Genomic DNA, 114971 nt, shown 5'->3' on the forward strand with positions numbered 1-114971 from the left:
GGCGATCACCGCGCATCCCGATGTCCAGAAGGTTGCGTTCACCGGCTCCACCGAGGTCGGTAAGGAGATCGTGCGCGCTTCCGCCGGAAACCTGAAGAAGGTCACGCTCGAACTCGGCGGGAAGTCGCCGGTGCTGATCTTCGACGACGCCGACATGGACAAGGCCATCCTGATGGCGTCGCTGGGCATCTTCGTACACTCCGGCCAGGGCTGCGTGTGCGGGTCGCGGATCTTCGCCCAGCGCGGCGTGTACGACCGTGTGGTCGAAGGCATCGCGATGATGGCCGACACCTTCAAGCTGGGCGCACCCAGCGAGGAGGGCTGCGTCAGCGGGCCGCTGATCAGCCAGAAGCAGCTGACCCGGGTGATGGGCTTCATCGACGAAGGCAAGAGCGACGGCGTCGAGGTGGTCACCGGCGGCTACCGCTTGGACCGCAAAGGGTACTTCGTGCATCCGACCGTGCTCACCAACGTCGATCCCGGCATGCGGCTCTACCAGCAGGAGATCTTCGGGCCGGTGGTCAGCATCCTGCCGTTCGATGACGAAGACGAGGCCGTTGCTATGGCGAACGACACCACCTACGGGCTGGCGGCTACCGCCTGGACGGAGAATCTGGGCCGGGCCCACCGGATCGTCAAGCGGCTGCAGGCGGGCAGCGTGCAGGTGAACTGCCAATTGGTGTTCGACCACGATGTGCCGTTCGGCGGACACAAGCAGTCGGGCTGGGGTCAGGAGTTCGGCCGGGAAGGCATCGAGATGTACATGAAGTCGAAGTCGGTCTGGGCCCAGCTCTAGCTGTCGCTACGGTTAGGGGCGTGTACGAACAGGTCAGCACCGACACCACACACCCCGCCGACATCGGCTCGCGCATCGACCCCGTCCTGGCGCGCAGTTGGCTGCTGGTCAACGGGACGCACGCCGACAGATTCGAGGCCGCGTCGCATTCGCGGGCGGACATCGTGGTGTTGGACATCGAGGACGCGGTGGCGCCCAAGGACAAGGTGACGGCCCGCGACAACGTGGTGCGGTGGCTGTCCGAAGGCAACGACGACTGGGTGCGGATCAACGGCTTCGGCACTCCATGGTGGGCCGAGGATCTCGCGCAGCTGGCGAATACCTCGGTGGGTGGCGTGATGCTGGCGATGGTCGAGTCCGTCGACCACGTCACCGAGACCGCCAAGCGGCTACCCAACGTGCCGATCGTGGCATTGGTGGAAACCGCGCGCGGGCTGGAGCGCATCACCGAGATCGCCTCCGCCAAAGGCACTTTCCGGCTGGCGTTCGGAATCGGGGACTTCCGGCGCGACACCGGTTTCGGCGAGGAACCCGCGACGCTGGCCTACGCACGGTCCCGGTTCACCATCGCGGCCAAGGCCGCCGGTCTGCCCAGCGCGATCGACGGGCCGACCATCGGTTCCAATCCGCTCAAGCTGATCGAGGCGTCCGCCGTCTCGGTCGAGTTCGGGATGACCGGCAAGATCTGCCTGTCGCCGGACCAGTGTGCGGTGGTGAACGAGGGTTTGTCGCCTTCACAAGAGGAAATCGGTTGGGCGAAAGAGTTTTTCGCCGAGTTCGAACGTGACGGGGGGAGAGATCCGCAACGGCTCGGACCTGCCCCGCATCGCGCGGGCGACCAAGATCCTCGACCTGGCCCGGTCCTACGGGATCGTGCCCTCGGAGTTCGAGGACGACCAGGTGCATTCACCGGCGCCGTCGGACACCTACCACTACTGAGCGCCGGTGATCTCGGCCAGCGCCCCCGCGCGGTGTCCAGGTCGGCGTAGGCCGCCGAATAGCGTTGCGCCAGTGCGACGGCGATGTCCGGGCGCTGCCACAGGTCGCCGGCGCTGGCCGTGCACAGCCAGATGGCCAACCCGTGTGCCACCGACGCCCGGTAGCGCAGCCAGACCTCGTCGCTGCTCGGCATCTCCGGCCCGGGCAGCCCGAGCGACGCGCGATACTGTTCCAGGAGTTCACGTTCGCTGCTGCGCCGGTCTTCGATGGTCAGGGCGCCCTGCAGAAAATAACCCACATCCAGCGACCAGTTGCCGTGCCGGGCAACCTGCCAATCCAGGAACCCCACCTCTCCGCCGGGCAGCAGATAGGTGTTGCCGATGTGCGGGTCGCCGTGCAGCAGCGTCTGCGGCCCGGCGGTGAGGGTGCGGATGTACGGCTTCCAGGTTGCTTCGATGAGATCGTCGATACTCATTTCCAGCACCGCGGGCGGAGCCTCGTCGCCCAGCCGTGACTTCGCTTCATGCAGCGGCGCGTATTGCATTCCGTCCCAAGGCAGATATGGTTCGAGCCAGTTCAGCTCGGGGTATTGCCGCAGCCGGTCGCCCCAGAAGCGGCCGTGCATGCGGGCCAAACCCCTGATGCCCGAAGCGACCTGCTCGACCGACATCGGCCGGGTCGCGTCGCGCGGGTCGGCGCCGCGTGCGGTGAGATCCTCCATGATCATCACGAAGTCGTAGTCGTCCTCGTCGATCAGCGCGGTATAGACGACGGGATGTTCCACAGGCAGTTCCACGCCGCACGTGAACAGCCGCGGTTCGTGGAACATACCGCTGGTCATCCGGATCATCTCTTTGTGCGCGGGGTCGGCGGCCTTGGCGAACACCGTCGCCGGTCCGGTGCCCGACGAGTAGGTGAGAGCGAGCCGGGCGCGCCGGTTGGTGCCGTCGTCGCGGCCGGCCACGATGACCGACTCGACCCGCGCGCCCGGATGCCGGTTGGCCAGCGCCTCCGTCATCCACGCGGGGGTGATGTCGTCCCAGGTCTGGGGCACCGACAGGGAAGCGGTCACGCGCGGTCCTTTCGTCGCTGTTGGGCTCGGCACTCAGTAGTCGTACTCGGCCAGTGAAGTTTCAGGCCGGTGTCCGGGCCCGTCCACCGTCATCGCGGCCGGCACCATTTCGCTGGTGACCAGTCCGTGGTGGGTGGTGAGTTCGTCGATGATGTCGAAGCTGCGGGCGATGGCCTGGGGTGTGTCGACGACGATCGTCGTCACCGGAACCTGGCGGGCAAGCTGGAATAGCTTGTCCCCGTGCGGTTTATGGTCGCCGTAGAAGCCCCAGGTGCCACGCAGCACCGTGGCCCCGCGCGCCGCGTGGGATTGCATCAGCTGCTGGATAATGGCGCGGTGGATCGGTTGCTCCCCGTCGTGGCCCGTCGCGGCGGTGTGCACCATCAGCTTCTGCCACAGCGTGCGCCCCTGGCTGTCGGTCGGCGGCAGTTCCTGTGGGCGGGCGAACAATTCACCGTCACGTTTGCACAGACGCACCCGTTCGATGGTGAGCAGGGGATTAGTCAGCAGTTCGGCCAGTTCGGTTGCGGCCGCCGACACCTGCTGCGGCAACCCGACGGCAATGATCATTTGCGGCACGTTGACGTTGCGGCCGAAGAACCTGGCCCGTTGGCGCTGGCCGTGCACTGTTCCGTCGACACCGAGAAGCACTGTTGCACCGGCGAATCCGTGTCGATACAGCAGTTCGCAGATCGCGTAGTGGGCCGGCGCTCCGAGAACCCGTACCTGACGGCCGACGTACACGGTCATTTTGGCGGCGTCGCCGGTCCGGCTGTCGATTTCGCTGAAGGCGTCGGTGCCACTGTCTTTGGTGACCAGTCGCGCACGTTCCAGCGTCACCAGGCCGCGACCGGTCATCGCCATCGTTTGCTCGACCACCGCACGGATCTTCGACTCGACGTCGACGGCGGCGATCGTGACCGGGGGATCCTCGGACAGGCTCAGCGAACTGTCGCTGCGCAGATCGCCCTTCGGCCCGAAACTTGTTATGCCACGCAGCATTACGCTAGTAGCGATGTCCCGCGAGCCGAACAGGTCCAGCAGGCCATCGGCCAGGAATCGCCTCGGTTCGCCGACCACTCGCTCGCGTTCGCCGAAATAGGCGGTGAGTTTGAGGCTCTGCTCGCTCATATCAGCTCTGCGATCCATTGCCCTAGCAGTACCGCGGCCAACCCGAGGACGACACTGACGGCGAGATTGGCGCACGCCGCGAACAACTGTCGTTCTTCGCTGAGCCGCTGGGTTTCCAGCATCCAGGTGGAAAAGGTGGTGTAGGCGCCGACGAACGCGGTGCCGGCCAGCAGCGCGACATCTTTGGGCAACGCCAGGTTGGCCAGAAAGCCGAGCAGTGCGGCGCCGGTGACGTTCACCGTGAGCGTGCCGTACGGGAAGGGGCGGGCCACGCGGCGGGCAACGGTGCGATCCACCAGAAACCGCGATACCGAGCCGACGCCCCCGATCAGCATGACCCCGAGCCAGACCAGAGCCGTCGTCATCGCAAGCGCACCCGGCGTACCAGGGCGGTGGCCAGATACACCGCCAGTAGGCCGAGCACGATGCTGACGACGGTGTAGGTGACGGCCAGCACCCAATGGCCGTGCTGGACCATCCTGACCGTCTCGACCTGCATGGTGGAGAAGGTGGTCAGCCCGCCGCACAATCCGGTGCCCAGCATCGGGCGCCGGTAGCTGGACAGCGGCAGTCGTTCGAGTAATCGGGTGGTGAAATAGCCGACCAGGAAGGCGCCCAGGATGTTGACGGTGAACGTCGGCCACGGCCAGCGCGCCGGATCGGGGACGGCGAGGGTGGCCAGCGCCGCGCGGGCCAGCGACCCCAGGGCTCCGCCGGCGAAGATCGCGGCCAGCTCCCGATAGTCGTGGCGTGCCACCGGTTGTTTCCCTTCGGTATTTCAACTGTGCGCCTACGTAGCGTAGGGCGCGGTGCGGCGTATGGGCAGAATTGGTCCCATGGCTCACCCGCGCGCCGGTCAACCGGCCCAGCCCGAAGACCTCGTCGACCTGCCCCACCTGGTGACTGCGTACTACTCGGTGGTGCCCGATCCCGACGAGGTCGCCCAGCAGGTGGTGTTCGGCACGTCGGGTCACCGCGGGTCGGCGTTGAACGGCGCGTTCAACGAAGCGCACATTCTGGCGACCACCCAGGCGATCGTCGAGCACCGCACCGCGCAGGGGGTGACGGGGCCGTTGTTCATCGGCCGGGACACCCACGGGCTGTCCGAGCCGGCGTGGGTGTCGGCGCTGGAGGTGTTGGTCGCCAATGACGTTGTGACCGTTGTCGATTCACGCGACCGGTACACCCCGACGCCGGCTGTGAGCCACGCCATCCTCACTTACAACCGCGGGCGCACTGAGGGATTGGCCGACGGGATCGTGGTGACACCGTCGCACAACCCGCCCTCGGATGGCGGTTTCAAGTACAACCCGCCCAACGGCGGCCCGGCGGATTCGGCGGCGACCAACGTGATTGCCAAGCGCGCCAACGAAATTCTGCGGGACCTTTCTGCGGTGCGCAGGGTACCGCTGGCGCGGGCGCTGGGTGCGGCGCAGCGGCACGACTACCTGGGTTCGTACGTCGACGACCTGGTGAACGTCGTGGACGTCGACGCGGTGCGCGCAGCCGGGGTGCGGATCGGGGCCGATCCGTTGGGTGGAGCAAGCGTCGACTACTGGGGCGCTATCGCTGATCGGCACGGTCTGGACCTGACCGTGGTCAACCCGCTGGTCGATGCGACCTGGCGGTTCATGACGCTGGACCACGACGGCAAGATCCGGATGGACTGCAGCTCGCCGGATGCGATGGCGTCGTTGATTGCCAACCGGGATCGCTATCAAATCGCCACCGGTAACGACGCCGACTCCGACCGGCACGGCATCGTCACTCCGGATGGGGGACTGCTCAACCCGAATCACTATCTGGCCGTGGCCATCGATTACCTGTTCACGCACCGGCCGTCCTGGCCTGCGGACGTCGGCGTGGGCAAGACGGCGGTGAGCTCGTCGATCATCGACCGGGTGGTGGCCGGTCTGGGCCGGACGTTGGTGGAGGTGCCGGTCGGCTTCAAGTGGTTCGTCGACGGATTAATCGGCGGCACAATCGGTTTCGGCGGTGAGGAGTCGGCGGGGGCGTCGTTCCTGCGTCGGGACGGATCGGTGTGGACGACGGACAAGGACGGCATCATTCTGGCGCTGCTGGCCTCGGAGATGTTGGCGGTAACCGGTCGGACGCCGTCGCAGCGGTATACGGAGCTGACGGGGCGCTACGGTGCGCCGGTGTACGCGCGGGTGGACGCGCCGGCTTCCCGCGAGCAGAAGGCTCGGTTGTCGCGGCTATCGGCTGCTGAGGTGACGGCCACCGAGCTGGCGGGGGAGCCGATCGTGGCGAAGCTGACCTCCGCGCCGGGCAACGGCGCGGCGCTGGGCGGGCTGAAGGTGGTTACCGAGAACGCGTGGTTCGCCGCGCGGCCGTCGGGCACCGAGGACGTCTACAAGATCTACGCCGAGTCGTTTCGGGGTCCCGAGCACCTCGCTGAGGTGCAGCAGGTGGCCCGGGAGGTGGTCAACCAGGCCATCGAGTAGGGGCTGGTGGCGGCCGGTGTCTTGCTTTCGCAGAAGCGGGCCCGCTGTTCGGAACGGGTCCGTGCCGCCGCCCTGGCCAGCGGTTTTGAACCCGTGTGGCCGGTGGTGTAGCTTCGATGAGCACGACTTGGGGCTATGGCGCAGCTGGTAGCGCACCACACTGGCAGTGTGGGGGTCAGGGGTTCGAGTCCCCTTAGCTCCACCAGACCGGCCTTACTCGAACCGCTGGCCAAAAAAATGCCAGCGAGTCCGAGTGGGGCCGTTTTGTTGTTATTGACTGAATCCGCAGTTGTGGCGTCCCGGAATCGGGCGTCCGCTGTGCCTAAGGCCATCATTGCCCTCTTTGCTTCGGCGATTTCGGCGAAAAGCGGCTTCAGTTCGTCATGGACAACCTCGCAGTCGTCGATGTAGAGCTTCTGGAAGAACGTGTCGTTGAGGTTGCGGCGGACTTGATTACTTCCGTTCTGGTACAGCGCGTGGGTGTCGGCGACGAGGTGCAGCGCATCACGCAGCACTCCCGCGCCGAGCGACAGCTGATCGGCGGTGGTCGCGAGGCCAGCTTCGATGCGGGCGCGGTCGATCTTGACCTCGTTTAGCTTGGCGCGGATCTTTGCGGCCGGCAATGTGCCGTCGGCGGCAAGATCGATGAGCCGGGACTCTTTCTCGCTGAGTTCCCTCAGGCGCCGCGTGAGTGCTGCGTGCACTTCTCGCTCGCTGCCCTGGGCGTCGGCGAGTGCTGCGTCGAGCTTCTCCCGACATTCGTTCGCGAATTCCTCGCCGAGTTGGAAAGTGATGTAGTGGTCGACGACCGCCTGCTCCACGCGCTCGATGGCGATGTGCGGCAGGTCGCAGAGCCCGTCTTGTCGTGCTCGGCACAGGAAGTACCCGTAGCGTCTGCTGCGGCCTTTGGCCTCGGTATAGATGAGCCGCGAGGTCCGGCCATGTTCGTCACATCGGTCGCAGAACAGCAGTCCCTTGAGGTAATGGTTGAGAACACGATCGCGAGTTCCGCGGCCGCTGCGGGCGGCCTGAACTTCACGGACGCGCTCGAAGAGGTCCTGCCCGATGATCGGTTCGTGTCGCCCGGGGTAGATATCACCCTTGTAGACGACGAAGCCGGCGTAATAGGCGTCGCCGAGCATCCGGTGCAATTGCGTGTCGGACATCGGTCTGCCTGCTGGCCAGCGGCCGGTTGGTTTGCTGGTCAAGCCCAGGTCGGCCATCGTGGCCGTGAGTCGTTCGATTGAATAGTCGCCCGTGGAATACAGCTCCCAGGCTTTCAGTACCAGAGGTGCACGGAGGGGGTCGAGGCTGACAGTATTGATCAGTCGCCCCTCGACTTCGGTCCTGGTGTTGAGGTAGCCGATTGGGGCTCGTCCTGTGGTGCCTCCGTTAATGGCCTTGTGCTGCAATTTGATTCGGATGTCTTCACCGCTGAGCTTGTTTTGAACGTCGTTGAAGATATCGGTAACGGCCTCCATCATGTCGGCGTAGACACCGTCGCCGAAATCTTCACGCGCAGAGACGAGTTTGACATTGAGCTTATCGAGAAGGCGTTTGGTGATGGCTGCGTCGATGTAGTTGCGGAAGGCGCGGGAGCGGGCGTATACGATGACGTAGCGCACGTCGCTGTGCTCGCGCAGGAACGTCAGCATGTCTTGGAATGCTTGGCGTTTCTCGATCGTCGACGCAGAAACACCTGGCTCGACGAATTCCTTCACGACATCAGCACCCAGGTTGTTGGCCTTGCGGCTGGCTACTTCCCGTTGCGTGGCAATGGAATTGCCATCCGGGTCGATGTCGACGGCGGTGTCCATCTGCTTCTTGGATGACACCCGGAGGGTAAAGGACGGCCTTGGTGGGCTCCTCAAACTTGGTTGATCTGTTCATGTCAGCACTCCTTCGGGGCGCGGGGGGCATTGTGGACAGTGGTTGTAGTGCCTCAGGCTTTGGTGAGGGGGACGAGCGCCGCGTGTGGGCATCCAGGGTCTTGTCGACGTATTGCTCGATGTCTTCGACCGCAGCTTCGGGTATGCCTTCGAACTTGGTGCTGAGGTAAGTGCCGAAATCCGGTAGGTCGTCGGCGGTAAACCAGCCTGCGGTGGTGAACAGTTCCATCGGGCTGATGGCGAGGACGCGGCCGATTGCGACCAGGTTCTCGACCCGTGGGTTCGCGATCAATCCCTGCTCGATTCTCCAAACAGTGCCAGGATCGACCTTGGCGCGCTTGGCGACCTCATTGGCGCTCAGGCGCAATTCCGTCCGCTTGATTTTGAGCAGGTTGATAAGTTTTGCAATTTGTTCTGGTGTCATTCGAATGGCGCCCCTTTGTACCATTAATTGTACAATGGAATATTGCACAAAATCAATACAAATACGCATTTCTGCGACGCATGAATTCATTGAATGGCCGTCAATTATTGCAAACTTTAAAAACGCTGGTCTCGGCTTGCGACGCCTTCCGAGCAACTGCAACTGCAACTGCAAGCGCAACAGAGGTTTGCCCGCGAGTCTCGGCTGGACGGGCATTGTGGTCATCACGAGCCATTTCTATAGTGTGGATCTGGCCGTGATGTGGGTTATGCGACTCCATAGCAGACAGGGGGCTCACGTGGCTGATCTGGTCAAAATGGATCTGGATGCGATGGCGCTGCTGCAGCCGCAGGTTCAAGCGGTGGTGAACGACATTACCAATGACATCAAGACCGACCCCGTTCCCGAGGCGGGCGCCGGTGCGTCTCCGGCGCTGGCGGCAGCCCACGACCTGGCGCTGACTGCTGGCGGTGTGCAGTTAACGGTGGCGCGGGCCGAACCACCTGGCGGTGGGCACCAAACCGGACAGCGCGCCCACCCAGATCAGCGGCTACCAAGCCAGCAACGGCCATATCTACATCGCCGCCGACGCCTTCGACCGCAGCCTGGGCATCACGATGTACGAGGTCGACAACCCCGCCGACATCACCAACCGCGACTCCTGGAAGCCCTGGACCGGCGACGATTTTGGCCAAGCAGGCCCAGACTCCGCAGCGCGCGCGCGGTCCCACTGACAGACCGTGGCGTTCACTACGGAGAAATCAGCTTTCGCGAGGTCGGTGGCCGCCCCGTCTTGTCGGGCTGGAACGGGGCTACCGGGGGGAACTGAAATCCAAGTTGGCAACGGAGCGCCCGTCCAGATTTTTGATCCCAACAACTCACTAAACACTGTGGTCGCACAGGCAGGTATCTGGCCGACGGCGCTGACTCCTGGGACGGGTTACCCGCAGAATTACGGCGGATTCATCGTGCCTGGTTCTACGCTGGATAATTTCGGGGTACTGGTCAGTCAATGGGACACCGGTACCGGCGACACCTATACCGTCGAGCAATTCCAGGTGAACCCACATAAATAGGACATTAGATATGCTTACCAGAGCGCTCTGCACCGCTATCGTAATCCTCACGACCTCGCTGCTGACCGCATGCGATGGACACGCCGAACCACTGAAGTTTCCTGACCTCAGCGGCTACACACCTGTCGACATCGCCAATTATGAAATTGCGTTCGATAACCCGGGACGACAACCCACGCGGACTGACTATTTCCTCTCACCGGACGGTGTCGTCTGCCTGATCGATAACGGAGGTGCAGCGTGTTTGGGAAACAATCTCCCAGGCGTTGCCCCGGTGGCCAATCCCGTCACGACCGTGCACTACATGGACACCCAAAAAGGCCTCTACGAATCGGCAAGTCCACGCTACATCGTGAACAACACGATCCACGACCAGCCCATTAAGACTCTGCCGCCACTGCATTCGATCACCGTCGGCGGGGTCGTATGTGGGGTTGACGACAAGAAGACAACGGCATGCAAGGATCCGCAGGGGCGCGGCTTCGTCCTGTCCCCGTCGGGGTCCGGTTGGCTTCCTCACGTATAAAGCTCCTCATGCCCGATCTCTCAGATTCTTAGCCGCTCGTGCAGGTCGGCTAGGATCGGTCACGCTCTAGCTGGCGAATATTGGCCTTTATCAGCGAATTCCGCTCGTCGTGCGTCCACTCTCTGATCTCGGGCAAAGTCAGTACCTGACCGAACGGATGCTGCGCACAGGCCGGCTTCTGACGCGTCGGCTTCGCCAGCGCTGCGCCTGTTGGCGCAGGCGCCAGCTGGCGAGGATGCCGACACTACCGAACCCGAGCGTGAGAACCCCGGGCAGCAGCAACTCCGCACCAAGTACTGCTGCCTCGTGGCCTGCATGAACGCAGAATGGCTGGCGGAGCATTTCATACTCGACAACCGCGTCCCTGGCAATGTGTACGAAGGCATGAAGGACTGGCGCCAGCGACGGATACAGCAGGAGCTGACGGAGCGAAAATCGTTTGGCGGACCGTCGACATGCGACGATGATTGGGAGCGCTACTATGGGCGCGTTGCGGATGCGTCAGATTAGCCGGTCGCCACAGATGCTGCCGCCGCTCCTCCGGGCGCCTGTCTGTATAGCGAATGAGCTAAAAGCTGAACACTTTTCAGCACTGCCGAGCCATTCGACCGAAGCGATCACTTCATGTAATCGTCGGTCGGTCGAGCACGATAGCCGATCGGGATTTGAACGCCGATATTCCCAATTCTGCTCATTTGCAATATAATTGACTGTAGATATGACGCACGATGAATTCTCCAAACTGTATCGGTACATGACCGAACGCTTCGACACGATCGACGCGGCGCTCGAAGCAAAACCCCTTGCTGCGCAATAATCCTCGCATCTCGTCAAGCACCGAATTCAATCGTTGCGGATGAAACGGCCGATCTGCACGGAAGGTAAAGCGGCTCTTCGTGAACGAGAGTGCGTCGGTGATCGGCGGATTGCCGGGAATGTTGTCGTGTCGGTGAGCTGAGGTGGGCCCTCGGCGGGTGACGATTCGGGTTCCTACACCTGCCACAACCACCACACCGAGGGAACCCGTGCCTGAGGCTACTGCCTGCTCGCCGTCTGTTGTTGCCGACACGATCATGCGCACCATCGAGTTGGGGGTGACGATCACTGACGCCGCAGTCGACGAGAAGCAGACCACGATCTTTGCACGCCGGTGGCCCGTGATCCCCGCTGCCCGGACTGTGGCCACGACGGCCGCTATCGCGACACGGTCGTGCGGCCGTTGACCGATCTGCCGGTGGCCGGCTGCCCTCCTGGTGCTCAGGGTCGCAATCCCGCGCTACCGTTGTCTCACACCACAGTGCGGGCGGGCGGTGTTCAACCAGAACCTCGACAAACTTGCCGCCCCACGCTCGTCGACGACCCGTCGGTGTGCCCGATATGTATTGCGGCGGTTAATGATCGACCGCACGACCATTTCGGCGATCGCAGGCGAACTCGGGGTGTCCTGGCATACCGTCAGCACGATCGCCGTGCGCACCGTTGCGGCTGTGATCGCCGCGGCCGGACCCGATCGGCTTGACGGTGTGCGGGTCATCGGGGTCGATGAGCACCGCTGGGCTCCACGGCGACGCGGCACCGCAGGGTTCGTCACGTTGATCATCGACCTCACCCCGGTCCGCGACGGCACCGGGCCAGCACGGCTGCTTGACCTTGTCGAAGGGCGCTCCGCTGCAGCACTGAAGGCTTGGCTGGCCGATCAGCTGCCGGCGTTTCGCGAGCAGGTCGAGGTCATCGCCATGGACGGCTTCGGCGGCTACAAGACCGCCGCCACCGAGGAACTGCCCGACGCCACCGCGGTCATGGATCCGTTCCACGTCGTCGCGCTGGCGGGCCTGAAGTTGGATCTGTGCCGCCAACGCATCCAGCAGCTGACCTGCGGGCACCGGGGTCGCACCGGCGATCCGCTCTACGGAGTACGCCGCTCCCTGCGCACCCGGGTGCCGTTGCTAAGCGCCCGGCAACGGGCACGATTGGAAGCGGTGTTCGCCGATGACGATCATCTCGGGGTCATGGTGACCTGGAGCGTCTATCAGCGCATCATCGCCGCCTACAGCCACCCCGACCGACGCCGCGCCAAGACCATGATGACCGCGATCATCAACTCGTTACGCCGCGGCGTCCCCGCGATCCTCGCCGAACTGGCCCAACTCGGCCGTACCCTGCACCGCCGCCGCGCCGACATCCTGGCGTTCTTCGACCACCGCGCCTCTAACGGGCCCACCGAGGCCATCAACGGCCGCCTGGAAGCCCTGCGCCGCAACGCCCTTGGCTTCCGAAATCTCACCCACTACCGATGGCGCTCACTGCTACACAGTGGCGCCTTGCACTCACTGGTCGATGCACTCTGAATTACGAAGAGCCGGTAAAGCTGCTGATGCCGTACTCCTCGTTCTCTGGGGTGCAACGGCGGTTGGCAACCGAGATCGACCGGGCCAGACGCGATGACCGTCCCACACCGGACCGACCGACCTTTCACCGTCATCGTCTGCAACGCCTGCTCGGGCGATCCTGCTCTGTCGGTGATCGATGAACTGCGCCCGACGATCCAACGCTGCCCGCACGGCATGCTGGTCTCCGCTGCGTGCATCCTCGGGCCAGTGGCCTGTGCATCTCGGCAATCCGGATGCGGGGTTATGGCGCTGCTGCAGCCCTGCACGGTGGACCGCCACGCGTGCGGACCGGCCCACTGGATCGGCCCGATCGACGGTGACGGTGACGCTGCCGCGCTACGCGACTGGCTCGAACACGGTCAATGGGAGAGCACTCCGCTGCCCACGCGGCTCGCCAGACATTCACGGTGGGTCAACACCGCTAACGAGAGCAATTGACCTGCGCCACATCAAGGTCCAATTGACGGTGGTGCCCAAGTGGTTAGGCGGCGCGTCAATGTGACTGACCGCGGTGGCCACCAGCAACGGAATCGCCGCTGATTGAGCCGTGCGCATCAGCAGCTCCGGCAGCGACACCTCCGGAACGATACCCGCGGGAGACGGCGAAAAATGCCGATTGGCAGCCGCATTCGACACCGTGATCGCAGAATGGATCGACGACGGGCTCAGTGGCGGAGGGCCTGACGAAGGTCAACTTCAACCGTTTTCATCAGGCTGATGCGAGGGTCTCAGGGATGCAAACTCCACTGGCCGAAATCCTGGGCAAGGACATCGTTGACGTCGACTTCGAATCCGCCGACACGTGGGCCTGGATTCGACGCCGTACTCACCACGCGTTGGTAGAGGACGGCGGCGGGGTCGATCCGCGTGCCCGACCAAGCTTTCGTCTGCCAGGCCCACCGGCGGCCGGGAGTGCGCGAATTCCCGATGACACCGTCTGCGGCGGCCCACTGGCACACGTCGATGCCGCCGTAGACGCCGGTGCGCTGCACTCCCAACACGGAGTTGATTCCGCGAAACCACTTCAGCGCCACGTTGTTCCAGGTGTCGTGGTTGATGTCTTCGTCGATGGTGAAGAAGATCGGCGCACTTTGACCGCCACCCGCCGCGGTATGCAGCTTCCACGCGGTGCGCGCATCGGCGACGCCGCCGTCGAACCCGCGCTTGAAGTCCGATGATGCTGACCCGCCCGGCTTGCCGTACTGGTAGTTGCTGACGATCATCAACCCGGCTGCTTTCAGCTGCTCGGCGTAGGGCCGCGTAATCGGTTTGGCGCCGAAGGACGAGCCGGGACGCGACAGCGAGACGTAGTTGATGACGCCGGCGTAGCCGGCAGCCCGAGAATTTGCTCCGCGGGAATTTGGTTCATGGCGAAGTCGATCAGTTTCGGAGTGGAAGTAGCCGCCGTGGGGACTGCGGCGGCGGGTGCCATTGTCGAGGCCGCAAACAATCCCGGCACTGCCGACATTGCGATGCTGTAGCGCAAAACATCACGCCGGGAAATCGGGCGTGATCGTCGAAGGTGTGAATACACCGCCAGGTCCTGCATCGCAGTGATGTTAACAATGTGACAGCTGTTGAACGGCAGCGTAATTGTGTTGATACCAAAACGATCTCGTGTCGTGTGCCGACGAAATCAGCGTGCCCGCCCGACATGGCCGGCTGACTGGGCGGTTACGGCGCGAGCGCGATGATGCCGGGTTCCATGGGCGGTGGCGGGCCCACGCCGCCCGCCCCACCACCATTGACGCCTCCGCCTCCGCCGGCGCCCGGCGGCGGACCAGTTACCGTCGGTGCCAACGTTCTTGGCGGAGCGGGAGCAGGTGCCTGCGGCGGTATCACACTTTGGACGTCCGGTCCCGGTGCCGGCTGCGTCGGGTTTTCCGGATTGCTCACTTTGATCAGCGAGGCGAGGAGCACCCGGTGCCTCGGTCCGTTCCATCGCGCAGGGATAGCAGCTGCCTGTGCCAGATGGTTCGGACAGTAGGCCTCCACTGCGGCAGCGAAAAAGCGGGCCTGGGTACGCGCGAGCCGATCTCGGTCGGCACCGGGAGTGACGTTGTTGGCATTGTCTACCAGCGCGTCCACCAGGGCACCCGCTGACATCCCGTCGTCGAGATTGCGGCAGATCTGATGCGCTGTGGCGATGAGGCTTGGCACTCCCGACAGGGCAGCTACGCCTTTTTTGGCTGAGCAGTCCCAGGAACTGGTCGTCCTGGTTCGGGTCGGCTGATGCTGCGCCGCCGCCCAGGATTGCCGCGCCGGTGAGCGCAACGGCCGCGGTCAACACAGAGCGAGCGGAAACGGTGATGTGGGTGGACATAGCAGGGGCTCCGTTCTGCTAGTCCCCGACGGTTTGACGGTGGTATGCGGGCCACGGGACGATCCGTCGGGCAGTGGGACACCGGGAGTTCGTGGGCAGTTTACCTGAAGTTCACCATTAAAATCATGCTGCGCGGAAATTGGTCGTGTCTCTTTTTGTGGGGTAACGCCACGGTGGGCCTTCGATCAATCGTGTGACGCGCCGCCTTTGCCGATCGGCGAGCTAACTGTGCCGCGGAGAAATCGCGGGCGGCTCACTTCATGGTTGGGCGACCTGATCGGACCTTCTCCATGTCGGCCGAAAGGGTTAGCACGCAACGTTTTTCGTGAAGTCATCACGCAGGGCTCTTGCGACCCACGGCAACTACACCGGTGCCGGCGTACCGGCCCGCGGCTCAATCGACTCTTTCACGGGCGTTGCTGAACGACCTAACCAGCCGGAGTCGGAAACGGGGGTCGCAGCTTTGCCGAACCTGGGGAAGTGTCGGTCGGTGCCCGTCGCCAGCTGCAACCTCTTGACATCCGCGCTGCCGCGATGCTCCGTCGCGCAGTCTTGGCAGCTTCCGAGCGGCGTGTGTAGGAGGCTCGTGACAGTACGCGAGGATGAGACGGTGCATCCAAGATTGACTGCCCGGGTGGAACGGGCTCGGTCGCTGCCGGTTCTTGTTTGGCAATTCGCCGAGCCCCGACTGTGCATTTCGTCGGGCCCGCTCGGCGGCGGTATCGGGGTTCGGGGCTGGGTGGTCAACGCGACGGTTCCGCTCGATTACGACCGGACCGACCCGGACCGTCACCTAATCGAAATAGCCGCCGGCTTCGAGCTCATCGGCACCGGCTGCGGGCTGCTTACCGCCGTCGACGTGTCCCGCTACCACGTTGCCGCCGACACCGGCGTTGTTGCCGCCGCGACGGTCGGACTCTCCCACCCGACCTGGGCGGCAGCGCCCGATCGGCACTTCCGCGGCGAGTTGCCGTCCGGCGCCGGAACGGCTGGATTCGCCGACTTCCAGACCGTCGAGTACCGACCGCTCATAGCCGGTGACGAGCACCGGGTGGGCACGATCAACATCGTGGTTGCGGTGCCGGTACGGCTGTCTGAGGCAGCTCTCGTCAACGCCGTGGCCACTGCCACGGAGGCGAAAGTGCAGGCGTTGTACGAGGCCGGGGTGCGGGCCACCGGAACAGCCTCGGACGCGATCGTCGTGCACTGCCCGACGGACGGAACTCCGGAAACCTACGGTGGGCCGCGCTCGGAGTTCGGCGCCCGGATCGCGCGAGCGGTGCACGCGGCTGTGCTTGCCGGTGCCCAGGGCTGGATTTCAGATCCGCCCGGCCGGCTCTCCATCTCGGGTACGTGAGAACCCGGCTGCGCGCGGAGGGCATCGAAGTCGGCGCCGACGCAGGTTGCGGGCGGGAAACCGGCTATGCCGGAGGCCTGATCGGGTTCGGATGGCCTAACTGCTATTGAATCGCTACGTCGACGCCCTTCGATAGGATGGACTCGCGCAAATTCACGGTGCCGTTGAGAGGGGTATTTGTCGGCACATCGAAAGACACGACCGCCTGAATACTGTTGCCCGGGTTGATGCTTACGTTCATGGAGTCGGTCCACAGGGCGGCGGAGTTGTTGGGTTCGTACGTGTTGCCGCCAAGGGTCAGTTTCTGATTTGCCGCCATAAAGGTGAGCGGTTTGTTTCCGGCGTTGCGAACCGTCAGGTGCACGTTCAGGAACTGACCCTGCGCAGTGACCTGCATGTAGGGATTGGACGAGTTGCCGGCGACCCTTGACTGATCGACTGAGGTGACCATGAAGACCATTTCACCGTCTCTGGCTTCCTGGCCTATTGCTGCTGCTGGCACCGTTGGTTGCGCAGTGATTGACGGCAACGTTGGGACCGAAGCGCTAGGGGGCCTCAACTGCGCGCTGTGCTCGGCGAGTTTGCTCTTGCCGTGGTTTGCTACCGATCCGATCGCGATGAGTGTTCCGCAGCCTCCAAGAAATAGCGCCGCCGTGCCGACCAAGATCCAGGGCCAGATGAGCCGCTTCCGTGTTGGCACCCCGGACTCGACGACGGTCCACCGGCTTCCATCCCAATAGCGCGTGCCGGGACGTCCGGACGGGTCCGGATACCATCCTGGCGAAACCGGTTGCGTCATGCTTGAACCGTCCTGTTTGGCACGCGGATACAACGGTGTCGCTTAACGGAAGGCAACTCAGCCCCTCGCAAACCTTCCTCGACCGTTGGCGCCATCGCCGCGGCAGAAGCCACGATTGCTGCTGACACTTGGTCAGAATTGTTAACCATGCCCGCGCGCTGGGTCGCCGAGCAGGCCGCCTCCCGTAGGACGCTGCCGAACATGCCAGTTCCTCCCTCGGTTGCTTTCCGAATAAGTAGCCGGTATCCGCTCTACAAAATAGGGCTTCGTCGATGCCCGCATGGCAAAGTCCGGAGGCATACTCGTGTGACGAAAAGCACAGGCAGCCAACAACTCCCACCATTGATCATGTCAAACACATACATTACGCAAATGTTGTCGCATTCTACTGCGCGCGGTTTGTGACTGATGGCGCTGCTGATCTCGCGTGGTGTGGGGATTATTTGGGGTCGTCGAAATCACCGAACGCGTCCATCGGCAAACGCCGCGAATTGCGTCTCGCAGGCCACGGCGGCCCGGCGCCGGCCTGCTCCGGCGTGAAGCGAGACGGTCGCTCAGCGGGACTCGCAGGCGATTCCGTCATTGTCGCGGTCCAGCTTGGGCGAGTAGGCCGGGTCCCCTTTGGGAATGTTGTACCGGCCGTCGTTGTGGGCCTGGGTGCAGTTGGCGTACGGGGGGTCGGCCTGTGCATCCGGCGCGACCGTCAAGCCGATGCCGAGAACTCCGACGCCTGCGGCCACCGACGCCAGGAGAACGCGAACGGTCATATTCCTCAACCTCCACTTGAGTTTGCGTGAGGCAGCCTACGGCGAGTCGATGTCGCAAGAAGCGGAATTGACAACTTCGCCTTACGTTTTCATATCTCGGTTCAGTGGAGGTGACGGCCGGCAGCGGCGACCCACCTGCCGACGGTAGGTGGGCACAACGGTCCCATCAGGTCAGCTTCATAGGGAACGCAGACCCAACGCCAACAACTTGAGGCATCCGTCCTGGCGCGGAGAATCTGCGGCTCGATTCAGGCTCAGGACGCTATAGCCTGCTATTCGGGGGCTGGCGACGAACCACCCCTGCTGTGCTCGCCGGCCTGAAACGGAGGGACACCAGGAATGGCGATCGACTACACCAAGCGGCCGAACCGGGGCGGCCCGCACCGTTCGCCCGATCGCCGTCACCGCGAGCCGAGGGGACACCCGACGGTCCGCTGTCCGAATACGGCGTGGCGGCGGGCGCCGGTGGCCTGACAACACGGCGGGCGGTGTCCGGCGGATCGGTTCCCTGAAGCCGCGAATCCCGTTCCAGAACACCAGATTTGGAGAAAAATCGATGACGGACTACGCCACCGTGGCGGTCGTCGGGGCCGGAATGTCCGGCTTGGTCGCGGCGCGCGATCTGCACCGTCAGGGAATCGACGTCGTGGTGCTCGAAGCCGCCGACCGGGTCGGCGGACGCATGATGGGCGAAACCTCCGCGCTCGGGTCCAGACTGGACCTCGGCGGACAATGGATCGGCCACGGGCACCATCGATTCGCGGCTCTCGCCGCCGAACTCGGCACGACGAAGTTCGACATGCGTACCCCGAAAAGCCCGGCGATCCTCGACGGTGGCCACGCGGTCTCGTTGCTCTCGCCGCCGGTGCTGATGGCGTTCGCCGCACTGGCCGGAGTCGAGGCCATGTCCCGGCTACCCGCACCAGACCGGTGGGACACCACAACGGTCGAGGATTGGCTGCGGCGGGTCCCCTCGTCGCGAGCGCGACGGCTACTCGAGTTGATCACCGTCGTCAGCTCCACCGCCGACCCCGACCGCTGTTCGATTCGGGCACTTATCTCGCTGATCCGGTATGAGGGCGGGCTCACTAAAATGTTGAAAACCAAAGGAGGAGCCCAGGAATCGCTGCTTGTCGAGGCAGCGGCGACTCTGCCCGAGCGGCTCGCGGCCGACCTGGGTGAGCGGGTGTACACCGGTTGCGGGGTCACCGCCGTCCGCCAGGGAGCCGACGAAGTTTCACTGGCAACCAGCACGGGGCAGGTGCGTGCCGCCCGGGCCGTCATCACCGTGCCACCTCCCATGGCGCGGCGGATCGCTTTCGAACCGGCGCTGCCGCCGGAGCGAATCGCTTTGCAACGCAGCACATATATGGGCTCGGTGTTCAAAGCGATCGCGGTATACGACACCCCGTTCTGGCGTGCGCGCACCCATGCCGAGTGCCTCGTCCTGGGAGACCCCGGCTTCGCCGTGTTCGACTCTTCGCCGCCGGATGGACCCGGGCACCTCTGCCTGCTGGTCGCCGGACCCGACGCCCGCGCCCTCGACACGGACACAGATCGTCGTGCCACACTGCTGGGCCAGTTGCGGGCGCATCTCGGCCCGCAGGTAGTCCAACCGGCCAGCTGGCACGAAAAGGCTTGGCATTCGGATTCTTTCGTCGGCGGCGGATACATTGCGCTGCCGGACAAGGGCACCCGCGCCGGCTTCCTGCCCTTCAGCTCGCAACCGAGCGGGCACATTCACTGGGCGGGGGCGGAGACCGCCGCGGAGCACGCCGGTTACATCGACGGCGCCATCGAAGCCGGCGCCCGGGCGGCACGAGAAGTCGCCGAGTCGCTGCAAGGCGCGGGCGCCACCTAGCCGGGCCGGCGCCGCCGAGAACTCAAGCCAGCGTCTCCCAGAACCCGGTGAGGGCCGCCGCGCCGCGATGCGGATCCTGCAGCATCCACCAATGTCCCAGCCCGTCGAGGACTTCCGTCCGCGCGCCCGCGCGCGCCGCCGCCCGCCGCCGGATCTGCTCGGATCCGACGTAGCTGTCCTCGGTGGCCAGGATGGACAGTCCGGGACGAGCCGCCGCGTTCTCCAGTGCCCGGCCGGCCTCAGCTGTTGCCGGCTGCGCCGCCGAACGGTACAGCGCCAGGATGGCTCGCCCCATCTCGGGGCCGTGCGCCTGGCCGATCGCGGCCGCGATGTCGGCCGGTATTCCCAATTCCGCGGTCTGGGCCACCCAATCCTCGATCGATCCACCCATCATGGTGTCGACGAGCTCCTCACCGGCACCCGGCGTCTGCCACACCTGGGCGAGGTCGTGCCAGACGTAGTCCTGGTCGAACACGCCGACGATGTCACTGACCCAGCTGCGCACCAATTCGGGGCGGTGCATCACCACGTTCAGCACGTGTCCACCGCCCCAGTCGTGTCCGACCAGGTCGATCGGCTCGTCGATGCGTTCCAGCTCTTCTTCGAGCCAATCACGGTAGGCCAGGTAGGTCGCCGCGAAGTCGTCGGGCAACGGGGCCCCGAACCCCGGCGGCGAAAGAAGCACCACGTCGTCGCGGTCGAGAGCCGCGACCAGCGGGCCCCAGATCGCGTCGGTCTCTGGATTGCCATGTACGAAAACGGCCGGCATGGTCTGCTCCTTGGCTGTGCGGGGTCTGGTTTCATAGGGTTCTACACCCGGACGGGGCCGGGAGCGGGCACTCCAGGATTTTCACATCGCGCGGAAGGTGATCGTCATGGGCGTCAGTCTGAACAAGGGCGGCAACGTCTCCCTCACCAAGCAGGCACCACACCTGACCGCCGTGGCCGTGGGTTTGGGCTGGGACAGCACCTACGACCTCGATGCCAGTGCGCTCGCATGCGGCGCGAACAGGAAGATGCCGGAACCGAAACGGCAATGGTGTTCGGCGAGCTCTACCGGCGCGACGGCGAGTGGAAGTTTCGCGCCATCGGCCAGGGTTACGCCTCGGGACTGCGCGGCATAGCGCTCGACTACGGCGTGAACGTAAATTAGCTGCCGCCCACCGGACGGAAGGGAACGTGCTCATGGCGCCGACGCTGCGCCCGCGCCGATCGGCGCTCTACCTGCCCGGCAACAACGCCCGAGCGCTGGAAAAGGGCAAATCCCTGCCTGCTGACGTGTTGATCTTCGATCTCGAGGACGCGGTCGGGCCGGATGCGAAAGCAGACTCGCGGCGCCGAGTGTGCGATGCCGTCGCGTCGCGCGCCTACCGCCCCCGCGAGATCGTGGTGCGCATCAACGGTTTGGACACCGAATGGCACGACGACGACCTCGCCGCTGTGGCGGATTCGGTCGCCGACGGCGTGCTGGTGCCGAAAGTCGAGACGGGACAAAAGGTCCGGGCTCTGGCCGACCGGCTCGACGGACTCGGGGCCCCGGAGTCGCTGCAGCTGTGGGTGATGGTGGAGACGCCCAGGGCCTTCCTGCGCATGGAAGAAGTCGCCTCGGCCAGCGAGCGGTTGGCGGCACTCGTCGTCGGCACCAACGATCTGGTCAACGAGCTGCACGCATTGCACGTCCCCGGACGGGCGTCCGTCGTCCCGGCGCTGGCGCTGGCCGTACTGGGCGCGCGTGCGGCCGGAAAGGTGGTGCTGGACGGCGTGTTCAACGCCATCAAGGACGAAGACGGCTTCAGGACCGAGGCGCAGCAGGGCCGCGAGATGGGATTCGACGGCAAGACGCTGATCCATCCCTCGCAGGTCGGGCCGGCCAACGAGATATTCGGGCCATCGCAAGGCGAGCTCGCCCACGCCAACAAGGTCGTCGAGGCCTATGAGCAGGCGCAGGCCGCCGGGGAGAGCGTCATCACCGTCGACGGTCGCATGATCGAAAGCCTGCATGTGCGCGATGCCCAGCGCATCCTGGCCCTGGCAGAACGCATTGCCGAACTGGGTTCGCAAACCCAATAGCAGGCTGCGGACAGGTTGCGATTAGGTATTGCCGCCAAATCGCACTAGTCTTGCCCGCGGCCCATCATCGTCCCAGGAAAACACCATGCCTCTTCAGCCCACTCTGCGGCATGCACGTCCGTCGCGCAGGGTTCGCAGCCATTTCGTGAAATGCGTAACCGTTGGCCAGTGCTTCGACATCGACATCGTCCGCGACGCGGACGGTTGGACGGTCCGGATACCCGAGGTCGACGAGGTCACCCGGGCGCCCGATCGCGCCGCGGTCGAACTGGCAGCGCGCAGATGCATCGCCGCTCGGACCGGCATCCCCATCGGGTACGTCGCCGTCTACGTCAACAGCGAGATCGGTTAGCCCCGAACAGCTTCCGGGTAAGCCGCGATCGTCAGATCTTGACGGTCAGCGGCCACACCTTCCAAATGTCTTCGCAATACTCGGCGATGGCGCGATCCGACGAGAACTTGCCGCTGCGTGCGGTATTCAAAATCGACATCTTCGTCCAGGCGTCCCGATCTTCCCACGCCGCGCTCACCCGCTCCTGACACGCGACGTACGAGGCGAAGTCGGCGCACACCAGGAACGAGTCGTGGTGGCGCAAGTTGTCCACCAGCGGCCGGAACACCTCGGGGTCGCCGTGTGAGAACATTCCGCCGGCGATGAGGTCGAGCACCGCGCTCAACTCCTCGTTGCTGTCGATGTAGTCCGCCGGGCGGTAGCCGTTTGCCTTCAGGGCTTCCACCTCCTCGACGGTGAGACCGAACAAGAAGAAGTTCTCCGGCCCGGCCTCTTCCCGAATCTCGACATTGGCCCCGTCCAAGGTGCCGACGGTGAGTGCGCCGTTGATCATGAACTTCATGTTCCCGGTACCGGAGGCTTCCTTGCCGGCGGTGGAAATCTGTTCGGAGACATTGGCGGCCGGGTAGATCAGGTGCGCGTTCTGCACGTTGAAGTTCGGGATGAACGCCACTTTCAGAGTCTTGTTGACCTCTGGGTCGGCGTTGATGGTCTCGGCGACCGCGTTGATCAGCTTGATGATTCGCTTGGCCAGGAAATAACCGGGTGCCGCCTTGCCGCCGAAGATGAATGCGCGCGGCGGAATTGACAGACCGGGATTCTGCTTGAGCCGGTAGTACAGCGCGATGATGTGCAGCACGTTGAGGTGCTGGCGCTTGTATTCGTGGATGCGCTTGACCTGGATGTCGAAGATCCATTCCGGGTTCAGTTCGACACCGGTCGCCGAGCGAACGAAAGCGGCGAGGCGCGCCTTGTTGTTGCGTTTGATGTCGCGCCACTGCTCCCGGAAGCTTGCGTCGTCGACGAATTGCTCCAGGCCGCGCAGCCGCCCCAGATCGGTCAGCCAACCGTCACCGATGGTGCGGTCCAGGAGTTCTCGCAGTCCTGGGTTGGCCAGCGCCAGGAAGCGGCGCGGCGTCACACCGTTGGTCTTGTTGCTGAAGCGCTCCGGCCACATCTCGTAGAAGTCTTTGAGCACACTGTCTTTCAGCAGTTCGCTGTGTAGGGCGGCGACCCCATTTATGGCGTGGCTGCCGACGGTGGCCAGGTGCGCCATCCGGACGAACTTGGCGCCGTCTTCGCCGATCAGCGACATCCTCTTGACCCGGTCGGCGTCGCCCAGGAACTTGATGCGCACCTCGTCGAGGAACCGGCGGTTGATCTCGTAGATGATCTCCAGGTGCCGGGGCAGCGACTCGCCGAACAGCTCCAGCGGCCAGGTCTCCAATGCCTCGGGTAGCAGCGTGTGGTTGGTGTAGGCGAACGTCGCGACCGTGATCTGCCACGCCTCCTCCCAGTCCAGCTGACGCTCGTCGATCAGCAGCCGCATCAGCTCGGCGACCCCGATCGAAGGGTGAGTGTCGTTGAGCTGCAACGCGAATCGCTGAGGGAGTTCGCGCACCGAAACGTCGGCGAGGTCGTCCATGATGTGCAGCACGTGCTGCAGCGAACAGGACACGAAGAAGTGCTGCTGCAACAGTCGCAGCCGTTTGCCGGCCTCCGGTTCGTCGTTGGGGTAGAGCACCTTGGTAACGGTCTCCGAGGTGACCTCGTCCTCGACCGCCTTGTAGTAGTCCCCGGTGTTGAAGGCATCCAGAGCGAACGACTTGACCGCCCGGGCGCTCCACAACGTCAAGACGTTGCAGGTGTTGACGCCGTAGCCCTGGATCGGGGTGTCGTAGGCGACTCCTTTGAGCATCAGCCCGGGCACCCAGCGTGCCCGGTCGCGTCCGGAGTCATCGGTGTAGTGCTCGACGTAACCGTTCCACTTCACCAGGTAGTTGACATCGGGTTTGGCTATCTCCCAAGGGTTTCCGCTGTCCAGCCAGTTGTCGGTCTGCTCGACCTGCCAGCCGTCGCGGATCTCCTGGTCGAAGATGCCGAACTCGTAGCGGATGCCGTAGCCGATCGCCGGGCGCTCCAGGGTGGCAAGCGAGTCCAGGTAGCACGCCGCGAGGCGGCCCAGGCCGCCGTTGCCCAGTCCCGGCTCCTCTTCGCAGGCCAGCACCTCGTCGTAGTTCTGGCCCATCGCGGCCAGCGCCGTTCTGGCCGCCCGCTCCATCCGCAGGTTCAGCAGGTTGTTGCCCAGCTGCGGCCCCATCAGGAACTCCGCCGACAGATAACAGGTCACCTTGCGGCCCAGGTCGAGGGAGAGCTGCGTGGAGGCCACCCGCCGGTCCTGCATGCGGTCGCGCACGGCCAGCGCCAGCGCCCGGTAGTAGTGCTCGGGCCGCAGGGCGGCGGCCGGACGGCCGATCGAATACCGCAGATGGTCGGTGATGGCCCGCTGCAGGGCGGCCGCGCCCATGCCGGTACGGGAGTGCTCGATCAGTTCGGCCCTTGCGGTGGCGGGCATTTCGTCGGCGGGCGTGCGGTCCAGATCGGTCATGGTGAGCGTGTACTCCCTCGAGTCTTCTTCAGCGGAGCCGACGAACCCGGCGGCAGGCAGGAGGTCAGTCTGGCAGCGATGTTTGCACACCTGGCGCGCAATTGCCGTCCGAAACGTGAACGCGACATCACGGTCGCGCGACATCACGACGAAATGACACCGTCGGCGGCCAGACCACTCAGGAACGCCGGGAGCGGACCCTGGTGCAGAATTCCCAGACGCTGGGTCGCGCGGGTGAGGGCGACGTAGAGTTCGGCCGCCCCGCGCGAGCCCTCGGACAGGATCCGCTGCGGGTCCACGACGAGAACCGCGTCGAACTCGAGTCCCTTGGTTTGCGCCGGCGGCACCGTGCCGGGCACACCGGGGGGCCCGATCACCACACTGGTGCCTTCCCGGCCCGCCTCGTCTTGGACGAATTCATCGATGGCGGAGGGTAATTCGTCGGCTGTGACACGCCGGGACCAGGGCTTCACCCCGGCCGCGCGCACCGACTCCGGCGGCACGACGTCGGGCGCGAACTCGGTGAGTAGCGCCGCGGCGACGCTCATGATCTCCGCCGGGGTGCGGTAGTTCACCGACAGCAGCCGGTACACCCAGCGGCCGGGCACGTACGGCCGCAGCATCGCGTCCCACGATGTCGCTCCGGCCTCCGAGCGGCGCTGAGCCAGATCGCCCACCACCGTGAACGACCTCGCGGGACAGCGGCGCATCAGCACCCGCCAGTCCATCTCGGACAGTTCCTGGGCCTCGTCGACGACGACGTGCCGATAGGTCCAATTGCGGTCCGCGGCGGCGCGTTCGGCCAATTCGCGGGTGTCGCGCTCGACGAATCGCTCGGCCAGTTCCGCACCGTAGAGCAGATCCTGGGCCAGTAGGTGATCTTCGTCGTCCATCAAATCTTCCCGGTCGCCCATCAGGTCCAACACCCCGGCGGCGTAAGCGGCCTCCTCGCGCTGCTCCTGTTCGGCGATCTGCCGGGCCCGCGCGGTGGTCACCGTGTCGACGCCCAGCAGGTCGACCAGTTCGTCCAGTAGTGGCACGTCGGAGACGGTCCAGGCGTCGCCGACCGCGCGCAACATGGCCAGATCCCCGCCGGCGGCCTGTAACCGCTCGCGCGACTCCAGCAGCGACGCCAGCAGTGTCTCCGGGGTGAGAATCGGCCAGAGTTCGTCCAGCGCGGCGGCGAAGCCGGCGTGCTCAGCAAGTTCTTCGATCAGGTCCTCCCGCACCGCCTCCCAGGCGCCCGTGTCCGACCGGTCCAGCCAGCCGCGGCCGATCTTGGCGATCGCCCGCTCGGTGAGCGTCCAGGTAACGATCTCGGCGAACACGGCGCGGGCCTCGTTGTGCGGCAGTTTGCTGGTGCGTGCCTCCTCCCGGGCCCACTGCGCGGTGTCGGCGTCGATGCGCACGGCGGCATCCGACAGCTCGATCGGGATCGGCTCGGGCGGCAGCCGCTGGTGATCGGCGATGGCCGCGGCCAGCACGTCGAGGATCTGCAACGAACCCTTCAGACGCGCAGCGGCCGGGGTGTCTTCGGTGGTGACGCGCAGCCCGGGCACCAGGCGGCCGGTGGTCGCGAACACCACCGTGGACTCGCCCAGTGCGGGCAGCACCTGGCTGATGTGGTTGAGGAACTCCGGGCTGGGCCCGATCACCAGCACCCCGTGTCGTTCCATCCGCTCCCGCTGGGTGTAAAGCAGGTAGGCGACGCGATGCAACGCCACCACGGTCTTGCCGGTGCCGGGCCCACCCTCGATCACCAGGACGCCCGGATGGTCAAGTCGGATGATCTCGTCCTGCTCGGCCTGGATGGTCGCCACGATGTCGCGCATCCCCTCACCGCGGGGTGCGCTGACAGCAGCCAGCAGGGCGGCGTCGGTCGAGCTGCCAACCTGGTCGCCGTCGCGCAGTTCGCCGAGGACCTCGTCGGTGAAGTCAAGGATCCGGCGCCCGCGGGTGTGGAACTGGCGGCGCCGGCGGATGCCCTCGGGGTGTGCCGCGGTGGCCGTGTAGAACGCGCGCGCCGCCGGCGCCCGCCAATCGAGCAACAGCGGTTCGTATTCGTCGCCCTCGTCGAGCAGCCCGATGCGTCCGATGTAGGTGCGCTCCCCCGCAACGCTGTCCAGCCGACCGAAACACAAGCCGTCGTCGGCGACGTCGAGACGCTTCATCCGTCGAGACAGGGCCCGCACCTCGACGTCGCGATCCATCGGCGTCTCGCTGTCCTCGCCCCGCAACGCGGTGCGGTATCTGTCCGTGGCACGCGCGCGCTCGTCGTCGAGTCGCGCGTAGAGCTCGTCCACATAGCTCTGCTCGAAGCGCAATTCGTCCTCGTACCCGGTGTCGCGAGGCACCCGCGTCCCCCCTCTTCTTACGTGCTCGGCCAACGATTGCGCGTCGCCACCCCCACCCGTGCCGCAAGCCCCAAGCGCCGGATGTCGGCAGGGCCAGCAGCTCAGTGGGGGAGTCCGCCCAGGTTCAGGGTGACCACTCCGGCGATGATCAACCCCACACCGACCACCTTGGCAACCGAAATCGGCGAGCCGAGAAACGTCACGGCGATGAACACGATCGCAGCCGTGCCGATCGCCGACCACAGCGCATAGGCGACATCGGTCTGCATGCCGCGGGAGATCGACAGCGACAGCAGCGCGAACGAAATGCCGTAACCCAACAGGCAGACGACGGTCGGCCACAACCTGGTGAAGCCGTCGGTGCTCTTGAGCAGGCTGGTCGCCACCACCTCCGCGGCGATCGCGACCAGCAAGAACAGGTAGGCCAACACCCGTCTCATTCTGTACACATGCCGAAACGTGCCGGGAACCGGCCGCGATTCCGGCCCGGGACGCGGCGTGGTGGACATTAACGTGGAGCGCATGACGAACGATCTCAACGTGCGCATGGCCGGCTACTCGCCAGCCGTGCTGAGCCTGTTCCGGCTGGTCTACGGCTTCCTGTTCGCCGGTTACGGCTCGATGATCCTGTTCGGCTGGCCCGTCGCGTCGGGGCATCCAGTGCGCGTGGGCGATTGGCCAGGTTGGTACGCCGGGCTGATCGAGTTTGTCACCGGGCTGCTGATCGGGGCCGGGCTGTGCACCCGCGCCGCCGCGTTCCTGGCGTCCGGCACCATGGCGGTCGCGTATTTCTGGATGCACCAACCGAATTCACTGTGGCCCATCGGCGGCCCGCCCGACGGCAACGGCGGCACCCCGTCGATACTGTTCTGCTTCGGATTCTTCCTGCTGGTGTTCCTCGGACCGGGCAGGTATTCGCTCGACGCGCTGCGCGAAGCGAAAACACCACGCCGGTAACGGTTTTCAGGTTCAGATCGCACCCTGTACGCGTTCGGTGCAGTAGGTCCGTTGGGGTTGCGGGAACGTGACACCGTGTGTGTTCGGGGGGCAGGCCGCGGCGTCGGTTGCGCCGTCGACCCGCTTCACCACCCGAATGACCTTGCCGGCGGTGGCGCAGCTCACCGTGCGGACGGTTTCGTCGTTGCGTTCGGGCGCATAGCAATGTGACTCGAGAAGATTGGGTACGAAACAGCGGCGGGTGCCGTCGCGTTCGACCGAGAGATAGCCGCTGTGGTTGAGTTTGCCGTCCGGACAGTTGCCGTCGGAGTCGGTGGTCGCGGCGAACTCGAGAACAGCGTCGGGATTTTGGCAGCTGGTCGATTTCCATCGCGAGCTGTCCAGGATTTCGTTGGTGAAGCAGTCGCCGATCGACATATGCGGGTGAGACTGCCGGCCGGCGGCCAGCGCCGCCGTGCCCAGGACCCCGAGACCGCCCAGTGCCAGCAACACCACGCCGGTGATGATCAAGCCGGTGCCGACGCTCTTGGGCCGCAGGGGCGCCGGCGCGGGGTAGTAGCCCGGCGGAGCGACCGGGTAGCCCGGCGGGGCGACCGGGTAGCCCGGCGGGGCGACAGGGTAGCCCGGCGGCGCCGGCGGATAACCCGGCGGGGCGGGCGGATAGCCCGGTAGCTGCGGGTACGGGGCCGGATAGCCTGGCGGATAGCCGCTCATGGCCCGTTTGCGCGCCACCGCACGGTTACGCAGTCCGACAAGCAGCAAGGTCAAGCCCAACGCCGGCAAGATCAGCATGCCGACGATGCGGCCTGCCAGGTAGGCACCGCCCGTCTGGTCCGCGAGGTAAGCCAGGCTCATCGCGTCAGACGTCCAGACTGGTGCTGTTGGTGTGCGATTCCCAGGTGGCGACCTCCTTGGCGCGTCGCTCCACAATGTGGCGGTACGAGAAGAGGGCGTCCTGGCCCAGTAGCAGGAACGCCGGAGGCTCGTCCGATTCGACCGCGGCGACGATCGCCGCGCCGGCCTTGGCGGGGTCGCCGGGCTGGCTGCCGTGCATGGTGTCGTTCTCCTTACGGCGCCGCCCTGCGGTATCGGCGTAGTCGTCGATGACCGTCGACGACTGCCTGAGCGAGCGTCCGGCGAAGTCGGTGCGGAAGGCCCCCGGCTCCACCACGGTCACCGAAATGCCAAGTGGCGCAATCTCTCCGTGTAACGCTCCGCTCATCCCCTCCAGAGCGGCCTTGGCCGCGGAGTAGTAGCCCGATCCCACCGGGGTCAGTTGCACGCCGATCGAGGAGATGTTGACGATCGCACCCGAGCGGCGCTTACGCATGTCGGGCAGCACCGCTTTGATCATCGCCACCGCACCGAAGAAGTGCGTCTCGAACAGGGCTCGTATCTCGGCGTCGTCACCTTCCTCGACGGCCGCCCGGTAGCCGTAGCCTGCGTTGTTGACCAGGACGTCGATGCCGTCGAACCGGTCCTGAGCCTTGCGCACGGCGTCGGTGACCTGTTCCGGTTTGGTGACATCCAGCGTGACGGCCAGCACCCGGTCCGGGTTGGCCTCGGCGAGGTCCGCGACCTTGGTGACGTCCCGTGCGGTGACGACGGCATTGTGGCCGGCTTCGATGACCGCTTCCGACAGTGACCGGCCGATGCCGGTGGAACAGCCGGTGATGAGCCAGGTGGACAACCCAAAGTTCCTTCCATCGCGATCGCCAGTCAGTCGGCCGAAACTACGATTGTGCTGGCAGTCAGGCGATTTCGGCGGGTTCTGCTGCTAGAAACCCATCTTCTGGCACTTAGCGTTTCGATTCTGGCAATACATTCCGCTGCCGGTCCAGTCCTTGGCGTTGGGCACGCCGAAGTTGTTGGGCGTGTCCGTCGAGCGATAGTCCTGAGCCAAGCCTGGTGATATGACGGTGAGGAAATCTTCGATCAGAGGCGGCGCCGTATCGTCGGGATCCGCGCTGGCTACTCCGGCGCCGCAGAAGACAGCGGCACCACCGATCAGGCCGGCGCCGAGCCCCGCAATGAATATCCGAAGGCTCATTGGTCGCCCTCTCTGCTTCTTCGCGCGAATCACGGGCCCGTAGTCGAGCCTACCCGCAAATGGTCGTGCGGTATGAGCCTGCCGAGTGTTCGTCGCAAACCGGCTACAAACCCGCAACGACTCCGATCAGGTCAGCTGGCAATGCGCGCAGCGGCTGGGACCGTCCTTAGCGTGAAACCCGTGATGCCGAATTCCGCGGTCGTTCGCCGCGCTGCGGCCTTCGCGGTCTCGCTTGCGTTGTTGAACACACCTCCGGCGACTGCTGAGCCGGAACCGGCGCATCCTGTCGGCGCGGCTACCTCGGCCGACGGTTCGGTGCCTCCTGGCACGCCGGCCCGGGTGACCACGCCGGACGGTTGGGTCCTGGCACTCGGCGCCAGGGACGAGAAACACGTGCCGGTGGCGCCGCTGACCACCGCCGCATCGTCTCGCGAATACCTCTCCAGCGGAGTTTTCGTCGCTTCCCTGACCGGGCCGGAAACCCCGCACGGCATCCTCGAGGTGGGATATGAGATCGGCTGCGGCATCGACATGAGCACGGCCAACGGCGTCACGATGGCCAACGGTGGGGGCGTTTCTCCATCACTCGGCGCGGTGGTGCCGTTTGGGCCCGGCGAGCCGTTCCAGCTCTTGCCGTTGATCAGCGCTCAGTACAACTCGGTGGTCAGCGTGGGTCTCAAGCCCGGATTCGTGGTGGTGGTGCCGGTGGTTAGGAAAGAGTTCAAAGGCCCCAACCCGTGGATCATGATCAACGAGTTCCACATGAAGATCGATGGTTGCGTCGGCCAGTCCTTCGTCCGCTCGTATTCGACCCTGACTCGCATCACCGACGAATCCGATGTGGTGGTTTCCTACGTCGGCGCCACCAAGGCGGTTTAAGCCCGGTTCAGACGTCGAAGGCTTTGCCGTCGAAACGATCCCGGGTGACGAACTCCGAGACGGGCCGGCGGCGCAACCTGCTCAGTTGCCGGGTGGGCTTGCCCAGCGGCACCACCGCGGCCACCGCATGTGTGGACGGAATCCCTAGCAGCGCAAGAATATTTGGCTCCTGCGGGATGGACATGGTGGTGATGGTGCCGCCGTAGCCTTCGTTGCGCGCGGCCAGCAGGATGCTCCACACCAGGGGGTACACTGACGCGCCGGCGGCCATCCCGACGCGGTCGAGGTCCTGGTCGAGGGCGGCGACCACACTCAGGTCGACGGTCACGACCAGGGCGACCGGCGCGGTGGCGACCGGCTTGGTGAACGTGTCGGGAATCTCGGTCGCGTCGATCACGTCCTGCGGGACCTGAGTGGGAGTGATTGTGTTCCAAGGGTTTTCACCAGCATTGAGCTGTGCGAAGTAGCGGCGGGCGGAAGCGATGCCGAACTCGGCCAGCTGGCTGCGGGTTTGGGCGTCGCGGACCACGGTGATGTGTGCGCCTTGTCGATTCCCGCCGCTCGGAGCGAACCGGGCGTTGTCGAGTATGCGGTACAGCACGTCGTCGGGCAGCGGGTCCTGGGTGTATTCGCGCGCCGCGAACGTGGTGCGCATGACGTCATAGAGGTCCATGATCGTCAGTTGCGCGCCGAGGCGCGCCGCTCCAGGCGGTAGGTGCGGGTGAATCCGGCGGGCTGGGTTGTGAGTGTGACCTCGACGGCGCCACCGGGCCCGACGGTGTAGCGCTCCTCGACTTCAGGGCCCTCGCCCCAGCGGCCGACCGGCTGGTGTCCCAGATCGTCGCGGTCGTGCAGGGCCGGGTCGAACGGAAACAGGACCGGATCGTAGGGCGTGACATCGCCGTCGGGGGCGCCCGTCGACCAGCCGGCTGCATTCGACGAAGCGGAAGTGTCCGATGTTGTGCGCCGCGCGGTACCTGCGGCTCACGGTCAGCGGGGTGTGCCCGTCGACGGGCAGGCACGCGTCTTTGGGGACGATTGGGTCGAAGACGACGTCGGAGCCCGACCGGGCTTCCCGGAAGACACCGAAATGCCGCGAGAAGCGTTCGGAGAGAGAACGAAACCAGACTCGTTGTCGAGGAAGACCGCCAGGCCGATGGCCGTCGCGGCGAACGGGTGCGGAGACCGCTTGACGCGTTTCTCGCCGAACTCCGCTCGCAGCATCCGGGCGATCAGCGGGAAGCCGCCGGCGCCGCCGACCACGTAGATGCCCGCCACCTCCGACCACGGGACGTCTCTGCCGTCGCCGGCCGGGTCGTGCAGGACGCGCGCCAGCAATTCGGTGGTCCGGTCGACGAGCGGGGCGCACGCAGCGTAGACGTCGTCGATCGGGCAGGAGAACGGCGGACGATCGGCACCGTCGACAGCCGTCAGATCCACCAGGAAGCGACGGGTCTGCGGCCCGACGGCCTCCTTTCGGGCCGCGCACTCCTCGACCAGCAGCGCCCGGCGCTGCGCGTCGAGGCCGGGCAGCTGTGACCCGGCCAGGACCAACTGTGCGATCGCCTCGTCGAAGTCGTCGCCGCCGAGCCGCTGAATGCCTTCGCTGACCACGACTTCGTTCACCTGCCCGGCCATCTTCAGCAGGGAGGCGTCGAAGGTGCCGCCACCGAGGTCGTAGATCAACACGTACTCGCGCTTGGCGGTAATCGTGGAGCGGTATCGGTGGGCGTATTCCAGCCCCGCGGCCGACGGTTCGTTCAACAGCGCGACAACCTGAAAACCCGCCGCCAGGAACGCATCCAGGGTGAGGAAGCGCTGGGCGCTGGAGGCGTTGGCGGGCACGCTGATGGCGGCCTGAATGGCTTCGCCCGCGGCCGCGCCGGCATTGGACCGGTGATAGAGGTCGGTCTTGAGTTGGCTCAGAAACCCGGTGAGCAGCTCGGCCAGCGGGTAGTCGCGGCCGGCGAGGGTGACCTGCGTCTGGGGACCGGCATCGTTGAACAGTCGCTTGACGGACCGCAGCAGTTCCCAGCCGGGCTGGTGCCGCACGGCTGCCGCGTCCGGGCCGTAGCGCAGTTCCCCGGCGGCGTTCGCCGCGATCAGCGACGGCCATGCATCGACGCCGTCGAAGGAAACGACGGGGATAGTTGCCGCGGTCGACGAGCGCCGCGACGGTATGTGTGGTGCCGAAGTCGATTCCGACCTTCATCGGATCCGATTCTAGGGGGTCTTGCGGCACCGCTACCGCATTCCAACGCCGCTGCACGTCACGCTCAGCGGTGGTGGGGATCAGGCCAGCCGGTGCGAACCGCTTGGACAGCACCGGGTCGTCCTCTGCCAACGGCCGGCCGGAACCACGAAATGCCTTGATCGACACGATGATTCCCGCAACGAACACCACTACGACTACGGTCGCGAACACGATCGACAGCGTGCCCTGCACCAACGCATTGCGGATGACCTCATCAAGTTGATGGCGGGTGGTGGCCGAGCCGAACGCGGTCTTGCCGGCGTCCCGAGCGGCCGAGTACTGGGAGTACTGCCGCCAGTAGCCGACTTTGGGGTCGGCGGAGAAGATCTTCTGCCACGATGCGGTGAGGGTGACGGCCAGATCCCACAGCAGCGGGACGCCCGGGATCCAGCACCATTTCGCCCGCCCCTTCTTGATCACGATGACGGTGAGGATGGTCAGCGAAATCGCGGCGAGCAACTGGTTGGCGATCCCGAACAGCGGGAACAGCGAGTTGATGCCGCCCAGTGGATCGGTGACCCCGAGCAGCAGCATGCTGCCCCACGCGGCCACCACCACCAGGCTGCACAGCCAGGCGCCAGGACGCCACCTGGCGTCTTCAAACCTGCGCAGCGGACCACCGAGGTTGGCCAGCGCGTCGGCGACCATGAACCGCGTCGTGCGGGTGCCGGCGTCGACGGTGGTCAGGATGAACAGCGCCTCGAACATGATCGCGAAGTGATACCAGAAAGCCCGCAGGCGCGCGCCGCCGAAGGCCCGCTGCAGCATCTCGGACATGCCGAACGCCAGGGTCGGCGCGCCGCCGGTGCGCGACACGATGCTCGCCTCGCCCACACCCGCGGCGGCCTGATCGATCTGCTGAGCGGTCACCGGCCGGCCGGACAATCCGAGGCTGTTGACGTATTGTGCTGCGGTGCTTGCCTTTTCGCCGGTCAGGGCGCCGGGTGCATTCAGGGTGAAGTACAGGTGCTGGTCCAGGATCGTCGCCGTGACCAAGGCGATGACCGCGACGAACGATTCGGTGAGCATGCCGCCGTAGCCGATCAGGCGCATCTGGCCTTCCTTCTCCAGCATCTTCGGCGTGGTTCCGGAACAGATGAGCGCGTGGAACCCGGACAGCGCGCCGCACGCGATGGTGATGAACAGGAACGGAAACAGCGTGCCGGCGAACACCGGGCCGTCGCCGCGGCCGGCGAACCCGGACACCGCCGGCGCCTGGATGACCGGGCGCACCACGCACACGCCGACAGCCAGCAGCGCGATGGTGCCGACCTTCATGAACGTCGACAGGTAGTCACGCGGGGCGAGCAGCAGCCACACCGGCAACACCGATGCGGCGAACCCGTAGCCGATCAGCAGCCAGGTCAAGGTGACCGGAGACAAGCTGAACCACGCAGCACCCCAGGAGGTTTCGGCTACCCATCCGCCGGATAGCACGGCGAGCAGCAGCATTCCGCAGCCGATCGCCGAAACTTCCGACACCCGCCCCGGCCGCAGAAACCTCAGGTAGCAGCCCATGAACAGGGCGATCGGGATGGTCATCGCGATCGAGAAAACTCCCCAAGGGCTCTTCGCCAGCGCACGCACGACCACCAGCGCCAGTACGGCGATGACGATGACGACGATGGCCGGGATGCCGACGAGGGCGGCCACGCCGGCGACGCCACCGAGTTCGTCGCGCACCATCTGGCCCAGCGAGCGGCCGCGCCGGCGGGTGGAGATCCACAACACCAGGTAGTCCTGCACGGCCCCGGCCAGCACGGCGCCCACCACGATCCAGATCGCGCTGGGCAGGTAGCCCATCTGCGCGGCCAGCACCGGGCCGACCAGCGGTCCCGCCCCGGCGATGGCGGCGAAGTGATGGCCGAATACCACGCGCCGGTCGGTGGGCACGTAATCGGTGCCGTCGTCCAGGATTTCGGCCGGGGTGGCGCGGTCGTCGCGGGGACGGACGATCTTGCGTTCGATCAGCCGTGCATAGAACCGGAAGGCGATCAGGTAGCTGCAGACCGCGGCGACCACCATCCAGACCGCGTTCACCGTCTCACCGCGGGCGACCGCGAGTATCGCCCAGGCGACGGCGCCGACGACCGCGACGACACCGAAGAACATCTTGTGCCGCAACGTGATCGGGGAGCGGTCGATGATCGCGACGGGCGGCAGGTCGGGCTCGGTTTGGACGTAGCTGGTCTGCTCGTGGCCCACCCGGACTCCCTTCACCGCCGCAGCGACAGTGAATCTACCTACGCCCGACCGGCGTGTCGCGTCGTGAGGTTCCCTTCGCGCTGCCGATGCCGCACGGGTGGCGCTCAGTACATCGCGCGGACGGTGTCGATGGTGTCGGCTTCGTCGGCACGTTTGTCGTCGCGGTAACGCACCACCCGCGCGAACCGCAGCGCCACCCCGCCGGGGTAGCGCGACGAGCCCTGTACCCCGTCCAGCGCGATCTCGACCACCTGCTCGGGCCGCACCTGCACGACGTAGCCGTCCGTCCCGCCCACCGCAAGCTCGCTGAACCGCCTGGTCTGCCAATCCAGCGTGGCGTCGGTCATGCCCTTGAACGTCTTGCCCACCATCACGAAGCCCCCGGTGTCGGGATCGCGGGCGCCCAGGTGAATGTTGGACAACTTGCCGCGCCGACGGCCCGAACCCCACTCGACGGCCAACACCACCAGGTCCAGCGTGTGCACCGGCTTCACCTTCAACCAGCCCGCGCCGCGGCGGCCCGCCTGATACGGCGCCGCCGGGGCCTTGGCCATCACCCCCTCGTGACCCGCGGCCAACGTGGCGTCCAGGAACGCGGTGGCCTCGGCCTCGTCGGAGGTGGCCAGCCGGTCGACCCGCTGAGTAGCCGGCACCAGCGCGTCCAGAGCGGCCAGCCGTTCGGCGGTCGGCGCGTCCAGCAGGTCCACCCCGTCGCTGTGCAGGATGTCGAAGAAGAACACCGACAGCGGCTGCGTGGCGCGCGCGGCGGCAACGTCGACCGACCGCCCGAACCGCGACGCAGTGACCTGGAAGCGGTGCGGACGGTTGTCCGGGCGCAGCGCGATCGCCTCGCCGTCGGCGATCAGCGTGCTGACCGGCAACGCCAGCGCAGCCTCGACCACTTCGGGCAGCCGGGCGGTGACGTCGTCGAGGCTGCGGGTGTAAACGGTGACCTGGTCTCCGGACCGGTGGATCTGCACCCGCGCACCGTCCAGCTTGGCTTCGAAGATCGCGCTGCCGCCGTGGCGTTGCAGCGCGTCGGCGACATCGCCGGCGGTCTGGGCCAGCATCGGGCCGACCGGACGCCCCACCCGCAGCGTGAACGCGTCCAGCGACGCTCCGCTCAGCGCCGCGGCCGCGACGGCCGGCAGATCCCCACCCAGCATCGCCGCCCGCTGCACGGTGGCGGCCGGCAGCCCGGCGGCCTTGGCCACGGCGTCGGTCATGATGCCGACCAGCGCGCCCTGGCGCAGCTCACCCCCGAGCAGCCGCAGCAGGAACGTCTGCTCGGTCTCGGTCGCCGCGCTGAACAGCCCCGCGACCAGCGCCGCGCGCCGCGCCTGCGACCCCTTACCCGCGACGGCCCCGATCTCGGCGAACGCGGCGTCCACCCCGGCGACCGTCAGCACCGGCTGCGAGGCCGGCGGGGGAGGCGACCGCAGCGCCGCCCAGCCAACCCCGATCTGGCGTTGCCGCAGCTCACCGGAGAGCCACGACACGATGGTGGCGACCAGCTCCGCATCCCCAGCCGACCGGCTCAACAGACTGGCGATGTGGGCGACCTTGGTCAGCCGCGACGAGGTGCCGGCCACCTCGAGCGAGGTGCCGGCGACGTCCAGGAGGAGCACGCTTGCCAGCTTGGCATGGCTCGCCGACAACCCCGCCTGACCGACGCGATAGCGTGCCTGGTTAACGTTACAAATTCAAGACAATCTGACAAGCCGAAAATGGAGGTCCGGGATGGAGATCAGCGGGAAGAAGGTCGTCGTCATCGGCGGTGCTTCGGGAATGGGACGGGCCAGCGCAGAATTGCTGCACCAGCGCGGCGCGCAGGTCGCCATCCTGGACCGGGAGAACTCGGACGGCAAGGCCGTAGCCGAAGGTGTCGGCGGCAAGTTCTACCCCGTCGACGTCACCGACTTCACCGGCACCGAGGAGACGCTGCAGGCAGCTGTCGACGACCTGGGTGGCTTGCACGTCACGGTGACCACTGCCGGCGGCGGCATCGCCAAGCGGACCATGACCAAGACCGGGCCGCATGATCTCGAGTCGTTCCAGTCCGTCATCGATCTGAACTTGATCGCCACCTTCAACATCAGCCGGCTGGCCGCCGCGCACATGAGCAAGAACGAGCCCGAGGACGAGGAGCGCGGCGTCATCATCAACACCGCCTCCATCGCCGCCTACGAAGGACAGATCGGTCAGGTCGCCTACACCGCCGCCAAGGCGGGCATCGCGGGCATGTGCCTGACCATGGCGCGGGACCTGGGCTCGCTGGGGATCCGGGTGCTCGCGATCGCGCCGAGCCTGTTCGCCACGGGGCTCACCCAGGGCATTCCGGACGAGTTCGCGGCGGCGCTGACCAAGGACGCCGCCTTCCCGAAGCGACTGGGCCGGCCCGAGGAATACGCCAAGCTGGTCGCGGCGATCGTGGAGAACCCGATGCTCAACGGCCAATGCCTGCGGCTGGACGCCGGGCAGCGGTTCGCGCCCAAGTAAGCGCCCGGCTGCCCTCCCGGAGGCATTGAGTAGTCTCATAAACCGATCCAGGATTCCGCAACGACGCGGGTTCTGTAGTGCTGCGAGGAGGGGCCCGCATGGGTATCGCACTGACCGACGACCATCGCGAACTCGCCGAGGTAGCTCGCGGGTTCCTGACCTCGCAGAAGGCCCGGGCGGCCGCCCGGGCACTGCTGGATGCGCCGGAGGAGGCACGCCCTTCGTTCTGGCCGGGCATCGTCGAACTGGGCTGGCTCGGGCTGCACATCGACGAGGAGCACGGCGGCTCCGGCTTCGGACTGCCCGAATTGGTGGTGGTGGTCGAGGAACTCGGCCGCGCGGTCGCGCCCGGACCGTTCGTACCCACCGTGATCGCGTCGGCGGTGATCGCCAGCGAGGGCACCCCGGAGCAGAAGGCGCTGCTACCCGGGCTGATCGACGGCACATCCACCGCCGGAATCGGTTTGGGCGGGCATGTGCTCATCGACAACGGCGTAGCCGACGGTGACGCCGGCGTGGTGCTGGGTGCCGGACTGGCCGACCTGTTGCTCATCGCGGCAGGCAACGACGTGCTGCTGCTGGAACGCGGGCGTGCCGGGGTCTCGGTGGAGACGCCGGAGAACCTCGACCCGACCCGGCGCTCCGGGCGGGTCCGGCTGCAGAACGTGTCCGTGTCCGCCGACGACATCCTGCCGGGCGCAAGGGAATCCGCGTTGGCCCGCGCTCGGACATTGCTCGCCGCCGAGGCCGTCGGCGGTGCCGCCGACTGCGTGGAGGCCGCCGTCGACTACGCCAAGGTGCGTCAGCAGTTCGGCCGCACCATCGCGACTTTCCAAGCGGTCAAACATCATTGCGCGAACATGCTGGTGGCCACGGAATCGGCGCTGGCCGCGGTGTGGGACGCATCCCGCGCCGCCGCTGAGGACGAGGAGCAATTCCGGCTGGCCGCCGCCGTGGCTGCCGCCCTGACGTTCCCCGCCTACGCCCGCAACGCCGAACTCAACATTCAGGTGCACGGCGGCATCGGGTTCACCTGGGAGCACGACGCGCACCTGCATCTGCGCCGTGCGCTGGTGACCACGGCGCTGTTCGGCGGTGACGTGCCCGCGCGGGATGTGTTCGAGCGCACCGCTTCCGGCGCCAAGCGGGACAACAGCCTGGACCTGCCGCCCGAGGCGGAACAGTTGCGCACCGTCATCCGCGCCGACGCCGCCGAGATCGCCGCGCTGGACAAGGATGCACAACTCGACAAGCTGATCGAGACGGGCTACGTGATGCCGCACTGGCCCAAGCCGTGGGGCCGGGCCGCCGATGCGGTCGCGCAGTTGGTGATCGACGAGGAATTCCGTGCCGCGGGCATCAAGCGCCCCGACTACGGCATCACCGGCTGGGTGATCCTGACTCTGATACAGCACGGAACCCCTTGGCAGATCGAAAGATTCGTCGAGAAGGCGTTGCGCAAGGACGAGATCTGGTGCCAGCTGTTCTCCGAGCCGGACGCCGGCTCGGACGCTGCGTCGATCAAGACCCGGGCTACCCGCGTCGACGGGGGCTGGAAGATCAACGGCCAGAAGGTGTGGACCAGTGGGGCGCACTACTGTGCGCGTGGTCTGGCGACCGTACGCACCGACCCGGACGCGCCCAAGCACGCGGGCATCACCACGGTGATCGTCGACATGAAGGCGCCGGAAGTCGAGGTGCGACCGCTGCGCCAGATCACCGGCGGCTCGGACTTCAACGAGGTGTTCTTCAACGACCTGTTCGTGCCCGACGAGGACGTCGTCGGGGCACCCAACTCGGGCTGGACGGTCGCCCGTGCCACGCTGGGCAACGAGCGGGTGAGCATCGGTGGCAGCGGATCGTTCTACGAGGGCCTGGCGGACCAACTGGTGCAGCTGGCGCGGCAACACGCGGACCGGTTGGCGGGCGCAGACGTGCGAGTGGGAACCTATCTGGCGAACGAGAATTCGCTGCGGTTACTGAACCTGCGTCGCGCGGCCCGCAGTGTCGAGGGCGCCGGCCCGGGACCTGAGGGCAACGTCACCAAACTCAAGCTCGCCGAGCACATGGTCGAGGGCGCGGCGATCATGGCCGCGCTGCAGGGGCCCGAGGTCGCGCTACTGGACGGCCCCGGCGCGCTGTCCGGCCGGTTGATCATGGGCGCGCGCGGAATGGCGATCGCCGGCGGTACCTCGGAGGTGGCCCGCAATCAGATCGCCGAGCGGATCCTCGGCATGCCGCGCGATCCGCTGATCAACTAGTCGCGGCGGGCGCGAACAGTGGCGCGCCGCCCGCGCCCTTCTCCGGCCGGATCTCGACAGGCATCCCGCATGTCACCGAATCTGGTTCGCAGCCAACGATATTGGCGGCCACCCGCAGCCCGCTCTGCTCGCTGAGTTCCACCAGCGCGATGACGTACGGAACGGGGATCTCCGGGTTATAGGGGTGGTAGTTCACGGTGTAGGTGAACACGGTCCCGGTGCCGCAGACCGGCTTGGCCGTCAATGCGGCACCGCAGTCTGGGCAGGTCCCGGTCGCGGGGTGCACCCAGCGTGCGCAGTCTTCGCAATGCTCAACCAGCAGTGGGGGAGGTGGTCGACTCGGTTGTCACCACCAATACAGTACGCTCTACTGGATCCCCCATTAATAGGTTGGATGCGGCGCGTAGATGCTACGGACGGTGCAGATGGAGTACTTCGAAAAAAGACGCGATTCTGTCCGGCATCGGCATTTCCCGGATCGGCCGCCGCACCGGAATCCCGGGGCTGGACCTGACCATGGAAGCGGTGCGGGCCGCCATCGACGACGCCGGGTTGGTGGCCGCCGACATCGACGGCATCGCCACGCTGGGCGACACCCCGGCCGCCGAGGTCAACGCCGAACTGGGGATCGAGGCGGGCGACTGCGGCAGTGGATTCGGTACCGGCGGCCTGCTGAGCCCGGTGATGTCGGCGTGCCGCGCCGTCGCCGAGAAGCGCGCCCGGCACGTGGTCATCTACCGCACCATCCAGATGCTGGGCGGCACGGTCCCGGTGAAGCAGGAGGAGAAGAATGCGCCGGCGCCTCCGCTGGCGCGCATGTTCGAAACCGCCGAAGGAGTCGAGAGGCCCGCCGTCGGGGCGATGGACGACATCAATGATCTTGTTGCGGCCCAAGCTTATTCGGCTGCCAACTGGCTCGCGCTCAACTGCCGCCGGCACATGGAGCTGTACGGGACCACCAAAGAGCAGCTGGGCTGGATCGCGCTCAACGGTCGCCGCAATGCGGCGCTCAATCCGCTTGCCGTCTACCGCGATCCGATGACCATGGACGACTACCTGGGTGCGCGGCTGGTGTCGACACCGTTCGGACTGCTGGATTGCGACGTGCCCATCGACGGGTCGATCGCGGTGGTGGTGTCACACGCGGACTACGCCGGCGATTGCCCGCACCGCGCGGTGCGCGTCGAAGCGGTCGGCGGTTCCGATGGCTCCGGCGGATGGTTTCACCGCCCCGACTACCCGAAGATGGCGATGTCGGATGCCACCGCGCAGATGTGGTCGCGTACCGAACTGACCCCCGCCGACATCGCGGTCGCCGAACTCTACGACGGATTCACGTTCCTCACGCTGGCCTGGCTGGAGGCGCTCGGAGTGTGCGGCGACGGCGAGGCGGGTCCGTTCGTGCAGGGGGGCACGCGGATCGCGCGCGACGGGCGACTGCCGCTCAACACCTACGGCGGTCAGCTCTCGGCCGGTCGGATGCACGGCTACTGGGCGCTGCACGAGGGATGTCTGCAGCTACGCGGCGAAGCCGGTGAGCGTCAGGTTGTCCGGCGGCCCGAGGTGGGTGTGGTCGCGGTGGGCGGTGGGCCCGTCGCCGGGTGCATGCTGCTCACCTGCTGAGCGCGGCGTCCGGCGCAGTGTTAGGACGTCGGCACACCGGTGATCGGTGGTGTCTCGGTGGGTGGGCCTACCGGCACTGTTATCGGCACCGGCGCCGGTCCCGAAGGTGCGTTGGGCTGCGTAAAGTTGCAGCCGGCCGCCAGCGCGGCGAACGAGGTCACCAGTATTGCCCCCACAATGCGGCCTACCCACCGCTTCCCCGTAGCACTCATAGCCAGTGCCCTTCCGACGTAGTGCACATGCTCTGGCGGCTGCAGCCGCCGCCGTCTGGAATGTTAGCTACGTCATACCGGCGCAGTGGGCGCTTTCGACAGAATTGACGCCGGTGTCAGCCCGACGGGACCGCGGTTACCTCCGGCGTGATCGCATCCCCGCCCATGGTTTTCGAGCAGCCGGTCGCCAACAATGCGTAGGCCGCGAAAATCGCAGCGGCGATTGCGGTGATGACTTTCTTCTTCGCCCTCATCTGCCTGGCCTTTCCCCGCAGCGCACAAACGGTCGATCCGCGAACAGCCCCTGAATGCTATCGCCGTGCGCCCAGATCGCGAGGCACTTTCTGGTCAACCCCGACAAAGCGAATGCGGCGTATCGACGGGTTGATCCGGTCGCAGATTTCGGCAAAGCAACTTGCGCGCCAGCCGACGGGAGGTCTAGTGTCGTCGCTCGTGCGTCTTCTTCAGCGTGCCGTAGTAGCCAGCACCCGCAGCGGGGTCTGATCCAGACCGACCCCCCGCTGTGGGTCGGAAGCTACTACCGTCGGTCGCTCCTTCGAGCCAAAGAAGACCGGCACCATGACTCTCCTCTCTCACGATTCCGACCACTTCGGCGACACCGCGGATGGGTGGTTCGAACGCCATTTCGGCGTCGCACTGCCCCGGGGCTTGCGCGATCGGGGTTCGGCGATGCCGTGGCAGAGCTTCGCCGCGAGTCTCGGCCGCAGCACCGGCCCGCTGCGGCTGGGGCACTGGGAGTGCACCGACTCGGCGCGCCCGGGTACCAGGCTGGGGCCGCAGGCCCGCAACTTCCGCGCCGTGATCGCATTCGGTGATCGCATCGACACCTCGACCGCGGCCGCCGGTGGACCCGTCGCGGCGCTCACCGCGATGCTGCACGAACGCGGAATTATGCTGGAAACACTGAACTTTCACCAGATGCGCGCAGGCCGGGACATCGTCACGTTCGTGCGCGGCACCGACGGCGTCGGCGCCGAATGGGCGATGGGCTGGGCGGACGATCCGACGCAGTCGGCGCTGCGTGCGGTGATCGCCTGTGCGAACCTATTGGTCGGCTGACCTACAGCGGCCGCAGCACGATTGGCATGCCGTCCATCGGGATGGGAATCGTGCGGTAGTCCCACTTGGCCTCGTAACCCGGTCGCGCCAGCTCCAGGCGATACCGCCGCAGCAGCCGATGCATGATCGTCTTGATCTCCAGCTGCCCGAATGTCATACCGATGCATTTGTGTGCACCGCCGCCAAAGGGAGTGAACGCGTAGCGGTGTCGCTTGTGCTCGCTACGCGGTTCGGCAAACCGGTCTGGGTCGAACTTCAACGGATCGGTCCACAGCTCGGGCAGCCGGTGGTTCACCCCGGGAAATGCGGTGACATTGGTGCCGGCCGGTATGTAGTGCCCGAGCAACTCGGTGTCGCGTACCGTTCGCCGCATCGCCCACTGCACCGGGGACACCAGACGAATCGCCTCGTTCATCACCAGGTCCAGCGACTCCAGCTTTTCCAGGGATTCGATGTCCAGCGGTCCATCGCCGAGCCGGTCGGATTCGTCCCGGCAACGCTGTTGCCAGTCGGGGTTGGCGGCGAGCTGATACGCCATATTGGTCGCGGTGGTGGTCGAGGTGTCGTGCGCGGCCATCATCAAGAAGATCATGTGGTTGACGATGTCTTCGTCGGAGAAGCGATTACCGTCCTCGTCCTCGGTTTGGCACAACACGCTCAGCAGGTCGTTGCCGCTCTTTCCGCGCTGCTCCTTGACCCGCTCGGCGAAGTAGTCCTCGAGCAGTTGCCGGGCCTTGAGGCCGCGCCACCAGGTGAACGGCGGGATGCCGGTGCGGATCACGGCGTTGCCGGCGCGGACCGTCATCGTGAAAGCCTTGTTGACCTTCGTCACCAGTTCGCGGTCGGTGCCCGGCTCGTGACCCATGAACACCATCGAGGCGATGTCGAGGGTGAGTTCTTTCATCGCCGGATACAGCAGGAAGCGTGCATCGTTGACAACCCAGTCGTCGGCGATCACCTGCGATACGACCTGGTCCATCTGTTCGACATAGTTCACCAGCCGGGACCGGATGAAGGCCTCCTGCATGATCCGACGGTGGAACAGGTGCTCTTCGAAGTCGAGCAGCATCAGTCCGCGGTTGAAGAACGCGCCGATCACCGGTGTCCAACCCTGCTGCGAGTAGTCCTTGTTGCGGTTGGAGTAGATCACCTGGGCGGCATCCGGGCCGAGCGCAGCGACGAACGGCAGCACCGGCGAGTCCCCGAAGATGAGCGGGCCCTTCGTTTCGTACAGAAACTGCAGATATTCCGGTCCGCCGCGCAACATCTCGATCATGTGCCCGAGGATCGGCAGTCCCCGGTCGCCGACGACCGGCTTGAGCCCACTGCCCGGTGGAGGCTCGGCCAGTCGGCGTTCCGGGAACTGGGTCTCCCGCAACCGGCGCTCCAGCAGCCCCATCCCGGGAATGTTGTTGACCGACGGGGTCAACCGACGTCGTGCTTGGTCGAGGACGTATTCGGGGGTGCTGATGGTGGCTGTCATGACACTCCTTACCGGCCGTGGCGGCGGTCACTTTCTCTTAATATCTCGGTCAAACTTGACGCCTGTCAAGTTTTCTTTTGGAACGGCGTGGTGCATGGTCAGGATGTGATCGAGAAGTGAGTAGTCAGGCTGCCGAGGACGGGCAGGGCTCGGCCGGACAGCGCCGGCGCGGCGACAAGCACCGGCAGGCGATCATGCAGGCGGTGCGCGACTTGTTGCAGGAGCGACCTTTTGCCGAACTCTCGGTCAGCACCATCAGCGTGCGGGCCGGGGTGGCCAGGTCCGGCTTCTACTTCTACTTCGATTCCAAGTACTCGGTGCTGGCCCAGATCCTTGCCGAGGCGGCCGAGGAACTCGACGAACTCACGCAGTACTTCGCGCCGCGCCAGCCGGGAGAGTCGCCCGAGCAGTTCGCCAAACGAATGGTGGGCAGCGCTGCGGCGGTGTACGCGCAGCACGACCCGGTGGTGCAGGCGTGTAACGAGGCCCGGCACACCGATCTCGAGATCCGCGAGATTCTGGAGCGGCAATTCCAGGTGGTGCTCGGCCAGATCGTCAACATCGTCGACGCCGAAGTGAAGGCCGGCACCGCGCAACCGATCAGTGACGACCTGCCGACCCTGATTCGCACGCTGACCGGCACCACCGCACTGATGCTCACCGGTGACCCGCTGCTCGTCGGGCGCGACAGCGAGTTGCCGAACCGGGTGCGCGTGCTCGAACAGCTGTGGCTCAACGCGCTGTGGGGTGGTCGGGCGCGTTAGGAATGCCGCACGCGGATTCGGACCGGACCGCCGGTATCGTCTCGACCATGGCGCAGCGGGGCTCCGAGCACTATTTCACGGGTAAGCGGTGTTTTGTGACGGGTGCGGCCAGCGGTATCGGCCGGGCCACCGCACTGCGGCTGGCGGCACGAGGCGCCGAGCTCTATCTGACCGATCGCGACGCCGAGGGCCTGGAGAAAACGGTGGCTGACGCGCGCGCACTCGGCGCGCAGGTGCCCGCCTATCGCGTGCTGGATGTTTCGGACTACGACCAGGTGGCTGCGTTCGCCGTCGACATCCACACCAGCCACTCCAGCATGGACGTGGTGTTCAATATCGCCGGAGTGTCGGCCTGGGGGACCGTCGACCGGCTTTCCCACGACCAGTGGACCAAGATGGTAGCGATCAACCTGATGGGCCCGATCCACGTGATCGAGTCGTTCGTGCCGCAGATGGTGGCGGCCGGCCGCGGCGGGCGGCTGGTCAATGTGTCCTCGGCGGCGGGGATCGTGGCGCTGCCCTGGCATGCGGCCTATAGCGCCAGCAAATACGGTCTGCGTGGATTGTCCGAGGTGCTGCGTTTCGACCTGGCCAAGCATGGCATCGGGGTGAACGTCGTGGTGCCGGGCGCCGTGCGGACCCCGTTGGTCAACACTGTGGAGATCGCGGGCGTCGATCGTGAGGACCCGCAGGTCGCCCGCTGGGTCGACCGCTTCAGCGGGCACGCCGTCTCACCGGAACGGGCGGCGGAGAAGATCCTGGACGGCGTGGCGAAGAACCGGTACCTGGTCTACACCTCGCCGGACATTCGGGCGTTGTATGCGTTCAAGCGGTTGGCGTGGTGGCCTTACAGCGTGGCGATGCGCCAGGTCAATGCGGTCTTCACCCGTGCGCTGCGGCCCGGTCCCCCGACGCGGGGAATCCCGTCGGGTAATTAACCCGGCATCATCAGTTCAAGACGGACTCCGAGCAGGCGGACGGGCCGGTCCAGTTCGAACAGGTCCAGGACGCGCAGGGCGGCGGTGACGATGACGTCGGGGTCGGTGGTCGGGGCGTCGAGTTTGCGGATCTTGGTGCGGGTGTAGAACGTCGAGGTGCGCACGGTGACCGCGACTCGCGTGACGATGCGCGCCTCGGCCAGCACGTCAGCGAGTGCTCGTCGAGCCAATTCCGTGACGGCCGTATTCATTTCGCCACGTTCGGTCAGGTCGCGGGGAAAGGTGACGACGTGGCTGCGCGATCGCGCTACCCACGGTTCGGCGCTGACGTCGGTGTCGCCGCCACCCTTGGCCAGCAGCAACAGCCACAGGCCGGTGCGCGGGCCGAATGTCGAGGTGAGCAGCTCGCCGTCGCTGTAGGCGAGGTCCCGGACCGTCGAGATACCGGCGGCAGCAAGCTTTTTGGCGGTCTTGGGGCCGACACCCCACAGTGCGTCGACCGGCCGGTCGGCCATCATGGCCATCCAGTTGGCGTCGGTGAGGGTGAAGATGCCGGCGGGCTTGGCGAATCCCGTGGCGACCTTGGCGCGCTGCTTGTTGTCGCTGATGCCGACCGAGCAGGACAGCCCGGTTTGCGTCGCGACGACGTGGCGGATCTGTTCGGCGACCGCGGCGGGATCGGCCGGCGGGGTCACGCCGACGTAGGCCTCGTCCCAGCCCCAGACCTCGACGGGGTGGCCGAGGTCCCGCAACAGGCCCATGACCTGTTCGGATGCCGCGTCGTAGGCGGTTGGGTCGGAGGGGAGAAAGGTGGCTTCCGGGCAGCGCCGGGCGGCGGTGCGCAGCGGCATGCCGGCGTGCACGCCGAACTCACGGGCCTCGTAAGAGGCGCAGGTGACGACTTTGCGTGGTTCGGTGGGATCGCCGCTGCCGCCGACGATGACCGGCAGGCCCACCAGTTCGGGGCGTCGGCGCAGTTCGACTGAGGCCAGAAACTGGTCGAGGTCGACGTGTAAGACCCAGGACGGCATTCGGGTCCCGATCACCTGCCGCACAGCTTGCGGGCCAGGCCGGCCCACGCGTCGGCCAGGGATTCTTGGGTGTGGCCGCCGTCGCGGAGTTGATGCTCGACGTAGTCGACGTCGAGCAGGGCCAGCAGGGCGTCGGTCTGCACGGCCAGATCGCCGGTGGTGTCGGCGGCCCGAAGTAGCACCTGGACGTGTCTGCGCTGCACGGCGGCCGCACCGACCCGGCGCGTCTGCGGGTCGCGGTTGGCCGCGGACAACAACTCGTGGTGGGTATGGACAAAGCAGATCCGTTCCCGGCCGAATGCGATCAGGCGCTCCAACGGCGGCGCATCGGGACCCAGCGGCGGCGGACCGAACAGGAATGCCTGCTGGCTTTCCTTCTCGTCCTCGTCGAGCAGCACCGTCATCAGCCCGGCCCGGCTGCCGAAGCGCCGGAACACGGTGCCTTTACCGACTCCGGCGGCGGCGGCGACGTCGTCCATGGTGACCGCCTCGGCGCCACGCTGCCGGACCAGCTCGCGGGCCGCAGCCAGCAGCAGCGCTCGGTTTCGTGCGGCGTCGCTGCGTTCCTGCTGCCGTTGCGGAGCCGATACCGGTAGTTCGATCCCGGTCATCCCTGTACTCTAACTCGATCGGAATAAAATGGACTATAGTCCGGTTAATCCGTGCAAGGATATGGACCAACGAGCAAAGGGGACGACAGAAGTGACCGAGACCAAGATCCTGGCCCTGGTGGGCAGCCTGCGCACGGCGTCGGTCAACCGCCAGATCGCCGAACTTGCCGCCCAGGTCGCTCCTGAGGGCGCCACCGTCACCGTGTTCGACGCGCTGGCCGAGTTGCCGTTCTACAACGAGGACGTCGACCCCGCGGTCGGCGCGCAGCACGACGAGCCGGCTGCGGTGGCTGCGCTGCGTGCCGCGGCGCGCGAGGCGGACGCCGCGCTGGTGGTCACCCCGGAATACAACGGCACCATCCCCGCGGTACTCAAGAACGCGATCGACTGGCTGTCCCGGCCGTTCGGCAGCGGCGCGCTGAAAGGCAAGCCGCTGGCGGTGATCGGGGGTTCGCTGGGCCAGTACGGCGGCGTGTGGGCACACGACGAGACCCGCAAGTCGTTCGGCATCGCCGGGGCGCGGGTGGTCGAGTCGATCAAGCTGTCGGTGCCCTTCAAGTCGCTGGACGGCAAGGCGCCGGCCGAGCACGAGGAGCTCACGGCCAATGTGCGCGACGTGGTCGGCAAGCTCGTCGCCGAGGTCGGCTGACGCAGTCCCGTCAAAGCCGCCGACGGTCTCGTCGGCGGCTTTGCTGGTAGGGGGCGCCCTGCGCTGTGGCGCCGGATTTGTCGGTGGCCGCTGATATACCCATTGGCATGCGTAGCCCATCTACCCCGTCGCTGGCCGGTTGTGATCTGCGACACGCCGACGACACGCCCGGCAATAGCTTACGACCTGCGAATTTCAAGAATGTTGTTTCGAACATCTTGTATCTCTTCTCGTTGTCACCCCCTAGGTGTAGTGTTTCGAGGACCGGCAGATCCCAGGTTCACCAAATCCAGACCAGGTCCTCACCGACCCGGCAGGAGGCGGTGATCCTCCCGGAATCGGCATCACCAGCTCGCGCGACCTGGTGGCCGCGGACGGGAATCTGGGGTCCTCCCGGGGCGCTGAACACAGTGCGGACCCACCACTCAAGCCGTTGCCAGTCCCGTTAACCCCTCACTCCCGCAAAGGAGCGGTACGCCCATGAGCATCATCGTCTACAGCAAGCCAGCATGCGTGCAGTGCGTCGCCACCTACAAGGCGCTGGACAAGCAGGGCATCGCCTATGAAACGGTCGACATCACCCTGGACCCCGAGGCGCGTGACTACGTGATGGCGCTCGGCTACCTGCAGGCGCCCGTCGTGGTGGCCGACAACGCCCACTGGTCGGGTTTCCGTCCCGACCGCATCAAGGCGCTCGCGGAATCGGCGCTGAGCGCCTAGACAGCGGTAGACGAACAGGGGCTGCGGTCATGGAGAGCTTGGGGCACAGCCTGGTCTATTTCTCCTCCGTGTCGGAGAACACCCACCGCTTCGTGCAGAAGCTGGGTGTTCCCGCCACGCGGATACCGCTGCACGGCCGCATCGAGGTCGACGAGCCGTACGTGCTGATCCTGCCGACCTACGGCGGCGGCCGGGCAACCCCCGACATCAACAACGGGGGATACGTCCCGAAGCAGGTCATCGCGTTCTTGAACAACGAGCACAACCGCTCACTGCTCCGCGGCGTCATCGCCGCGGGCAACAACAACTTCGGTGCCGAATTCGCCTACGCGGGCAATGTGGTGTCCCGCAAGTGCGCAGTTCCGTACCTGTACCGATTCGAACTCATGGGCACTCCGGACGACGTGGTTGCCGTTCGCTCAGGTCTTGCCGAATTCTGGAAGGAACAGACGTGTCACCAACCGTCACTGCAGAGCCTGTAACCGCCGGCACGCACGGGTCGCAGAACGAAACGGATTACCACGCGCTCAACGCGATGCTGAATCTGTACGACGCCGAGGGCAAGATTCAGTTCGACAAGGACGTCTTGGCGGCGCGCCAGTACTTCCTGGAGCACGTCAACCAGAACACCGTGTTCTTCCACAATCAGGACGAAAAACTCGACTACCTGATTCGCGAGAACTACTACGAGCGTGAGGTTCTCGACCAGTACTCGCGCAACTTCGTCAAGACGCTGCTGGATCGCGCCTACGCCAAGAAGTTCCGCTTCCCGACGTTCCTGGGCGCGTTCAAGTACTACACGTCCTACACGCTGAAGACCTTCGACGGGAAGCGCTACCTGGAGCGCTTCGAAGACCGCGTCGTCATGGTCGCCTTGACGTTGGCCTCCGGTGACACCGGACTGGCCGAGAAGCTGGTCGACGAGATCATCGACGGCCGGTTCCAGCCGGCCACCCCGACGTTCCTGAATTCGGGCAAAAAAGCAACGCGGAGAGCCGGTTTCGTGCTTTCCCGCCGGAACACCAGTAGATACCCCTGACGGTCCGCGGGCGATTGAGAGTCTGCGCACAGGGGACAAGGTGCTTTCGCACGACGGGTCCTTCTCCGTGGTCGAGGCCGTCATCGAGAACCCCAACGAACAAGCGCTCATATCCATCTCGCACTTCGGGCACAAGGAGCCCCTGCTGTGCACCCCCCGAGCATCCCATCCTGGTGTGGACCACGCGCGACGTGCAGACCCTCATCGAGGGTGACGGGGCCGACCCGTTCAACGGCTTTGTCTGGTTGGCTGCCAAAGACATTCGTCCTTCGGATTTCATCGTGACGGCAGCACCTCGGGGCGGACGACCGCGGCGGACCTTCGACCTGATGGAATACGTGGGCGAGGGCGAATACGAAGAGGTTGATGGCCTCATCCGCAAGGTCAACACCGATCGAAAGCACCGCAACAAGCAGCGCCACCACATGCGCTTCATCTCGGTGAATCGCTATGTCGAAGAGTCGTACGATCTAGGGCTTCTCCTTGGTTGGTACGTTGCCGAGGGGCATATTTCCAAGCGATCAGATCACGCAGGGCGCAATCCCAACGGCATCCATTTCACGATCGGCACGCACGAACTCGAATACCAGCATCAGCTGGCGGCGGCTTTCAAGCGGGTGTTCGCCGCCGACCTCGCCGTTCACCAGAGCATGTCCGACCAGTCGGTGCGCATGATCTGCAACAGCAAGGTCGTTGCGTCACTGTTCTTCTCGTTGGTCGGCACGGGATACAACTTGAAACGGTTGTCCCACGAAGTTCTAACGGCCGACGAAGAGTTCCAACGCGGATTGCTGGCCGGGTTGTTCCGCGGTGACGGGTGCAGCACCACCGGCGGCATGGTGCTCGACCTGGTCAATCCGAGTCTGGTCGATCAGGTGCAACTCCTGCTGCGCCGAAACGGGATCATGTCCAGGGTTCGCCAGTACGTCAACCAGTCGGGTAACACGACCGGGCAGGTGTTTGTGCCCGGTCTGCCCGGCGCCAACGAGGACTTCATCTTTGACGTCGGCAAGAATCTGCACAATTACGTCGGCCAGAAGGGGACGTCGCGCACCACCTATCAGGTCGTACACGGACGGCACGTGTACGGCATCCGGGAACTGCGGCACACACAGGAAGTTCCCGCCAAGGTCTACAACCTGCATGTCGAGGACACGCACACATACACGATTCGCGGAACCGTCGTGCACAATTGCTTCCTCCTTCGCATCGAGGACAACATGGAGTCCATCGGGCGCTCCATCAACTCCGCGCTGCAGCTGTCCAAGCGTGGTGGGGGAGTTGCGTTGCTGCTGACCAACATTCGCGAACACGGTGCGCCGATCAAGAACATCGAGAACCAGTCCTCGGGCGTCATCCCGATCATGAAGCTGCTCGAGGACTCCTTCTCCTACGCGAACCAGCTGGGTGCGCGTCAGGGCGCCGGCGCGGTGTACCTCAACGCGCATCACCCCGACATCTACCGCTTCCTGGACACCAAGCGGGAGAACGCCGACGAGAAGATCCGCATCAAGACGCTCAGCCTGGGCGTGGTGATCCCGGACATCACCTTCGAGCTGGCCAAGAAGAACGAGGACATGTACCTGTTCTCGCCGTACGACGTCGAACGTGTCTACGGCAAGGCGTTCGCCGACATCTCGGTCACCGAGAAGTACTACGAGATGGTCGACGACGCGCGCATCCGCAAGACCAAGATCAAGGCGCGCGAGTTCTTCCAGACGCTGGCCGAGCTGCAGTTCGAGTCCGGCTACCCCTACATCATGTTCGAGGACACGGTGAACCGGGCCAATCCCATCGAGGGCAAGATCACCCACTCGAACCTGTGCTCGGAGATCCTGCAGGTCTCCACCCCATCGCTGTTCAACGACGACTTGTCGTATGCCAAAGTGGGCAAAGACATTTCGTGCAACCTGGGGTCGCTGAACATCGCCAAGACGATGGACTCGCCGGACTTCGCGCAGACCATCGAGGTGGCCATCCGGGCGCTGACCGCCGTCAGCGACCAGACGCACATCACCTCGGTGCCGTCAATCGAGCAGGGCAACAACGACTCTCACGCGATCGGGCTCGGGCAGATGAACCTGCACGGATACCTGGCGCGGGAGGGCATCTTCTACGGTTCCGAAGAGGGCATCGACTTCACCAACATTTACTTCTACACCGTGCTCTACCACGCGCTGCGCGCGTCGAACCGCATCGCGATCGAACGAGGCACGCACTTCAAGGGATTCGAGCGGTCCAAATACGCCTCGGGAGAGTTCTTCGACAAGTACACCGAGCAGATGTGGGAGCCGGCCACCGACAAAGTGCGCCAACTCTTCGCCGACGCCGGCATCCGGATCCCGACCCAGGACGACTGGAAGCGGCTCAAGGAGTCGGTGCAGCAGCACGGCATCTACAACCAGAACCTGCAGGCGGTGCCGCCGACCGGGTCGATCTCCTACATCAACCACTCCACGTCGTCGATCCACCCGATCGTGTCGAAGGTGGAGATTCGCAAGGAAGGCAAGATCGGTCGCGTCTACTACCCGGCGCCCTACATGACCAACGAAAACCTGGAGTACTACCAGGACGCCTACGAGATCGGCTACGAGAAGATCATCGACACCTACGCCGCGGCCACCCAGCACGTGGATCAAGGGCTGTCGCTGACGCTGTTCTTCAAGGACACCGCCACCACGCGCGATGTGAACAAGGCGCAGATCTATGCCTGGCGCAAGGGCATCAAGACGCTGTACTACATCCGGTTGCGGCAGATGGCGCTGGAAGGCACTGAGGTAGAGGGTTGCGTCAGCTGCATGTTGTGACGGCCGGTCGCTGAAGGCGGCGACCGGGTCGGTGCGCGAGCAGCGCGTGGGCCGGGACTTGCCGCCCGTATCGCCAGGTCAGCCGACTCCACGCGGTAAGGTGCATGACGTGGTGAGAATGCCTCGACCCGCAATACCGCACCCCGGTGCCAAGCCCGGGGTCAAGGTCGACGCGCGCAGCGAGCGCTGGCGCGAGCACCGCAAGAAAGTGCGCGCCGAGATCGTCGAGGCGGCGTTCCGGGCCATCGATCGCCTGGGCCCCGAGCTGAGCGTGCGGGAGATCGCCGAGGAAGCCGGCACCGCGAAGCCGAAGATCTACCGGCACTTCACCGACAAGTCGGACCTGTTCCTGGCCATCGGGGAACGGCTGCGCGACATGCTCTGGGCAGCGATCTTCCCCTCCATCAACCTGGCCACCGACTCCGCGCGCGAAGTGATCCACCGCGCCGTCGAAGAGTTCGTCACGCTGCTCGACCAGCATCCCAACGTGATGCGGGTGTTCATCCAAGGCAGCTCCAGCGCCCAGTCCAAGGCAACCGTGCGGACCCTCAACGAAGGCCGCGAGATCACGCTGACCATCGCCGAGATGTTCAACAACGAGCTGCGGGACATGGAGCTCAACCGTGACGCGCTGGAACTGGCCGCGTTCGCGGCATTCGGCTCGGCGGCCTCCGCCACCGAGTGGTGGCTGGGTCCCGACCCGGACAGTCCGCGGTCGATGACGCGGGAGCAATTCGTCGCCCAGCTGACGACGATCATGATGGGCATCATTGTCGGGACCGCCGACACCCTGGGCATCAAGATGGACCCCGAGAAGCCCATTCACGACGCGCTGCCCGCCGCCTCGGCGTGAGCTGGGCCTCAGCAACGTTGACATCACGGTAGCGATCGACAACACTCGGATTATCCGATACCCCGGGTACTGGGTATTTTTCAAGTAAGGAAGACCGACCTCCCATGACAGACGTCGTGACCCCGGCCGTCGACGAGACCGGCAAACCACAATCCGACCAGCCCCCGGTGCACACCCGTGCGGTCATCATCGGCACCGGATTCTCCGGCTTGGGCATGGCGATCGAGCTGCAGAAGCAGGGCGTGGACTTCGTCATCCTGGAGAAGGCCGACGACGTCGGCGGCACCTGGCGCGACAACAGCTACCCCGGTTGCGCCTGCGACATCCCGTCGCACCTGTACTCCTACTCCTTCGAGCCCAAGCCGGACTGGAAAAACCCGTTCTCCTTCCAACCTGAAATCTGGGACTACCTCAAGGGCGTCACCGACAAATACGGGTTGCGCCGCTACATCAAGTTCAACTCGCTGGTGGACCGCGGCTACTGGGACGACGACGAGTACCGCTGGCACGTGTTCACCACCGACGGTCGCGAGTACATCGCGCAGTTCCTGATCTCCGGGGCCGGCGCGCTACATATCCCGTCCTTCCCCGAGATCGAGGGCCGACACGAATTCGCCGGTCCCGCTTTCCATTCCGCGGAGTGGGACCACAGCGTCGACCTGACCGGCAAGCGGGTCGCCATCATCGGCACCGGTGCCAGCGCCATCCAGATCGTGCCCGAGATCGTCGACCGGGTCGCCGAACTGAAGCTCTATCAGCGCACCCCGCCGTGGGTGGTACCGCGGTCGAACCCGGAGATACCGCCCCGGCTGCGGGCGGCCATGCAGAACGTCCCCGGCCTGCGGGCCCTGACTCGTCTGGCCATCTACTGGGGCCAGGAAGCGCTGGCGTTCGGCATGACCAAGCGACCGAATGCGCTGAAATTCATTGAGCTGTATGCGAAGTACAACATCCGCCGCTCGGTCAAGGATCGCGAGCTGCGGCGCAAGCTGACGCCGAACTACCGCATCGGCTGCAAGCGAATCCTGAACTCCACCACGTACTACCGGGCGGTCGCGAACCCGAAGACCGAGGTGGTGACCGAGGGCATCACCCGGATCACCCGCGACGGCATCGTCACCGCCGACGGTCGCGAACGCCAGGTGGACGTGATCGTGTACGCCACCGGCTTCCACGTCACCGACTCCTACACCTATGTGCAGATCAAGGGTCAGCACGGCGAGGATCTGGTGGACCGGTGGAACCGGGAGGGTATCGGCGCCCACCGCGGGATCACCGTCGCCGACGTGCCGAACCTGTTCTTCCTGTTGGGGCCCAACACCGGCCTGGGGCACAACTCGGTGGTGTTCATGATCGAGTCGCAGATCCACTACGTCGCCGACGCGATCGCCAAGTGCGACAAGATGAAAGCGCAAGCGTTGGCGCCCACCCGCGAGGCGCAGGATCGGTTCAACGACGAACTGCAGGAAAAGCTGACCCACTCGGTGTGGAACACCGGCGGTTGTGCCAGCTGGTACCTCGACGAGCACGGCAAGAACACCGTGTTGTGGGGCGGCTACACCTGGCAGTATTGGCGGGCCACCCGCTCGGTGAAGCCCGAGGAATACCGGTTCTTCGGGGTCGGCAAGCGCCCTGCGCTAGCCGCTGAGTAGCCGCGCAAAGGCTTTCGCCGCCGCGTCGACGCCGGCGTCGTCATCGGTGGCCACCAGATCCAGCAGTAGTCCGCGGATCACCGCGAGGCCCAGGCGCGCTTGGGCGGGATCGACGGAGCCTTCCGTGACGGCGTCGGCCGCGTCCAGCCAGCCGGTGACGGCGCCGGGAAGCATTGCGGCGAAAGATCTCTCGTCTTGCGCGGCCCGCGCGTAGCACTCGAAGAACAGCCGCTCCAACTGCCGTAGTTCGGGGCGGCTCACGTCGGCCCAGATGGCGCTGAAATGTTCGGCCGGGTTCGTCGGAAGCTCGGGGAGCAGGTTCATCTGCCGGCGCTCCACCTCCTCGACCACTGCCAGCAGCAGCTTGTCCCGGGAACCGAAGTGGTGCAACAGCATTCGATGGCTGGTGCCGACCGCGGCTGCGACGTCGCGCAGCGACCGCTCGCCCACGCCGTGGGCGGCGAACTCCTCGACCAATGCGTCCAGGAGTTGCCGGCGCCGGTCGGCGTCAGGCGTGCGGACCACACGCGCCCCGGCGCTGTTCCGAGCGCATGGTCAGGCCGCGGGCTTCCATGTCGAGGTAGCGCTTGGTCATGTTCGTCATCAATCGGCCGACCAGAGCGCCGATCACGCCTTGCTGGTCGATGCGCTGGCGCACCAGAGTGCGGTCGCCGGGCTGGGGGATGACCTCGTGGCTTGCTTTCGCCAAGGCGCCGGGGGCGCGCTGCTCCCAGGTCCAGGACGTGCCCGGTTCGATCTCGGTGACCTTCCAGACAAGGTTGCCCATCCTTGGCTGCTTGATCGCGAAGCGGTTTCCGACCGCGAGTTCGGGGCCGTCGAGGGCCTTGAGGGAAGTCACCGAGTCGGTCCACTCGGGCCAGCGTTCGACGTCGCTGAAGACCTCCCAGACGATGTCCGGCCGAGCGTCGATCTCAAAGCTGTGTTCGGTAATCATGTACCAAATGGTACATGTCGTCGCAGCTGATGTCAGCCGGGTTTTCGGCCCCATACGGCGACGATCAAGCCGCCCCGGTAGAGAAATGAAGTGTCGGCGAAGGCCCGCTGCGCGTCGGATGCATCCGCCCGCGTCACGACCCCGAGGTTGAAACGTGCGGGGCCGGGTACCCGCCCGAGCATGAAAGCTGTTGTCTACAAAGGACCCCGTGACGTAGCCGTCGAAGAAGTCCCCGACGCCGCGATCGAGAAGCCCACCGACGCCGTCGTCAAGATCACTGCCACCAATATCTGCGGCTCCGACCTGCACATGTACGAAGGCCGCACCGATCTCGAGCCCGGAACCGTGATCGGGCACGAAAACCTCGGGGAAGTGGTCGAAGTCGGGCCCGGCGTGCAGAGCCTGAAAGCCGGGGATCGAGTGTGCCTGCCGTTCAACGTGAGTTGCGGATTCTGCAAGAACTGTGATCGTGGCTTGACCGCGTTCTGCCTGACCGTCAACCCCGGTGTGGCCGGCGGCGCCTACGGATACGCCAATATGGGCCCCTACCGCGGCGGCCAGGCCGAATACCTGCGGGTGCCGTTCGCCGACTTCAACGCGCTGCAACTGCCCGACGACAGTGTGGACAAAGAGAACGACTACGTGATGCTGGCCGACATCTTTCCGACCGGCTGGCACGGCACCCGGCTGGCCAAGGTGCAGCCCGGCGACAGCGTGGCGGTCTGGGGCGCCGGCCCGGTGGGGCTGATGGCTGCCTATTCCGCGGTAATCCAAGGTGCCGCAGCGGTTTTCGTCGTCGACCATATCGCCGAGCGTCTGGCGCTGGCAGAGAAGTTCGGCGCCGTAGGCGTGGATTCGTCGAAGACCGATCCGGTCGAAAGCATCACCGAGGCCACGGGCGGAGAGGGCGTGGACCGTGGCGTGGAAGCCGTCGGCTACCAGGCCCATGACGCGTCGGGCAACGAGCGGTCGAATCTGACCATGAACGCGCTCGTCGAGGTGGTCCGGCCCACCGGCGGCATCGGTGTGGTGGGGGTGTTCCTGCCCGAAGATCCGGGCGCCGCAGACGAATTGGCCAAACAGGGCAAGATGGCGTTCGACTTCGGCAAGTTCTTCTTCAAGGGCCAGACCATCGCGACCGGGCAGGCGAACGTCAAGAACTACAACCGCTACCTGCGTGAGTTGATCCATCACGACAGGGCCGCGCCGTCACGGCTGGTGTCGCACAATCTGGGCCTGGGCGAGGCGCCGGATGCCTACCGGCACTTCGACAATCGCGACCAGGGCTGGACCAAGGTCGTGCTCAATCCGGGGAAGCGCTGAGCCGCTGTTCGGCATCCACGCCGGCAATGCCGGGCGAGGGAATTGAGCTTCGCCGGCGGCATTGCACTCAGCCGAGTCGAGCTAACGGGCTGCGACGGGGTTCAGCGGCGGCGACGTCGACCTGGGACCAGAGCGTGCCCGAAGCCGCCGCCGCGGCACTCTGCCGGGCCCCGGATCGTTGACCTTTCGCGACACGCGAACACAACTTATTGTGTTACGACGGCTTGTCGGCCCCCAGGGGTAGTGTTTGTGGCCTACGCAACACAGCCCCATTCGTCCTGGTGAAGTGGAGTTCCGGTGACTGGAAATGCAAAGCTGATCGACCGCGTCTCGGCGATCAACTGGAACCGTCTGCAAGACGACAAAGACGCCGAGGTCTGGGACCGGCTGACCGGCAACTTCTGGCTGCCCGAGAAGGTGCCGGTGTCCAACGACATCCCGTCCTGGGGCACGCTGACCGCCCACGAGAAGCAGCTGACCATGCGGGTCTTCACCGGCCTGACCATGCTGGACACCATTCAGGGCACCGTCGGAGCGGTCAGCCTGATCCCCGACGCGCTGACCCCGCACGAGGAGGCGGTGTACACCAACATCGCGTTCATGGAGTCGGTGCACGCCAAGAGCTACAGCCAGATCTTCTCTACGTTGTGCTCGACCGCCGAGATCGACGACGCGTTCCGCTGGTCGGAGGAGAACCCCAACCTGCAGCGCAAAGCCGAAATCGTGCTGGAGTACTACCGGGGCGACGAGCCGCTGAAGCGCAAAGTGGCCTCCACGCTGCTGGAGAGCTTCCTGTTCTACTCCGGCTTCTACCTGCCGATGTACTGGTCGAGCCGGGCCAAGCTGACCAACACCGCCGACATGATCCGGCTGATCATCCGCGACGAGGCCGTGCACGGCTACTACATCGGCTACAAGTACCAGCGCGGCCTGGCGCTCGAAGACGAGGCCAAGCGTGCCGAGCTCAAGGACTACACCTATGAGCTGCTCTTCGAGCTGTACGACAACGAGGTGGAGTACACCCAGGATCTCTACGACGAGGTCGGGCTCACCGAGGACGTCAAGAAGTTCCTGCGCTACAACGCCAATAAGGCGCTGATGAACCTCGGTTACGAGGCGTTGTTCCCGCGCGACGAGACCGATGTGAACCCGGCGATACTGTCGGCGCTGTCCCCGAATGCCGACGAGAACCACGACTTCTTCTCCGGCTCGGGCTCGTCGTATGTGATCGGCAAGGCCGTCGTCACCGAGGACGAGGACTGGGACTTCTAGCCGGGCGCCGAGCGTGAGTTTCACGACGCTCCCGCGGCGTGTTGCGTCGTAAACTTCAGTTTCGGCGGATGCGCGTCCCGGGTTGCGGCGTCGGCTTTGCCGGTGGCGGCACCCAACTCTGCAGCACCCCGCGCCCGATCAGCTGGCACCGGTGAGTGAACGCCAATTTCCTTGCGGCGCTGGTGAATTCCTGATTGCTCACCACAATGCTGCGGGCACAGCCGTGGAGTCGGGCACCCGAGACCACCTGCTGCACGGCCGCGACGCCCACCGGTTTGCCGTATCGCTTGCATTGCACCGCGACGGATTCGTCGCCTTTCTCGGCGATCAAGTCGACCCCGTAGTCGCCCACCGGCGGAGTGAACCTGACTTCCCAGCCGGCCCGGACCAGGCGGGTGGCGACGTAGTCCTCGAACTCGACGCCGTCCATTGCGTCGATCGCGTCCAGCGTGCCGTTCATGCGACGTCGCAGCCACTCCCGCCTGGCCGCCCATCCCAGCGCCTCGGCAAGCAGCGCCAGGTAGAACGCCACGACACCGGCGCCCGGGTGGTGCCGCATGACACCGACGACGATCCCGCACAACAACGGGACGACGACGACGGCGCTGCCCACGAGCCGATGATAGGGACGAACACCGACACCACCGGCGCGCCGGAAAGCTCGACGTGTTCAGGCGGTGAACGCCGCGTGAATTGTCGTCGGGGCCAGCCGCCGTCGGTGGCGCCGGTACCGTCCCGGCCAGGAGACTGTCTGGGTGACGACAGACCACACGCACTGCAATCACCCACACTTCCTGCGGTCGGTGATCCGCTGGCTGCAGGCCGGCTACCCCGAAGGTGTGCCGGGCCCGGACCGCGTCCCGCTGTTCGCACTGCTGCGCAGCACGCCACTCACCCCTGAACAGCTCAAAGAAGTGATCGACAACCTCACTGCCAAAGGATCGCCGGCGGCAGCCGACGGTGTGATCGACGGCAACGAGATTGCCGAGTCGATCGCCGAGCTGACCCACCACGACCCCGGACCCGAGAACGTCCGTCGCGTCGCCGCGACCCTGGCCGCGGCCGGTTGGCCGCTGGCCGGGATCGACGTCAGCGAGGTCATTCCCGGAGACGAGGACGGCGAAGCAGCCGAAGAGGTTGCGGCCCGGCTCCGGGCTGTCTCACAAAGTTGAGATGTCGATGACGAAGCGGTACCGCACGTCACTGGCCAGCACCCGCTCGTAGGCCTCGTTGACGTAATCGGCTTCGATGACCTCGATTTCGGGCGTCACGTCGTGTTCGGCGCAGAAGTCGAGCATCTCCTGGGTCTCGGCGATGCCGCCGATGTTCGACCCGGACAGGCTGCGCCGCGCCGCCGCCAACGCAAACGCATGCACCTCCATGGGGTGCTCGGGGATGCCGAGTTCCACCATGGTGCCGTCGACGTCGAGCAGGCCCATGTACTGCCCGAGATCCAAGTTGGCCGAGACGGTGTTGAGGATCAGGTCGAAGCCGCCGCGCAGTTTCTTGAAGGTGTCGGGGTCCGACGTCGCGTAGTAATTGCTTGCGCCCAAACGCAATCCGTCTTCCATCTTCTTCAGCGACTGGGACAGCACGCTGACCTGGCAGCCCATCGCCGCGCCCAGCTTGACGCCCATGTGCCCCAGGCCGCCCAGCCCGACGATAGCCAGGCGGGTGTCCTGCCCGGCCTTCCAGTGTCGCAGCGGGGAGAACAGAGTGATGCCCGCGCACAGCAGCGGCGCGGCCTTGTCCAGCGGCAGCGACTTGGGAATGCGCACCACGAAGTTCTCGTCGACGACGACGGCCTGGCTGTACCCACCGTGGGTGGGGGTGCCGTCCTTGTCGATGGAGTTGTAAGTGAACGTGGCGCCGTTCTTGCAGTACTGCTCGAGTCCGGCCTTCCAGCTGCTGCATCGACCGCACGAGTTCACCATGCACCCGACGCCGACGTGGTCGCCGACCTTGTGCTTGGTCACCTCGGAGCCGACGGCGCTCACCACGCCGGCAATCTCGTGGCCCGGCACCACGGGATAGTTGGGCACGCCCCATTCGGCCTTGACGGTGTGGATGTCGGAGTGGCAGATGCCGGCGAACTTGATGTCGATGGCTACGTCGTGCGGGCCGGGGTCGCGGCGTTCAATCGTGGTCTTGGTCAGCGGCTCTTTGGCGGACGTGGCCGCGTAAGCGTTAACAGTGCTCATATATCCATCCCTCTTCGATCGCGTACGCAATAAGTTTAGCTAAGGTAACGTTTTCGGGCCAACCGGGCCCACTCAGCCCTGGTCATCAGCTTAGGACGCTCTTCGACGACAGCGTCGACCCGAAGCGTCTAGCTCGCCAGGGGCGGCGTTGACTCTGCGGTGCGGGCGCGATCTTCTCGCACTTTCGCGCCGTGGACGCAGAGTCGACGAGAGGGTCGCTCAGTTGATCGGGGCGTTGATCCAGCGCAGGTCGTTGACGATGCCGCGGGCGGCGATCAAGCCCTGGCCGGTCTGCCAGATCTCGTCGTTGACGACGAACACCCGGTTGTCGCGGTTGGCGCCCAGCTTGCGCCACGGGCCGCTGTCCAGCACGGTCGCGGCGCGGTCGGTGGCCGCCTGTGATGCGCACGACACATAGACGATGTCGCCGTCGGCGGCGGAGAGGTCAGGGTTCTTGGCCAGGTCGGCGTCGGTGGCGCCGAACTCGAGGTAGGGCTTGTCGGTGAACCGCTGTGGGGCCGGCCGGTCCACCTTGACCGCAGCCAGCACGCTGGCCGGAAAATTGTCGGCGCCGTACACCCGCAGGGTGGTGGCCGTCAGCTGGACCACCGACACCTGGAAGTGGGCCGAGTCGTGTTTGGTCCCCACTTCGGTGGCGCGCTGGGTGAAGCCGTTGATCAGGGCGTCCATCGCGGCGCCCCGAGCCGTCGCGGCGCCGATCTGACGCAGGTTGTCCTGCCATGCTGCGCCCGCCGCAGCGGTGAACACCGTCGGCGCGATCGCGGCCAGCGCGGAATACAGCGTCGGCGTCAACGCGGCCGAACCCAGGATCAGGTCCGGGTGTGCCGCGGCGATGGCGTTCAGATCCGGCATGCTGCGGGTGCCGACTCCGGGCACGTCGTGCAGCACTTTGCCCAGGTACGACGGTTGGCCCTGGGTGCCGTCGGCCAACGCGGCACCGACCACCCGGGACTGCAGTCCCAACGCGCACAGCGCGTCCAGCTGGTCGCCGGAGAGCACCACGATGCGTTGCGGATCGGCTGGCACCTGCGCGGTGTCGGGGGTGACGCCCGCGGCGTTGCGTGCCGGGCGGGTGGCCGGCCCGGGATCGGGCGCGGCCGCGTCCTTGGCGCACGATTCGTCGGGCTTACGGTCGTTGCCCAGCACCCCGGCGCCGGCGATCTGGGTGGTGGGTGTCACCAGCGGCCGCGACGACACCGGTTTGTCGGAGCCGCAGGCCCCGCAGGTCAGCACGATTGCTGCCAGGGTGATCACGGCCAAGGTGGGGCGCAGACCGCCGGAATGCGTCGAAGACATTGCGGCGAGCGTAACCCCACCGCGAAATCCGACGCTGATAACCGCAGCCAGGTGGCATGGGCGGCCGGCGGGGAGAGCCAATTACGACAGTTTGTAGGACCAGACCTTCCACGAACCTGATCGGGGGCTAAGATTCCACTCATATCGTTGTGCGCCCCTGTCCGGATGGATGTTTGGAGGAGCTGTTGACAGCCGAAGCGCCCCCTCGGGGAGAACTCGAGGCCGTCCGTCCCTACCCGGCTCGGACGGGTCCCAAAGGGAACCTGATCTACAAGCTGATCACCACCACCGATCACAAGCTGATCGGCATCATGTACTGCGTCGCGTGCTTCATCTTCTTCCTGATCGGCGGTCTGCTGGCGCTGCTGATGCGGACGGAGCTGGCCGCGCCGGGACTGCAGTTCCTGTCGAATGAGCAGTTCAACCAGCTGTTCACCATGCACGGCACGATCATGCTGCTGTTCTATGCGACGCCGATCGTGTTCGGCTTCGCGAACCTGGTACTGCCGCTGCAGATCGGGGCGCCCGATGTGGCGTTCCCGCGGCTGAACGCCTTCTCGTTCTGGCTGTTCCTGTTCGGCGCCACGATCGGTATGGCCGGCTTCATCACCCCCGGCGGCGCCGCCGACTTCGGCTGGACCGCCTACACCCCGCTGACCGACGCCATCCACTCACCGGGCGTCGGCGGTGACCTGTGGATCATGGGCATCGCCGTCGGTGGTCTGGGCACCATCCTGGGCGCCGTCAACATGATCACCACCGTGGTCTGCATGCGCGCCCCCGGCATGACGATGTTCCGGATGCCGATCTTCACCTGGAACATCCTGGTCACCTCGATCCTGGTGCTGATCGCGTTCCCGCTGCTGACCGCGGCGCTGTTCGGGCTGTTCGCCGACCGCCACCTGGGTGCGCACATCTACGACCCGGCCAACGGCGGCGTGCTGTTGTGGCAGCACCTGTTCTGGTTCTTCGGTCACCCAGAGGTGTACATCCTGGCGCTGCCGTTCTTCGGGGTGGTCTCCGAGATCTTCCCGGTGTTCTCCCGCAAGCCGATCTTCGGTTACACCACGCTGGTGTACGCCACGCTCTCGATCGCCGCGCTGTCGGTCGCGGTGTGGGCACACCACATGTTCGCCACCGGCGCGGTGCTGCTGCCCTTCTTCTCGTTCATGACGTTCCTGATCGCGGTGCCCACCGGCATCAAGTTCTTCAACTGGGTCGGCACCATGTGGCGAGGTCAGTTGACGTTCGAGACGCCCATGCTGTTCTCGGTCGGCTTCGCGGTCACCTTCCTGCTCGGCGGGCTCAGCGGTGTGCTGCTGGCCAGCCCGCCGCTGGACTTCCACGTCACCGACAGCTACTTCGTGGTCGCGCACTTCCACTACGTGCTGTTCGGCACCATCGTGTTCTCCACCTTCGCCGGCCTGTACTTCTGGTTCCCGAAGATGACCGGGCGACTGCTGGACGAGCGGCTGGGCAAGGTGCACTTCTGGCTGACGTTCATCGGCTTCCACACCACCTTCCTGGTCCAGCACTGGTTGGGCGACCAGGGCATGCCGCGTCGGTACGCCGACTACCTGCCCACCGACAACTTCCAGACGCTCAACATCATCTCCACGGTCGGCGCGTTCATCCTGGGCATCGGGATGATCCCGTTTGTGTGGAACGTGTTCAAGAGTTGGCGTTACGGCGAGGTTGTGACGGTCGACGACCCATGGGGCTACGGCAACTCGCTGGAATGGGCGACCAGTTGCCCGCCGCCGCGGCACAACTTCACCGAGCTGCCCCGGATCCGTTCGGAGCGCCCGGCGTTCGAGCTGCACTACCCGCACATGGTGGAACGGATGCGTGCCGAGTCCCACGTCGGTCGCGCACACGGCAAGGAAGGGCACGACGTCACCCGCCTAGACGACGCCAACGTCCGCTCTTGATGATCGGCGGCATCCGCGGGTGACTCTTTCACCCAAGGTGTCGGTGCTGATCACGGTCACCGGCATCGACCAACCGGGGGTGACGTCTGCGCTCTTCGAGGTGCTCGGCCGGCACGGCGTCGAACTGCTCAATGTCGAGCAGGTGGTCATCCGAGGCCGGCTCACCCTGGGCGTGCTGGTGACCTGTGCTCTGGACGTCGCCGACGGCACCGAGTTGCGCGACGACGTCGAGGGCGCCATCCGCGGGGTGGGCCTGGACGTGACGATCGAGCGCAGCAACGACCTGCCGATCATTCAGGACCCCTCCACCCACACCATCTTCGTGCTGGGACGGCCGATCACCGCCGGAGCGTTCGGGGCGGTCGCTCGGGAAGTCGCCGCGCTGGGCGTCAACATCGACTTCATCCGCGGTGTCTCCGACTACCCGGTGACCGGCCTCGAGTTGCGGGTTTCGGTGCCACGGGGTGCCATCGGACCATTGCAGACGGCGCTGACCAGGGTGGCCGGCGACGAGCACATCGACGTGGCCGTGGAGGACTACGGCCTGGCCTGGCGGACTAAACGGCTCATCGTGTTCGACGTCGACTCCACCCTGGTCCAGGGTGAGGTCATCGAGATGCTGGCGGCCCGCGCCGGCGCGCAGGGAAAAGTCGCAGCGATCACCGAGGCCGCGATGCGCGGTGAGCTGGACTTCGCCGAGTCGCTGCAACAGCGGGTGGCCACCCTGGCGGGCCTGCCCGCGTCGGTGATCCAGGAGGTCGCTGACCAGCTGGAGTTGATGCCCGGCGCCCGCACGACGATACGGACGTTGCAGCGCTTGGGTTTCCGCTGCGGTGTGGTATCCGGCGGGTTCCGGCCGATCATCGAGCCGCTCGCCGAGGAACTGAAGCTGGACTACGTCGCGGCCAACGAGCTGGAGATCGTCGACGGCCTGCTCACCGGTCGGGTGCTCGGGACCATCGTCGACCGGGCCGGCAAAGCCACCGCGCTGCGTGAGTTCGCCGACCAGTACGGCGTTCCGATGGAGCAGACGGTCGCCGTCGGTGACGGCGCCAACGACATCGACATGCTGGCCGCAGCCGGGATGGGGATCGCGTTCAACGCCAAGCCCGCGCTGCGTGAGGTCGCCGACGCGTCGCTGAGCCATCCGTACCTGGACACCGTGCTGTTTCTGCTGGGAGTTACCCGCGGGGAGATCGAAGCCGCCGACGCGGTGGACGGTGTGGTGCGGCGGGTGGAGATTCCCTAGTGCGGGGCAGCCGCGGCTCGGCGCGCGCTTGTATACACCATATGATAAATTCTTCAACTGTTAAGTTGATGGATTGGTGAGTGGGGTCCCGGGGTGTCCAAGCAGCCGCTGTACCAACTGAAGGCGGAGTTCTTCAAGACGCTCGCACATCCGGCGCGGGTCAGGATCCTGGAAATGCTCTCCGAGCGCGATCACACGGTGGCCGAGTTGTTGCCCGAGGTGGGCCTGGAGTCATCCAACCTGTCCCAGCAGCTCGGTGTGCTGCGCCGGGCAGGCGTGGTGACCGCCACCAAGGACGGCAACACGGTGATCTACTCGATTACCTCGCCGCTGATCGCCGAGCTCATGGCGGTCGCCCGTCAGGTACTCACCGGCATGCTCACCGGGCAGGTCGCCGTACTCGAAGACCTGCGCGCGGGCAGCCCCACGGACCAGCGGTAGGCGCGCGAAAAGTGAGTTGGCTCAGCAGAATTCTGCGACTTCGCCGCGTGACCGAACCCGCGGGTGAGACGCCCGCGGCCGCCGCGGCCGCCCCGGCCGGGGTACGCGGATCCCTGCAGGTGCGTCACGTCGACGCCGGCTCCTGCAACGGCTGCGAGGTAGAGATCTCCGGGGCGTTCGGGCCGGTGTACGACGCCGAGCGGTTCGGTGCCCGGCTGGTGGCATCGCCGCGGCACGCGGACGCACTGCTGGTCACCGGGGTGGTCACCCGCAACATGGCGCAGCCGCTGCGAAATACCTTGGCCGCCACACCTTTACCCCGGGTGGTGATCGCCTGCGGCGACTGCGCACTGAACCGCGGAGTGTTCGCCGAGGCCTACGGGGTGGTGGGCGCGGTCGGCGAGGTCGTCCCGGTCGACGTCGAGATTCCCGGCTGTCCGCCCACGCCCGACCAGGTGGTCGCGGCCCTGCGGTCGGTGACGGGCCGGTGACCGGCACTCACGCCACCACGATCGGTCCGTTGGTGAGCGGCGCGGCGACCACGGTCCTCGGCGCGGCGGGGACGGTACTGGGGTTGACCGCCATCTTCGAGCCGCTGCCGCGAGTGTGCCTACCCTGGCTGTTACCGCTGAGCGGGGTGGAATTCGAAGTCAGTCGACTCGGCGGGTTCTTCATGGCGCTGACCGGCGCGGTGGCACTCGTCGTCGGGGTGTACAGCGTCGGGTACCTGCGCCACGAGCGACTGGGATCAGTCGCGCAGGTGATGCTGCCTGCGTTCGTCGCCGCGATGCTGCTGGTGCCCGCCGCAGGTTCGGTGGCCACCTTCCTGCTGTGCTGGGAGTTGATGGCGCTCAGCTCGCTGGTGCTGCTGGCTGCCGATCACCGACGGCCCCAAGTACGTTCGGCCGCAGTCTATTACGCGGTGATGACGCAGCTGGGCTTCACCGCCGTGCTGGTCGGGCTGATGGTGTTGGCCGCGGCCGCGGGGACCGGTCGATTCGCCGGCATGGACATCGCATCGGTCTCGGGTCCGCTGCGCAATGTGATATTCCTGTTGACCCTGCTGGGATTCGGCTCCAAGGCGGGCCTGCTGCCGCTGCACGCCTGGCTGCCGCGGGCACACCCGGAAGCGCCGAGTCCGGTCTCGGCGTTGATGAGCGCGGCGATGGTCAACCTGGGTGTCTACGGGATCCTGCGGATCGACTTGCAGCTGCTCGGGCCGGGGCCGCGCTGGTGGGGTGCCACGCTGCTCGCGGTCGGGGCGGCCTCCGCCCTCTACGGCGTACTGCAGGCTTCGGTGGCCGCGGATCTCAAACGGCTGCTGGGCTATTCGACGATCGAAAACATGGGCCTGGTCACCCTGGCGCTGGGCGCTGCCACGCTGTTGTCGGCGGCCGGCGCGGGCGCGGCTGCGGTGGTCGCGATGACGGCGGCGCTGCTGCATCTGCTCGCCCATGCCGCGTTCAAGTGCCTGGGGTTCATGGCCGCGGGGTCGGTGCTGCTGGGCGCCGGCGAACGTGACCTGGACCGGATGGGCGGGCTGGCCCGCCGAATGCCCGCCACCACAACGCTGTTCGGTGTCGCAGCACTCGGCGCGTCCGGGCTGCCGCTGGGCGCGGGATTCGTCAGCGAATGGCTGCTGGTGCAGTCGTTGATCCACGCCCGGTCCCAGCACACCTTCCTCGGCCTGGTCACACCGCTGGGGGTCGGCGCGGTGGCGTTGACGGCGGGTCTCGGGGTGGCCGCGATGGTGAAGGCTTTCGGCACCGGGTTTTTAGCGCGGGCCCGCTCCGACGGGGCCGCTGCGGCGCGCGAGGCGCCGGTGAGCATGCTCGCCGGGATGGTGGTCGCGGCGCTGGGTTGCGTCGTGGTCGCGGTGACGCCGTTCGTGTTCGTCGGCCCGTTGCAGTCGGTGCTGCAAAGCCTGCCGGCCTCAAGTGGCGCCGACCTGGCCGGGCTGGGCCTGATGCTGCACCTGCCGGGCATGGACGGCTCGATCTCACCCACCCTGCTCGCCGGGGCCCTGATCGTCGCGGTGCTGTTGGTGCTGTGCCTGGCCCGCTGGGGAGCCCGGCACCGGCCGCAGCCGGCGCAGTTGCCGTTATGGGCCTGCGGTGCAGACGAACTCAGCCCGCGGATGCAGTACACCGCTACCTCGTTCGCCCAGCCGCTGCAACGCGTCTTCGACGACCTGCTGCGGCCGGACACCGGCATCGAGGTGACGCACCTGGAGGGAACCCGCTACCACGTCGACAAGATCGCCTACCACGCCAAGTTGGCCGACGCCGTCGAAGAGCGCCTCTATGCTCCCGTGCTGTCCGCTATCGCCGGGTGCGCACGGGCGGTCCGGTTCGCGCACAACGGAAGTATTCACCTGTACCTGGGTTACGGCGCCCTTGGTGTGCTGATCGTTCTGGTGGTGGCGCGATGAACCTCATGTCGGCTCTGGCCGGCCTCGCCCAGATCGGTGGGGTGATGCTCGGCGCGCCGCTGGTGATCGGGCTGATGCGCCAGGTGCGGGCCCGCTTGGAAGGTCGTTGCGGCGCAGGCATTCTGCAGCCGTGGCGCGATCTACGCAAACAACTGCGCAAACAGCAGGTCAGACCGGAGGGCACCACGCTGGTCTTCGCGGCTGCCCCGGTATTGCTGGCGGCCACGACGCTGCTGATCGCCGCAATCGTCCCGCTGGTCGCGACCGGTTCACCGCTGGACCCGGTCGCGGACCTGTTCGCCGTGGTGGGCCTGCTGTTCCTCGGCACGGTGGCGCTGACCTTGGCCGGCATCGACACCGGAACCTCTTTCGGCGGGATGGGCGCCAGCCGTGAGATCACCATCGCCGCGCTGGTCGAGCCCACCATCCTGCTCGCGGTGTTCGCGCTGTCCATCCCTGCCCGCTCGGCCAATCTGGGCGCCATCGTCGGGTTCAGCCTGCACAACCCCGGCGAGGTGGTGTCGCTGAGCGGAATCCTGGCGTTCGTCGCCCTGGTGATCGTCGTCATCGCCGAGACCGGGCGGCTACCCGTCGACAACCCGGCCACCCACCTGGAGCTGACCATGGTGCACGAGGCGATGGTGCTCGAATATGCGGGGCCGAGGTTGGCGCTGGTCGAATGGGCAAGCGCGATGCGTCTCACCGTGCTGCTGGCGCTACTGGCGAATCTGTTCGCCCCATGGGGGATCGCGGGGCAGCGGCCGACCCTGATCGGCGTCGGGATCGGTATCGTCGCCATAGCTTTGAAGGTGGTGCTGGCCGCCGCGGTACTGGGCGGTGCCGAGGTATTCATCGCGAAACTGCGCCTGTTCCGGGTGCCCGAATTGCTGGCCGGCTCGTTCCTGATGGCGCTGCTGGCGGTCAGCGCGGCCAATTTCTTTGCCGGACAAGCGGGATGACATGACTGCACTGAACTATGGAAGTGTGCTCGACCTGGCGCCGGGCGGGTTGGTGCTGACCGCTGTGCTGATCGTGTGGCGGCGCGACCTGCGTTCCATCGTGCGCCTGCTCGCCGCCCAGGGCATCGCCCTGGCCATCATCCCGGTCATTCTCGGTGTGCACGAACACAATTGGGAACTGATCGGTATCGGCGTGGCACTGTTCGTGCTGCGCGGCGTCGTCCTGCCGATGCTGCTCTCCCGCGCACTGGACGCCGATGAGCATCGCGAAGCGACACCGCTGGTGAACACCACTGCCTCGCTGCTCATCGCGGCGGGACTGACGGTGATCGCGCTGGCCGTCACCCGCCCGTTGGTGCGGCTGGATCCCGGCGCCGAGGTCAGCGCCGCTCCGGCGGGGCTGGCGGTGGTGCTGATCGCCTTGTTCGTGATGGCGACCAGGCGACACGCCATTTCGCAGGCCGCCGGATTCCTCATGCTGGACAACGGAATCGTCGCCACCGCGTTCCTGCTCACCGCCGGTGTACCGCTGATCGTCGAACTGGGCGGCTCGCTCGACGTGCTGTTCGCGCTGATCGTCCTGGGCGTCCTGACCGGACAGCTGCGACGGATGTTCGGCGGCACCGGCCTGGACCAGCTACAGCGATTGCGAGACTGATGACCATCCTGATTCTGGTGCCGATCCTGGCACCGGCCGCTGCCGCAGTGGCCGGCTGGATCGGTGGGTGGCGCCGCGCGACGGCCACCCTGACCGTGCTTTCGGCGATTGCGGTGCTCGGATCGGCTGTGGCGCTGGGCATTCAGACGGGCGGGCGGCCCGGCGTGGTGCTGGACGGACTGCTGCGCTCCGACGCCTTGTCGGTGACGATGCTGATCGTCATCGGCGTCGTCGGCACCCTGGCCACCTGGGCGAGCATCGGCTACATCGACGCCGAACTCGAGCACGGCCACACCGACCGCGGCGACGCCCGGCTGTATGGGACGCTGACGCCGGCGTTCGTATCCGCGATGGCACTGGCGGTGTCCGCCAACAACATCGGGGTGACCTGGGTAGCCGTGGAAGCCACCACGGTGATCACGGCTTTCCTGGTCGGGCACCGTCGCACCCGCACCGCGCTGGAGGCTACCTGGAAGTACGTGGTGATCTGCTCGGTCGGGATCGCCGTCGCGTTCCTGGGCACCGTGCTGCTGTATTTCGCGGTGCGCCACGCCGGCGCCGACAGCGCGACCGCCCTCGATCTCGACGTGCTGGTGGCTCGCGCCGGCCAACTCGACCCGTCGGTGGCCAGGCTGGCGGGTGGGCTGCTGCTGATCGGATACGGCGCCAAGGTGGGATTGGTGCCGTTCCACGGCTGGCTGGCCGACGCGCACAGCCAGGCGCCGGCCCCGGTGTCGGCGCTGATGAGCGGAGTGCTGCTCTCGGTGGCGTTTTCGGTGCTGATCCGGTTGCGCGGGGTCATCGACGCCGCGGTGGGCAGCGGCTTCCTGCGGGCCGGCTTCCTGACCCTTGGACTAGCCACCGTCCTGATCGCCGCGCTGTTGCTCACCGTGGCAACGGACCTCAAGCGGATGCTGGCCTACTCGTCGATGGAGAACATGGGCCTGATCGCGATCGCGGCGGCCGCGGGAACCAAACTGGCCATCGCCGCGCTGCTGCTGCATGTGCTGGCGCACGGCGTCGGAAAGACGGTGCTGTTCCTGGCCGGCGGTCAGTTGCAGGCCGCACACGATTCCACCGCCATCGCCGACATCAGCGCGGTGCTGACCCGCTCGCGCCTGATCGGCACCTCGTTTGCCATCGGAGTTGTTGCGCTGCTTGGGTTTCCGCCGTTCGCGATGTTCGCCAGCGAGTTGGCCATCGCCAGGTCGCTGGCCGATGCCCGGCTCGTCTGGGCGATGGGCGCCGCGCTGCTGCTGATGGTGGTGGCATTTGCGGCGCTGGTCGGCAACGCCCGACGCATCCTGCTCGGGTCGCCGAGCGTGGACGCCCCGCCCATCGTGGTGCCCGCCTCGGTGGCCGCCGCATTGCTGGCCGGCGTCGCGGCCTCGCTGGTGCTGGGCGTGTCCGCCGGACCGCTGACGGGGCTGTTCAGCACGGCGGCCAGTCAGTTCGGGGCCGGATGATGCCGCCGGAACGGCTGTGCCGCAACGTATCTGACGATAGCCTTGCCGGTGCCGTCGGGACCCTGTTGGACGACGGATTCAGATTGGCGCTGGTGGCCGCCCACGACGACGGCGCCGTGCTGCGGGTCGTCTACCTGCTGCTGGCCGGGCAGCCGGACCGCCGCGTCGAACTCACCCTGACCATCGACGCCGGCGATCCGGCGGTGCCTTCGCTTGCCCACTTGTCCATCCCCGCCGGCCGCTTCGAACGCGAGATGATGGACCTGTACGGGATCGCGCCGCAAGGACATCCGCAGCCGCGACGATTGGTGAGCCACGCGCACTGGCCGTCGGACTGGTATCCGATGCGCCATAACGCGTCCGCACCAACAGAATTCGCGACCGTGGGGGGGTTTCCGTTCGTCACCGTCGAAGGCCCCGGGGTGTACGAGATCCCGGTCGGGCCGGTCCACGCCGGACTGATCGAGCCCGGGCACTTCCGCTTTTCGGTGATCGGGGAATCGGTGTTGCGTCTCAAGGCGCGGCTGTGGTTCGTGCACCGGGGCATCGAGAAGCTGTTCGAGGGGCGACCCGCCGCGGGGGCGGTGGGGATGGCCGAACGGATCAGCGGCGACACCTCGGCCGCCCACGCGCTGGCCCACAGTTTGGCGGTGGAGGAGGCGCTCGGTTACCAGGCGCCCGACGCGCTGCACCGGCTGCGGGCGCTGCTCGTCGAACTCGAACGGCTCTACAACCATGCCACCGACCTGGGGGCGCTGGCCAACGACGTCGGATTCGCACTGGCCAACTCCCATGCCCAGCGAGTGCGCGAACTGGTGCTGCGCATCAACCACCGTGTCACCGGGCACCGGCTGCTGCGCGGCGCGATCCGGCCCGGAGGCGTTGTCCTGCAACAGCTTCCAGAGCCGGTCGAGCTACGGGCGCTGGCCGTCGACGTCGCCGAGATCGCCGCGCTCACCCTGGGCAACTCGGTGATCTACGACCGCTTCGCCGACACCGCCGTGCTGAAGCGCGACGACGCCTGCGCGATGGGTTGCCTGGGCTACGTCGCACGCGCCAGCGGCATCGGCACCGATGCGCGCCTGGACCACCCGACGACGCCGCTGCCGGTCGAGCCGGTGGGCCGCGCCGACGGCGACGTGCTGGCCCGCTACCTGATTCGCCGCGACGAGTTCGCGGCATCGGTCGCGCTGGCCTGCACCTTGATCGAGGAACACCACGGCCCGCTGCAACAGGTGGCGTCGCTGCCGGCGGCCGGTGGGTCGGGTGTGGGGATCGTGGAGGGCTGGCGGGGCACCATCGTGCACCGCGTGGAGGTCGACGCCGGTGTGATCACCCGCGCCAAGGTGGTGGATCCGTCCTGGTTCAACTGGCCCGCGCTGCCGGTCGCGATGGCCGACACGATCGTCCCGGACTTCCCGCTGGCCAACAAGAGCTTCAACCTGTCCTATGCCGGCAACGACTTGTGAGGGCTGGCGACCCAAGGTGAGCCGCGTCGTCGCGGTACGGCACGATGGTCGGGTGCCCGAAACCGGCCCCGAAACCGATGCTGTAGAGGCCGATCCCGACCTGCTGATCGACTTCCGAAACGTCGCGCTGCGCCGCGGCGGGCGCACCCTGGTCGGGCCCTTGGACTGGGCCGTCGAACTCGACGAACGCTGGGTCATCATCGGCCCCAACGGCGCCGGCAAGACGTCGCTGCTGCGCATCGCGGCGGCCACCGAGCACCCGTCCAGTGGCATCGCGTTCGTGCTGGGGGAGCGGCTGGGCCGGGTCGACGTCAGCGAACTGCGCGCCCGGATCGGCCTGAGCTCCTCGGCCCTGGCCCAGCGCATCCCCAGCGACGAGGTGGTGCGCGACCTCGTCGTCTCGGCCGGTTATTCGGTGCTGGGCCGCTGGCGCGAGCGCTACGACGACGTCGACTACCAGCGCGCGCTGGACATGCTGGAGAGCCTCGGTGCCGAGCACCTGGCCGACCGCGACTACGGAACGCTGTCCGAAGGCGAGCGCAAACGGGTGCTGATCGCCCGCGCGCTGATGACCGACCCGGAGTTGCTGCTGCTCGACGAGCCCGCCGCCGGGCTGGACCTGGGCGGCCGCGAGGAGCTGGTGGCCCGGTTGGCCGACCTGGCCGCCGACCCCGACGCCCCCGCCCTGGTGCTGGTCACCCACCATGTGGAAGAGGTGCCGCCGGGATTCAGCCACTGCCTGCTGCTCTCCGAGGCCCAGGTGGTGGCGTCCGGTCTGCTGCCCGATGTGCTGACCGCGGAGAATCTCTCCGCGGCGTTCGGGCAGCGGATCGCCCTGGACGTCGTCGACGGACGCTACTTCGCCCGCCGGGTACGTACCCGGGCAGCTCATCGGAGGCAGCCATGACCGAACCGCACGTGCCGCTGCCCGCGCGCCCGGCAGCGACCGTGATGCTGATCCGCGACGCACCCGGTGGCCTGAACATCTTCCTGATGCGTAGGCATTCGCAGATGGAGTTCGCGCCCGGCGTCATCGTGTTCCCCGGCGGTGGTGTCGACGATCGCGACCGCACCGCCGAGATCGCCTGGGCGGGCCCGCCGCCGCAGTGGTGGGCCGAGCGGTTCGGCGTCGACGCCGACCTGGCCGAGGCCCTGGTGTGCGCAGCGGCGCGGGAGACCTTCGAGGAGTCCGGCGTGCTGTTCGCCGGGCCCGCCGCGGATCCGGACGGGATCGTTCGGGATGCGTCGGTGTACCGCGAGGAGCGCCACGCGCTGGCCGACCGCACCCTGTCCTTCGCTGATTTTTTGCGCACCGAGAACCTGGTGCTGCGCTCGGACCTGTTGCGTCCGTGGGCGAACTGGGTCACCCCCGAGGCCGAGCCGACCCGCCGCTACGACACCTACTTCTTCGTCGGCGCGTTGCCCGAAGGTCAGCGAGCCGACGGCGAGAACACCGAATCCGACCGGGCCGGCTGGGAGTCGCCGCGCAAAGCCATCGACGACTTCGAGGCCGGCCGCAACGTGCTGCTGCCGCCGACCTGGACGCGGCTGGACTCGCTGGACGGGCGCAGTGTCGCCGACGTCCTCGCCGTCGAGCGCCAGATCGTGCCCGTGCAGCCGCTGCTGGAGAAGCGGGGCGACAACTGGGTCTTCGAGTTCTTCGACTCCGACCGCTACCACGCGGCTCGGGAGAAGGGCGGATCCATGCAGTGGCCCCTGGGCATGCCCAAGTGAGCGAGTTCGTCAGTGTCGTGGTCAGCGACGGCTCTCAGGATGCCGGCCTGGCCATGCTGCTGCTGTCGCGGTCGCCCACCAACGCGATGACCCGGCAGTTCTACCGCGAGATCATCGACGCCGCCGACGAACTGGGCCGCCGCGACGACGTGAGCGCGGTGATCCTGTTCGGCGGCCACGAGATTTTCTCCGCCGGCGACGACATTCCCGAACTGCGCACGCTGGATGCTGCCGGGGCCGGCACGGCCGCTCGGGTGCGCTGTGAGGCCATCGACGCCGTCGCCGCGATCCCGAAACCCACCGTGGCCGCGATCACCGGATACGCGCTGGGCGCCGGCCTCACGCTGGCGCTGGCCGCGGACTGGCGGGTCAGCGGCGACAACGTGAAGTTCGGCGCCACCGAAATCCTGGCGGGGCTGGTGCCCGGCGGCGACGGGATGGCCCGCCTCACCCATGTGGTCGGAGCCAGCCGGGCCAAGGAGTTGGTGTTCAGCGGCCGCTTCTTCGACGCCGAGGAGGCGCTGGCGCTGGGTCTGATCGACGACATGGTGGCCCCCGACGACGTCTACGACGCCGCCGCGGCGTGGGCGCGCCGGTTCCTGGAAGGTCCGGCTCCCGCGCTGGCAGCGGCGAAGGCCGGCATCAACGACGTGTATTCGGGATCCGGCGGATCCGAGCGCCGCGCCGCCGAGCAGCGCCGCTACGTCGAGGTATTCGCCGCTGGTCAGGGCGGTGGCACCGACAGGAATTCCGAAGAAGGTTAGGCTTGCCCCTCATGACGAGGAGTACCACCAAGAGCCCTGGCCCTGACGCCGACGCCGTCCCCAATCCGCACGCCACCGCGGAACAGGTGGAGGCCGCGCGTCACGACAGCAAGCTCGCCCAGGTGCTCTACCACGACTGGGAAGCCGAGAACTACGACGAGAAGTGGTCGATCTCCTACGACCAGCGTTGCGTGGACTACGCCCGCGGCCGGTTCGACGCGATCGTCCCCGACGAGGTGATCCGCGAACTGCCCTACGACCGTGCCCTGGAACTGGGCTGCGGCACCGGCTTCTTCCTGCTCAACCTGATCCAGGCCGGGGTGGCCCGGCGCGGCTCGGTCACCGACCTGTCACCCGGCATGGTCAAGGTCGCCACCCGCAACGGCCAGTCGCTGGGCCTGGACATCGACGGCCGGGTCGCCGACGCCGAAGGCATCCCGTACGACGACAACACCTTCGACCTGGTGGTCGGGCACGCCGTCCTGCACCACATTCCCGACGTCGAACTCTCGCTGCGCGAGGTGATCCGGGTGCTCAAGCCGGGCGGCCGGTTTGTCTTCGCCGGTGAGCCGACCAGCGCCGGCAATGTCTACGCGCGCGGCCTGTCGACGCTGACCTGGCGGGTGGCCACCAACGTCACCAAGCTGCCCGGGCTGGGCAGTTGGCGCCGCCCGCAGGAAGAACTCGACGAGTCGAGCCGCGCTGCGGCGCTGGAGGCGATCGTGGACCTGCACACCTTCGCCCCCGAGGACCTGGAGCGGATGGCCGCCAGCGCCGGCGCGGTGGACGTCGAGACCGCCAGCGAGGAGTTCACCGCCGCGATGTTCGGCTGGCCGGTACGCACGTTCGAGGCCTCGGTGCCGCCCGGCCGGCTGGGCTGGGGCTGGGCGAAGTTCGCGTTCACCGGCTGGAAGGCGCTGAGCTGGGTGGACGCCAACGTCTGGCGGCACGTCGCGCCGAAGGGGTGGTTCTACAACGTGATGGTCACCGGGGTCAAACCCTCCTGAGCCTGTTCGACGTCGACGACGTCAGCTATCTGCGCTCGGATGCCGGCGCGGCGGCGCTGGCGGTGGTCGCCGATTTCGAGTTCGGTGCGGCCACCCGGATCGCCGACGTCGCCGCGGTGCGCTCCCGGTTCGGCGACCGGACCCCGCTTCTGGTGGAGACGACGCTGCTGCGCCGCAAGGCCGCCGGCAAGCTCGACGGACTCGGTGACGTGGCGAGCTGGTTGTTCACCGACGAGGCGCTGCAGCAGGCCACCGCGGCCCCGGTCGCCCTGCACCGCGCGGACCGGCTGGCCGGGCGGGTGGTGCACGACGCAACCTGTTCGATCGGCACCGAGTTGGCGGCGCTGCGGCCCGTGGCGGCCAGGACGATCGGCAGCGACCTCGACGCGGTCCGGCTGGCGATGGCACGGCACAACCTCGGCGCCGACGTGGATCTGTGCCGCGCCGACGCCCTGCGCCCGGTGACCCGCGGCGCCGTCGTCGTCGTCGACCCGGCGCGGCGCAGCGGTGGGCGGCGCCGGTTCAACCCGGCCGAGTACCAGCCGGCCCTGGATTCGCTGCTGCACACCTATCGGCGCTATGAGCTGGTCGTAAAATGTTCTCCCGGAATAGATTTCGACGAAGTTGGCCGGTTGGGGTTCGACGGCGAGATCGAGGTGACGTCCTGGCGCGGTTCGGTTCGCGAGGCCTGCCTGTGGTCGGCCGGACTGGCCGAGCCGGGCGTGCGCCGGCGCGCGACCGTCCTGGACCGCGGTGAGCAGGTCGCCGACACCGATCCCGACGACAGCGAGGTGCGGCCGGCCGGACGCTGGATCGTCGACCCCGACGGGGCCGTGGTGCGGGCGGGGCTGGTCCGGCAGTACGCGGCGCGGCACGGGTTGTGGCAACTCGACCCCGACATCGCCTACCTGTCCGGCGACCGGCTACCGCCCGGGGTGCGCGGCTTCGAGGTGCTCGATCAACTGGCCTACGACGAACGGCGCCTGCGCGCCGCGCTGTGGGCGCTGGACTGCGGGTCGGCCGAGATCCTGGTCCGCGGCGTGGGCGTGGACCCCGACGCGCTGCGCCGACGACTACGGCTGCGGGGAAGCAGTGCACTGTCGGTGGTGATCGCTCGCATCGGCACCGGCGCTGCCGGACGGCCGGTCGCCTACGTTTGCCGGGCCTCACGGTAACGCCGGGTACGCTGACGGCGAATTACAACTCAAGACACCTCCCTTCCTGGTCTGCGAGGACATTTCGACGATGCGTTACCGGATGGCGACCGCGGCGATGGCTGCTGCGCTCCTGTTGGGATGGCCGGCGGGCACCGCAGCGGCGGCGCCGCCGACGTGCGCCAACCTCGGTGGCTCGCTCGAGGGCCAGACCTGCCACATCCACCAGTCGGGTGGCACCTACACGCTGGACATCACCTATCCCGCTGACTACCCCGACCAGCAGGCGCTGACCGACTACATCACCCAGAACCGCGACGGGTTCGTCAACGTCGCCCAGGGATCTGGTCGGCGTGATCAGCCCTACCAGATGGATGCCACCAACGACCAGCACAGTTCCGGCCAGCCCCCGCACACCCGCAGCGTGGTGCTGAAGTTCTTCCAGGACCTCGGCGGGGCCCGCCCGTCGAACTGGTTCAAGTCGTTCAACTACAACCTGGTGTCCAAGCAGCCGATCACCTTCGACACTTTGTTCGCGCCCAACGCCAATGCGCTGGACACCATCTTCCCGATCGTGCAGCGTGAGCTGGAACATCAGAGCGGGCTGGGGCTGGCCATCTCGCCGGGCGCCGGACACGACCCGACCAATTACCAGAACTTCGCGATCACCGACGACGCGCTGATCTTCTATTTCGCGCAGGGCGAGCTGCTGCCGTCGTTCGCCGGTGCGACCCAGGTGCCGGTGCCGCGCAACGCCATCCCGCCGCTGGCGATCTAGCCACGGTGTTTGGCCGGCGCGCGGATTCGATTCTGCGGCCATGGCGAGAAAGTGCGAGTGGCCCACGCCCTGAGCGCAGCGTCGACGCGGTGCGTTTCGCCTGCGGTCACGCCGGTTCGAAGCTGTAGACCTGGCCGTCGCTGGTGCACACCACCACGCGGCGGTCCTTGCCGACCGACACCCCGACCGGCGTGCCGGTGGCCGCGGGCAGCGGATAGCTGTTGGTGGTTTGACCGTTCGACGGGTCGAACACCTGCAGCGACATACCCGGGTCGTTGTCGTGCGGCGGACCGCCGACCACCGCGTAGCCGACCCCGTCACCGGCCAGGCTCGACGTCGACAGCGCGGTGACGTCCTCGCGTCGCCAGGCCACTTCCGCGTGGTCGCCCTTGTCCCGGAATGCCGTCAGCCGCGCCTCGGGGCCACCACCGGACACGATCAGGCCCTGCGGGGTGACCGCGGGCGGTGTCTGCGGCGAAAAGCTCAGTGGCGCAGACCATTTCGGCTTTCCATCGGTGGAGTGCAGTGCCCACAGGCGCTGGTCGCGGCCGTTGACGTAGACCGTCGATCCGTCGGCGGACAGCACCGGCGAGCCCAGCACGCCGGCCCCCACCGCATCGGAGGTCCATTCGCGGGAGAGTTGGCCCGCGTGATATTTCAGCCCGACCAGTCCCGCGGCCGGCGCCCCCGGCTGCCAGACGCCGATCACCACCATCTCGGTGGCTTTCGAGAACGCGGGCGCGGCCGCCACCGGGCAGGCCGGGCGCGCCGGCGCGCAGTCGGCCAGCCCGCGCGCCGCATCGGCGGGGTCAACACCGTCCACCAGATCGATCGACGTGCCCACCACGGCGCCGCGGTGGGTGTCGAAGACCAGCAACTGTCCCAGGTGCGTACTGACCAGCAGGCGGCCGTCACCCAGGAACCGCGGAGTAGTCGGCATGCCGATCACCGGTTTGCGCCAGCGCGTCCACTGTGTCGGCGGGAACGAGATGATCGACCCCGGCTGCCCCACATACAGATTGTCGAAGCCGTCGAACAGCGGGCCGCCGAAGCCACCGCCCTGGACCAGCCGCAGGCACCAGCGTTGCCGCCCGTTGCCGATTTCCCACTCCATGAACGAACAGCCGCCCGGGGTCTGGGAATTGAGGGCCAGGAAACCTCGCGCACCCAGCGCCGGGCCGGCCGTCAGGCTGCCTTTGACCGAACGCGTCCAGCGCAGGGTCAGTTTGGCGGCGCCATTGGTCGGGGTGTAGCTGCTGTTGGCAGCGTCCGCGTACGGTGCGGGCCAGCCCAGCGCGGGCGCCGCGTCCACCCAGGAGTCGGTGTTGCCGCAACCGCCGAGCGCGAGGGTGAGCACAGCCACCAGAACGGCCGTCAGCAGGCGTCGGGCGAGCACGGGTTCCTTTCACGGTCGAGTCCAGGTGAGGGTAACGCGTGAGGCTATAGGTAGGCTTTCGGGCCATGACGAGCATGTGGGGTGCGCCGCTGCATCGCCGGTGGCGCGGCGGCCGGCTCAGGGACCCGCGCCAGGCCAAATTCCTCACCCTGGCATCGCTGCGATGGGTGTTGCGCAACAAGGCCTACACGCCGTGGTACCTGGTGCGCTACTGGCGGCTGCTGAAGTTCAAGCTGCAGAACCCCCACATCATCACCCGCGGCATGGTGTTCCTCGGCAAGGGCGTGGAGATCCACTGCACGCCCGAGCTTGCGCAGCTCGAGATCGGCCGCTGGGTGCACATCGGAGACAAGAACACCATCCGCGCCCACGAGGGTTCGCTGCGCTTCGGCGACAAGGTGGTGCTCGGCCGCGACAACGTCGTCAACTGCTATCTGGACATCGAGCTCGGCGACTCCGCGCTGATGGCCGACTGGTGCTACATCTGCGATTTCGACCACCGCATGGACGACATCACGCTGCCGATCAAGGACCAGGGCATCATCAAGTCGCCGGTGCGGATCGGCCCGGACACCTGGATCGGTGTGAAGGTGTCGGTATTGCGCGGCACCTCCGTCGGGCGCGGCTGCGTGCTCGGATCGCACGCCGTGGTGCGCGGTGTCATCCCGGACTATTCGATCGCCGTCGGCGCCCCGGCGAAAGTGGTGAAGAACCGCAAGCTGTCCTGGGAGACCTCGGCCGCGCAACGCGCCGAGTTGGCCGCCGCCCTGGCCGATATCGAGCGCAAGAAAGCGTCCCATTCCTGAGGCTGATCAGGGGTTGCGGGTCATACCGCGATGCTGTTCGATCAACCGTGTCGGGCGCGGTAATTCGCCCAAATCCAGCGGTAGAAGGGAGCCCGGATGAAGCCGGCAAATGCAGTGGTGGGCTTGGCGGCGGCCGTGGCGCTGAGTGTGTTGGCCCCCGCGTGCGGCAGCAACGACGAAAAGGCTCCGGCCTCGTCCTCCTCGACGACGTCGGCGACCGGTTCGAGCAGCGCATCGGCAACCGCAACATCGTCCACCGCGGCGTCCGCCGACTACACCAACCTGCTGGTACCGCTCACCGATCTGCAGCCGCTCTCGGGTGACCCGCTGCAGGTCGGGCAGCCGGCCTCCCCGACCAACGATCCTCCCGGTGTGGAAGGAACGTTCCGGAACGCCAAGGGCGACAACATCATCAGCTTCAATATCGCCGTCCTGCCGGACGCTGCGGCCGCGGTCAAGGCGATGAGTGGCACGGTGGGGATTCTGGACAATTGGGTGGTCGGCGGCACCCCGCAACCCGTCGCGGTAGGCAACGGGGGAACCGCGGCGCTGGGTACATCGCCGGACAAGACCAAAGCCGTGACCGTGCTGCTGTTCACCGAAGGGAGGGCGTCGGTGACGATTCACTTCGAAGGCCCCCCGGGCGACGCCGCCCCGATCGATTTCGCCACCGCGGTAGCCGAGAAGCAGGACGCCACCATCAAGAAGAACTTGCCGGCGTAGTACTCGCCGCGTCGCAAGCGGCGGTGCTGGACGGCTGGCCGCACCCCCGGAACCGGGCCGCGAACCGGATGCCCTCAGCTGATGTCACCGTAGCGCCGCAACGCCTCTTGACGTTCTCTGGCATGGTCGACGATCGGCGCAGGGTATCCGTCGGGTCGGTCGCCCTTGATCAGATGGACATCGTCGACGTCGGCCAACTCGGGTACCCAGCGCCGGATGTAAGCGCCGGTCGGGTCGAACTTCTCGCCCTGCTTGGTCGGGTTGAACACCCGGAAGTACGGCGCGGCGTCGGTGCCGCTGCCCGCGCACCACTGCCAGCCGTGCTGGTTGTTGGCCATATCGCCGTCGACGAGTTGCCGCAGAAACCAGCGCGCGCCCCACTGCCACGGCAGGTGCAGATCCTTGACCAGAAACGACGCAACGATCATGCGCACCCGATTGTGCATGAACCCGGTCTCGCGTAGCTGCCGCATGCCTGCGTCGACGATCGGGAACCCGGTTTTGCCGGCAGTCCAGGACTCGAAGCGCTGGTCGGCATCCTGGCCGGTGTCGGTTCGGATGGCGTCGAAGTCGCCGTTCCAGTTGTGCCACACACTGTCCGGCCAGTGATAGAGCACTGCGGCGTAGAAGTCGCGAAAAGCCAACTGCCGCAAGTATTCCTGAGTGCCGTTGCGTCTCATGTCCAGGGCGGCGGCCATGGTCCGGGGATGGATGGTGCCGAACTTGAGGTGCGCCGACATCCGGCTGGTGCCCGCCAGATCCGGCCGGTTGCGGTCCTTGCCGTAGCGGTCCATGCCGTCGCCCACGAACTCTGCCCACTGCGAAAGTGCCTGCGCTTCGCCGGCGGCGACGTCCAACGTCACGCCCGGGTTCGGGATCTCGGCCGGCTGGAGTGCCTTACCCTGCACCCGGGACGGGTCGAGCCAGGACGCCGTTTCCGTGCCTGTCTGGGCCGGCGCCCGCCACCCGGCGTCGCGCCATCTGCCGTAGAACGGCGTGAACACCTTGTACGGGGTGCCGTCGTCCTTGGTCACCCGGCCCGGGGAAACCAGGTACGGCGAGCCCGTCGGCACCAGCGGCACCTCGCCCAGCGCTTCGCGCACCCGCTCGTCGCGGCGTCGCCCGAACGGTGCGAAGTCCTCGGAGATGTGCACTGCCGATGCGTCGATCTCGTTGGCCAACTGGGGGATTCGTTGCTCTGGCGGTCCCCGGACCACCAGCAGGCGCCCGTCCAGATCTTGTTGCAACTGACGCAGCGAGTCACCCAGAAACTGCAGGCGGCGCTGGCCGGAGGATTTCTCCAACTGCGGGTCGAGCACGAAACAGGCCAGCGTGTGGTCGCTTTCGGCGGCGGCGGCCAGCGCGGGATGGTCCCGCAAGCGCAGGTCGCGACGAAACCACAGCAGGCTGACCATTATTCAGCGGTTGAGCTGCCAGACCCGGGTGGCCAGCAAGGTGGCGAACACGCACCACAACGGGTAGGGGAGCAATGCCAGGCCGGCTCTGCGGTCCGCGGCGGCGGTGCGCCGGGTGAGGTCGGCGCTGCTGGCGGTCAGCGCGACGGCGCCCAACGCCGCGGCGCCGAGCTTGTGCCAGCCGAAGAACAGCCAACTCCACACCGCATTGATCGCCAGGTTCACGCTCAGGGCCGCAACGTATTTGCGTGCTTCGTCGTCCTGGCCGGTCTCGCGGTACCGATCGATGGCCGTCGCGGAACTGACCGCGATGTCGGTGTAGAGCGAAGTCCACGCGACCGGAAACACCGGACCGGGCGGCACGTAGGACGGCTTGCGCAGCCCCTCATACCAACCGGGAGTGCGTGCCGGGCTGGCCACCGTTCCCGAGACGGCGACCGCCGCAACGGCCAGCCCAGTGGCGGCGAGTGTCTTTCGATTCATATCGACTCCTTCCGGTTCAGGGCGGCAGGCCACCAGATGCGGTCCCCGATCAGCGCGAACAGCGCCGGGATCACCAGGGTGCGCACCACGAAGGTGTCCAGCAGAATGCCCAGTCCAACAATGATGCCCAACTGGGTCATCACGATCAGCGGCAACACTCCCAACACGCAAAAGACCGCTGCCAGAACAATTCCCGCGCTGGTGATGACGCCGCCGGTGACCGAGACCGCGCGGACCATCCCGTCCCGTGCGCCGTGTTCGGCGGCCTCCTCGCGGGCGCGGGTGACCAGGAAGATGGTGTAGTCGACACCGAGTGCGGCCAGAAACAGGAAGGCGTACAGCGGGGCGATGTTGTCCAGCGCGGGAAAACCGACCACATGCATGCTCGCCCAGCCGCCGAGGCCCAGCGCCGCCAGCGCCCCGAGGATCGTCGCCGCCAGCAGCGTCGGCGGCGCCAGGGCCGAGCGCAGCAGCACGTAGAGCACCAGCAGGATGACCGCCAGGATCGCCGGGATGAGCAGATCTCTATCGTGTACCGCCGCATCGCGCGCGTCCAGCGCCTGCGCGTCGGGGCCGCCCACCACGGAGTTAAACGACGCGGTCGAATTACGCAGCGCCGCAATCGTTTTGAAAGCCTGCGGGGAGGACGGCGCGGCATCGGTCACCACGGACCATTTCGTCAGCCCGGCCGGCGACGTGCCGGCGGGACGGGCCGAGACCACGCCGGGAGTGGCGGTGATGGCCTGCTGCACCTGCGCCGATCGGTCGGTGGGGGCGATCACCTCGGTCGGGTTGGCCGACCCTGCCGGAAAGTGCGCAGCCACGACGTCGTACCCGGTCACCGAATCCGCCCGGACGCGGAATTGTTCGGTTTGGGTGAGACCGATGCGCACGCTCAGCAGTCCGGTCGCCAGCGCGGCCAGCACTACGACGGTGAGGGAGGCGACCAGCGCCGGCCGGCGTGCCACCGATTCGGCGACGCGGTGCCAGACGCCGGACTCAGACGGTGCCGGGTCGTCCTGCTGCTCGGGTTGCGGGACGAACGGCCAGAACAGGCGCCGCCCGCACAACGCCAGCAACGGCGGCAGCAGCAGCAGGACCGACAGCACGGCGACCAGCAGTCCGCACGCGGCTAGCGCACCCAGGCTGCGGGTGCTCGGTGTCCAGGCGGCGATCAGCGTGAGCAGCGCCAGTACCACGGTGGCGTTGCTCGCCACGATCGCCGGCCCGGCCGCCCGCACCGCCCGGGCCAGCGCGTCGCGATGGTCGCTGTGACGCCGAAGTTCTTGGCGGTAGCGCGAAATCAGCAGCAGCGCATAGTTGGTGCCCGCGCCGAACACCAACACGCTGGTGATGCCGGACGTGGAACCGTCGAAGCTGAGCCCGGTCAGCGACGCCACCGCGGTGCCCACCGCAGCGGCCATCCGGTCGGCGAAGGCGATCACCAGCAACGGCACCAGCCACAGCACGGGGGAGCGGTAGGTGGCGATCAACAGCAGAGCCACCACCGATGCGGTGACCGCGAGCAGCGTGATGTTGGCTCCGGCGAACGCGTTCGCGATGTCGGCACCGAACGCCGGCCCGCCGGTGACGTGTGCGGCCATGCCCGCCGGTAGACCCGTCGCGGCTGCATCGCGTTGCGCAGCTACGGCGTCGTTGAGGGACATGCCGGACAGGTCGGCGCTGATCGGAACCACTGCGATGGCGGCCCTCCCGTCTTCTGACACCAGCACCGGGGCGGCGGCGCCGCCGGGTTGGCCTGCGCCGGCGGCGGCCAACATCCGATTGCGGGCGTCCTCACCCGCCTGCTGGAGCGCGGCGCGGTCGGCGGCGCCGTCGACCCGATTGACCACCACGATCAGCGGGACCCGGTCACCACCGGGAAACTGTTTGGACAGCGTCTGTACCTTCGCGGAATCTGAATCGGTTGGCACCACAGGCGGCGCCTGGCCTGCTGCGGCATTCCCCCCGATCAGCACCATGAAACCGACGGACACCAGAAAAACGCCCAAGGCGAGCAGCCACGAGCGACGGCCCGTGACCGCGGTCGCGAGTCTCTGCCAGATCACCGATCAAGTATTTCAGTAGCTGAAACTTTAATCAACTGAAGTGAACCTGACATAGGGATATGCTGCTGGCGTAATGGACCCTGATGAGCAGTCCTCCGGACGCGCTGCGTTGGAGGAGATGATCGCGGCCGATCTGCGCGAGATGTCGACCGAATCCGACCAGATCGGCCGCCTTTTCGCGGTCTCACATGCCGTGCGACCCACCGACTTTCGTGCCCTGCTCCATATCATGGTCGCCGAGACGGCCGGCCGGCCGATGACTTCCGGCGACCTGAGCGAACAAATGGGCATGTCGGGAGCCGCCATCACCTATCTGGTGGACAGGCTCATCGATTCGGGTCATATCCGGCGTGATTCGCATCCGGCCGACCGGCGAAAAGTCGTGCTGCGCTACGCCGATCCCGGGCTGCAGACCGCCCGCTCGTTCTTCACCCCGCTGGGCGGTCACGTGCACCGCGGCTTGAGCGAACTGTCCGATGCGGACCTGGCCGCCGCGCACCGGGTTTTCGGAGCCCTCATCGGTTCGATGCGCGACTTTCGCACGGAGTTGCGCTCCGCTAAGCCGTGATGGGTTGGACGCGTCGTCAGGAAGCGTCACCGAGGAGCTGCAACGCCTCCGGAACCGATCTGACCAGCGGCAGGCAGTGGTCGCTCACGACGCGCAGCAACGGCCGCATCGCGATGCCACTCACCATGCTGCACGCCGTGCTCAGAGACAGCAGCTCCTGGAAACCTTCCATGCCGATGAAACGCAGGTGGCTCAGGTCCAGGATCAGCGGGCGTTTCGCGTTGCTCGCGTGGCGAACCGCGGCTCCGACGAGTTCGGCGTTGGACGCGTCTATCTCACCGTCGACGCGAAGTACGGTGGCAAGGTTGCGCGAATAGTGGCACATGCGGGCCCGGCCTGAGTCGAAGACCGGCCGGCATGGGGGATGATCTGGTATTTCCGTTGAATCGACAGCGTGCATCACAAGGGTCATCCGGTATCTGGAAACGAGCGGGCCTGCTCAGTGGGTTCAGCTGTGTCATCAACTGCCGATAGTCTAGCGCGCTCCAGCTGGTGGCGGCCGGATTCGCTACCGGGACAACCGAAAATGTGGACACCGTTCGCTTAAATTGATGAATCATTCACTTACTGAAATACCTAACGGCAGTGCGGGTAGACTCGGCCCGATGGCACTACCACTGGGTTCGGTTGTTCAAGGCATCGGCAAGATCATCACCGGGGCGGCTTCGGTGGTGGGTTACCGGCACGGCACCGAGGAACCTGCATACAGCTCCGAGGACCTGGCCGGCGGTGTCCAGATCCGGCGCTACGGCGCTCGGGTGGCCGCCGAGACCACGGTCCGCGCCGACGAAGTCGCCGCCCGCAGCCGAGGATTCCGGACGTTGGCCCGCTACATTTTCGGCGGCAACCACACCCGGTCCGAGATCGCGATGACGGCTCCGGTGCAGCAGCAGGGCGCCGGACGGCCGGGTCGCAAAATCGCGATGACGGCGCCGGTCGCCCAAGAGTCCCGCGGCGACCGAGAATGGGTCATCCGATTCTTCATGCCGGCCGACCAGACGCTGGACACCCTGCCCGAACCCGACGACCCCGCAGTCAGGCTGGTAGAAGTCCCGCCGCAGACGGTCGCGGTGCGGCGCTTCACCGGCAGTCGCAGCAGCCGTGCGGTGGCCGCGCAGACCGACAAGCTGCTGAACACGCTGCGCGATTTCGGATTCCAGACCACCGACACCCCGGTGGCGTGGTTCTACGACCCACCCTGGACGCTTCCGCTGCTGCGCCGCAACGAGATCGCTGTTCCGGTTTCCACCGCATGAGCGCCGAGCAGGCCGAAATGGCGTTTCGCAAACGCCGGCACATCGACGTGTGCCGCTACGAAGACGTCGACTTCGCCTCCGTGACCACCGGATTGGAGCGCTATCGGCTGTCCTACAACGCGCTGACGCAGACCAGCCTCGACGACATCGATTTGTCCGCCGAATTCCTCGGCGCCCGATTGCGGGCACCCGTCCTGGTGGGTGCGATGACCGGTGGCGCGGAGTTGTCCCGCACCATCAACCGGAACCTGGCCACCGCCGCCCAGCGACTCGGCATCGGGATGATGCTCGGGTCGCAACGCGTCATGCTGGACAGCGTCCGCGGTGAACGCGCGGCGGCCAGCTTCACGGTGCGCGACGTTGCCCCCGACGTGCTGCTGATCGGCAACATCGGCTTGTCCCAGTTCACCAAGGACGCGGTACCGGACATCGTGCAGGCGCTGGACCGGGTCGAGGCCAATATCCTTGCCGTGCATGCCAATCCGTTGCAGGAGGCGGTGCAGCACGACGGCGACACCGACTTCGCCGGCTCCATCGACCGGCTGCACGACGTGACCGCGATGCTGGACTATCCGGTGCTGCTCAAGGAGGTCGGTCACGGCATCGGCGCGCACGCGGTGGCCGAACTGTTGGGTCGCACCGGTGAACCGCCGGTGGCGGCCATCGACGTCGCCGGCGCCGGTGGCACGTCCTGGTCGCGCGTCGAGCAACTGGTCCGCTACGGCGAACTGCGGTATCCCGACCTCGCCGAATGGGGAATACCGACCGCGCAGGCGCTGCTCGAGGTGCGCGCCGCGCTGCCGGCCATCCCGCTGGTCGCCTCCGGGGGCATCCGGTCCGGCATGGACGCGGCGAAGGCGATCGCGCTGGGCGCCGACGTCGTCGCCGTCGCGCGCCCCCTGCTATCGGCGGCCATCGAGTCCGCGGCGGCGGCCACCGCCTGGTTGCAGCACTTCATCGACGAGCTTCGGATCTGCTTACACGGCTGCGGCGCAGCAGATTTGGCGGCGCTGCGCGCGCTCGGCGCGACCTCCGCCTAGGCTGACCCCATGGCGGTGATCCTGGCCTACGGTTCGCCCGCGCTCGGCCACCTGTACCCCATGGCTGCGCTGCTGCGCGAGCTCGCAGTGCGGGGACACCGAGTTCACTTGCGCACCATGGCTTCTGGCGTCGGTGCGATGCGCCGGCACGGACTGCACGCCGAGCCCGTCGATCCGCGGATCGAGGCGATCGTCAGCCGGGACTGGCTGGCGCCGGACTCGTTGAGCGTGCTGAAGATGACGCTGGACGTGCTGTGCCGGCGCGCCGTGCTAGAAGTCGAGGAGCTCAATAACGCGATCGAACGGGTGCGCCCCGACGCGCTCGTCGTCGACGCCAACTGCTGGGGCGCGATCTCGGCGGCCGAGGCCAGTGCCTCCAATGGGCCTGCCTGGTGCGTCTTTTCGCCGTTCACACCGTATCTGAGCTCCCGGTACGCGCCGCCGTTCGGGCCCGGCCTGCGCCCGCTGCCCGGTCTCGTCGGCCGGGTCCGCGACGCGTCCATGCGGCCCTTCGTCCGCCACCTGCTCGACCGGCCGGTGTCGCCGCGTATCAACACCATTCGACGTCAACTGGGCATACCGCCGATCGACTCGGTGGATGCGCTGATGCGCCGGGCGCCGATGCTGCTCGCGGTGGGTGGCGAACCGTTCGAATACCCGCACCCGGACTGGGGCGACGCCGTGCACTTCCTCGGCGCGTGCGCGTTCGAACCGGACGCGGCCGCGGCCGCCCCGGCCTGGCTGTCCGCGATCGAGCGGCCGATCGTGTTGGTCAGCACATCGTCGGTGGCCCAGGCCGACGCCAAACTCGGCGAGGTGGCGCTGCGGGCACTGGCCGATGCGCCGGTCCACGTCGTCGCCACCTTCCCCGCAGGCATCCCCACCGGCTTACCGCGGACGCCGAACGCCACGGTGTGCCGGTTCGTCCCGCACTCCGCGGTGCTGGACCGGGCGATCTGCGCCGTCACCCACGGCGGCATGGGCACCACGGTGAAAGCTTTGGATCGCGGCGTTCCGGTGTGCGCGGTGCCCTTCGCGCGCGACCAGGCCGAGGTCGCGCGCCGGGTGCAGGTCGCCGGCTGCGGGACCCGGCTGCCCGCGAAGCATCTCACGGTCAAGAGGTTGCGACGTGCGGTCCTGACGGCAGCGACGCTGGGCGAGGGTGCTCGCCGGGTGGCCGCAGGTTTCGCGGCCACCGGAGGGGTGGCCCGCGGCGCGGACCTGATCGAGCAGCGCCTGCTGTCCGGGATCGGCGCTACTTCGGCGCTCCCTGACGCCGGCCGGCGGTTTTCTTCCGGGGCTGAGCGGAAGCTTGCGGGCTGGGGGTGACCAGGTCGGCCTCGAACTCCGACATGGCGGTCACCATCGCCGTGAACACCCGATGGGCGGCGATGAGGTCCCGGTCGCTGAGGTCGGACAAGGCGTCGCTGAGACGAGCGCCGAGCGGCTGGAAAAAGCCCTGCGCCAGCGACATGCCGCGGGTCTGGTATCGCAGCAACCACTTGCGCCGATCGTCGGGATCGGGATCGCGACGGATGTGGCCCGACTCGATCATCCGGTCCACCAGATAGGTGATTGCGGCGGGGGAGACGTCCATGTGTTGTCGCAACTGCGCGAGGGTCAGCGGCTCACCGACCGTCTCGGCCACCATGATGTGCAGCAACGCATGGAAGTCGCTGCTGCTGACGTCGTTCATGCGGGCGAAATGGCGACCGATGCGGTCGGACTGCGCGGTGATCGCCCGCATGTCGGCCGACAGCATTTTCTCCAGCTCAACGCGGCTGGACGGCGCTTCGCTAGCGCGGCGTTTGGTCACCTAACTGTGTCCCTCATCAGCTACCCACAGTACGGCGTCGCGGATTCACCGTCCGCCTAACCGGCCCCCACCGCGTGCGCGCCGCTGAACAGCCAAGACGATCCACGACACCGCGGCCGCCAGGAAGGCAAACGACTGGGCGGCGCCGATCCGATTTGCCGGCAGCATCACCCCGTCCACGTAATGGCCGATGAAACCCGCCGCCGGTAGGGGGTCCATGCCCGCCCGGTCCCGCGCCCACTTCTCCAGCGAGGTCAGCGGACAGGGGAGTTCCAGTGCCACCACCGCCGCGCCCCAGCACACCGTGGGCACGTGCAGCCAGAACGTTCGAGGCCAGCGCATCGCGAGAAAGCCGCCGCTGGGCAGGTAAACCAGGTAGGCGATGTGGGTCGCGACAGCGCCGGCCACCATCGCTGTGTAGGGCTTTTTCATCGCTTTTCCAGCCTAATGGCACGTCGGGGAGCCAATCGGTTCAGGTGCGCAGCCGGTAGCGGCGCTCGGCGTATTCGATGTCGTCTCGCCACAACCGGTTGGCGGTGCGGCGCATCAACGGCCGGATCAGCGGCGCGAAATTACGTGCCGCGTGAAATCCCGGGCGCTGCGACTGCGCGACGACGGCCTCGATCACGGCGACGCGGGGAAGGCCGTCCGGCCCCGGACCGATCGGGGTGGCGTGCGTTTCGACGACACTGCCCGTTCCTTCGCCCTCCACGATGCGCATCACGATCGTTCGCGCATCCGGGCAGGTGAACTCCGCGATGGTCGGCACCCCCAACCGCCCGACCCGGAAGGTGACCGAGACGAGAAAACGATCATCCGCCGCCGTCGGGGTGGTGAGGACCTCCAGCTGGGTGAACGAATGCGGGTGGAACCAGGCGCCATGCCACGGGTCGAGCCGGTTGGCGATGATGTCGTCCGGTTCGCACACCCCGACGACCCGGGTGACCGCGGCCAGGGCAGCGCCGGTGGGCCGGTCCGGGATCACGGGTTCGTCCAGCGGCGCCTCGCCGCCGACGCCGTCGAGTCGTACCCAGGCCAGCACACCGTCGTCGAAGCTGGGCAGCGGCGCCCAGCCCATCGTGCAGGTGTCGCCGTCCAGAGACAGTCCGTGCCATCGGCAGAACAGGGCACCGTCTGCAACCGTGCCGGTGGCCAGGTCGGCGCCCAGGTGCGGGCAGGCTCCGGGACCGACCTTCAGCCGGCCGAGACGATCGCGCCACGCGACCAATTCCACGCCGGCGACCGACGATCCGAGCGGAGCGCGGGCGCGCACATCGCTGCTCGCGGCGAACGCATACCAGTTACCGGTCGGCCGGCGCCGGGTCCGGTCGAGTGCACCGGCGATGATGCTCGGCTTAGCGGCGCCATAGCTGGGTTGCTGTCGGGTCCACGCGACGCGCGGGATCACCTGTAGCGGCCAGTCTTTCGGCCACCGGTCACGCAACTGGTCGCCGAGACTCATGGCTGCCCGCGTCGTTGGCGGTCGGCCAGCGACCGCAGCAACTTGGACCGGCCGCGGGTGGGAACGGTGGACAGCGGATGGCCGGCCAGACCCCACTGGGCCAGCAGGTGGTTGGCGGCTGTCCAGCCGGTGGTGGCCGCGCGTTCCATCAACGCCACCGGCAGGTCGACTCGGACCGAGTCCCCGGCCAGGACGAGCCCGGGTTGCGGGGTCGCGACGGTGGGGCGGCGGAGGTAGGTGCCCGGCGTGAACAGCGGGCAGTCGCTGCGGCGCAGTATTCGTTCGTGTACCACCTGCGCCGAAGCCGTCTCCGGATAGAGCCGATGCAGCTGCCGGACGGCGTGTCCACTCGATTGTGCGGAATCTACTGCGTAGGAATGCAATTCGACCACCGAACCGCCGTTGGAAGCCGCCCACGCCGCGGCTTGGCGCTCGTAGCGTTCCAGCACGCTGATGTTGTCCAGCGGCGGGTGGCCCGCGGTGCCCAGGAACGCGGGCCGCTGCGGCTTGACCGGCCGGTCGAGCCAGAGTCGCTGGACGACGAAGGGGGGGCGCGGCGCGCAATCCCGCTATCTGGGTGCGCCACAACTGGGCGCCCAGGCCGTCGGACTCGGCGACGATGCTCTGCAAGCCGTTGACGTCGACCGCGAGCACCACCGCGTCCGCGTCGGTGGACTCACCTGAATCATCTTGAACGCTAAAGAGTTTCGTGGTCCCGGTCTCGACTCGCCGGACCGGGGTGCCGAGGCGGAACTCGACGCCGAGATCGGTCAGGTAGTCGCGCAGCGGATTCCACAGGCTGTCGTCGAAGTTCGAGTTCGCCACGTCGAAGATCAAGCCTTCGCTGGATCCCAGGAAGTAGATGTGGAACATCGTGGCCAGCTCACCCGCCGACAGCTGAGACGGTTCGGCGAAGAAACTGCGGGAGAACACCTCGAAGGCCAGGTGACGCGCCGAATCGGGGAAATTGATGCTCTTCAAGAACGTTTCGGCGTCGATGTGGTCCAGCTGGTGATAAATCTCGGGCACCGACACCGCGGCCAGCGGCGCGGCTGCCCGGGCATCGATACGCGCCAGGTCGGAGAGCCGGAACGTGGGGCTGCGCAACGCAAAGGCCAGGGCATTCCACGGTGGGATGCGGGGCAGACCACGGAAACTGTCGCGCCGACCCGCGCCGTCGACCAGAGGGTAGTCCCGCACCGGCGTCAGCATCCGCAGTTGCGGGTCGACCCGGCGCAGCAACTCCCGCAGGTTGTAGTACTGGCGGAAGAACGCGTGGAAGCCGCGGTTCATCGCCAGTTCGGTGCCGTCCTGCTGCTCGGTCCAGCCACCTACCCGTCCCCCGAGATAGTCCTCGCGCTCGACGACGGTGACGGCGACCCCGCGCTCGGCCAGCCCGGTGGCGGCGGCCAGGCCGGCGATGCCGGCTCCCACCACCACCGCGCGCGGTCGCCACGACAACGCGGAGGCATCGGCGTAACCGGGCGAAGCCGGATGGATCTGGCGGTGCCGGTCGGTCATCGCGGGTCCTCTCCGGTAGGCGCCTTTCCAACGAAAGTGTGGACGATGTTCTTCTCCCAGCCTGGCACGGTCTCGCTGTGCACCGCCACGTATCCGGCGTCGGACATCCGGCGGCGGACCGCGGCCGCCCCGTCGAAGGCCAGCACGCTGCGCCACAAGTGGCGGTACAGGATGCTACTGCGGGTTCGCCACCAACCGGCGGGGATGATGATTCCCCAGCAGACCGCGGACCAGATGCGGGTGGCCGCGCGCGAATCACGCACCGAATACTCGTGGGCCACCAGCGTGCCGCCCGGGCGCAGCAGGTCTCGGAAAGCGCGCAACTGGCGGTCGGGATCATCGAGGTTGCGCAGCAGATAGGCGGCGAAAATGCCGTCGAAGGGCCCGGTGACCCCGTGCTCGGCGAGTTCTTCGATACGGGAGTGCACAAATCGCACCGACGACGGCCACGACTTCGCTCTGGCCGCTTCCAGCATGCCGCCGGCGGCGTCGACCGCGACGATCTGCGCCTCCGGGGCGGCGGCCAGCAGTGCGGCCGTCGATGCGCCGGTGCCGCAGCCGGCGTCGAGCAGCCGCAACCCGGCACCGTTGCGCGGCAGACCCATCCGGCGCGCCGAGAGCCTCAGGTTGGTGTGATAGCCGGGGTTGGCGCCCACCAGGCGGTCATAAGCCGCGGCGCCCACGTCGAAGGCCCCCGGCACCTCATCACGCGCCAGACCGGCCCTATCCACGCTGGTACTCCCACACCAGCAGCACCGCGGTGACCAGGGCGAAACCGAACAGGAAGTCCTCGACCGGAATGTCGAACGGAAACCGCAGCCCGCTGGTCTGGCGCTCGTTGTAGATCACCACCGGTGCACTGAGCTTGGTCAGCCAGCCGTCGACCGGAATCTGGAAACCCAACACGATCACCATCGACAACCAGTAGGCCGCCTTGCGAAACAGGCCGGTGCGCAACAGCTTCCACTCCAGCGCCAGCACCGCCAGCACCGACAGGACGGCGGGCACGGTGTAGCCCAGGCCGGTCATCGACGTTTGCTCCACTGCAGAATCGTGGACACGGCGTTGTAGGTCAGCAGTCCGCACACCGGGATCACCAGGAAGAACAACACCTCCTCGATCGGAATGTCGGGCGGCACGTCGAAACCACTGAGGTACCTGCCGTCGTAGGCCCAGACGCCGGCCGCGATCGCCACCGCGTCCCACACCAGGAACACCGCCGCCACCGGCAGCACCGCGCGCAGCGTCCGGTGCAGTCGACGGTAGACGCCGCCGCCGAACACCTCCAGCGGCGCGGTGATCAACAGACACAGCCCGAGCAGGATCAGGTACTGCCAGTGGTCGCTCACGCCGCACGCGGCTTGCGCTGCTCGTGCGCACGGCGGGCGCGCCAGGACTGCACCAGGGCGCTGCCGGCGACCTGGATCCGGCGCGCGGTGCCGACCGTGGCGCGTTGAGAGAACACCGCGAAGTCGCTGTCCTCGATGCGGTCCAGGATCTCGGAGTACAACGTCAACGCGGTCGCCACGCACGGGCGGGACCGCGGGGCGAGCATCCCGACGCCGCCGGACGCGAACCGGTAGATCTCCCGGGTTATTTCGTGCTGCGCCGCCAGGGCGGCCCGCACCTTGGGGTCGGTGCGGCGGTGAGTGTGGCACCACATCAGCAGCTCCCGGTCCACGCCGTGCGCCGCCAATTCGTCGGCCGGCAGGTAGATCCGATCGCGCATCAGGTCCTCGTCGACATCACGCAAGAAGTTCGTCAACTGGAAGGCGCGTCCCAGCGCGGCGGCGTACGGCTCGGCTTCGGCGGCGTCGACGACGGTCCCGAGGACCGGAAGCATTTGCAGGCCAATCACTTCCGCGGAACCGCGCATGTAACGGTCGAGGGCAGCCCGGTCCGGATAGTCGGTGACGGTGAGGTCCATCCGCATGGAGGCCAGGAAGTCCTCGAAAAGCTCGCCGGAAATGTGGTACCGGTTGACGGTGTGATCCACCGCCGCCAGTATCGGCTCGTCCCGATGCTCGCCGCCGGCGAAGAACCGCTCGGACAACCGCTGCAGCCGGGCCGCCCGGGCGCCGGTGTTCAGGTCGGGGTTGAACCCGTCGAGAATGTCGTCGGCGTAGCGGGCGAATGCGTACAGTGCGTGGACCGCCGGCCGCTGGTCCGGGGCGAGCAGTCGGGTGGCCAGGAAGTAGGTGCGGCCGTTTTCGGCCGCAATCTTGCGGCAGCGACGGTACGCGGTGCGCAATCGCGGATCGTCGATACCCGCAGCGTCCAATTCATGTCGGATCACGGCAGTTTCGCCTTCAGGTCGAATCGGGTTGCGGACTTGTCGGCCACGCCCGTGACTCGGTCGGCGGCCAGTCGCCCGGAGATCAGCGTAGTGGGCACTCCGACACCCGGGACGGTCGAGGACCCGGCCAGTACCGCGTTGTCGATGCCCCGCAACAGGTTCCCCGGCCGGAACGGCCCGGTCTGGGCGAATGTGTGAGCCAGCGCGAACGGTGTGCCGGCCGTCATATCCTGACGCGCCCATTCGGCCGGAGTGTCGATGTGCAGCACCCGCGCATCGTCGCGCAGGTCGGGCAGCAATCGTTGCCGCACCATCTCGAGCATGGATTGCGCGTACGGCGCGGTGGTGTTCGTCCAGTCGACCTGGCGGCGAGACAAGTTGGGCGCCGGCGCCAACACGTAGAGCAGATCACGCCCGGCGGGCGCCAGGCCCGGATCGGTGGCGGTCGGGCGGGTGACCAACAGCGAGGGGTCGCGCATGAGCCGACCGTCGCGCACGATGTCGGTGAACGTCTGTTCCCAGGCGTCGCCGAAAAGGATGGTGTGGTGCGCCGTCTGGGGTTGGCCGTCCGTCGCGGCGCGACAGCCCACGTGCAGCACCACCGCCGAGGGTGCGGCGCGCATCGGCAGCAGCCGCATTGGGCGATAGCCCAGCAGTCGATAGCTCTGCGGGAGTTCGGTGGTCAAAACCACTGCGTCGCAGGCGATGCGGTCCCCGTCGGCGGTAATCACCGCGCCGACCCGCGCACCGCTGCGCTCCAGTCCGGTGACCGCCGTGCCGTAGCGGAATCGCACGCCGGCGTCCTGCGCGGCTGCGGCCAAGGCGTCGGGCAGTGCCCGCATACCGCCGCGCGGGAAGAAAACGCCCGAAACGGTGTCCATGTAGGCGATCACCGCGTACACCGCCAGCGCCTGCTGCGGCGCCACCCCGGCGTAGAGGGATTGAAAGGTGAACACCCGCCGCAACCGCTCGTCGGCGATGTGCCGGCTGACCATCGTCTCCCACTTGCGGAACCCGCCGATCCGGGCGAGCCGCGCCAGTTGAGGGGTCAGCATGGACAGTGGCGAGTCGAAGTTCGACGCGATGAAGCCGTCGAATTCGGTGCGGTACAAGCGGTGTAACCAGCTGCGCAGCGCGCGGTAACCGTCGGCCTCGCGCGGTCCGGCGAAATCCCGCACCGCGGCGGCCATCGCGTCGGCATCGGTGTGGACGTCGAGGCTGCTGCCATCGGCGAACTGCGCCCGGTACGCCGGGTCCAGCGCGTCCAATTTCAAGCGCTGCGAAGTGTTTTCACCGACGGCGGCGAACACCTCGTCGATGATGTCCGGCATGGTGAGCACCGTCGGCCCGGTGTCGATCAGGTAGCCGTCGATGTCGCGGCGGCCGGCGCGCCCGCCGGGCCAGGGTTCGCGTTCCACCACGGTGACCGCACGGCCCCGGCCGGCCAGGTGCAGCGCCGCGGACAGGCCGGAGAAACCGGCGCCGACCACCACCACGTGGTCGGTCCGTCCCGAAACCGTGCGCATCTAGCTCAACTCCCGGGCGGTCATGCGGCGCGGCGGGTGCACACGCCCGCCATGTCGGCCAGCGCCGACCGGATCAAGGTGTCGATCCCGCTGGTGTCCAGGGCGTTCCGGGCGATCTCGACGCGGTTGTCGATCAGCTCCTCGATCCACTGCACCGCCCCAGTGCCGAAGATCAGGCCGCGCCAGCGGTCCAGTGCGGCGTCGTCGAGATCGTCGGTGTCGATCAGTTCGCCGAAATCGCGCCGGGTCGCCGCATCGGCCATCTCGTAGGCGGCCACTACGACGCTGGTTGCCTTGCGTTCCAACAGGTCTCCGCCGTTGGGTTTGCCGGTGGTTTCCGGCGATCCGAAGACACCCAGGATGTCGTCGCGCAGCTGGAACGCTTCCCCGACGGCGGTGCCGTATTCGCCGAGCCGGGATAGCACGTGCTCGTCGCAGCCGGCCATCGCCGCACCGATCTCCAGTGGCCGGCGCACGGTGTAGTTGCCGGACTTCATCCGGGCCACCCCCAGTACCGACTGCATCGTCGGCAAGGTGCGGATATTCATTGCGAGATCGGCGAATTGGCCGACGGCAAGTTCGGTTCGCATTGCGTCGTAACGGGGCCAGGCGCGTTGCAGGTGGTGGCGCTGCAGACCGGAGTTCCGCAGCATCTGCTCGGCCCAGATCAAGCACAGGTCGCCGAGCAGGGTGGCGGCGGATTCCCCGAATCGGCGCGCAGACCCGGACATGCCCCGCTCGCGATGCCAGTCCGCGAACTGGATGTGTGCGGCGGGGCGACCGCGTCGCGACGGGGAGTCGTCCATCACGTCGTCTTGCAGCAACGCGAATGCGTGCAGCAACTCCAGGCTGGCCGTGGCGGACAGGGCTGCGGGGTTGGGCCGGGCGCCGGCCAGCCAACCCAGGTACATGAACGTCGACCGCAGGCACTTGCCGTCGCGGATGAACTCCAGCAGGATGTCGCCGGCCACGTCGACTCCGCAATCGCCCAATTCGTCGGCGCAACGACGCGAGACGAACTCGGCGACCTCGTCGAGTACCGCCCTGCGCAGGCTGGCGCGCCAGGCATCGAACTGCTCGGCAACCGGCGGGCGGCCGGCCAGCACGTGCCCGGGATGGTCGCGGCCTGCCGACGGAAGTTTATGCACGGCTCCCAACGAGGCGCCCCTTCCGGGGTTGGTCAGCGGCCGATCCGAACGGCTCAGATTCACGCGTTGGTACCCCCTCGAGGAACGGTCAAACGCAGGCGCCCAGCAGGCCGCGAAGTTATATTCAAGGAATTAATCGTTAATTTAGTGAATGATCGCGGGTGGCGCCAGTCCGGTGTCGGGCGGTGCGGGGCCGCCGGTTCTCAGGTTTCCTGCCGCTTCAGGGCCGCTGGTTTGTGCACCGCATCCCGGCCGGTCTTATCGCTGCGGACCTGATACTGCGGCTCGTCCTGTGACGCGCGCACCGTGCGTCCGGCCGCCTCGGTGTCCGAGGTGATTCTACGCTGCACCTCGCCGCGCACGGTGTTTCCGTGACTGCGCCACCTCACCTTCTCACCCGTGTGGAATTCGTCACCCGGATGGATTTCTTTGTCGCTCATAGCGGTTAGGTATTCCCCGTCGAGTGCTGCCCGAACCGGTGCCGGCGGGTTTGGAAGCCGCGTGGCAGGGAACTTGGCGACGATGACCATCGCTGATTTGCTCACCACACCGTTTCAATGGGGATCCTCCCTTCGGCACCGCAAGGTGTTCCACCCGGTCGGCGTGCTGGTCGAGGGTGCGTTCACGCGGACGGCGCCGCAGGACCACGGGCTGCCGCTGCCGACTTCCGAGGTGATCGCCAGGGTCTCGAAGGCGGTCGGGATGCCAGGTTCGCTGCCCGACGCGGTCGGTCTGGCGCTGCGCGTACCGGAGGGGATCGCCGGGCCGCGGCCGTGGGACGTGCTACTCGTCTCGGCAGCCTCGAACCCGATCGGGCGAGCGGTCGGGTTGCGGCCGGTCCTGTCCTGGTCGGACCAGCCGCTGACCAGCCTGATGCCGCTTCGCTTCGAGGGCAGCAACTGGTGGCTGCGCGCGCGCCTGTCGAACGCCATCGACGGACCGGGGTTCGCCCTGGATTCCGTCCGCGACCGCATCACCCACGGTGGCCTCGAGCTGCGGCTCGACCAGGCCCGCGGGGCAGCGGACTTCGAGCCGCTGGGCGAGCTGCGGCTGGACCGGTTGCGCACCGAGGGTGACGTGTCATTCGATCCGGTACGCAATACAGCACCGGGGGTGACGCTGTACCCCGGCTGGCTGGCCGGACTGCGGACAAGCGCATACGCCCACAGTCGCGAGGGCCGAGACGCCGACTGAGGGCCAGCCGTGATCGGCTGGCCCTCAGCGGTGTTCGGCTATCTACTGATTGGCTTCCTGGCGCTTCTCGGCCGCCTTGGCGCCCGCGCGTGCCGACTCCGCGGCCGCTTCCTTCTTGGCGGCTTCGCGCTGCGCGTCGGCCTTGTCCTGTTGCGCCTTGGCCTCCTCGGTGAGGCGTTCGTTGCCGGTGACCAAGCCGATGATCTGCTTGATCACGCCCTTGACGCCTTCCACGACCCCGCTGACGAGTTCGAGTGGTCCGCTCTTTGCCATGTTCAACCTCCGATGATTGCTGTCCCCCGCGGCTCTTGCCGCCTGCGAAAGCTGTTCCCGCTGCCGGCCTTCAGCAAACCCGGGCAAACGACCAAGGTACGCAGCCGCGCGTCAGTGCATGTCGCTGCGCTGCACAGCTGGGAGCTGGGCGTGACCGATATCTCAGTGACGGCAAACGCCCGGTTTGCCGGGAAGGACAGCGGGGAACTGGGTTGGTTGTGACAGGTAAAGAATCCTTGCGCAAGCTCCGGCGCGCCGAACGCGCGACGCTACGCCTGCAGCGCCGGGTGTGGCTCGCGCAGCTGGCCTTCTGGCCCCTGGTGACGGTAGCCATGATATCGACTGCTGTTGTGGCATGGCGGATTTGGCGGCAACGTTCGCGGCAGGAGGGTCCGGCCCAGCGCCCCCCGGTACCCGCGGGCGCTCAGACCACGCACCCGGCCGTGCCGGGGCGCTCAACCGCCGCCGCGCCCCAGTAGATGACGCAGCGCCGGGTCGAGGTCCGGCCAGCGGAAGTGGTGGCCCGACCGGGTCAGCTGAGACGGGGCGACCCTTTGATTGGCCAGTGCCAACTCCCGGGCGCCCTGGCTGCCGAGCAACACCTTGGGCCCCAATGAGGGCACCGGCAACACCGTGGGGCGACGCAACACCCGGCCCAGCACGCGGGTGTATTCGGCATTCCGAACCGGTTGGGGCGCAACGGCATTCACCGGACCGGCCAATCCGGAGTCCCAGAGCGCCCGGTGGTAGACGTCGAGAAGGTCGTCGATGCCGACCCAGGACAACCACTGCCTGCCGTCGCCGAGTCTCCCGCCCAGCCCCGCGCTGAACAGCGGACGCATCAGGCGCAGAGTGCCGCCGAGCGGGGACTGCACGATGCCGGTGCGCACCGCCACCACCCGGGTCCCGGATTGCTCGGCCGGGGCGGTCGCCGCTTCCCAGTCGGCGACCACGTCGGCCAGAAACCCTTCGCCCCGCTCGCTGTCCTCGGTCAACACCTCCTCGCCGCGGTCGTAGCCGTAGAACCCGATCGCCGACGCCGAGATCAACACCCCCGTGCCGCTGCGAGCCACCAGTTCGGCCAACTTGCGGGTCGGCCCGATTCGGCTGTCGCGGATCGCATTTCGGTGCTTGTCGGTGAATCGGCCGGCGATCGACGCGCCCGCCAGATGGATGACGGCGTCGATGCCGTCGAGCAGGTCGGGGTCGGGGTCCTCGGGCTGCCACCGCCGCTGGTCGGGGCCGTCCGGTGTGCCGCGGACCAACCGGACGATCCGGTGACCACCGGTGCTCAGGAATGCGCTCAGCGCGGTGCCCACCAGCCCGGAGGAACCGGTCATGGCGATCGTCAACCGTCCCAGACCGTGCTCGGCCGCCCGCGTGTGCGCGGCGAGGTCGTCAGCCAACTGTCGGTGCCGGTAGACGAACATCGGCCGCAGCGCGGAGCCGGGCACCGGGGTGTCGACGCGATCGGTGACCAGGGTCGCGCGGTCGTCGACGTCGGCGAATTCGTGGGTGTGCCGCCAGTGCCCGATCAACCTCGGTGGCAGCGAAGCCAGGCCCTCGGTGTCCAATTCGTCGACGAAACACCGTGGCGGATCGTAGGAATCGGCCTGATGCTGCGCCACCCAGCGCAAGCCACCGGGCAACCGCAGGACGGCGCGGCCGTCCTTGACCGAATCGGCCTCGGCAACCAGCCGCATCGGCGACCACGGCGGACAGAGCCGCGCGAACGCACCGGGTCGGCTGTGCCAGGCGAATACCTCGTCGCGTGGCGCGTTGATCACAGTCGAATAGGTCAGCCCCATCCCACGACGCTACCGGCGATGCCGGCCGCACGGCCGTGCCGCAGGTCAGCGGTTCGGCAGGGCGTGTTCGACGATGGGCAGCCGGGGCTGCGCCTGACGCTCGCCGCGTTTGGCGGCCAGATACACCTGCGCGGTCTCGCCGGCCACTGTCTGCCAATCGAAGTCCGAGGTCAGCCGGTCCCGCGCGGCCCGGGCGCGGCGCTGGGCGGCGCCCGGATCGTCGAGCACCTTGGCTACCGCCCGCGCCAGCGCGGCGACGTCGCGGGGCGGACAGGAAACGCCGGTGACCCCGTCGATCACCGCTTCGCCCAGACCGCCGGTATTCGAGACGACCAGGGGGATGCCGGCGGCGGCGGCCTCCAGCGCGGCCAGGCCGAACGGCTCGTAGTGGCTGGGCAGCACCGCCGCGTCGGCGCGGTGCAGCGCGGCCAGCAGTTCGTCGTGGTGCAGGTGGCCGACGAAACGGGTTGCCTTGAGCACCTTGTGCTTTCGCGCCTGCGCGACCAGGAAGTCCTGCTGGGTTCCGGCACCGGCGACGGTCAGCGTGGTGCCCGGGTGACTGCGCCTGATCCGGGGCAGCGCGGCAATGGCGTCGTGCACGCCCTTCTCATACTCGAGGCGCCCGACGTAGAGCAGTTCGGCCGGCCCGGTGCGGGGGCGGCGGCGCGCGAACGGCCAGCGGGCCGCGTCGATACCGTTGCGGATCACCGTGATCTCGGCCAGTCCGGGACCGAACAACTCGGTGATCTCCTCGCGCATCGAAGCCGAACACGTGATGAGCGAGTCGGATTCCCGCACCAGCCACGACTCGACCGCGTGGACCTGACGACTGATGGCCCCGCAGACCCAGCCGGAATGCCGACCGGCCTCGGTGGCATGAATCGTGGAAACCATTGGCACGTCATAGAATTGGGCCAGAGCAATAGCCGGATGAGCAACCAGCCAGTCGTGGGCGTGGACGACGTCGGGGCGCCACGGCCGGTCACTGTGGTACCTCTTGAGCGACAACCCGGCACGGACCATCGAGTGGCCCATCGCCAGCGTCCAGGCCATCATGTCGGTGCCGAAGGAGAATTCGTGCGGGTCGTGCGCCGCCGCGATCACCCGCACCCCCTCGCTGATCTCGTCCGAACTGGGGTGAGTGCTGGGATCGGTGCCGGTCGGCCGGCGGGACAGCACCACGACGTCGTGGCCGGCCGCGGCCAGTGCGGTGGACAGCTGATACACGTGCCGGCCCAGGCCGCCGATCACCACCGGCGGGTACTCCCACGAGACCATCAAAATCTTCATCCGCGGCTCACCGGGGCAACCTGCGGGCGTCCAGTGCGCCGAACAGTCCGTCGGCCCGGTTCCAGCCCTCGGCCAACCGCTGCGCGGCGTCGCGCCGGCCCGACGCCAACGCGCCGGCGATCTCCCGGGTGGCATGAGCGTGCAGGTGAGCGCGATACCGGGCGTAGTCGGCGGCGGAGTCCTTGCTGACCATGAACGGCCAGTCGCTGGACACCGTCAGCAGCGTCTCGCGCAGGATCTGATCGGCGACGTGGTCCCGCGGGGTCGGCCCGTCCAGCGACGCCGTCTGCGCCAGCGCCTTGTCCACCGTGCTCAGCGCGGTCTCGACCACCTCGGCGTTGAGTTGCACCAGATCGGCCACCTGCTCGCCGTTCCACACCTGCCAGTCCTTGCCGGAACCCCAAGAGCTGGGCGGTAATTCGACGCTCGTGCCGACGAAGCCGTCATCGAGGGCATCGCGCAACGTGCCCACCCGGACGCCGGCCTCCGGCAGGGCGCGCAACACCCGCGCCAGCCAGGTGGGACCCTCGTACCACCAGTGACCGAACAGCTCGGTGTCGAACGCCGCGACGACGTGCGCGGGCCGGCCGATCCGCTGCGACTCCGAGACGAGCCGGTTGCGCACCACGTCCACGAAGTCGGCGACATGGGTGTCGATCGCGCGGTCGGCCCGCTCGGGGTCATAGGGCGCCTTGTCCGCCGACGACACATTGCGGCCGGTGACCCGCGCCGGCTTGAGACCGGTGAGATGGTCGTAGGTGTGGAAGTCGCGGTAGGCGGCGTGCCCGGGGTAGCCGGACTTCGGTGACCACACCCGATAGCTGACCTGCAGGTCGCGCCCGAAGGCGACTACGTCGGTGTCGCCGACCGGCCGGCCCAGCGCGGTGTCCCCGTGCAGGGACGGGCCGTCGACCATGAAGTGCGTGACGCCGGCGGCCGCGTACTCCGTTTCCAGGCCCGGGGCGTACGCGCATTCGGGCGCCCAGATGCCGGCCGGACCGTTACGCGGCCCCAGCCGCAACCGCGCGTCGGCCAGGCCCTCGCGCAGCGCGAACTCGCGCAATCGCGGCGCCAGCAGCGGCTGGAACGGGTGGGCCAGCGGCCCCCCGAGCAGCTCCACGGTGCCCGCATCGACCAGGCCGCGCAGCAGCGGACTGCCGCCGTGCCGCCACAGCGTGGCGAAGTCCCCGAGCGCCCGCTCGGCTTCGGCTTTCTCCCGAATGCCGAAGGCGCGCAACGCTTCTGGCGTGCACGACTGGTAGCCGGATGATTTCGACCGCGGGATCGAGCGCACGCTGGCTGCCTCGAGGGCGCGCAGCCCCCAGTTGGCCAGCCAGTGGTACATGCCGTCCAGGCAGTACGGGTCGTCGAGCTGGGCGTTGACCACCGGCGTCATGCCCAGCGTGAGCAACCCGTGGCGTCCCTCGCCGGCCAGCTCGTGCAGCACCCGGAACAGCGGCAGGTACGAAGCCGCCCAGGACTGGTAGAGCCACTCCTCGCCCACCGGCCAGCGGCCGTGATGAGCCAGCCACGGCAGGTGGGTGTGCAGCACCAGGGTGAACATGCCGGGCACCCGGTCGCTCTGGCTGGTCACCCGCGCACCGCGATCGCGACGAGATCCAGGCTGGCATCGATGTCCCGCACACCGCGTTCGACCAGGTCGAAATCGGCCGTGGTCACCGCGGCAACGTCCGCCACCAGCTGCGGTGACCAGGGCGCGTCGGCCACCGCGCGCTCGATCTGCGCGTCGATGATCGAGCCGCCGTGCCGCGCATCCATCTCCAGCAGCCGCGGCCCGTGGAACAGACCGTTCATCGACACGTCGCGGAAACCGCCGTCGACCAGCAGCTCGGTGAGCTCGTCGGCGTTGAGTTCGCGGGTGTGGAACGGATTGATCGGCGTGTCGCGGCCGGGGGAGAAGGTGATCCGGTTCGGCGTCGACACCATCAACACCCCGGCCGGCCGCAGCACCCGCGCACATTCGCCGATGAACTGGCCCTGATCCCACAGGTGCTCGATGACCTGGAAGTTCACTACGACATCGACGGACTCGTCCGGCAGCGGCAGCTCGCACAAGTTCGCCTGCAGCACCTCCACCCGCGGATAGCGGCTGCGCACGTGCGTCACCGCCGACTCGTCGTAGTCCACCGCCACCACCCGGCGCGCCACGCCGGCGATCAGGTCGGCGCCGTAACCTTCGCCACACCCCGCCTCGAGCACGTCGCGACCCGCGCAGCGCGGCGCCAGCCGCTGGTAGACCACCTCGTGGCGGCGGAACCAATAGTTCTCGATGTCCAGGTCGGGAATGGTGCGTTCACCGGTCAGGGTCAACACGGCGTCGAGGGGGCCCGCTGTCGGCGGAAACAGCGGATATCCGGGGGGGGACCCGTCGGGGACGAATGCGCTCATTGCTAAGGCAGGCTAATGCCTGGCACCGGATTCGCGAACCGGATGGCGGATCCGGCGGCGGGCCGGGCGAGAGAACGCGGCGCCGCCGACGACCCCGTCCCAGCCAGCACAGTGGGGAGGAGGTGGGCAGATGGGCAAATGCGACCCGCTATGGTGAGGAGGCAAACCGCACGAAGTTACCGCTTAGTAACATGCGCTGTGCGGTCCCGTAAATGCGTGACCGAGGTCCTGTAGCCATCGCTGCGGGACTCCTTCGAGGAGGACGAACCACACTCATGACGAACATCGTGGTCCTGATCAAGCAGGTCCCAGACACCTGGTCGGAGCGCAAGCTGTCCGAGGACGACTGGACGCTCGACCGCGAGGCCGCCGACGCGGTCTTGGACGAGATCAACGAGCGCGCCGTGGAAGAAGCGCTGCAGATCCGCGAGCGCGAGGGCGGCGAAGGGTCGGTGACCGTGCTGACCGCCGGTCCCGAGCGCGCCACCGAGGCGATCCGCAAGGCCCTGTCCATGGGCGCAGACAAGGCCGTGCACCTCAAGGACGACGGCTTGAAGGGCTCCGACGTCATCCAGACCGGCTGGGCGCTGGCCCGGGCGCTGGGCGCCATCGAAGGCACCGAGCTGGTGATCGCCGGTAACGAGGCCACCGACGGCAGCGGCGGCGCGGTCCCGGCAATCATCGCCGAGTACCTGGGTCTGCCTCAGCTCACCCACGTGCGCAAGCTGTCCGTCGAGGACGGCAAGGTGACCGCGGAGCGCGAGACCGACGACGGCGTCTTCACCCTCGAGGCCACGCTGCCCGCGGTGGTCAGCGTCAACGAGAAGATCAACGAGCCGCGCTTTCCGTCCTTCAAGGGCATCATGGCCGCCAAGAAGAAGGAAGTCACCGTCCTGACGCTGGCCGAAATCGGTGTCGAGCCCGACGAGGTCGGACTGGCGAACGCCGGCTCCACGGTGAAGTCCTCGACGCCCAGCCGCCGAAGACGGCCGGTGAGAAGGTGACCGACGAGGGCGAGGGCGGCAACGACATCGTCAAGTACCTGGTCGCCCAGAAGATCATCTGACCTAGCCGACGATCCCACTGACGATCCCAGAGACGAGAAGAGCGAAAACCCATGGCTGAAGTATTGGTGCTCGTGGAGCACGCCGACGGTGCGCTGAAGAAGGTCACCGCCGAATTGATCACCGCCGCCCGCGCGCTGGGCGAACCGTCCGCCGTCGTCATCGGCGCGCCGGGCACGGCCGAGCCGCTGGTGGACGGGTTGAAGGCGGCCGGTGCCGCCAAGATCTATGTCGCCGAGTCCGACGACGTCGACAAATACCTGATCGTGCCGTATGTGGACGTGCTGGCCGCGCTGGCCGAGGAGAAAGCGCCGGCCGCGGTGCTGGTGGCCGCCAACGCCGACGGCAAGGAGATCGCTGGCCGGCTGGCCGCCCGGATCGGCTCCGGGCTGCTCGTCGACGTGGTCGACGTGAAGGAAGGCGCGATCGGCGTGCACTCCATCTTCGGTGGCGCGTTCACCGTCGAGGCGCAGGCCAATGGCGACACCCCGGTGATCTCGCTGCGGGCCGGCGCCGTGGAGGCCGAGCCCGCCGACGGCGCCGGTGAGGTGATCAACGTCGAGGTGCCGGCTCCGGCCGAGAACGCGACCAAGATCACCGCCCGCGAGCCGGCGGTCGCCGGCGACCGCCCGGAACTCACCGAGGCCACCATCGTGGTGTCCGGTGGCCGCGGTGTGGGCAGCGAGGAGAATTTCAAGGTGGTCGAGGAGCTGGCCGACTCGCTCGGTGCCGCCGTGGGCGCCTCGCGCGCCGCGGTCGACTCCGGCTACTACCCCGGGCAGTTCCAGGTCGGCCAGACCGGCAAGACGGTGTCTCCGCAGCTCTACATCGCGCTGGGCATCTCCGGGGCGATCCAGCACCGGGCCGGCATGCAGACCTCCAAGACCATCGTCGCGGTCAACAAGGACGAAGAGGCGCCCATCTTCGAGATCGCCGACTACGGCGTGGTCGGCGACCTGTTCAAGGTCGCCCCGCAGCTGACCGAGGGCGTCAAGGCCCGCAAGGGCTGATTTTTCTGGCCTAGCAGACGCAGAAGCGCCTCATTTCCCGCCGAAATGAGGCGCTTTTGCGTCTGCTCGCCGTGACGGCCCGCAATCCTGTCACCTGACGTGCACCGACATGTCAGCGCACCGATGCCGCCTAGCCGACCGGTTGCGCCACGTTGATGGCATGAGCATCGCTTCAGTCCTCATACCCAGCGACAAACCCCGCGGCCCGTCGGTTTCCCCCGCTTCGGCCGCCCCGAGCTACTCCCTGCTGCTCTCCACCGACTCGAGCCTGATCGAGGCCGCCCAGCGGCTGCGCTACGACGTGTTCACCAGCACGCCGGGTTTCACTTTGCCGGCAGCCTCGGCCGGGCCCGACGGCCGCGACGTGGACCGGTTCGACGAGTACTGCGACCACCTGCTGGTGCGCGACGACGACACCGGCGAACTGGTGGGCTGCTACCGGATGCTGCCGCCGCCCGGCGCGATCGCCGCCGGCGGCCTCTACACCGCAACGGAATTCGACGTCCGCGCCTTCGACCCGCTGCGACCTTCTGTTTGCTGACGAGATGGGCCGCACCTGGCCTGCTTTACAGCCGCTGCTGTTCGGTATTGACTACCTGATGATCTGCGCCTTTCTGCCTACTCGGTACCGGTGCACACCGGTTGCCGGGCAGCCATGATCCGCTGACTTCGTGCACAAGCGGCACAATACCGGGTGCATCCCTACCGGGTGCCGTTTAGATCGACGGCATGAGCCTCAAGAGCATCGACCCGCCGGACGACATCGACGCCGCTGATGCCGACGGCTGACGTTGATGCGCGGCTGCCTGCGATTGGTGACCCGGGCGGCGACGGCACGACCCGGACTTCGGGGTCGGCGACTTCTGTGTGCTGCTGGGCAGCGCGATGCCGATACGCGCTATCTCGAAGCGGCTGCGGTCGGTATCGGCGGCGGCCGAACTGGAAGAGCGACGGCGGGCGGGGCGGCCTGATGACGGCCACCGCCGGACACTCTTGGCTGCCCCGGGCATCGTGCAACGTCGGTTGCGTGAGCGGCACCGCGGTGTCGCGGTCGCTCGCCGAGCGGGTCCGGGTGGCGCTTCGGCTCACCGTGGCGCTGCTGCTGGCCCCGGGCATCCCGCTGCTCGGCATGCCGATGCCCGGCAGCAACCATCTGCAGCGCGCCTACTGCCGGATGGTGCTGCGCTGCTTCGGCGTGCGAATCACCGTGCACGGCAACCCGATTCGTAACCTGCGTGGTGCGCTGGTGGTCAGCAGCCACACCTCCTGGCTGGACGCCTTCGCCATCGGCGCGGTGCTGCCCGGGTCGTTCGTCGCCCGCGCCGACATGTTCACCGGTCCGGCGATCGGAATCGTGGCCCGCGCGCTGAAGATCATCCCGATCGAGCGGGCCAGCCTGCGCCGGCTGCCCGGTGTGGTCGACGCGGTCGCCCGGCGGCTGCGCGCCGGGCAGACGGTGGTCGCGTTCCCGGAGGGAACCACCTGGTGCGGCCGGGCGTCCGGAAACTTCTATCCGGCGATGTTCCAGGCCGCCATCGACGCCGGCCGTCCCGTGCAGCCGCTGCGGCTGACGTATCACCACGTCGACGGCAGCGTATCCACGACACCCGCGTTCGTCGGCGACGACACCCTGCTGCGGTCGGTGTTCCGGTTGCTCCGGCAGCGCCGGACCCTGGCCTGCGTGCGCGTCGAGTCACTGCAGCTGCCCGGCGACGACCGGCGTGCCCTGGCCCGCAACTGCCAGTCCGCGGTGCACGCCTGCGTACCGGGTCCCGCGGCGCCGCGCCCGGACCACGGCCACGTCCTGGTGGCCTGAAACAGCCCCGACCGGCCAGTCCGCGATGCCGCGGACAATGGGCCGGGTGAATCCCCGCCCCGCCCCCATCAAACCCGCGCCCGGACAGGAATCCGTCTGGGACTATCCCCGTCCTCCGCGCGTGGAACCGTTCCGCGGCTCGATCACCGTCGAATTCGGCGGCCTGACGATCGCATCGGCCAGCTGCGCGCACCGAGTGCTGGAAACCAGTCACCCACCCACGTACTACCTGCCCCGAGACGCATTCGTCGACGGCGTGCTGCGTCCCGCGGCCGGTGGCTCCTGGTGTGAATGGAAAGGCCGGGCAAGTTATTTCGACCTGACTGCCGGCGGGCGGACCGCGACCCGCGCGGCGTGGACCTACCCGCAGCCGGCGCCCGGGTTCGAACCGATCGCCGGCGCCGTCGCGGTGATGGCCGCGCAGATGGACCGGTGCACGGTCAACGGCGAAGAGGTGACCGCCCAGCCCGGCGGCTTCTACGGTGGCTGGATCACCAGCTGGATTGTGGGTCCGTTCAAGGGAATTCCCGGATCACAAGGCTGGTGAGGATGTTCACGGCGCGCGACTGCCGAGCCGGCGCTGCTGGGCCACCACCTCGTCGAGATCGGACAGCCTTCGCATCCCGGCCAACGGCTGCTTCATCCGGTGATTCCCGGCCAGCTGCTCGTTGTTGCGAGACAGAAACCACCAGTACCCGCCGGTGAACGGGCAGGCGTCGGCCCCGACGCGCCGGCCCGGGCGGTAACGGCATTGGCCGCAGTAATCGCTCATCCGATTGATGTAGGCCCCGCCCGAGGCGTACGGCTTCGTCGCCATCAGCCCGCCGTCGGCGTGCAGTGACATGCCGATGACGTTGGCGACCATCACCCAGTCGTAACCGTCGACGAAGCAGCGGTGGAACCAGTCGGTGACAGCGGCCGGATGCCAACCACGTTGCAGCGCATAGTTCGACAGCACCATCAGTCGCGGGATGTGATGCACCCAGCCGTGTTCGCGGACCTGGGCCAGCACGTCCTTGAGGCAGCGCGCCTCGACGGCGTCGGCGTCGAGTTCGGCGAACCAATCAGGCAGCTCGGTGCGTGCCTGCAATGCGTTGTGGCGGCGGTAGTTTCGCCCAAAATGCCAATACACGTGCCAGACGTAGTCGCGCCAGCCGATCAGCTGGCGAATGTAGCCCTCCACGCTGCCCAGCGGCGCCTGCCTGGTGCGGTAGGCGTCTTCGGCGGCGTATGCGCACTCGAGCGGGTCCAGCAGGCCCAGGTTCATCGGCGCCGACAGCAGGCTGTGCGCCATGAACCGGTCCCCGGTCAGCATGGCATCTTCGTGCGGACCGAAGTGCGGCAACCGATTGCGCAGGAACACCTCAAGCGCTTGGCGCGCTTCGGTTGCGGTGACGGCGAATTCGCGCGGGCCGTCGGAGCCGACGAACGACACCGCGCCGTCGCTTTCCCAGCGGTCCAGATCCGCGCGCACCCGCTCGTCGATCTCGTCCTCGGTGGGCAGCCAGGGCCCGGGCACGCCCAAGTCGGTTCCGTTTTTCGGTGCGGGTTCCCGATTGTCGGCGTCGAAATTCCACCTGCCGGAGACGGGTTCGTCGCCGTCCATCAGCAGGTCGAACCGGCGGCGGGCGCTGCGATAGAAATCCTCCAGGCGCAGCGTGCGCTGCTGTTGCGCCCAGCCGTCGAACTGTTCGCGGCTGGTGCAGAAACCGCGGGCGGCCACCACCTCGACGGCGGGCAGTGACCGCACGAACCGGTCGGCCGCGAACGAGGTGGGCTGACACACGCTGATCGGTCCGTTGACGCGGGTCAGCGCCTCGCGGTAGGTGCGGGTCTGCAGGAAGGTGGCCTGCTCGCCGAGTTCGGCGGCGCGGTGCCGCAGCGCCGAGAGCACCAGATGGGCCTTGCGCCGGTGGAACCGCCGCCGTTCGAACACCGCCCGCGACTCGACCAGCAGCACCGGCTGGCCGGGGTCGTCCAGAAAATGCGGGCCGAGCTGGTCGGCGAAGCACCACCGCGTGGTAACCCGGCCGGCAGCGGATCGATCCTGTTTGGTCAAATCTTCACCGTCTTAACGATTGGCGGGATTGGGTGAACCGGTCGGGTACCCGCTCCACCTGCCGCTGAGACAGGCTGTGGCTGCTCAGGCGCTGGACGCGACCGGTATCGTGGGGCGAGTCATGGTCTATCTCGATCACGCCGCCACCACCCCGATGCACCCAGCTGCCATTGAGGCGATGACGGCTGTGTTGGGCTGCGTCGGCAACGCGGCGTCGCTGCACACCACCGGCCGGGCGGCCCGCCGGCGGGTGGAGGAGTCCCGCGAGCTGATCGCGGACAAACTGGGCGCCCGCCCCTCCGAGGTCATCTTCACCGCCGGCGGCACCGAGAGTGACAACCTGGCCGTCAAGGGGATCTTCTGGGCCCGTCGCGACGCCGACCCCCTGCGCCGGCGCATCGTTGCCACCGAGGTCGAACACCACGCGGTGCTGGACGCAGTGAACTGGCTCGTCGAGCACGAAGGCGCCGAGGTCACCTGGCTGCCCACCGCGTCCGACGGTTCGGTGTCGGCGGCCGACCTGCGCGCGGCGCTGCAGACCTACGACGACGTGGCGCTGATCACGGTGATGTGGGCCAACAACGAGGTCGGCACCGTCATGCCGGTCGCCGAGCTGGCAGCGGTCGCCGCCGAATTCGGTATCCCCATGCACAGCGACGCCGTGCAGGCGATCGGTGCGCTGAACGTCGACTTCGCCGCCAGCGGACTGTCGGCGATGAGCGTGGCTTCGCACAAGTTCGGCGGGCCGCCCGGGGTCGGCGCACTGCTGCTGCGCCGCGACGTCGCGTGCGTGCCGCTGCTGCACGGCGGTGGCCAGGAGCGCGATATCCGTTCCGGCACACCATATGTCGCGGGCACCGTGGGGATGGCGACGGCGGCCGCGCTCGCCGTGGACGGGCTGGATGCCACCAGCGCGCGGCTGCGCGCACTGCGCGACCGGCTGGTCGACGGCGTGCTGGCCGGCATCGACGACGTCCGGCTCAACGGCGCCCGGGACCCGTTGCGGCTACCGGGCAACGCGCACTTCACCTTCCGCGGCTGCGAAGGCGATGCGCTGTTGATGTTGTTGGACGCCAACGGAATCGAGTGCTCGACCGGGTCGGCCTGCACCGCCGGGGTGCCGCGGCCGTCGCACGTGCTGGTCGCGATGGGCGCCGACCCGGCCAGTGCGCGCGGCTCGCTGCGACTGTCGCTGGGGCACACCAGTGTCGACGCCGACGTCGACGCGGTGCTGCAGGTGCTGCCCGGCGCCGTGGCGCGGGCCCGCCGCGCCGCCCTGGCCGCCGCGGGGCTTTCGTAATGAAGGTTCTCGCCGCGATGAGCGGCGGTGTCGACTCGTCGGTCGCCGCCGCCCGCATGGTCGATGCCGGACACGACGTGGTCGGTGTGCACCTGGCGCTGTCCACCGCGCCCGGCACGCTGCGCACCGGATCTCGTGGCTGCTGCTCCAAAGGAGGACGCCGCCGACGCGCGCCGCGTTGCCGACGTCCTCGGAATCCCGTTCTACGTCTGGGATTTCGCGGAGAAGTTCCAGGCCGACGTGATCGACGAATTCGTGTCGTCCTACGCGCGCGGGGAGAAACCCCCAACCCGTGCGTGCGCTGCAACCAGCAGATCAAGTTCTCGGCGTTGTCGGCGCGCGCGCTGGCGCTGGGCTTCGACACGGTGGTCACCGGGCACTACGCCCGGTTGTGCGACGGCCGGTTGCGGCGCGCCGTCGACCGGGACAAGGACCAGTCGTACGTGCTGGCGGTGCTGAGCGCCGAGCAGTTGCGCCACGCCGCATTCCCGATCGGCGATACCCCCAAGCCGCAGATCCGCGCCGAGGCGGCGCGTCGCGGCCTCGCGGTCGCCGACAAGCCGGACAGCCACGACATCTGCTTCATCCCCTCGGGTGACACCCAGGCGTTTCTGGGTGCCCGCATCGGTGTCCGGCGGGGCGCGGTGGTGGACCGCGACGGCACGGTGCTGGCCGAGCACGACGGCGTGCACGGCTTCACCATCGGCCAGCGCAAGGGCCTGGGCATCGCCGGTCCCGGCCCGGACGGCAGGCCGCGGTACGTGACGGCGATCGACGCCGACACCGGGACCGTGCACGTCGGCGCCGCGGCCGATCTGGAGGTTGCGGCGTTGACCGGTAGGCGGCCCGTGTTCACCTGCGGGCGTGCGCCGTCGGGTCCGATCGAGTGCGAGGTCCAGATTCGTGCGCATGGCGAAATCGCCGGTGCGGTAGCCGAATTGGTGGGCGACGAACTGCGGGTGCAGTTGCGTGCCCCGGTGCGCGGGGTGGCGCGCGGCCAGACGCTGGTGCTCTACCGCCCCGACCCGGCCGGCGACGAGGTGCTGGGCAGCGCCACCATCGCCGGGACCGGGCGGGACTAGCCTCGACTACAGGGGGATCCCGAAGGCGCTCAGGTCGATGCCGAAGGCACGCAGGGTTTCCGAAGCAATGCCACCAAACTGGGTGCCCCCGAAGGCAACGTGCGAGGGAAGATACTCGGAAACGAGAAACCCGTTTGAGTCGTAGATAGTCGTGTGCGCAACGTCCACCGTTGCCGGCGCCGGCGAAGCGAAGACGCCCCCGAAGGGAATGTTCAGATCGATGGACCCGGTTCCGCCGCCGGGGCTACCGAGCGGAATTGAGATCGGGACATTCTGATGGCCGAACAAGACAGCATCCGCGTAATTGAAGGGCGCGGAGAATAATGCGACGGCGGCACCCACAGGGTTTCCGCTGCTCAACGCGCTGTAAACCGCGTTACCGCTGTTAAAGAGTGAGTAGCCCCCGGTGATATTCGGCCCTGCCGCGGCCAGGAGAAGTTGAAGCGGCATAGGCACGTCCAGCGAACCGCCGGTCAACTGGTAGGCAGTGCGGACAACACCCTCAGGACTGATGTGGGAGTAGTCAAAGGTGCTGTTCTGATTCAATCCGATCCCTAAGCTGCCGAGTGGAGTGGAGGCATTGAGCAATTGCTTCAACACCGCTCCGGTCGGCGGCATCCCCCCGGTAAAAGTGAAGTCTCCACCACCCGTGATGGTCACCGGGCCTATCGGCGTGTCAAATGTCGTGGAAAAGGGGGGTATGCTCTCGGCGGGCGCGGCGCCGCCCAAGAACTTCCCCAGCAGGGCTTGCACGGGGTTGTTCGCCACATTCGCCAAAGTTTGTTGCGCGTTGGCGATCTCGGTGCTCAGATATTTCGCCGCGCCGCCGTTGAGCAAACTGACGAACTCGTCGTGGAACGCGGCCATCTGGGCGTTGACGGCCTGGAATTCCTTGGCGCTCGCGGTGAACAGTGCCGTGATCGCCGCCGATATCTCGTCGGCCGCCGGGGCCGCGATCGCGGTTGTCTGGGCCGCGGCCGCGGCACCCGCATCGCGCAGAGCGGAGCCGATGGTACCGAGGTTGCCGGCTGCCGCCGACAGAGCGTTCGGGGTAGCGAGTACGTATGACATCGGCGCCTCTCTCGTCAATGGACCGGGCGGTCCGGGTTTGCTGGGCCGAATATTAGGCAGCAACGCCGCGTCGCCGATACAGGGTTTTCCCTATACTTTGGGCCGTTTGCGCAGTTGGCGGCGGCCGGACGGCACCCGGTGAGGTTCGGGGTGCGGGACTTCCCATTGAATCCGAGTTAGGTTACCCTAAGTTCGATTCGATGGCGGCGGGTCTCAGAGCGAACCGGCAAGCGACCGAACATCATTGACGAAGTC

The 114971-nt window shown here is 67.0% G+C and carries 105 protein-coding genes, 1 tRNA gene and 12 pseudogenes (1 of these 118 cut by a window edge); 62 read left to right on the plus strand and 56 right to left on the minus strand.

What is annotated here, in order from left to right; all coding sequences use genetic code 11:
* Positions 1-796 carry the 3' portion of an aldehyde dehydrogenase family protein gene (locus L6444_RS08170; protein WP_236981646.1) on the plus strand. 659 nt of this gene lie to the left of the window's left edge, so the window shows 796 of its 1455 coding nt (coding positions 660-1455); the start codon falls outside the window, past its left edge; the stop codon is at positions 794-796.
* A gap of 20 nt (positions 797-816) precedes the next feature.
* Positions 817-1735, plus strand: a pseudogene (locus L6444_RS08175) (HpcH/HpaI aldolase/citrate lyase family protein).
* Here the strand turns inward: L6444_RS08175 and L6444_RS08180 are convergent.
* The 4 genes and pseudogenes from L6444_RS08180 to crcB (L6444_RS08195) form a co-directional block, all read right to left on the minus strand.
* A pseudogene (locus tag L6444_RS08180) lies at positions 1729-2753 on the minus strand (phosphotransferase). The pseudogenes L6444_RS08175 and L6444_RS08180 overlap by 7 nt on opposite strands.
* 87 nt (positions 2754-2840) lie before the next feature.
* Positions 2841-3938, minus strand: coding sequence for a DUF190 domain-containing protein (locus L6444_RS08185; protein ID WP_236981647.1), 1098 nt, complete (start codon positions 3936-3938; stop codon positions 2841-2843).
* Positions 3935-4303 carry a fluoride efflux transporter CrcB gene (gene crcB / locus L6444_RS08190; protein ID WP_236981648.1) on the minus strand — a complete coding sequence of 123 codons (369 nt, stop codon included), beginning with the start codon at positions 4301-4303 and terminating at the stop codon, positions 3935-3937. The genes L6444_RS08185 and crcB (L6444_RS08190) overlap by 4 nt, the downstream gene beginning before the upstream one ends.
* Complete coding sequence (crcB, locus tag L6444_RS08195; RefSeq protein WP_236981649.1) at positions 4300-4695, minus strand: fluoride efflux transporter CrcB; 396 nt, start codon at positions 4693-4695, stop codon at positions 4300-4302. Before crcB (L6444_RS08195) ends, crcB (L6444_RS08190) begins: the two co-directional genes overlap by 4 nt.
* A 79-nt stretch (positions 4696-4774) precedes the next feature.
* Between crcB (L6444_RS08195) and pgm the strand changes: the two genes are divergently transcribed.
* From pgm to L6444_RS08210, 3 genes are all read left to right on the plus strand, one after another.
* Positions 4775-6403, plus strand: a complete 1629-nt coding sequence (pgm, locus tag L6444_RS08200) for a phosphoglucomutase (alpha-D-glucose-1,6-bisphosphate-dependent) (RefSeq protein WP_236981650.1) — start codon at positions 4775-4777, stop codon at positions 6401-6403.
* A gap of 129 nt (positions 6404-6532) precedes the next feature.
* A tRNA-Ala gene (locus L6444_RS08205) sits at positions 6533-6608 on the plus strand.
* Between the two features lie 178 nt (positions 6609-6786).
* The gene (locus tag L6444_RS08210; RefSeq protein WP_236981651.1) at positions 6787-6999 is read left to right on the plus strand and encodes a hypothetical protein; all 213 of its coding nucleotides are present in this window, start codon (positions 6787-6789) and stop codon (positions 6997-6999) included.
* A 258-nt stretch (positions 7000-7257) separates the two neighbouring features.
* Here L6444_RS08210 and L6444_RS08215 read toward each other — a convergent pair.
* Positions 7258-8220: pseudogene (locus L6444_RS08215) on the minus strand (recombinase family protein); the annotation flags it as partial.
* Complete coding sequence (locus L6444_RS08220; protein ID WP_236981652.1) at positions 8129-8941, minus strand: helix-turn-helix domain-containing protein; 813 nt, start codon at positions 8939-8941, stop codon at positions 8129-8131. The gene L6444_RS08220 and the pseudogene L6444_RS08215, both read right to left, overlap by 92 nt.
* A gap of 284 nt (positions 8942-9225) precedes the next feature.
* Here L6444_RS08220 and L6444_RS08225 point away from each other — a divergent pair, with 284 nt between their 5' ends.
* From L6444_RS08225 to L6444_RS08240, 4 genes are all read left to right on the plus strand, one after another.
* Complete coding sequence (locus L6444_RS08225) at positions 9226-9450, plus strand: hypothetical protein (protein ID WP_236981653.1); 225 nt, start codon at positions 9226-9228, stop codon at positions 9448-9450.
* Positions 9451-9606: 156 nt separating this feature from the next.
* Complete coding sequence (locus tag L6444_RS08230) at positions 9607-9792, plus strand: DUF4185 domain-containing protein (protein ID WP_236981654.1); 186 nt, start codon at positions 9607-9609, stop codon at positions 9790-9792.
* 10 nt (positions 9793-9802) lie between these two features.
* Positions 9803-10318: a hypothetical protein gene (locus L6444_RS08235; RefSeq protein WP_236981655.1), complete on the plus strand. Its 516-nt coding sequence runs from the start codon at positions 9803-9805 to the stop codon at positions 10316-10318.
* Between the two features lie 210 nt (positions 10319-10528).
* Complete coding sequence (locus L6444_RS08240; RefSeq protein WP_236981656.1) at positions 10529-10828, plus strand: hypothetical protein; 300 nt, start codon at positions 10529-10531, stop codon at positions 10826-10828.
* Positions 10829-11009: 181 nt separating this feature from the next.
* On the opposite strand, the gene L6444_RS31010 is transcribed toward L6444_RS08240, so the two are convergent.
* Positions 11010-11423 (minus strand): CobW C-terminal domain-containing protein, encoded by a 414-nt coding sequence (locus L6444_RS31010; protein WP_459561276.1) that lies wholly within the window; start codon positions 11421-11423, stop codon positions 11010-11012.
* Between L6444_RS31010 and L6444_RS08250 the strand changes: the two are divergent.
* Positions 11344-12666, plus strand: a pseudogene (locus tag L6444_RS08250) (ISL3 family transposase). The gene L6444_RS31010 and the pseudogene L6444_RS08250 overlap by 80 nt on opposite strands.
* 444 nt (positions 12667-13110) lie before the next feature.
* Here the strand turns inward: L6444_RS08250 and L6444_RS08255 are convergent.
* The 3 genes and pseudogenes from L6444_RS08255 to L6444_RS08265 all read right to left on the minus strand — a co-directional run bounded on the left by L6444_RS08255 (position 13111) and on the right by L6444_RS08265 (position 14868).
* Positions 13111-13284: a hypothetical protein gene (locus L6444_RS08255; RefSeq protein ID WP_236981657.1), complete on the minus strand. Its 174-nt coding sequence runs from the start codon at positions 13282-13284 to the stop codon at positions 13111-13113.
* Between the two features lie 152 nt (positions 13285-13436).
* A pseudogene (locus tag L6444_RS08260) lies at positions 13437-14257 on the minus strand (DUF1906 domain-containing protein).
* Positions 14258-14382: 125 nt separating this feature from the next.
* Positions 14383-14868 (minus strand): DUF732 domain-containing protein, encoded by a 486-nt coding sequence (locus L6444_RS08265; protein WP_236981658.1) that lies wholly within the window; start codon positions 14866-14868, stop codon positions 14383-14385.
* Between the two features lie 773 nt (positions 14869-15641).
* On the opposite strand from L6444_RS08265, the gene L6444_RS08270 reads away from it, so the two are divergent.
* Positions 15642-16388: an adenosylcobinamide amidohydrolase gene (locus tag L6444_RS08270; protein WP_236981659.1), complete on the plus strand. Its 747-nt coding sequence runs from the start codon at positions 15642-15644 to the stop codon at positions 16386-16388.
* A gap of 103 nt (positions 16389-16491) precedes the next feature.
* On the opposite strand, the gene L6444_RS08275 is transcribed toward L6444_RS08270, so the two are convergent.
* Positions 16492-17187: a DUF4352 domain-containing protein gene (locus L6444_RS08275; protein WP_236981660.1), complete on the minus strand. Its 696-nt coding sequence runs from the start codon at positions 17185-17187 to the stop codon at positions 16492-16494.
* Between the two features lie 554 nt (positions 17188-17741).
* Positions 17742-17954, minus strand: coding sequence for an excalibur calcium-binding domain-containing protein (locus L6444_RS08280; RefSeq protein ID WP_236981661.1), 213 nt, complete (start codon positions 17952-17954; stop codon positions 17742-17744).
* 556 nt (positions 17955-18510) lie between these two features.
* Between L6444_RS08280 and L6444_RS08285 the strand changes: the two genes are divergently transcribed.
* Entirely contained in the window at positions 18511-19815 is a 1305-nt protein-coding gene (locus L6444_RS08285; RefSeq protein WP_236981662.1) for a flavin monoamine oxidase family protein, read from the plus strand.
* Between the two features lie 22 nt (positions 19816-19837).
* On the opposite strand, the gene L6444_RS08290 is transcribed toward L6444_RS08285, so the two are convergent.
* Positions 19838-20584: an alpha/beta fold hydrolase gene (locus L6444_RS08290; protein WP_236981663.1), complete on the minus strand. Its 747-nt coding sequence runs from the start codon at positions 20582-20584 to the stop codon at positions 19838-19840.
* Between the two features lie 106 nt (positions 20585-20690).
* On the opposite strand from L6444_RS08290, the pseudogene L6444_RS08295 reads away from it, so the two are divergent.
* The 3 genes and pseudogenes from L6444_RS08295 to L6444_RS08305 all read left to right on the plus strand — a co-directional run bounded on the left by L6444_RS08295 (position 20691) and on the right by L6444_RS08305 (position 22237).
* Positions 20691-20968: pseudogene (locus L6444_RS08295) on the plus strand (TerD family protein).
* 32 nt (positions 20969-21000) lie between these two features.
* Positions 21001-21885, plus strand: a complete 885-nt coding sequence (locus L6444_RS08300; RefSeq protein ID WP_236981664.1) for an HpcH/HpaI aldolase/citrate lyase family protein — start codon at positions 21001-21003, stop codon at positions 21883-21885.
* A 145-nt stretch (positions 21886-22030) separates the two neighbouring features.
* Positions 22031-22237 (plus strand): long chain fatty acid-CoA synthetase Faa4p, encoded by a 207-nt coding sequence (locus L6444_RS08305; RefSeq protein ID WP_236981665.1) that lies wholly within the window; start codon positions 22031-22033, stop codon positions 22235-22237.
* Between the two features lie 31 nt (positions 22238-22268).
* On the opposite strand, the gene L6444_RS08310 is transcribed toward L6444_RS08305, so the two are convergent.
* The 3 genes from L6444_RS08310 to L6444_RS08320 all read right to left on the minus strand — a co-directional run bounded on the left by L6444_RS08310 (position 22269) and on the right by L6444_RS08320 (position 27567).
* Positions 22269-24752 carry a glycogen/starch/alpha-glucan phosphorylase gene (locus L6444_RS08310; protein ID WP_236983917.1) on the minus strand — a complete coding sequence of 828 codons (2484 nt, stop codon included), beginning with the start codon at positions 24750-24752 and terminating at the stop codon, positions 22269-22271.
* A gap of 176 nt (positions 24753-24928) precedes the next feature.
* Complete coding sequence (helR, locus tag L6444_RS08315; protein ID WP_236981666.1) at positions 24929-27139, minus strand: RNA polymerase recycling motor ATPase HelR; 2211 nt, start codon at positions 27137-27139, stop codon at positions 24929-24931.
* A 101-nt stretch (positions 27140-27240) separates the two neighbouring features.
* Positions 27241-27567 carry a DMT family transporter gene (locus L6444_RS08320; RefSeq protein ID WP_236983919.1) on the minus strand — a complete coding sequence of 109 codons (327 nt, stop codon included), beginning with the start codon at positions 27565-27567 and terminating at the stop codon, positions 27241-27243.
* Positions 27568-27661: 94 nt separating this feature from the next.
* On the opposite strand from L6444_RS08320, the gene L6444_RS08325 reads away from it, so the two are divergent.
* Positions 27662-28096, plus strand: a complete 435-nt coding sequence (locus L6444_RS08325) for a DoxX family protein (RefSeq protein WP_236981667.1) — start codon at positions 27662-27664, stop codon at positions 28094-28096.
* A 12-nt stretch (positions 28097-28108) separates the two neighbouring features.
* Here the strand turns inward: L6444_RS08325 and L6444_RS08330 are convergent, their stop codons facing one another.
* The 3 genes from L6444_RS08330 to L6444_RS08340 all read right to left on the minus strand — a co-directional run bounded on the left by L6444_RS08330 (position 28109) and on the right by L6444_RS08340 (position 30146).
* Positions 28109-28951: a hypothetical protein gene (locus L6444_RS08330; RefSeq protein WP_236981668.1), complete on the minus strand. Its 843-nt coding sequence runs from the start codon at positions 28949-28951 to the stop codon at positions 28109-28111.
* Between the two features lie 4 nt (positions 28952-28955).
* The gene (locus L6444_RS08335) at positions 28956-29786 is read right to left on the minus strand and encodes an oxidoreductase (RefSeq protein WP_236981669.1); all 831 of its coding nucleotides are present in this window, start codon (positions 29784-29786) and stop codon (positions 28956-28958) included.
* Positions 29787-29873: 87 nt separating this feature from the next.
* Positions 29874-30146 carry a hypothetical protein gene (locus L6444_RS08340; protein WP_236981670.1) on the minus strand — a complete coding sequence of 91 codons (273 nt, stop codon included), beginning with the start codon at positions 30144-30146 and terminating at the stop codon, positions 29874-29876.
* A 183-nt stretch (positions 30147-30329) separates the two neighbouring features.
* Between L6444_RS08340 and L6444_RS08345 the strand changes: the two genes are divergently transcribed.
* Positions 30330-31025 (plus strand): MspA family porin, encoded by a 696-nt coding sequence (locus tag L6444_RS08345; protein ID WP_236983921.1) that lies wholly within the window; start codon positions 30330-30332, stop codon positions 31023-31025.
* Positions 31026-31032: 7 nt separating this feature from the next.
* Here L6444_RS08345 and L6444_RS08350 read toward each other — a convergent pair whose 3' ends face one another.
* The 4 genes and pseudogenes from L6444_RS08350 to L6444_RS08365 all read right to left on the minus strand — a co-directional run bounded on the left by L6444_RS08350 (position 31033) and on the right by L6444_RS08365 (position 37112).
* On the minus strand, positions 31033-31698 hold the full coding sequence (locus tag L6444_RS08350; RefSeq protein WP_236981671.1) for a nitroreductase family protein: 666 nt from the start codon (positions 31696-31698) through the stop codon (positions 31033-31035).
* 5 nt (positions 31699-31703) lie between these two features.
* Positions 31704-33237: pseudogene (locus tag L6444_RS08355) on the minus strand (Hsp70 family protein).
* A gap of 30 nt (positions 33238-33267) precedes the next feature.
* Positions 33268-35499, minus strand: a pseudogene (locus L6444_RS08360) (carbon starvation CstA family protein); the annotation flags it as partial.
* 89 nt (positions 35500-35588) lie between these two features.
* Entirely contained in the window at positions 35589-37112 is a 1524-nt protein-coding gene (locus L6444_RS08365) for an ATP-dependent DNA ligase (RefSeq protein ID WP_236981672.1), read from the minus strand.
* A gap of 112 nt (positions 37113-37224) precedes the next feature.
* On the opposite strand from L6444_RS08365, the gene L6444_RS08370 reads away from it, so the two are divergent.
* Both L6444_RS08370 and L6444_RS08375 read left to right on the plus strand, forming a co-directional pair.
* On the plus strand, positions 37225-37983 hold the full coding sequence (locus L6444_RS08370; RefSeq protein WP_236981673.1) for an SDR family NAD(P)-dependent oxidoreductase: 759 nt from the start codon (positions 37225-37227) through the stop codon (positions 37981-37983).
* A gap of 98 nt (positions 37984-38081) precedes the next feature.
* A complete protein-coding gene (locus L6444_RS08375) occupies positions 38082-40244 on the plus strand; it encodes an acyl-CoA dehydrogenase (protein WP_236981674.1) in 2163 nt (720 codons plus the stop codon).
* Here L6444_RS08375 and L6444_RS08380 read toward each other — a convergent pair.
* Positions 40237-40566: an OB-fold domain-containing protein gene (locus tag L6444_RS08380; protein WP_236983923.1), complete on the minus strand. Its 330-nt coding sequence runs from the start codon at positions 40564-40566 to the stop codon at positions 40237-40239. The genes L6444_RS08375 and L6444_RS08380 overlap by 8 nt on opposite strands.
* 194 nt (positions 40567-40760) lie before the next feature.
* Here L6444_RS08380 and L6444_RS08385 point away from each other — a divergent pair, with 194 nt between their 5' ends.
* Positions 40761-41867: a thiolase family protein gene (locus tag L6444_RS08385; protein WP_236981675.1), complete on the plus strand. Its 1107-nt coding sequence runs from the start codon at positions 40761-40763 to the stop codon at positions 41865-41867.
* Between the two features lie 328 nt (positions 41868-42195).
* On the opposite strand, the gene L6444_RS08390 is transcribed toward L6444_RS08385, so the two are convergent.
* Positions 42196-42333, minus strand: a complete 138-nt coding sequence (locus tag L6444_RS08390; RefSeq protein ID WP_236981676.1) for a hypothetical protein — start codon at positions 42331-42333, stop codon at positions 42196-42198.
* A gap of 325 nt (positions 42334-42658) precedes the next feature.
* On the opposite strand from L6444_RS08390, the gene L6444_RS08395 reads away from it, so the two are divergent.
* Positions 42659-43159, plus strand: a complete 501-nt coding sequence (locus L6444_RS08395) for a homocitrate synthase (RefSeq protein ID WP_236981677.1) — start codon at positions 42659-42661, stop codon at positions 43157-43159.
* Between the two features lies 1 nt (position 43160).
* Here the strand turns inward: L6444_RS08395 and L6444_RS08400 are convergent, their stop codons facing one another.
* On the minus strand, positions 43161-44642 hold the full coding sequence (locus tag L6444_RS08400; protein WP_236981678.1) for a cytochrome P450: 1482 nt from the start codon (positions 44640-44642) through the stop codon (positions 43161-43163).
* 116 nt (positions 44643-44758) lie between these two features.
* Here L6444_RS08400 and L6444_RS08405 point away from each other — a divergent pair, with 116 nt between their 5' ends.
* Both L6444_RS08405 and L6444_RS08410 read left to right on the plus strand, forming a co-directional pair.
* Entirely contained in the window at positions 44759-45406 is a 648-nt protein-coding gene (locus L6444_RS08405) for a TetR/AcrR family transcriptional regulator (RefSeq protein ID WP_370653099.1), read from the plus strand.
* A gap of 47 nt (positions 45407-45453) precedes the next feature.
* Complete coding sequence (locus L6444_RS08410; RefSeq protein WP_236981679.1) at positions 45454-46344, plus strand: SDR family oxidoreductase; 891 nt, start codon at positions 45454-45456, stop codon at positions 46342-46344.
* Here L6444_RS08410 and L6444_RS08415 read toward each other — a convergent pair.
* A complete protein-coding gene (locus L6444_RS08415) occupies positions 46341-47375 on the minus strand; it encodes a DNA polymerase IV (protein WP_236983928.1) in 1035 nt (344 codons plus the stop codon). The genes L6444_RS08410 and L6444_RS08415 overlap by 4 nt on opposite strands.
* 11 nt (positions 47376-47386) lie before the next feature.
* Positions 47387-47986, minus strand: coding sequence for a TetR/AcrR family transcriptional regulator (locus L6444_RS08420; RefSeq protein WP_236981680.1), 600 nt, complete (start codon positions 47984-47986; stop codon positions 47387-47389).
* A 91-nt stretch (positions 47987-48077) separates the two neighbouring features.
* On the opposite strand from L6444_RS08420, the gene L6444_RS08425 reads away from it, so the two are divergent.
* The 7 genes and pseudogenes from L6444_RS08425 (at position 48078) to L6444_RS08455 (ending at position 55706) form a co-directional block, all read left to right on the plus strand.
* On the plus strand, positions 48078-48635 hold the full coding sequence (locus tag L6444_RS08425; protein WP_370653100.1) for an NAD(P)H-dependent oxidoreductase: 558 nt from the start codon (positions 48078-48080) through the stop codon (positions 48633-48635).
* A 480-nt stretch (positions 48636-49115) separates the two neighbouring features.
* A complete protein-coding gene (locus tag L6444_RS08430; protein ID WP_236981682.1) occupies positions 49116-49355 on the plus strand; it encodes a redoxin NrdH in 240 nt (79 codons plus the stop codon).
* Between the two features lie 29 nt (positions 49356-49384).
* Positions 49385-49837, plus strand: coding sequence for a class Ib ribonucleoside-diphosphate reductase assembly flavoprotein NrdI (gene nrdI / locus L6444_RS08435; RefSeq protein WP_236981683.1), 453 nt, complete (start codon positions 49385-49387; stop codon positions 49835-49837).
* Positions 49807-50365: pseudogene (locus L6444_RS08440) on the plus strand (ribonucleotide reductase N-terminal alpha domain-containing protein); the annotation flags it as partial. The gene nrdI and the pseudogene L6444_RS08440, both read left to right, overlap by 31 nt.
* Before the next feature lie 43 nt (positions 50366-50408).
* Positions 50409-53201 (plus strand): class 1b ribonucleoside-diphosphate reductase subunit alpha, encoded by a 2793-nt coding sequence (gene nrdE / locus L6444_RS08445; protein WP_236981684.1) that lies wholly within the window; start codon positions 50409-50411, stop codon positions 53199-53201.
* A 109-nt stretch (positions 53202-53310) separates the two neighbouring features.
* On the plus strand, positions 53311-54054 hold the full coding sequence (locus L6444_RS08450) for a TetR/AcrR family transcriptional regulator (protein WP_236981685.1): 744 nt from the start codon (positions 53311-53313) through the stop codon (positions 54052-54054).
* Positions 54055-54158: 104 nt separating this feature from the next.
* Complete coding sequence (locus L6444_RS08455; protein ID WP_236981686.1) at positions 54159-55706, plus strand: flavin-containing monooxygenase; 1548 nt, start codon at positions 54159-54161, stop codon at positions 55704-55706.
* Here the strand turns inward: L6444_RS08455 and L6444_RS08460 are convergent.
* Positions 55692-56231: a TetR/AcrR family transcriptional regulator gene (locus tag L6444_RS08460; protein ID WP_236981687.1), complete on the minus strand. Its 540-nt coding sequence runs from the start codon at positions 56229-56231 to the stop codon at positions 55692-55694. The genes L6444_RS08455 and L6444_RS08460 overlap by 15 nt on opposite strands.
* A complete protein-coding gene (locus L6444_RS08465; protein WP_236981688.1) occupies positions 56215-56661 on the minus strand; it encodes an SRPBCC family protein in 447 nt (148 codons plus the stop codon). Before L6444_RS08465 ends, L6444_RS08460 begins: the two co-directional genes overlap by 17 nt.
* A gap of 180 nt (positions 56662-56841) precedes the next feature.
* Here L6444_RS08465 and L6444_RS08470 point away from each other — a divergent pair, with 180 nt between their 5' ends.
* Positions 56842-57984: a glutathione-independent formaldehyde dehydrogenase gene (locus tag L6444_RS08470; RefSeq protein WP_236981689.1), complete on the plus strand. Its 1143-nt coding sequence runs from the start codon at positions 56842-56844 to the stop codon at positions 57982-57984.
* A gap of 297 nt (positions 57985-58281) precedes the next feature.
* Positions 58282-59256 carry a class 1b ribonucleoside-diphosphate reductase subunit beta gene (gene nrdF, locus L6444_RS08475; protein ID WP_236981690.1) on the plus strand — a complete coding sequence of 325 codons (975 nt, stop codon included), beginning with the start codon at positions 58282-58284 and terminating at the stop codon, positions 59254-59256.
* A gap of 55 nt (positions 59257-59311) precedes the next feature.
* Here nrdF and L6444_RS08480 read toward each other — a convergent pair whose 3' ends face one another.
* Positions 59312-59869, minus strand: coding sequence for a restriction endonuclease (locus L6444_RS08480; RefSeq protein ID WP_236981691.1), 558 nt, complete (start codon positions 59867-59869; stop codon positions 59312-59314).
* A gap of 142 nt (positions 59870-60011) precedes the next feature.
* Between L6444_RS08480 and L6444_RS08485 the strand changes: the two genes are divergently transcribed.
* Entirely contained in the window at positions 60012-60428 is a 417-nt protein-coding gene (locus L6444_RS08485; RefSeq protein WP_236981692.1) for a DUF3349 domain-containing protein, read from the plus strand.
* On the opposite strand, the gene L6444_RS08490 is transcribed toward L6444_RS08485, so the two are convergent.
* Together L6444_RS08490 and L6444_RS08495 are read right to left on the minus strand one after the other, a co-directional pair.
* Entirely contained in the window at positions 60417-61457 is a 1041-nt protein-coding gene (locus L6444_RS08490; RefSeq protein WP_236981693.1) for an NAD(P)-dependent alcohol dehydrogenase, read from the minus strand. The genes L6444_RS08485 and L6444_RS08490 overlap by 12 nt on opposite strands.
* Positions 61458-61676: 219 nt before the next feature.
* Complete coding sequence (locus tag L6444_RS08495; RefSeq protein ID WP_236981694.1) at positions 61677-62774, minus strand: iron-siderophore ABC transporter substrate-binding protein; 1098 nt, start codon at positions 62772-62774, stop codon at positions 61677-61679.
* Between the two features lie 185 nt (positions 62775-62959).
* Here L6444_RS08495 and ctaD point away from each other — a divergent pair, with 185 nt between their 5' ends.
* The 15 genes from ctaD (at position 62960) to L6444_RS08570 (ending at position 78815) form a co-directional block, all read left to right on the plus strand.
* Positions 62960-64705, plus strand: coding sequence for an aa3-type cytochrome oxidase subunit I (gene ctaD / locus L6444_RS08500; protein ID WP_236981695.1), 1746 nt, complete (start codon positions 62960-62962; stop codon positions 64703-64705).
* Between the two features lie 19 nt (positions 64706-64724).
* The gene (serB, locus tag L6444_RS08505; RefSeq protein WP_236981696.1) at positions 64725-65954 is read left to right on the plus strand and encodes a phosphoserine phosphatase SerB; all 1230 of its coding nucleotides are present in this window, start codon (positions 64725-64727) and stop codon (positions 65952-65954) included.
* A 93-nt stretch (positions 65955-66047) separates the two neighbouring features.
* Positions 66048-66395: an ArsR/SmtB family transcription factor gene (locus L6444_RS08510; RefSeq protein ID WP_236981697.1), complete on the plus strand. Its 348-nt coding sequence runs from the start codon at positions 66048-66050 to the stop codon at positions 66393-66395.
* Positions 66396-66406: 11 nt separating this feature from the next.
* The gene (locus L6444_RS08515) at positions 66407-66886 is read left to right on the plus strand and encodes an NADH-quinone oxidoreductase subunit B family protein (RefSeq protein WP_236981698.1); all 480 of its coding nucleotides are present in this window, start codon (positions 66407-66409) and stop codon (positions 66884-66886) included.
* Positions 66883-68826: a proton-conducting transporter transmembrane domain-containing protein gene (locus L6444_RS08520; protein ID WP_236981699.1), complete on the plus strand. Its 1944-nt coding sequence runs from the start codon at positions 66883-66885 to the stop codon at positions 68824-68826. Before L6444_RS08515 ends, L6444_RS08520 begins: the two co-directional genes overlap by 4 nt.
* A gap of 5 nt (positions 68827-68831) precedes the next feature.
* Entirely contained in the window at positions 68832-69785 is a 954-nt protein-coding gene (locus L6444_RS08525; RefSeq protein WP_236983930.1) for a respiratory chain complex I subunit 1 family protein, read from the plus strand.
* Between the two features lies 1 nt (position 69786).
* Entirely contained in the window at positions 69787-70443 is a 657-nt protein-coding gene (locus L6444_RS08530; protein ID WP_236981700.1) for a hypothetical protein, read from the plus strand.
* Complete coding sequence (locus L6444_RS08535; RefSeq protein WP_236981701.1) at positions 70443-71909, plus strand: proton-conducting transporter transmembrane domain-containing protein; 1467 nt, start codon at positions 70443-70445, stop codon at positions 71907-71909. Before L6444_RS08530 ends, L6444_RS08535 begins: the two co-directional genes overlap by 1 nt.
* A complete protein-coding gene (locus tag L6444_RS08540) occupies positions 71906-73378 on the plus strand; it encodes a hydrogenase large subunit (protein WP_370653101.1) in 1473 nt (490 codons plus the stop codon). Before L6444_RS08535 ends, L6444_RS08540 begins: the two co-directional genes overlap by 4 nt.
* Positions 73359-74285, plus strand: a complete 927-nt coding sequence (locus L6444_RS08545; RefSeq protein WP_236981702.1) for an ABC transporter ATP-binding protein — start codon at positions 73359-73361, stop codon at positions 74283-74285. The genes L6444_RS08540 and L6444_RS08545 overlap by 20 nt, the downstream gene beginning before the upstream one ends.
* Positions 74282-75112, plus strand: coding sequence for an NUDIX hydrolase (locus tag L6444_RS08550; protein ID WP_236981703.1), 831 nt, complete (start codon positions 74282-74284; stop codon positions 75110-75112). The genes L6444_RS08545 and L6444_RS08550 overlap by 4 nt, the downstream gene beginning before the upstream one ends.
* Positions 75109-75876, plus strand: coding sequence for an enoyl-CoA hydratase (locus tag L6444_RS08555; RefSeq protein ID WP_236981704.1), 768 nt, complete (start codon positions 75109-75111; stop codon positions 75874-75876). Before L6444_RS08550 ends, L6444_RS08555 begins: the two co-directional genes overlap by 4 nt.
* 11 nt (positions 75877-75887) lie before the next feature.
* Positions 75888-76883 carry a class I SAM-dependent methyltransferase gene (locus tag L6444_RS08560; protein ID WP_236981705.1) on the plus strand — a complete coding sequence of 332 codons (996 nt, stop codon included), beginning with the start codon at positions 75888-75890 and terminating at the stop codon, positions 76881-76883.
* 2 nt (positions 76884-76885) lie between these two features.
* The gene (locus L6444_RS08565; RefSeq protein ID WP_236983934.1) at positions 76886-78058 is read left to right on the plus strand and encodes a THUMP-like domain-containing protein; all 1173 of its coding nucleotides are present in this window, start codon (positions 76886-76888) and stop codon (positions 78056-78058) included.
* Positions 78059-78128: 70 nt separating this feature from the next.
* Positions 78129-78815 carry an esterase gene (locus L6444_RS08570; protein WP_236981706.1) on the plus strand — a complete coding sequence of 229 codons (687 nt, stop codon included), beginning with the start codon at positions 78129-78131 and terminating at the stop codon, positions 78813-78815.
* Between the two features lie 106 nt (positions 78816-78921).
* On the opposite strand, the gene L6444_RS08575 is transcribed toward L6444_RS08570, so the two are convergent.
* On the minus strand, positions 78922-80211 hold the full coding sequence (locus L6444_RS08575; RefSeq protein WP_236981707.1) for an outer membrane protein assembly factor BamB family protein: 1290 nt from the start codon (positions 80209-80211) through the stop codon (positions 78922-78924).
* A gap of 65 nt (positions 80212-80276) precedes the next feature.
* Between L6444_RS08575 and L6444_RS08580 the strand changes: the two genes are divergently transcribed.
* Positions 80277-81017, plus strand: a complete 741-nt coding sequence (locus L6444_RS08580; RefSeq protein WP_236981708.1) for an acyltransferase — start codon at positions 80277-80279, stop codon at positions 81015-81017.
* A gap of 96 nt (positions 81018-81113) precedes the next feature.
* Positions 81114-81740 carry a hypothetical protein gene (locus L6444_RS08585; RefSeq protein WP_236981709.1) on the plus strand — a complete coding sequence of 209 codons (627 nt, stop codon included), beginning with the start codon at positions 81114-81116 and terminating at the stop codon, positions 81738-81740.
* Positions 81741-81814: 74 nt separating this feature from the next.
* Here the strand turns inward: L6444_RS08585 and L6444_RS08590 are convergent, their stop codons facing one another.
* Genes L6444_RS08590 through L6444_RS08600 form a run of 3 tightly spaced genes read right to left on the minus strand, consistent with a single transcriptional unit; the run spans position 81815 to position 85707 of the window.
* On the minus strand, positions 81815-83155 hold the full coding sequence (locus L6444_RS08590) for a cryptochrome/photolyase family protein (RefSeq protein ID WP_236981710.1): 1341 nt from the start codon (positions 83153-83155) through the stop codon (positions 81815-81817).
* A 3-nt stretch (positions 83156-83158) separates the two neighbouring features.
* Positions 83159-83638, minus strand: a complete 480-nt coding sequence (locus tag L6444_RS08595) for a TspO/MBR family protein (protein WP_236981711.1) — start codon at positions 83636-83638, stop codon at positions 83159-83161.
* Positions 83635-85707 (minus strand): MMPL family transporter, encoded by a 2073-nt coding sequence (locus L6444_RS08600; protein ID WP_236981712.1) that lies wholly within the window; start codon positions 85705-85707, stop codon positions 83635-83637. The genes L6444_RS08595 and L6444_RS08600 overlap by 4 nt, the downstream gene beginning before the upstream one ends.
* 73 nt (positions 85708-85780) lie before the next feature.
* On the opposite strand from L6444_RS08600, the gene L6444_RS08605 reads away from it, so the two are divergent.
* On the plus strand, positions 85781-86275 hold the full coding sequence (locus tag L6444_RS08605; protein ID WP_236981713.1) for a MarR family winged helix-turn-helix transcriptional regulator: 495 nt from the start codon (positions 85781-85783) through the stop codon (positions 86273-86275).
* Between the two features lie 16 nt (positions 86276-86291).
* Here the strand turns inward: L6444_RS08605 and L6444_RS08610 are convergent, their stop codons facing one another.
* The gene (locus L6444_RS08610) at positions 86292-86600 is read right to left on the minus strand and encodes an STAS domain-containing protein (RefSeq protein ID WP_236981714.1); all 309 of its coding nucleotides are present in this window, start codon (positions 86598-86600) and stop codon (positions 86292-86294) included.
* Positions 86601-86880: 280 nt separating this feature from the next.
* On the opposite strand from L6444_RS08610, the gene L6444_RS08615 reads away from it, so the two are divergent.
* From L6444_RS08615 to L6444_RS08625, 3 genes are read left to right on the plus strand one after another with little or no spacing between them, the layout of a single operon-like run.
* The gene (locus L6444_RS08615) at positions 86881-87531 is read left to right on the plus strand and encodes an SOUL family heme-binding protein (RefSeq protein WP_236981715.1); all 651 of its coding nucleotides are present in this window, start codon (positions 86881-86883) and stop codon (positions 87529-87531) included.
* A complete protein-coding gene (fni, locus tag L6444_RS08620) occupies positions 87528-88571 on the plus strand; it encodes a type 2 isopentenyl-diphosphate Delta-isomerase (RefSeq protein ID WP_236981716.1) in 1044 nt (347 codons plus the stop codon). The genes L6444_RS08615 and fni overlap by 4 nt, the downstream gene beginning before the upstream one ends.
* Positions 88572-88580: 9 nt before the next feature.
* The gene (locus L6444_RS08625) at positions 88581-89900 is read left to right on the plus strand and encodes a glycosyltransferase (protein ID WP_236981717.1); all 1320 of its coding nucleotides are present in this window, start codon (positions 88581-88583) and stop codon (positions 89898-89900) included.
* Here the strand turns inward: L6444_RS08625 and L6444_RS08630 are convergent.
* The 11 genes and pseudogenes from L6444_RS08630 to L6444_RS08680 form a co-directional block, all read right to left on the minus strand.
* On the minus strand, positions 89827-90387 hold the full coding sequence (locus tag L6444_RS08630) for a MarR family winged helix-turn-helix transcriptional regulator (RefSeq protein ID WP_236981718.1): 561 nt from the start codon (positions 90385-90387) through the stop codon (positions 89827-89829). The two genes, L6444_RS08625 and L6444_RS08630, sit on opposite strands and share 74 nt — an antisense overlap.
* Before the next feature lie 45 nt (positions 90388-90432).
* Entirely contained in the window at positions 90433-90819 is a 387-nt protein-coding gene (locus L6444_RS08635) for a DUF2784 domain-containing protein (protein ID WP_236981719.1), read from the minus strand.
* Positions 90820-90859: 40 nt separating this feature from the next.
* Positions 90860-91849 carry a DUF5914 domain-containing protein gene (locus L6444_RS08640; protein WP_236981720.1) on the minus strand — a complete coding sequence of 330 codons (990 nt, stop codon included), beginning with the start codon at positions 91847-91849 and terminating at the stop codon, positions 90860-90862.
* A pseudogene (locus tag L6444_RS08645) lies at positions 91846-93370 on the minus strand (FAD-dependent oxidoreductase). Before L6444_RS08645 ends, L6444_RS08640 begins: the two are co-directional and overlap by 4 nt.
* On the minus strand, positions 93367-94101 hold the full coding sequence (locus tag L6444_RS08650; RefSeq protein ID WP_236981721.1) for a class I SAM-dependent methyltransferase: 735 nt from the start codon (positions 94099-94101) through the stop codon (positions 93367-93369). The pseudogene L6444_RS08645 and the gene L6444_RS08650 overlap by 4 nt, the downstream one beginning before the upstream one ends.
* Entirely contained in the window at positions 94094-94399 is a 306-nt protein-coding gene (locus L6444_RS08655; RefSeq protein ID WP_236983936.1) for a lycopene cyclase domain-containing protein, read from the minus strand. The genes L6444_RS08650 and L6444_RS08655 overlap by 8 nt, the downstream gene beginning before the upstream one ends.
* Positions 94396-94719 carry a lycopene cyclase domain-containing protein gene (locus L6444_RS08660; protein ID WP_236981722.1) on the minus strand — a complete coding sequence of 108 codons (324 nt, stop codon included), beginning with the start codon at positions 94717-94719 and terminating at the stop codon, positions 94396-94398. Before L6444_RS08660 ends, L6444_RS08655 begins: the two co-directional genes overlap by 4 nt.
* Positions 94716-95666: a phytoene/squalene synthase family protein gene (locus tag L6444_RS08665; RefSeq protein WP_236981723.1), complete on the minus strand. Its 951-nt coding sequence runs from the start codon at positions 95664-95666 to the stop codon at positions 94716-94718. The genes L6444_RS08660 and L6444_RS08665 overlap by 4 nt, the downstream gene beginning before the upstream one ends.
* Positions 95663-97192 (minus strand): phytoene desaturase family protein, encoded by a 1530-nt coding sequence (gene crtI, locus L6444_RS08670; protein WP_236981724.1) that lies wholly within the window; start codon positions 97190-97192, stop codon positions 95663-95665. Before crtI ends, L6444_RS08665 begins: the two co-directional genes overlap by 4 nt.
* A gap of 20 nt (positions 97193-97212) precedes the next feature.
* Positions 97213-98298 carry a polyprenyl synthetase family protein gene (locus L6444_RS08675; protein WP_236983939.1) on the minus strand — a complete coding sequence of 362 codons (1086 nt, stop codon included), beginning with the start codon at positions 98296-98298 and terminating at the stop codon, positions 97213-97215.
* Between the two features lie 245 nt (positions 98299-98543).
* Entirely contained in the window at positions 98544-98780 is a 237-nt protein-coding gene (locus L6444_RS08680) for a hypervirulence associated TUDOR domain-containing protein (RefSeq protein ID WP_236983941.1), read from the minus strand.
* Positions 98781-98862: 82 nt separating this feature from the next.
* Here L6444_RS08680 and L6444_RS08685 point away from each other — a divergent pair, with 82 nt between their 5' ends.
* Complete coding sequence (locus L6444_RS08685) at positions 98863-99534, plus strand: phosphodiesterase (protein ID WP_236981725.1); 672 nt, start codon at positions 98863-98865, stop codon at positions 99532-99534.
* A gap of 42 nt (positions 99535-99576) precedes the next feature.
* Here L6444_RS08685 and mbp1 read toward each other — a convergent pair whose 3' ends face one another.
* The 5 genes from mbp1 to L6444_RS08710 form a co-directional block, all read right to left on the minus strand.
* Positions 99577-99807, minus strand: coding sequence for a microaggregate-binding protein 1 (mbp1, locus tag L6444_RS08690; RefSeq protein WP_370653102.1), 231 nt, complete (start codon positions 99805-99807; stop codon positions 99577-99579).
* Positions 99808-100262: 455 nt separating this feature from the next.
* Entirely contained in the window at positions 100263-101615 is a 1353-nt protein-coding gene (locus L6444_RS08695; protein ID WP_236981727.1) for a TIGR01777 family oxidoreductase, read from the minus strand.
* 45 nt (positions 101616-101660) lie between these two features.
* Positions 101661-102905: a glycosyltransferase family 4 protein gene (locus L6444_RS08700; RefSeq protein ID WP_236981728.1), complete on the minus strand. Its 1245-nt coding sequence runs from the start codon at positions 102903-102905 to the stop codon at positions 101661-101663.
* Positions 102906-102912: 7 nt separating this feature from the next.
* The gene (locus L6444_RS08705; RefSeq protein WP_236983943.1) at positions 102913-104469 is read right to left on the minus strand and encodes a 1,4-alpha-glucan branching protein domain-containing protein; all 1557 of its coding nucleotides are present in this window, start codon (positions 104467-104469) and stop codon (positions 102913-102915) included.
* A 26-nt stretch (positions 104470-104495) separates the two neighbouring features.
* Complete coding sequence (locus tag L6444_RS08710) at positions 104496-105314, minus strand: class I SAM-dependent methyltransferase (protein WP_236981729.1); 819 nt, start codon at positions 105312-105314, stop codon at positions 104496-104498.
* Positions 105315-105589: 275 nt separating this feature from the next.
* Here L6444_RS08710 and L6444_RS08715 point away from each other — a divergent pair.
* The 5 genes and pseudogenes from L6444_RS08715 to L6444_RS08735 all read left to right on the plus strand — a co-directional run bounded on the left by L6444_RS08715 (position 105590) and on the right by L6444_RS08735 (position 109751).
* Positions 105590-106380: pseudogene (locus L6444_RS08715) on the plus strand (electron transfer flavoprotein subunit beta/FixA family protein).
* Positions 106381-106431: 51 nt separating this feature from the next.
* A complete protein-coding gene (locus L6444_RS08720) occupies positions 106432-107388 on the plus strand; it encodes an electron transfer flavoprotein subunit alpha/FixB family protein (protein WP_236981730.1) in 957 nt (318 codons plus the stop codon).
* Between the two features lie 160 nt (positions 107389-107548).
* A pseudogene (locus tag L6444_RS31015) lies at positions 107549-108345 on the plus strand (GNAT family N-acetyltransferase); the annotation flags it as partial.
* 13 nt (positions 108346-108358) lie between these two features.
* Positions 108359-109204: a lysophospholipid acyltransferase family protein gene (locus L6444_RS08730; protein ID WP_236981731.1), complete on the plus strand. Its 846-nt coding sequence runs from the start codon at positions 108359-108361 to the stop codon at positions 109202-109204.
* Between the two features lie 37 nt (positions 109205-109241).
* The gene (locus tag L6444_RS08735; protein WP_236981732.1) at positions 109242-109751 is read left to right on the plus strand and encodes a DUF427 domain-containing protein; all 510 of its coding nucleotides are present in this window, start codon (positions 109242-109244) and stop codon (positions 109749-109751) included.
* Positions 109752-109757: 6 nt separating this feature from the next.
* Here L6444_RS08735 and L6444_RS08740 read toward each other — a convergent pair whose 3' ends face one another.
* The gene (locus L6444_RS08740) at positions 109758-111263 is read right to left on the minus strand and encodes a cryptochrome/photolyase family protein (protein ID WP_236981733.1); all 1506 of its coding nucleotides are present in this window, start codon (positions 111261-111263) and stop codon (positions 109758-109760) included.
* A 121-nt stretch (positions 111264-111384) separates the two neighbouring features.
* Here L6444_RS08740 and L6444_RS08745 point away from each other — a divergent pair, with 121 nt between their 5' ends.
* Entirely contained in the window at positions 111385-112563 is a 1179-nt protein-coding gene (locus L6444_RS08745) for a cysteine desulfurase family protein (protein ID WP_236983945.1), read from the plus strand.
* Positions 112563-113645 (plus strand): tRNA 2-thiouridine(34) synthase MnmA, encoded by a 1083-nt coding sequence (mnmA, locus tag L6444_RS08750; protein WP_236981734.1) that lies wholly within the window; start codon positions 112563-112565, stop codon positions 113643-113645. The genes L6444_RS08745 and mnmA overlap by 1 nt, the downstream gene beginning before the upstream one ends.
* 6 nt (positions 113646-113651) lie before the next feature.
* Here the strand turns inward: mnmA and L6444_RS08755 are convergent, their stop codons facing one another.
* A complete protein-coding gene (locus L6444_RS08755; RefSeq protein WP_236981735.1) occupies positions 113652-114716 on the minus strand; it encodes a PE family protein in 1065 nt (354 codons plus the stop codon).
* Positions 114717-114971 lie beyond the last annotated feature (255 nt).

This window comes from Mycobacterium kiyosense (genome assembly GCA_021654635.1).
Classification (GTDB): Bacteria; Actinomycetota; Actinomycetes; order Mycobacteriales; family Mycobacteriaceae; genus Mycobacterium; species Mycobacterium kiyosense.

Coding starts and splice junctions, on each gene's coding strand:
- L6444_RS08185 (WP_236981647.1), bottom strand. CDS start 3,938: ATGAGCGAGCAGAGCCTCAAACTCACCGCCTATTTCGGCGAACGCGAG.
- crcB (WP_236981648.1), bottom strand. CDS start 4,303: ATGACGACGGCTCTGGTCTGGCTCGGGGTCATGCTGATCGGGGGCGTC.
- pgm (WP_236981650.1), top strand. CDS start 4,775: ATGGCTCACCCGCGCGCCGGTCAACCGGCCCAGCCCGAAGACCTCGTC.
- L6444_RS08210 (WP_236981651.1), top strand. CDS start 6,787: ATGGACAACCTCGCAGTCGTCGATGTAGAGCTTCTGGAAGAACGTGTC.
- L6444_RS08220 (WP_236981652.1), bottom strand. CDS start 8,941: ATGACCACAATGCCCGTCCAGCCGAGACTCGCGGGCAAACCTCTGTTG.
- L6444_RS08235 (WP_236981655.1), top strand. CDS start 9,803: ATGCTTACCAGAGCGCTCTGCACCGCTATCGTAATCCTCACGACCTCG.
- L6444_RS08275 (WP_236981660.1), bottom strand. CDS start 17,187: ATGACGCAACCGGTTTCGCCAGGATGGTATCCGGACCCGTCCGGACGT.
- L6444_RS08280 (WP_236981661.1), bottom strand. CDS start 17,954: ATGACCGTTCGCGTTCTCCTGGCGTCGGTGGCCGCAGGCGTCGGAGTT.
- L6444_RS08285 (WP_236981662.1), top strand. CDS start 18,511: ATGACGGACTACGCCACCGTGGCGGTCGTCGGGGCCGGAATGTCCGGC.
- L6444_RS08290 (WP_236981663.1), bottom strand. CDS start 20,584: ATGCCGGCCGTTTTCGTACATGGCAATCCAGAGACCGACGCGATCTGG.
- L6444_RS08300 (WP_236981664.1), top strand. CDS start 21,001: ATGGCGCCGACGCTGCGCCCGCGCCGATCGGCGCTCTACCTGCCCGGC.
- L6444_RS08310 (WP_236983917.1), bottom strand. CDS start 24,752: ATGCCCGCCACCGCAAGGGCCGAACTGATCGAGCACTCCCGTACCGGC.
- L6444_RS08325 (WP_236981667.1), top strand. CDS start 27,662: ATGACGAACGATCTCAACGTGCGCATGGCCGGCTACTCGCCAGCCGTG.
- L6444_RS08330 (WP_236981668.1), bottom strand. CDS start 28,951: ATGAGCCTGGCTTACCTCGCGGACCAGACGGGCGGTGCCTACCTGGCA.
- L6444_RS08340 (WP_236981670.1), bottom strand. CDS start 30,146: ATGAGCCTTCGGATATTCATTGCGGGGCTCGGCGCCGGCCTGATCGGT.
- L6444_RS08345 (WP_236983921.1), top strand. CDS start 30,330: ATGCCGAATTCCGCGGTCGTTCGCCGCGCTGCGGCCTTCGCGGTCTCG.
- L6444_RS08350 (WP_236981671.1), bottom strand. CDS start 31,698: ATGGACCTCTATGACGTCATGCGCACCACGTTCGCGGCGCGCGAATAC.
- L6444_RS08370 (WP_236981673.1), top strand. CDS start 37,225: ATGGAGATCAGCGGGAAGAAGGTCGTCGTCATCGGCGGTGCTTCGGGA.
- L6444_RS08375 (WP_236981674.1), top strand. CDS start 38,082: ATGGGTATCGCACTGACCGACGACCATCGCGAACTCGCCGAGGTAGCT.
- L6444_RS08385 (WP_236981675.1), top strand. CDS start 40,761: ATGGAAGCGGTGCGGGCCGCCATCGACGACGCCGGGTTGGTGGCCGCC.
- L6444_RS08390 (WP_236981676.1), bottom strand. CDS start 42,333: ATGAGGGCGAAGAAGAAAGTCATCACCGCAATCGCCGCTGCGATTTTC.
- L6444_RS08395 (WP_236981677.1), top strand. CDS start 42,659: ATGACTCTCCTCTCTCACGATTCCGACCACTTCGGCGACACCGCGGAT.
- L6444_RS08400 (WP_236981678.1), bottom strand. CDS start 44,642: ATGACAGCCACCATCAGCACCCCCGAATACGTCCTCGACCAAGCACGA.
- L6444_RS08410 (WP_236981679.1), top strand. CDS start 45,454: ATGGCGCAGCGGGGCTCCGAGCACTATTTCACGGGTAAGCGGTGTTTT.
- L6444_RS08415 (WP_236983928.1), bottom strand. CDS start 47,375: ATGCCGTCCTGGGTCTTACACGTCGACCTCGACCAGTTTCTGGCCTCA.
- L6444_RS08420 (WP_236981680.1), bottom strand. CDS start 47,986: ATGACCGGGATCGAACTACCGGTATCGGCTCCGCAACGGCAGCAGGAA.
- L6444_RS08430 (WP_236981682.1), top strand. CDS start 49,116: ATGAGCATCATCGTCTACAGCAAGCCAGCATGCGTGCAGTGCGTCGCC.
- nrdI (WP_236981683.1), top strand. CDS start 49,385: ATGGAGAGCTTGGGGCACAGCCTGGTCTATTTCTCCTCCGTGTCGGAG.
- L6444_RS08455 (WP_236981686.1), top strand. CDS start 54,159: ATGACAGACGTCGTGACCCCGGCCGTCGACGAGACCGGCAAACCACAA.
- L6444_RS08465 (WP_236981688.1), bottom strand. CDS start 56,661: ATGATTACCGAACACAGCTTTGAGATCGACGCTCGGCCGGACATCGTC.
- L6444_RS08470 (WP_236981689.1), top strand. CDS start 56,842: ATGAAAGCTGTTGTCTACAAAGGACCCCGTGACGTAGCCGTCGAAGAA.
- L6444_RS08490 (WP_236981693.1), bottom strand. CDS start 61,457: ATGAGCACTGTTAACGCTTACGCGGCCACGTCCGCCAAAGAGCCGCTG.
- L6444_RS08495 (WP_236981694.1), bottom strand. CDS start 62,774: ATGTCTTCGACGCATTCCGGCGGTCTGCGCCCCACCTTGGCCGTGATC.
- L6444_RS08525 (WP_236983930.1), top strand. CDS start 68,832: ATGTCGGCTCTGGCCGGCCTCGCCCAGATCGGTGGGGTGATGCTCGGC.
- L6444_RS08530 (WP_236981700.1), top strand. CDS start 69,787: ATGACTGCACTGAACTATGGAAGTGTGCTCGACCTGGCGCCGGGCGGG.
- L6444_RS08535 (WP_236981701.1), top strand. CDS start 70,443: ATGACCATCCTGATTCTGGTGCCGATCCTGGCACCGGCCGCTGCCGCA.
- L6444_RS08540 (WP_370653101.1), top strand. CDS start 71,906: ATGATGCCGCCGGAACGGCTGTGCCGCAACGTATCTGACGATAGCCTT.
- L6444_RS08545 (WP_236981702.1), top strand. CDS start 73,359: ATGCCGGCAACGACTTGTGAGGGCTGGCGACCCAAGGTGAGCCGCGTC.
- L6444_RS08550 (WP_236981703.1), top strand. CDS start 74,282: ATGACCGAACCGCACGTGCCGCTGCCCGCGCGCCCGGCAGCGACCGTG.
- L6444_RS08560 (WP_236981705.1), top strand. CDS start 75,888: ATGACGAGGAGTACCACCAAGAGCCCTGGCCCTGACGCCGACGCCGTC.
- L6444_RS08570 (WP_236981706.1), top strand. CDS start 78,129: ATGCGTTACCGGATGGCGACCGCGGCGATGGCTGCTGCGCTCCTGTTG.
- L6444_RS08580 (WP_236981708.1), top strand. CDS start 80,277: ATGACGAGCATGTGGGGTGCGCCGCTGCATCGCCGGTGGCGCGGCGGC.
- L6444_RS08585 (WP_236981709.1), top strand. CDS start 81,114: ATGAAGCCGGCAAATGCAGTGGTGGGCTTGGCGGCGGCCGTGGCGCTG.
- L6444_RS08590 (WP_236981710.1), bottom strand. CDS start 83,155: ATGGTCAGCCTGCTGTGGTTTCGTCGCGACCTGCGCTTGCGGGACCAT.
- L6444_RS08595 (WP_236981711.1), bottom strand. CDS start 83,638: ATGAATCGAAAGACACTCGCCGCCACTGGGCTGGCCGTTGCGGCGGTC.
- L6444_RS08605 (WP_236981713.1), top strand. CDS start 85,781: ATGGACCCTGATGAGCAGTCCTCCGGACGCGCTGCGTTGGAGGAGATG.
- L6444_RS08610 (WP_236981714.1), bottom strand. CDS start 86,600: ATGTGCCACTATTCGCGCAACCTTGCCACCGTACTTCGCGTCGACGGT.
- L6444_RS08615 (WP_236981715.1), top strand. CDS start 86,881: ATGGCACTACCACTGGGTTCGGTTGTTCAAGGCATCGGCAAGATCATC.
- fni (WP_236981716.1), top strand. CDS start 87,528: ATGAGCGCCGAGCAGGCCGAAATGGCGTTTCGCAAACGCCGGCACATC.
- L6444_RS08625 (WP_236981717.1), top strand. CDS start 88,581: ATGGCGGTGATCCTGGCCTACGGTTCGCCCGCGCTCGGCCACCTGTAC.
- L6444_RS08635 (WP_236981719.1), bottom strand. CDS start 90,819: ATGAAAAAGCCCTACACAGCGATGGTGGCCGGCGCTGTCGCGACCCAC.
- L6444_RS08640 (WP_236981720.1), bottom strand. CDS start 91,849: ATGAGTCTCGGCGACCAGTTGCGTGACCGGTGGCCGAAAGACTGGCCG.
- L6444_RS08655 (WP_236983936.1), bottom strand. CDS start 94,399: ATGACCGGCCTGGGCTACACCGTGCCCGCCGTCCTGTCGGTGCTGGCG.
- crtI (WP_236981724.1), bottom strand. CDS start 97,192: ATGCGCACGGTTTCGGGACGGACCGACCACGTGGTGGTGGTCGGCGCC.
- L6444_RS08680 (WP_236983941.1), bottom strand. CDS start 98,780: ATGAGCGACAAAGAAATCCATCCGGGTGACGAATTCCACACGGGTGAG.
- L6444_RS08685 (WP_236981725.1), top strand. CDS start 98,863: ATGACCATCGCTGATTTGCTCACCACACCGTTTCAATGGGGATCCTCC.
- mbp1 (WP_370653102.1), bottom strand. CDS start 99,807: ATGGCAAAGAGCGGACCACTCGAACTCGTCAGCGGGGTCGTGGAAGGC.
- L6444_RS08695 (WP_236981727.1), bottom strand. CDS start 101,615: ATGGGGCTGACCTATTCGACTGTGATCAACGCGCCACGCGACGAGGTA.
- L6444_RS08700 (WP_236981728.1), bottom strand. CDS start 102,905: ATGAAGATTTTGATGGTCTCGTGGGAGTACCCGCCGGTGGTGATCGGC.
- L6444_RS08705 (WP_236983943.1), bottom strand. CDS start 104,469: ATGTTCACCCTGGTGCTGCACACCCACCTGCCGTGGCTGGCTCATCAC.
- L6444_RS08710 (WP_236981729.1), bottom strand. CDS start 105,314: ATGAGCGCATTCGTCCCCGACGGGTCCCCCCCCGGATATCCGCTGTTT.
- L6444_RS08720 (WP_236981730.1), top strand. CDS start 106,432: ATGGCTGAAGTATTGGTGCTCGTGGAGCACGCCGACGGTGCGCTGAAG.
- L6444_RS08730 (WP_236981731.1), top strand. CDS start 108,359: ATGACGGCCACCGCCGGACACTCTTGGCTGCCCCGGGCATCGTGCAAC.
- L6444_RS08735 (WP_236981732.1), top strand. CDS start 109,242: ATGGGCCGGGTGAATCCCCGCCCCGCCCCCATCAAACCCGCGCCCGGA.
- L6444_RS08745 (WP_236983945.1), top strand. CDS start 111,385: ATGGTCTATCTCGATCACGCCGCCACCACCCCGATGCACCCAGCTGCC.
- mnmA (WP_236981734.1), top strand. CDS start 112,563: ATGAAGGTTCTCGCCGCGATGAGCGGCGGTGTCGACTCGTCGGTCGCC.
- L6444_RS08755 (WP_236981735.1), bottom strand. CDS start 114,716: ATGTCATACGTACTCGCTACCCCGAACGCTCTGTCGGCGGCAGCCGGC.